Consider the following 115,343-nt stretch of genomic DNA (forward strand, 5'->3'; position numbering starts at 1 on the left):
GATCAGCCCTACCGGTGACGGTTGGGACGGAACCTACAACGGCAGCCCGATGCCAACGAGCGATTACTGGTTCGTGGTGGAGTACGGCGAGCCGAACACAGGCGAGAGAAAAGAGTTCAAAGCCCATTTTACCCTGAAAAGGTAATAAAGCTTAAGATTCATATAAAATAGATAAGCCAAGGAAGACCTTGGCTTATCTATTTTGATTCATTATATATTCTATAAATTAAATGCTAGAGATAGAGTGACGTTTGAGTTTGTAGTATCAACGTTAGCTGTATCAGTTAAACCGATAGAGTACAGTGGATTATTGGTTTTTCTATTAGCTTGATCAAAGGTTAAGTCTAATCTAGTCATACCAAAATCATATCCTAAACCTAATGAATAACCGGTTAAGTCGCCATAAAAAGAATCATCTTGATATGGACTTTCTTCAAAACGATAACCTGCTCTAAAACTCATTTTTTTGTACTTATATTCCCCTCCAAGTCTGTAGGTATTTGCTATTTTAAAAATATTCTCAATTGTTTCATTTTGTAATGCAAAAAAAGTATCGGTTGTAGGTCTGAATTCTGTGTTTCTGTAATTTCTTCTTGAATAATCAAAACTCAGTAGGCCTTTATCTTTAAAGACATAAGCTAAACTTCCAGTTATTTTACCAGGAGATTGAAGTTTGTATTCAGGAAAGATATTGATTACATTAGGGTTTACGATAGCATTAAAGCTTCCATCAATATCATTGACTGTTGTTGTAAGGCTTTGTGTGGTTTCTTCATTAATTCTATACCATATTGGTGAATTATATGTAAAACCTGCTCTTAACTCATTTGTAAGTTTATAAATAGCACCTATTTGAAATGAAAAACCATTTCCGGTAGTGAATAATGAATTTTCAAAATTAACATTAGAAACAAGTGAGCCTGAATTAGAGTTTCTTTCTTGTAAATATGTGTATTTTTCAAAATTTATAAAATGGGCATTTAAATTTAATCCTAGATATAGTTTGTCTTCATATTGAGTAGCAGCATTAAAACTTATTTTACCATTATAACCATTGGCTATATAGTCATATTTTTGATTAAAAGTTCCCTGAGCGATATTTGAAACATAGTTAGTGTTATCATCACTGTTATTGACAGGTTCTAAAATAAAAGACTCGTAGCCTAAAAAAGCTTGCTGATTAGCATATCCATATATGGAACCAATTTCTCCATAAGCTTGTGAAATTGTTTCATTATCGAAACGAGAAATTTCGTCTAGCCTAAGACCTTGGGAATATGCCAAAAAATAACTGTCTATTGAATTTGTATTTTGTCCATTGGCATACCATTGATCCTCATGGTTAGCTGTTTTGTCATATGCTAAACTCAACACAAATTTTTTCCAAGAGGAATTTTCATCAGTATTCACAAAAACGAAAACACCACCAGCTTGATGCATGTCTATTTTTGATTCTGTAGAACTCGTATTTCCGTTGAAATAAGATACATCATTACTAATTCCTAAAGTTGAAAGTGAAAATGAAGCGTGGCTTCTATTGAAAATTGCTGATCCTGCTGGATTTAATCCAACAGCCGACATGTCTCCGCCAAGCGCACCAAATGCACCGCTTAAGGCTCTAAAGCGAGCAGATCCTTGTATGTTATCTTGTGAATATTTTAGTGCATCTGAAATGTCTTGAGCGATCACATTAGACATAGAGAATACACTTAACATAAGTACTGTTAACTTTTTCATGTTGTTTTTTATGAATTGAAAATTACTATCTGCGTCTGCTAGAGCCACTTCTGCCTGATGATCGGGAAGTTCCAGAAGATCTTCTTGTGCTACCTGAACTTCTTACTGAAGATGAACTACGGCTTCTAGGAGTTGACATGTTTGTTCTTGACCTTGTTGAATTGGTTCTTGGTCTAATAGAACTATTGCTTCTCGTAGTTGTACCTCTTCTGACATTCGTTCTTGGTCTCATATTGGTTCTGGTCCTAACAGAAGAACTGTTATATCTCGTACGATTTGTTCCTCTTCTTATGGATGAATTACTCCTTCTAACATTTGTATTACTTCGTAGTGTCGTGTTTCTTCTTGCTAGTGAGTTTCTTCCACTATATACTGATGCTGAACCTCTTCTTCCAGTATTGTATGCTAAACTTCTGTTATTATAGTAATATCCATAATAACCTGGAGGACACCAACCACCATAATTCCATCCATAGCTCCAGCCATAATTCCATCCCCAAGTATTCCATCCCCAGGTATTCCATCCCCAACCTAGGCCAACATTCCATCCCCAAGGTCTATACCAACCCCAGGTGTTCCAGCCCCAGGCACCATTCCACACCCATGGATCATAATAACCCCAACCATAATCTATATAATTAATAGTTATGTTTTCATTTGCTGCACCCCAACCAGCATAACCTGATTGTCGATCTTGACCTTCATAGTCTTCACTATAATCACCTTCATATGAATCAATATCTGTAAAAATTACATCATCTTCAGTTGGGAGCTCACTATATAGATTGGCCTTTTCGTTAAAATAATGCTTGTAGTAACTATTGGAATTACTTGTGTTCGGTTCAACTTCAGTCGCAGACGATGCATCTTCATATACAACAACTTCGTCATCATAAATACCATCTGAACTGTACCCAACATATTGGTATGATCCACATGAGGTCAATATGAAGCCGAAACTTATTGCTACAAAAAGCGAAAGTTTATTTTTCATGTAGTTGTTAATTTGCATATCTCTATTATTTTATTGTTGAACATAACAAAAATAGTTAGTTTTGCAGAACTATTTTTTTATTTAACATAATCACAATATTTGTGCCAAAACCTCAATAATGAGTAAAAATCTTACAAGTAGATCAGAAGATTATTCTAAATGGTATAACGAATTGGTTGTTAAGGCTGATTTAGCGGAGAATTCTGCTGTTCGTGGTTGTATGGTTATTAAACCTTATGGATTCGCCATTTGGGAAAAAATGCAAGCTGAGTTAGACAGAATGTTCAAGGAAACAGGTCACCAGAATGCTTATTTTCCACTTTTTGTACCTAAAAGTCTCTTTGAAGCTGAAGAGAAAAATGCTGAAGGTTTTGCTAAAGAGTGTGCCGTCGTAACACACTATAGATTACAAAATGATCCTGATGCTGAGGGTAAACTTAGAGTAGATCCTGAGGCGAAGCTTGAAGAGGAGTTAGTTGTTAGGCCAACAAGTGAAGCGATTATTTGGAATACATACAAAGGTTGGATTCAGAGTTACAGAGATTTACCTATTTTAATTAATCAATGGGCTAATGTGGTACGTTGGGAGATGAGAACACGTTTGTTTTTGAGAACTGCTGAATTTTTATGGCAAGAAGGACATACGGCTCATGCAACTGAACAAGAAGCAATGAATGAAGCCAAACTAATGAATGATATTTATGCTGAGTTTGCTGAAAATTTTATGGCCATTCCGGTCATTAAAGGTTTAAAAACTGAAAGTGAACGATTTGCTGGTGCTGTAGAAACATTTTGTATTGAAGCTTTAATGCAAGATGGAAAAGCACTGCAAGCGGGTACGTCTCATTTTTTAGGCCAAAACTTTGCAAAAGCTTTTGACGTAAAGTTTACAAATAATGAAGGACATTTAGATTATGTATGGGCAACTTCATGGGGCGTTTCAACACGTTTGATGGGTGCTTTGATAATGACGCATAGTGATGATAAAGGCTTGGTTTTGCCACCTAATTTGGCTCCTTGGCAAGTTGTGATAGTGCCTATTTATAAGAACGATGAACAATTGGAGACTATAACAACCAATGCTCAAAATATCATTAATAGCTTAAAAGAAAAAGGTATTTCCTGTAAGTTTGATGGTAGAACAACGCATCGACCAGGTGCAAAATTTGCACAACATGAATTACAAGGTGTGCCACTTCGAATAGCCATTGGACCAAAAGACTTGGAAAATGGTACTGTAGAACTTGCTAGAAGAGACACACTATCAAAAGAAGTAGTCAAAGCAGATGATTTAGTTGACATTGTTGAAGGTCTATTGAAAACCATTCAAAAAGAGTTATTCGCAAAAGCATTAAATTTTAGAGATTCTCATATTACTGAAGTTGATGATTTCGAAACTTTTAAAAAGGTATTAAAAACCAAAACTGGATTTATTTCAGCACATTGGGACGGTACCGCAGAAACGGAGCAAAAAATAAAAGAATTAACTAAAGCAACCATTAGGTGTATTCCTTCGAATGGAAAAGAAGAAGAAGGGAAATGTGTCTTAACAGGAAAACCATCAACTAGACGAGTCCTTTTTGCAAAGGCCTACTAATTTTTTTCAAAAAAAAATGGTTAAGTATTGCAACATTTAAAAATAGTTGTATTTTTGCATCCGCAATGAAGAATTGCAAGTTCGTTCTGAAAGGTAACTCAAGTTATTTTTCATTTTGTTGAACAAAACATAATGGCCCGTTCGTCTATCGGCTAGGACGCCAGGTTTTCATCCTGGTAAGAGGGGTTCGATTCCCCTACGGGCTACAATTTTTAATAAAAGAATATAATGGCAAATCACAAATCTGCTTTAAAAAGAATTAGAAGTAACGAAAAAAAGCGTTTAACTAACAGATATCAACACAAGACTACTCGTGGAGCTATCAAAAAGTTGCGTGAAATGGATAAGGCTAAAGATGCTGAGGCATTTTTACCGTCTGTTATTTCTATGATCGATAAATTAGCGAAGAAGAACGTTATTCACAATAACAAAGCAGCTAATTTGAAGTCTCAATTGACTAAGCATGTTGCAACATTGAAGTAAGACATTGCCACTAGATATAAAGAATAACCTCTCAAATTGAGAGGTTTTTTTATGCTCAAAATTTAGTAACTACTAAATTGAATCACATAAAAAAGCCTTGACGATATTATTTGTCAAGGCTTTTTATTTTGAATTTCCTTTAGGGAACTCTATCCATTCATTGAGATTAAAAACTCTTCATTATTTCTTGTTTGCTTGAAACGATCGTTAATGAATTCCATGGCCTCTACCGGATTCATATCTGCTAAATATTTACGCATTACCCACATTCTTTGGATGGTGTTGTCTTCTAATAAAAGATCATCACGACGCGTACTTGATGAAGTCAAATCGATGGCAGGGAAAATTCTTCTGTTAGAAATCTTACGATCTAACTGAAGTTCCATATTACCAGTTCCCTTGAATTCTTCAAAAATCACTTCATCCATTTTCGAACCTGTTTCCGTTAAGGCCGTAGCAATAATGGTTAAAGATCCACCATTTTCAATGTTTCTTGCAGCTCCAAAGAAACGTTTTGGTTTGTGAAGTGCATTGGCATCAACACCACCACTTAAGATTTTTCCAGAGGCAGGTTGAACCGTATTGTAAGCTCGAGCCAAACGGGTAATAGAGTCTAATAAAATAACTACATCATGCCCACATTCAACCAAACGCTTTGCTTTTTCCAATACGATATCGGCAACTTTTACATGCTCATGAGCTTCTTTGTCAAATGTAGAAGCTATTACTTCACCTTGAACATTACGCTGCATATCTGTAACCTCTTCAGGACGCTCATCGATAAGTAAAATCATTTGATACACTTCAGGATGATTCGCAGCAATTGCATTAGCAACATCTTTCAGTAGCATCGTTTTACCCGTTTTAGGTTGTGATACTATCATACCACGTTGACCTTTTCCAATAGGAGAAAACAAATCCATGATTCGTGTTGATATGGTGCTTTGTTTTTCTGCTATATTGAATTTTTCCTGTGGGAACAAAGGTGTTAAGTGTTCAAAAGAGACTCGATCTCTTACAACTTCTGGTTTTTGACCGTTGATTTTAGTTACCTTTATTAAAGGGAAATATTTTTCACCTTCTTTAGGCGGACGTACATGTCCTAAAACCGTATCTCCTTTTTTCAACCCAAATAATCTAATTTGTGATTGCGATACATAAATATCATCTGGTGAAGATAAATAATTGTAATCTGAAGATCTTAAAAAACCATAACCATCTTGCATGATGTCTAAAACACCTTCACTTTGAATGATGGCATCGAATTCAAAGTCAGGCTCTCTATAACGGTTTCTGTTATCCTTATTGCCATTTTTAGAGTTGTCTTTTGAACGCTGCTGATTGCTGTTCTTTTGTTTATTTTCAGTATTCTTCTGACTTTTATTTTGATTATTGTCATTAGAATTATTGGAACGTGTATCGTTCTTATGGTTGTTGTTCCTTTTTGGGTTGTTCTCCCTTTTGTCTTTATTAGATGAGTCATTTTGATTATTGTTAGACTCATTCTTTTGCTGGGAGTTGCTATCTTTCTGTTTGTTTTGGTTATTCGTTCTTTTTCTTCTTTCTTGATTTTGATTTTTAGACTCGTCTTTTGAGTTGTCTTTAACGTCTTTTTTTACCGCTTCAGGATTAGCAGCTTGAAAGTCTAGAATTTGATATACCAAATCTAATTTTTTTAAGCTTCGGTATTTTGGAACGTTTAAATTTTTAGCAATTTCCTGTAGCTCAGGAAGCTTTTTTGCCTTTAATTCGGAAATTTCGAACATGTATGTTTAATAATTAAGTTTTATAAACTGAATTTGATTTATTCCTAACTTTTCTAAAAATGTGCTTAGTGGGAAAAACTTGAAAAAAATCTTGAAGATTAACAATCTGTAACTGTGAGGGTAACAAATTGTATATGCAATAATACGATTTTATTTATAATTTTTAAAAAGAAACTATTAATTTTGTCCGCGATAAAAGAAAAATGATACAACGCATTCAAACATTATACTTATTAATAGCAATAATCAGTTCTGCTGGATTGATTTTTGTTTTTCATCTTTGGACTAATACGGCTGAACAACCTGTCTTTGCAAAAGATGACTATTTATATCTAGGTTTGTTTTTGGGCTCTGCCTTAATATCGTTAATTTCGATTTTTAGTTATAAAAATAGGAAGACACAATTCATGTTGGGTCGTCTTAACATCATATTAAACTTTATTTTACTAGGATTATTTGTAGTTCAATCGCTAAATTTATCTGGAGAAGCTGATGTTTCTGAGAAAGGTATTGGGATTCTTCTGCCTATTTTATCTATCGTGTTTTTGGTTCTAGCCAATAAGGCCATAAAAAAGGATGAAGATCTCGTAAAATCTGTCGATCGACTGAGGTAAACCTATTATCTTAATTATTTTAGTGCGTAAAAACCCAAGGTGAAAGCCTTGGGTTTTTTTATCGATTTTGGAACTCAATCACTTCAAGGTTGTCAATGACATCTCCATCAATAGTGAATCGAAGCATGGTTCGTATCTTATGAAAGCCATGTTTCCCAACGGCTCCAGGATTCATATGGATCAATCCGTAACGTTTGTCTGGCATTACTTTTAAAATATGCGAATGTCCAGAGATAAATATTTTAGGTGGATGTGTCTTAATTAGATCTCGAGTTCGGTAATTGTATTTTGGAGGATAACCACCAATATGAGTCATATAAACTTCAACTTCTTCACATTTGAACCTAAGATTTTCTTCAAATTCGTTGCGAATTTCTGCATTATCGATATTTCCATAAACCGCTTTCAGCGGTTTGATGTTTTGAATTGCATCGGTTACTTTTAAATCACCTATATCGCCTGCATGCCATACTTCATCAGCTTGTTTTACATATTTAAGGATGTCTTGGTCCATATAACTATGTGTGTCAGAAAGGAGAAGTATTTTGGTCATTGGCTCTGTCGTCTAACCCTTGATGTTTTTATTATGTTAATCACAGTTCGAATTTTACGAAACTAATTATCTTTGCTTATTACAAAAATACAGGATTACTTGAGATATTTTATTGAATTATCATATAATGGAAAAGCTTATCATGGTTGGCAAAGGCAACCCAATGCTATTTCTGTTCAAGAAGTCATTGAAGACGCGTTGTCTAAACTCTTAGGGACTGATATTTCAATTGTTGGAGCTGGAAGAACGGATGCTGGTGTACATGCGTCCCAAATGTTTGCGCATTTTGATTGTTCCAAACGTATCGAAGATGATCTGGTTTTTAAAATGAACTCTTTTTTGCCGAAGGATATAGCTATTCACGATATAATTGAAGTGCAGGAAGAAGCCCATGCACGTTTTGATGCGCTAAGTCGGGCTTATGAGTATAAAATTGTCAAAAACAAAGCTGTTTTCGATTTTGATTATACGTATTTTTTAGGGTACGATTTGGATGTTGAAATCATGAATGAAGCTTGTAAGATTCTATTCGAGTATAATGATTTTCAATGCTTTTCAAAAGTCAATACAGATGTAAAAACGTATCATTGTACTATCATGGCAGCTCAATGGGTTATGCAAAAAGACCAGCTTGTGTTTACGATAAAAGCAGATCGCTTTTTAAGAAATATGGTACGTGCCATTGTTGGCACTATGATAAATATTGGTCAAGGTAAAATTACTTTAGATGATTTACACAATATCATTAAATCTAAAGACAGATCTGAAGCAGGATATTCAGTTCCTGCACATGGCTTATATTTGAAAGAAATTGTCTATCCAGAAACGATTTCAATTTAAAGAGAAACTATGACAAATACCAAGAAAAAAGTTTTTGATGTGTCGCTGTTTAAGCGCTTGTTGCAGTACATAAAACCGTATCGTTTGGTGTTTGTGGTGTCTTTGGTATGTGTTATTGGTTTGGCTTTATTTGGTGCATTAAGACCTTATGTGCTTCAAGAGGCTATCGATAAACACGTGAGCGTTAAAGACTATAGTGGATTTTTGATTTATATCGTTGCCATGATTGTACTACTTATTTTGGAAGTGGTAAGTCAGCTATTATTTATTTATTATGCTAGTTGGTTAGGGCAATCGGTTGTTAAGGATATACGTGTGAAACTCTATGAACATGTATTAGGGTTTCGAATGAAATACTATGACAACTCCTCAGTTGGTGTCTTGATTACCCGAACGGTTACCGATATGGAGCGTATTGCTGATATATTCGGACAAGGACTCTTTATGATTTTCAGTGATGTCTTGAAAATGCTGGTCGTTGCTGGATTTATGGTGCTTATCAATTGGAAACTGAGTTTGATTGCTTTTGTAACCATGCCGATCATATTATATGCTACCAATATATTTCAAAAGTATATGAAACGTGCTTTTGAAGAAGTGCGAACCGAAGTATCCAATTTGAATTCCTTTGTTCAGGAACGTGTCACTGGAATGAAAATATTGCAGTTATTCACTCGAGAAGACACCGAATATAAAAAGTTCAAGGAAATTAATGAGCGTCACAAAAAAGGCTGGTTAAAAACTGTTTGGTACAATTCCATTTTCTTTCCAATTGCTGATTTCTTGTCGTCGGTTACTTTAGGAACGATTATATGGCTTGGTGGATTTATGGTTGTCATTCAAGGTACTGCTACTGAAGGAAACCTGTTTGCATTTATTATGTATGTGCCAATGCTTTTCAGACCACTCAACCAAATAGCCAATAAGTTTAATACGCTTCAAATGGGAATGGTTGCAGCAGATCGTGTGTTTAAGGTTTTGGATACAACATCTCAAATTGATGATAATGGAACTGTAGTAGCTTCTGAGTTTAAAGGTGATATCAGTTTTAAGGATGTGCATTTTTCTTATGTGCAGGATGAAGAGGTGTTAAAAGGTGTTTCCTTGGAAGTTAAAGCAGGAGAAACCATCGCCATTGTAGGAGCTACTGGAGCTGGTAAGTCAACCATGATTAATTTATTGAATCGCTTCTATGATATTCAAAAAGGGTCTATTTGCATTGATGGCCTTGACATTAAGAACATGACCTTAAAATCACTCCGTTCACAAATCGCTATTGTCTTGCAAGATGTGTTTTTGTTTGCCGATACCATTTTAAATAATATCACATTAAAAAATCCAGATATCACTGAAGAACAGGTTCAAAAAGCGGCAAAGGAAATCGGGATTCATGATTTTATTATGAGTTTACCAAATGGCTATCATTACAACGTAAAAGAACGTGGCGTTATGTTATCCTCTGGGCAACGACAATTAATTTCTTTTTTGAGGGCTTATGTCGCAAATCCAAGTGTTTTGGTTTTGGATGAAGCTACATCTTCAGTCGATTCCCATTCAGAGCAATTGATACAAGATGCTACTGATAAAATCACTAATGGAAGAACCTCCATTGTAATTGCCCATCGTTTGGCAACGGTTCAGAAAGCTGACCAGATTATTGTTATGGACGATGGTTTAATTGTAGAGAAAGGTACACACGAAGAACTTCTTAAGCGTCAGGATGGTTATTACAGAAACCTCTATGAGGTTCAGTTTTTGAAAGCTGAAGTGGCTTAACTTATTTTTTCGGACGCATACTTTGAAAAAACTCAATAATAGACTCTTTGCCTTCAAATAGATAGATAACTAAAAGAACACAGGCTACAACTATTATATAAACGATCATATAAACAAAAAACGAAATCAGCATTTTGGCAATTATTTGAATCGTACTGATTTTATAGAGTTTTTTGAAACAATATGATATATATATAATTTGCAAGGGTAAATTAGCATAGGCTATCAATCCTATATCGCTTCCAAAAGAAAGACCAATAAAATTTAAGACGGCACCTACTAATGATAGAAATGCCATCATATATGCAAAAGCCACGATATGCTCAACATAGTTGTAAGTCTTATTATCAAAAAAGACTGTTCTTGAGATGATGGCGTAAACAGGCACCAACAATAACATGGTTACTGAAGAGTAATCTTGAACTATATTAAAAATGGTGTTAAGTGTTGATTCGTTGCCTCCAAAGGACAATGAAGATAAATTGATCTGATCTGGAAAAAATTTTCGTAAAATAACCCATTCCAATCCAACTAAGGTTAAAGTTAATCCGAAGAAACTAATCGGATTGACATAACGTTTTCTAACACCAGAAATGTAGCCGCCAATAACAACCTCAGGTTTTTTTACGAGATCTATTAGGGTTCGTAAAAGTTTGTTGTCATAATTAAAAAAGGTCTCGCTAATGTGTTCAAAAAGATTGCGGAAGGTCAATCGGTTTCTAATGACCTTTCCACCACAGGAATTACAGAAATCACTTTCAGGAGTAAGCTCGGTATGACAGTTTTTACATTGCATTAAACCGTATTGACAAATTGTTCCTTATTTAATAATACATAGACAAAACCGATAAGTGCGGCAAGAATCATAACAATAAATATGACTACAGCATACATAACGCAAAATACTAAAAAATGTATGACGGTTTCCCAAAACGAGGTTTTGAAAACAGATTTAAGCACATAAAATAAGTATCCAAAAGTAAGGATTGAAATGGCTGTTGAAATCAATAAATAATCAAATCCGAAGCATAAAAACAGAATACTCGATATGGCTGTAATAATAATTATTTGCGCTGAGTAATAGAGGTTTAAAACTAAATGTTCGGTAAAATTCAAACGACGTATTCCAAGAATGAAATACGTAATCCAAGTTCCTAAAGTAGTTAAAGGAACCGTTAGAGTGTAAACTAAACTTTGGTAGTTGTTAAATTCCTTAAAATCAAAATCTCCAAAAGGATTGTTCTTCTGGTTTGGGTTTTTTTCAATATCCTTAAGGAAGTCATAGTCAATCTCAAAAGCTTCTTCAAAAAACGTATTCATTAAAAAAACCTGAATTCCCACAAGAGTCAATGCAATTGCAAAATATTGAATGACATTAATATATTTTTTTCTTGTACCATCAATAAAACTGTTGATAACATGTCCTGGATTGGTAAAGAGATGAGTAAAGGTTTTGAGAAATTTATTATCAATATTTAAAAACTGCTGTGTGACATCTGCAGAGATGTTTTTTAAAGTCAACCGTTTCCTTACAATTTTTGCACCACATATTGGGCAATAATTAATGAGTTTACTTAAAGCTGTATCACAGTTTTTACAATTCATGTTTACACCAAATCTTTCTTGATTAACTGAATTAAATCTTCGGCAGTTTCAAACATCACAAACTCGCCATTTTTTAAATAAGACACTTGCCCTGTTTCCTCGCTAACCACAAGAGCCAAAGCATCGGTTTTTTCAGTGATGCCAACAGCTGCTCGATGTCTTAGGCCAAAACGACTGGGAATACTCTTTTCATTATTCACGGGTAAAATGACACGTGTTGCCTTAACAATATTATTTTCTATAATTATAGCGCCATCGTGAAGTGGACTGTTCTTAAAAAAAATACTCTCAATAATTGGCTGTGTTACATTGATATTCATTTCGTCACCTGTATTGACCAAAAAATCAAGATTGTTGTTACGCTCTAAAACAATCAACGCACCTGTTCGAGTACTTCCCATTTTATAGCAAGCAGAGACAATGGCATCGATATTAGTTTCTGTTTCGATTTCGCTCCTTAAGAATTTCATCTTACTGAAAATCTTACCCTTGCCACTTAAGTTTGTCGAGCCGACCATCAAAAGGAATTTTCGTATTTCAGGTTGAAATACCACAATAAGGGCAATAATTCCAACTTTCATAAACCCATCAAAGATGTTGTGTAACATCTGCATATCCAGAAGGTCGGTAACTTTCCAAACCAAATACACAATGATGATTCCTATGAAAATTTTAATGGCAACCGTTCCCTTGACGAGTTTATAGATGTAATAGAGAAGAATGGCGACAAGAAAGACGTCGATAAAGTCTATAATGCTAAAATCCCAAAATTCGAATTTATCCAAGGCGACCGTGTTTCTGTAAATGTAACAAAATATGATTAATAAATAAATTCGTTGTTGTCAATTGTGATCCCTTCTGATTTTAACTTTATAACAACCGATTTAATAGTGATATAATCTTGAAATGAGATTTTTTTATGAAAACCTAAGGTGATTTTATAGGTCTTCATTTCGATGCTGTTTAAAGTTGAAGACAGATCATCGATCCCAATCTTTTGAAATAGTAAATCTGTGTTAGATAAAATGGTTTCCTGGTCGTCAGGTTGTTTGTTGTTTAATGGTTGTTTAGGATTTATTATATCTAAGTCTATAGAATCCTTTGATTTAACATCGATAAAAACAGCAGAGTTAAAGTCTCCTTCAAATCTTGACTTTTTGATCCATGGACGTTGAATCGTTTCCTCAATATAAAAAACATCTGTAAATTCAATAAACCCTAAATTTTGAATGCTTGTATCATTACAAGTGAAATAGTTTTTGGCATTTTCATTCTTGTGCATTTCGGCATTGCGCTTTTTGTCTTGCAGAAATTTAATCTTCGGAATGGCTTGCTCCAATGTTAATCGCTTATCGACATTGACCAACCAGTTTGTGGTGCTAATGAGGTTTTTTCTGTTGAGTTTTATACTGTCTGGCTGTGTTTCATCATAAAACAAATAAGCAGGAGAGACGTCAATTACTTTAGTGATTTTTGCATTTTGTATTTCTGGGAGTAACACTACTTTGTCCTTTCCGCAGGAAACTAAGAGCAGTATTAATAGAATAATAGGTATTTGTTTCATTGCTGTAGTTGTTGGGTAAGTTTGATACATTCCATGGCTTCCTTAACGTCATGAACCCTTAAGATGGAAGCTCCTTTTTGTAAGGCAATGGTATTTAAAACCGTTGTGCCATTCAGAGCTTCTTTAGAAGACGTTTCCAAGGGTTTGTATATCATGGATTTTCTTGAGACACCTACCAAAAAAGGAAGTTCAGTCATTTTGAAAAGCTCTAGCTTATTGAGCAATTCATAGTTTTGTTCAACAGTTTTTGCAAATCCGAAACCAGGATCGAGAATAAGGTCTACGATACCTAACTCCCTTGCTTTTGAAATACGCTCGGAGAAGTAATGCAGGATATCTTTTAGCAAGTCCTTATAAGTAGTCATCTTTTGCATGGTTTGAGGAGACCCTTTCATGTGCATCATAATGTAAGGAACGTGAAGATCGGCTACTGTAGGAAGCATCTCTTTATCGAGATGTCCAGCAGAAATATCATTAATTAAAGCAGCTCCAGCATCCACACAAGCGCTGGCTATTTTACTTCTGAAAGTGTCAATTGAGAGCAGCACTTCAGGAAATGTTTTTGTGATTAGTTTCACGACAGGAATGATTCGCTGCAATTCTTCTTCTTCACTTACATGCTCTGCATTTGGCCTGGAGCTGTAGGCGCCAACATCAATAAAGGTGGCACCTTCTTCAAGCATTTTATCCACTTGCCGCATAATGGAAGAAGAATTCCTAAAGCGTCCACCATCGTAAAATGAATCAGGAGTCACGTTTAGAATTCCCATTACTTTCGGAACGCTTAAATCAATAAGTTGCCCTTTGCAATTAATGGTTTTGGTCAAAACTATATAGTCGGTTTAAAGTTTTTAAATCTGATTAATTTATGCGAAATTTACGGAAAATAAAATGTTTTAAATGCAGGATACTTCAAAACAGTATGATGAGGTCATAGCACAGTGCAGAACACTATTCATTAATAAAATGAAAGATTACGGAAGTGCTTGGCGAATCCTAAGATTACCATCTTTAACCGATCAGATTTTTATCAAAGCTCAACGAATTAGAGGCCTTCAACAAAATTCCCAACAAAAAGTAGATGAAGGTCAAGAAAGTGAATTTATCGGAATTATAAATTATTGCACTATGGCTTTAGTGCAATTGGAAAAGGGCGTCGTTGAACAGCCAGACTTGTCACTTGAGGAAGCTATCTCACTTTATGATGATAAAATTGGATTGACCAAACAACTGATGATGGATAAAAACCATGATTACGGAGAAGCATGGCGTGACATGCGTGTGAGCAGTTTAACCGATTTGATTTTACAAAAGCTATTGCGAGTGAAACAAATTGAGGATAATGCAGGAAAAACCTTGGTGAGTGAGGGCATTGATGCCAATTACCAAGATATGATCAATTATGCGGTCTTTGCAATGATTCATTTATCTGAATCTGAAGAAAACAACTAATATTAAAGACTTTATGAAAATACTTGTAACGATATGCAGGCTTCTAGTTGGAGCACTATTTATTTTTTCGGGACTGATTAAACTCAATGATCCTTTAGGGTTTTCCTATAAGCTTCAAGAGTATTTTAGTTATGATGTGCTCGATATTCCATCATTGATGCCTTATGCTTTGGGAATCTCTGTATTTGTTGTCGTTTTTGAAGTTATTCTTGGTGTTTTCTTACTCATAGGTTACAAGCCTAAATTTACGGTTTGGAGTTTATTGGGAATGATTGTCTTTTTTACTTTTCTTACTTTCTATGCGGCCTATTTTGATAAGGTCAAGGATTGTGGTTGCTTTGGAGATTTCTTGAAGTTAACACCATGGCAGTCCTTTGGTAAGGATGTTATTTTATTGGTTTTGATTTTGGTGTTGTTCTTCGGAAAGCGTCATATCAAACCTGTTGCTGGAAAGTTTGGTTTAACCTTGGCAGCCTTATTGAGTTTTATCGCATGTTTGTGGTTTGGTTATCATGTTTTGATGCATTTGCCAACGTTCGATTTCAGAGCTTACAAGATTGGAGATAATATTCAGGAGAATATGGAATTGCCTGCTGATGCCAAAGATGCTATTATCGACTATAAATGGAAATACACTTTGAATGGTGAGGAAAAAACATTGACCGATCGTGGTCGAGGTCCACAAGAATACGATAAGATTATCGGTGTTGAAACCGAAGTGGTTCAAGAAGGAGATGTGCCTAAAATTCAAGATTTCACTATTGAATCTGAAACAGAAGATTTAACCGAGCACTTCTTAAATATGGATAAACTGGTTATGGTCGTTTCCTATAATTTAGACAAAGCTGAAACCGATGGCATGGCAAAGCTTAAAACAATGGCAGAACAAGCTAAAAAGTCTGGTTATACAGTTATGGGATTGACGGCTTCGGGAGAAGATAAAAAACAGGAAGTAAAATCTACTTATGGTTTGGATTTCGATTTTTATCTATGTGATGAAAAAGTTTTGAAGACTATAGTTCGTGCCAATCCTGGTGTTGTGGTTCTTGAAAAAGGAACAGTGCTCCAAAAAGTGCATTGGAATGACATTGACGAACTTGAATTTTAATCTGTAAAACGTGTTGTCTGTTACAATATATTCTCAATAAAGCCTTTTATGCCTGCCTTACTTTGTTTGGTGTGGTAACTGTGATTTTCTTTTTATTCAATGTATTGCCAGGAGATCCAGCTCAAATGATGTTGGGCCAAAATGAAGATAGTGCGCAAATTGCTGCAGTAAAAGCCAAATACGGATTTGACAAACCTATTTTAACTCAGTATTTATACTATCTCAATGATTTGTCTCCACTGTCGTTTCACTCTCATAAGTCTGAAGATTATACATTTTTAAGCAAAGGAAAGTATACCCATAAAAAGCTGTTCGCTATTTCAAATACTACTATGGTAATCAAATTACCTTATTTGCGTGAATCCTTTACGAAACAAGGCAAAAAAGTGTCTCAAGTTATTGGTGAAACCTTGCCAAATACTGCCATTCTAGCTATTTCGGCTATTACGATTGCTATTATCATAGGAATTGCTTTGGGAATTGTTTCAGCCTTGTATAAAGACCGTTGGCTAGATAAAACTATTCAAGTGTTGAGTACACTTGGTATGAGTGTGCCTTCTTTTTTTAGTGCGATTTTATTTGCTTGGATTTTTGGTTACATATTGCACAAATACACCAATTTAGAAATGACAGGAAGTTTGTATGAATTGGACGATTTTGGAGAGCGTATGCAAATTCAATGGAAAAATTTAATCTTGCCAGCTATTGTTTTAGGCATTCGACCTTTGGCTGTAGTCATACAATTGATGCGAAACTCCTTGCTGGAAGTGTTCAATCAAGATTATATTCGCACAGCTCGCGCTAAAGGGCTGACCGAGTTTCAAATCATTAGACGACACGCCGTAAAAAATGCCTTGAATCCAGTGGTTACTGCAATTTCAGGATGGTTCGCTTCCATGTTGGCTGGTGCTGTTTTTGTAGAGTATATTTTTGGATGGAACGGATTGGGAAAAGAAATTGTAAATGCATTGAATACATTAGACTTGCCAGTGATCATGGGTTCTGTTTTGGTGATAGCACTTTTATTTATTATAATCAATATCTTTGTAGATGTGATTTACGGTTGGCTGGACCCCAAAGTCAAATTAGAATAAATCATGAGAAAGATAATCGTCTTAAGTTTTTGTTGCATTCTTGCATTGGCATGTAAAAAAACGGTTCAAACACAATTTTCTGAAGCTGTTTTAAATGAAAAATTTATAGATTTAAAGGGTCAAGAGGTTCCATTTAAGAAAATTCTTTCTCAATATCATGGTAAACAAATTGTTATTGATGTTTGGGCTAGTTGGTGTAAGGATTGCATCGTTGGATTTCCCGAATTGAAATCGCTTCAAAACGAAAGGCCTGAGGCAGTGTATCTATTTCTTTCAGCTGATAGAAACACAAGTTCATGGCAACGAGCTATCAAAAAATATCAGTTACAAGGAACGCATTATTTTTTACCTGAAGGTACTAAAGGCAAATTAGGTAACTTTGTAGATATTGATTGGATTCCTCGATATATGATTGTAGATTCAGAAGGTCGTATAGAACTTTTCGAAGCCATAGAAGCGGATGACCCAAGACTAAAAGAAATATTAAAAAATTAACGTTTAACTAATGCTACCTGCAGAAGCAGGATAACTCATGAGAAAACAAATTGTAGCAGGAAACTGGAAAATGAACAACGGTTTGATTCAAACAAAATCCCTAATTGTGGAACTAAAACAACAAACCAAAACATCAAATGCAGAAGTAATGATTGCGCCAACATTCACCAATCTTTGGCATGCCTTTGAAGCCACACGTCAAGACGATATTGAAGTGATTGCACAGAATATGCATTTTGCAGAGAATGGTGCTTATACTGGTGAAATAAGTGCAGGTATGCTCAAAAGTTTAGGAATCCAAACGGTAATACTTGGTCATAGTGAACGTCGTGCTTACTATAACGAAACCGATGAAGCTTTAGCAAAAAAAGTTTCAACTGCATTGGAGAATGAGATGCGCGTTATTTTTTGTTTTGGAGAAGAATTGTCAGATCGTAAAGCTGGAAAGCAAGAAGATGTTGTTAAATCGCAATTGGTTAATGCGCTTTGTCATTTAAAGGCTCAGGATTTCAAACATATTGTTTTGGCCTATGAACCAGTTTGGGCCATTGGAACTGGAGAAACTGCAACTCCAGATCAAGCTCAGGAAATGCACGCCTTTATTCGAAACTTGTTCAGAGATCGTTATAATGATGAGGTCGCAGAAAACTTATCCATCCTTTATGGTGGTAGTGTCAAACCTAGTAACGCCAAGGAAATTTTTTCAAAACCAGATGTCGATGGTGGATTGATAGGTGGAGCATCACTTAAAGCCGAAGATTTTTACGCCATAGTGAACGCATTTTAGTTAAAAATCAAATAGTTAAACTCTAAGGGTATTCCCTGAATTTTGAGATTCAGAGAATACCCTTAATTTATTTTGAATAGTTCGTAATACCTTGCTCATAGTTAAACCTTAAACTTTTTTATGATGAGAACAGGTATATTTTATAAAGGGCTTTTTTTAGTGCTCTGCCTTAGTTTGTTTAGTTTCGACTGCAGTAATGATGATGGTCCAGATAGAATAGAAGGTGATGAGGATGCACCAATTATATCAGTGGTTAATCCAGATGAAGGTGATGTATTTTATACTGATGGTGGTGTTGAGACTCCAGATTATATAATTATTGAGGCCAATGCAAGCGACACCTCAACCATTACCATTGGTTCTGCTACAGTGTATAATAGTACCAATGACATTGTCTATTATTATGACGAAACGTCCCAAACACAAAACAACACCTCTATAACTACCATATATACGTCTTTTAGAACATTACATCCGGGAAATTACGTTGTCGTTATCGAGTTTATAGATGCCAATGGAAATAGCTCAAGTGTCATCCGTAACGTAACTTGCTTGTTTTCCGAAGGTGAGGGTACTGATTGATAATTGGAAATAAATGCGTTGTTATGAAAGTAAGACTTTCCATATTGATTTGTATGTTTTTTTGTTGCGTTAATCATAGTATTGCTCAGGTAGGAATAAATACCACGAACCCAAAGGCACAATTGGAAATTCAATCTTCAAATGTGGCTACACCGTCAAATACTGATGGAATTTTAATCCCAAAAATCGATGAATACCCAGTGACCAATCCAACAGCACAACAAGATGGAATGCTTGTTTATGTTACCGGAAATGGAAGTGTGTTCAAAGGATTTTATTATTGGGATAACACAACAACATCTTGGATTTCACTTTCAGGAGCGAGCATTGAAAAAATTAATGACTTATTAGATGGGAAATCGGATAATGATGGATCTGATAACGGCTCTTCAATTTTTTTAGGGATAAACGCAGGTGCTAATGATGATGAATCCAACAACCATAATGTTGGTATTGGTCCTAATGCCTTAAGACAAAATAGTACTGGAAGTAACAACACCGCCATTGGAAATGAAGCCATGATTTTTAATAGTACTGGATTTCAAAATACAGCATTAGGTCAAAAAGCGATGAATTTTAATACGTCTGGCATCAATAATACTGCCATTGGGCATAAAGCCCTAAGAGATAACACAACTGGCACCAATAATACTGTCATCGGTGTTAGTGCAGGAGAAAATTTAATTGGAAGTAGCAATGTTATATTGGGTTACTATGCTGGTTATAATTCTGCGGGAGATAATCACGTGTTTTTAGGACGTTTCGCAGGCTATAATGAAACCAATAGTAATAGACTGTATATTGAAAACTCCTCAAGTGTAACTCCATTGATTTATGGTGAGTTTGATAATGATTTTTTAAGAATCAATGGCGACTTTGAAATTGAAAAATCTACAAATGCCAGCGCAACTGTTGTCACCCCTTTTGGGTATCAATCGTCTCTAAAATTATTTGAACGAGGAACAGGAGGTGATTATGGTTTTGAGTTTCAGTATGATGGTTCTCCAGACAAATTGTATTTATGGTCTAGAACCTTTGCTGGAAATGAAGGTATTCGAATGACTTGGCTAAAAGATGGTAAGGTTGGATTAAATGATACCTCTCCAGATGCGCGATTAGATATTGAAGTTACTGATAGAAATGCACCTCTCAATACTGATGGCTTATTAGTGCCCAGAATCAATAACTTTCCGTCAACAAATCCTGGAATTTTACAAGATGGAATGCTTGTTTATTTAACCTCAGATGATTCGTTTTATTTTTGGGATCATGGCAATACAAATTGGCAAAAATTAAGTCAAGTCGAACGTATTGATGATTTGGTAGATGGTAGATCAGATACTAATGGGTCATCTGTTTTTTTAGGTGTGGGAGCAGGAATAAACGACAATGGTACAGATAATAGAAATGTCGCTATTGGATATCAATCCATGACAGATAATATCACTGGAATAGATAATACTGCTTTGGGTTACCAAAGTTTGACAAATAATATTTCTGGTGATAATAATTCGGCTATTGGCTACCATACGCTTTATTCGAATTCAACAGGTCGCGTAAACGTTGCCCATGGAAGCTATGCCTTATATGATAATACTAACGGGAATTATAATGTTGCTATGGGCTCGAGTGCATTGGAGAATAATACGTCTGGAGACTATAATACGGCCATTGGTGCCTCAGCTTCACTGTCTGTTACAGTGTTTGACAATACAACAGCTCTGGGCTATCAGGCCTCACCAAATTCGCCGAATCAAGTACGTTTAGGCAATTCAAGTGTTGCTGTAATTGGAGGCTATGCGAATTGGTCAAACTTTTCAGATCGACGCCTGAAAACCAATATAAAGGAAAATGTGGTTGGATTGGACTTTATAAAAAGATTACGTCCTGTAAGTTACCACTACGATATGGATGCCATAGCACGTTTTGAAAACATTCCAGATAGCTTACGCCTCAAAGATGCTGAACGCCTAAAAGCTGCAGAAGTTCAAACGGGTTTTATTGCTCAAGAAGTTGAATCTGCCGCAAATGCTGTCGGATTTGATTTTCATGGTGTGATTATTCCTTATGATGAAAATGGTACCTATGCGTTGCGTTATGCAGAATTTGTTGTGCCATTGGTTAAAGCAATTCAAGAGCAACAAGACCTTATTGAAGCTCAACAAGAAGAACTTACTACTTTAAGAAGAGAAATTGAAGGCATCAAAGCATTGTTGAAGAAAGAATAAGATTATTAACTTAGCAACAAAGACACTATTTTGAAATATTCAGTAATCGTTTTCCTGTTCGTAACACTTGGTTTATTTCCCCAAAATAATAAAATGCTTGATAGCTTGTACCACGTTGTCAAGACCTCAAAAAATGATACAGTGGTTGCAGATACACATTATGAGCTGGCTTGGTTTTTAAAGTTAAAAGACCTTCCAGTTGCCAAAGCGCATATGGATTCTGCAATGGTAGTATATCAAAAGTTAAAATTGCCAAGAAAATTAGCTTTGGGTAATTTTCAATATTCAGTCTTGCATCGTGTAGGTGGAGATTATGATGAAGCCATCAAAAGTCTTACAAAGTATCAAGACTATGTTGAAAACGTAAAGGATACGGCAAACTGGATTTATGCTTTTTATGAAAAGGGAGTAATATATTCTCAAAAAGGAGATTTGCAAAAGAGTTTAGAACAGTTTTACAAAGCAAACGAATTATCTGAAGCTACTGGTAACACTGGAATGGCCAATACTTCATTGAATAGCATTGGTTTGGTTTACAATGATTTGGGAAAATACAATGAGGCCATTGAAGCTTTTAACAAAGCATTGATTGGCTATAAGGAACTTGATATAAATACAGAACACTTAGGAGATGTTTATAACGGTTTGGCATCAGCATTCAAAAATCAAAAGCAATACGACAAAGCCATTGAAAATTTTGACAAGGCGATAACGGTGTATGAGTTGAACGCTAGTGAGTTCGGTATTGCTATTGCTAACTTTAATAAGGCACTGATTTTTAATAATCAAAAGCGATTTAAAGAGGCACTTCCTTTGCTGTCACTTGCTTATGAAAAACAAAAAAGTAATGGTTTTAATACCGAATTGTTAATGACCATTTCCAATTTGGCAGAAGCCCATTTTGAATTGGGGAATTACAATAAAAGTGAAGCCTTCCTGAATGAAGGACTAGACCTCGAAAGTGAAAGTAAAATAGCGACCAAAGATTTATATTTTGAATTATATCGTATAAATGACAAAAAAAACAACTTTCAGAAGGCACTTAAGTATCATGAATTGTATGTGGTCTATAAGGATAGTATTTATAGTGAAGACAACATTAAATCCATTAACTTACTTCAGAAGCAATTTGAAACCGAAAGAAAAGACAAGGAAATTGCTGAACAACAACTAGTGCTTAAAGAGCAGGAAACCGAAATACAGCAAAAGAAAAACCAACAAAATTTTATGCTTGGAGCTATAGCTTTTTTGATTATAGTATCATTGTTGATTGTATTAATATACCGACAGAAACAAAAACGGAAAAACCAAGAATTACTAGCCTTAAAACAAGATTATCAAATCAAATCACTAGAGTTATTAATTGAAGGCGAAGAAAAAGAGCGATTTCGAATCGCAAAAGAGTTGCATGACGGCGTTAATGGAGATTTGTCAGCCATTAAGCACAAGCTGTCGACACTTTTGGAAATGAACAACAAAGTTATCAAGGAAGCCATTACCATGATTGACTCCTCTTGTCAGCAAGTACGTGCCATATCCCATAACTTGGTGCCTCCTTCACTCGAAAAATTTACACTTGTAGAAGCTACTGAAAACTATTGCACCAATTTAAACGCGATGCATGACGAAGATATTTCTTTTCAATTTGTTGGCGATACCATATCGATTCCCAAAAAAGCCCAAATCAATAGTTTTAGAATCATTCAGGAATTGGTGACCAATGCAATTAAACATGCCAAGGCGAAAACCATAAATGTACAAATAAGTTCTAGGGAAAATCATATGCAAATCACCGTTGAAGACGATGGCAAGGGTTTCAACAAAGACACTATTGAATCGGAAGGTATCGGTTTACAAACTATTGATTCGCGCATTTCATATTTAAATGCTACCTTGGATTTTGTTTCTAATACAAAAGGGACCTCATATATTATTGAGTTTGATTTAAATAATTTGAATGAAGACTAGAATTGCCATAACCGATGATCATAAAATGGTCTTGAAGGGAATTGAAAGTATGCTGGAAAGTGCTTCTGACCTAGAAGTCATTCAAACTTTTGAAAATGCACAACACACTTTAGACGGATTAAAAAAGCAATTACCTGATGTGCTGTTGTTAGATATCAATTTGCCAGACATCAGTGGTATTGATTTGAGTAAACACATTCTTAAACTCTATCCAAATCTAAAAATAATCGCACTTACTAATTTTGAAGATATTTCATTTGTAAAGCAAATGCTAAAAAATGGCGTTCAGGGTTACCTGCTCAAGAATACTGATAAACAGGAATTAGTGGAAGCTATTTCAACAGTCTTATCGGGTAATCTTTACGTTCAAAAAAGTGTAAATGATAGACTTCTCAATCAGTTTTCATCGAAACCAATTTCAAATGGTTTACATATAAAACTTACCAGAAGAGAACAGGAAGTTTTAATGGCGATTTCAGAGGAATTGACCACACAGGAAATTTCGGAAAAACTCTTTATTAGTCCGAAAACCGTCGAAACTCATCGTATGAATATCATGAGTAAGTTGGGTGCGAAAAATAGTGTTGGAATTATCAAGAATGCTATCGAAAAAGGACTGCTTTAAATTTTTGTCACGTATCTTTGCAGTAGGTTTTCAGATATGTCAAATACAGTATATTTAGGTTATTATTTCAAAGTGCAACCCTTACAACCTGCAGTAGAGATTTTGATTGCAGAATTGGGTTTTGCAGGATTCGAAAGTTTTGTTGAAACCGAAGATGGCGTTACAGCCTACATTCAGAGAGACGAATGGCATCCGCATATTTTGGAGGATATCCAGATATTGAATTCAGACGAATTTGAAATATCACATACTTCCGAAGAGATCGAACAAACCAATTGGAATGCTGAATGGGAAAAGAACTTCAATCCTATTATCGTAGACGACACCTGTTCGGTGAGAGCGCCATTTCACGAGAAACCCAATACGGTTTATGATATTGTTATTGAACCCAAAATGAGTTTTGGGACAGGGCATCATGAAACGACGCATATGATGATTCAATACATTCTCAAAAATGATTTTGAGAACAAATCGGTTTTGGATATGGGTTGCGGAACAGGCGTTTTGGCGATACTTGCTGAAATGAAAGGTGCACAACCAATAGATGCGGTAGATTATGACAATTGGTGTTACATCAACAGTTTAGAAAATGTGGAGCGTAATAATTGTAATCATATTACGGTAATTGAAGGTGATGCTGAGGTCTTACCAGGACGATCGTATGATATTATTATTGCCAATATCAATAGAAATATCCTTTTGAATGATCTTAAAACTTATGTGAGTACGTTAAACGCTAACGGATTGTTATTCTTAAGCGGATTTTACAAAGACGATATTTCTATTCTAGTTGACGAATGCAACAAATACGGCTTATCTCACGTTGACACTTTAGAAAGAAACGATTGGGTAGCTTTAAAATTTGAAAAATAATGGCTACATTAGATATGTTTTTCAAACCAACCTCATTTAAGTCAAATGCTATGAAACCTATAATGAGTCAAAAAGAAAAAGTCCAGGAAGATTTTAGTGTCGACACACTAGAAAAACCGCTTAATGAAATTGTTTTGTATAATGATGACGTCAATACTTTTGATCATGTCATCAACACCTTGATGTATGCCTGTGATCATTCGCCAGAACAAGCCGAGCAATGTTCAATTATAGTGCACTATAAAGGGAAATGTACTGTTAAAACAGGCGATTACGAAGACCTTGAGCCACGATGTACAATCTTGCTTGATGCAGGACTAAGTGCTGAAATTGTTTAGCTATTCAGACGGCCAACGGCACAACTCACAAATGATTTTGCTTTTTTAGAGACAGAATTAGATTCGTCTTCCGCTGGATAGCCAAGTTTTGAAAGTGTCTTCTTTACCAAAGAAATATCTTTGACTTCTGAGTATTTGAAATTAACTTCATTAGTTTCATTATTGACGATAATGTCTTCAATACCCTTAAGTTCTCCAAGTTTTGTTGTGATGGTATGAGCACAACCACCACATTTTAAATTTTGAATTTTTATTGTGTGTTCCATGAGTTATAGAGTTGACGGACAAACATAATCTGTAATAGGTAAGTCGGTTTGTTTAATCGCACCAAAACCACCAGCAATATCCACAAGATTGTGATAACCTCTAGCTTTTAAGATGGAAGCAGCAATGACACTTCTGTAACCACCAGCACAATGCACATAATAGGTTTTATCTTTTGAAAGTTGATCCATTTGAGAATTGATAAAGTCTAAAGCAAAATGCTTGGCACCTTCTAAATGTGTGCTTTTGTATTCGCCATCCTTTCTCACATCCAAAACGGTTTCAACGGCATTGTTTTTGACTCGCTCAGCAAACGTTTGGGCTGGAATAGATTCTACAGAGTCAACCTCTCTACCTGAAGCTTTCCATGCCGCAATGCCACCTTTAAGGTATCCCAGTGTGTTATCGTAACCTACACGAGATAATCGTGTAACGGCTTCTTCGCTTTTACCTTCGGGAACGACCAATAAAATAGGTTGTTTGATATCTGTAATCAAGGCTCCAACCCAAGGTGCAAACTGTCCGTTTAATCCAATAAAAATAGAATTTGGAATATGTGCTTTTACAAATTCACTTTGCGGTCGAACATCTAAAACCAAAGCACTTTCATGATTGGCCATAGCTTCAAAATCGTCTGGATCAAGAGGAACATCACCAGTTTTTAATACCGAATCAAAATCTTCATAACCCATTTTGTTCATCATGGCATTTTTAGCAAAATATTGTGGAGGAGGAGGTATGCCTTCCAAAACCTCTTTCACAAATTCTGCTTTGGTCATATCTTCTCGAAGTGCATAATTGGTTTTTTTCTGGTCACCAATGGTGCCAACAGTTTCCTTGCTTAGGTTTTTTCCGCAGGCAGAACCAGCACCATGCGCAGGATAAACGATAACGTCATCAGCTAAGGTCATGATTTTATGGCGTAAGGAATCGTAAAGCATTTCAGCCAAATCCTCTTTCGTTAAATCTGATTTAATCGCTAAATCAGGTCTTCCAACATCCCCTAAAAATAACGTGTCACCAGAGAAAATCGCATGATTCTTTCCGTTTTTATCAATCAGTAAATAGGTTGTGGATTCCAAGGTGTGACCAGGTGTGTGAAGCACTTTCAAGGTGATGTCTCCAATTTTAAACTCTTCATTGTCTTTTGCTGAATAGATATCGTAAGCCGTTTCAGCACCAGGACCATATACGATTGTAGCTCCTGTTTTCTTTGCCAAATCGACATGTCCAGAGACAAAATCGGCATGGAAATGCGTTTCAAAAATATATTTTATAGAAGCTTTGTTGGCTTTTGCCTTATCGATATAAGCTTGTGTTTCACGTAAAGGGTCAATAATGGCAGCTTCGCCATTAGATTCAATGTAATAAGCACCTTGCGCAAGGCATCCTGTATATATTTGTTCAATTATCATAACGTATTAATTTGTTCTAAAGATAAGGACTAATCGTTAAATTTTAATGGTTTTAGTGTGGAAGTTTGTCTTTTAGAATTCCATAAAGATAAGTTCCTAAAGTAGCTGCAGCAATGACTATAAGCATTGAAAAAACACCTGTTCCAACAAGAATATACATTGGTCCAGGACAAGCACCTGCTAAAGCCCAACCGAGTCCGAATAAGGTTCCGCCAATGATGTATCTGTATAGTCCTCTGTCTTTTTTGGGAACATTAATTATTTTTCCTTCAATATTTTTTATCTGCATTGTTTTTGCCAACTGCAATAACATAATACCAGTAAGAATAGCTGTCCCAATGATGCCATACATATGAAAGGATTCGAACTTGAACATTTCATAAATACGATACCAGGACACGGCTTCAGACTTCACCAGAACAATTCCGAATACAATGCCAACACCTAAAAATTTCAAAAACTTCATACTATCCAAAGATTAAAGGAAACAAAAGATGAATCATAATAAGTCCACCAATAAAAAACCCGACTACAGCAACCAATGATGGTCGTTGTAAACTACTCAAACCTGTAATGGCATGACCAGACGTGCAGCCTCCAGCATAACGCGTTCCGAAACCAACTAAAAGTCCGCCAATGATCAAAATTGAAAGCCCTTTCAAGCTCAGTACTTGATCCCAACTGTAAAGTTCACGAGGTAAAAGTGATTTTCCTGCATTTTCAAATCCAAGTTGAGATAAATCCTCTACAGTTTTGGGATTTAAGTCGATACTGGTTGGAACCGACAAAAAGTATTGAGCGATAAAACCTCCAATGACAGCTCCCAAAACAACGGTTAGATTCCATTTTTGATCTTTCCAATCAAAGTTGAAAAACGGAACAGATTTACCTGCACCACCAATAGCGCAAAAGGTTCTGAGGTTTGAAGACATCCCAAATGTTTTTCCAAAGTAAATGAGGATAAACATGATGATGGCTATTAATGGACCAGTAACATACCAAGGCCAAGGTTGTAAAATAACATCCATAAATTTATTTTTTGCAAATATATAGAGGCTTTGGGATATGTATGTGAATATTATTATAAATCATTGATTGGTATCAGTCTGATCTTAAAATTTTGAAGTAAATTGTTTGGAAAGTTTTCAATAAAAGCTCTATATTTGCACCCACAAAATCGGCCTCGTGGCGCAACTGAATAGCGCATCTGATTACGGCTCAGAAGGTTACAGGTTTGAATCCTGTCGAGGTCACAAATAAAATCCTAATACGTTAGTTAAATTTCGAATTAGGATTTTTTGCATTTTACATTCTCTTGCACTTGTTTCTTTTTTTGTTGTTCAGCATTTTTCTGTTGAAAGTGCGATTAAGAACATAGGCAATATGTTCAACTTTATAGTTAATACATAAATGCAATTAATCTAAAGCACGTTTGGTTATATAGGCTCTCCAACCTATAATTGCCAATTGAATTTTATTTGCCTTAGCTAAGTCTAATTGGCGCTTGGTGTAACTTGGGAGCACGGCTTTGTTTATTTTAGCAATGATCTTAAATAGTTTAGCTTTCATATAGAACTAATTCCAACTAAAATTAAAGCTTTTAAAATAGGATGCCAAATATGTGGTCTTGAAGAAGAAATGTAAAACACATTCTAGACTGTGTTTTTCATTGTTTTTTGATTGATTTGTTTTTTGATTGATGATGTGTTGTTGGTTCGTTAAAATGAGAACACAATATCAATGATTAGTTTAGCGAGAGTCATCATAATTTCTTGGTTTTATAAGGTTAATTATTCGGTTATTTTTTCAATTGAGTTTTCAATATATAACGAGCCTAATCATCCTGCCAAGGATTTTGATTGAAATCTATGAAATTGAATATGGTTTTATAATTAAAAAAATGAAAATTATTATAATATTTATGTGACTTTCTATAATAAAATTAATAAATGTAATACAAAATAGCTTTAATTGTATTATTTTGTAATAAATAAAGGGGCTTTTTGAGTCGCTTTTTTTTATCGTAGAGCGATTTCATCATCAGAAAGCATTTTTTTGGGTTTTCGTCTTTTTTAATGTTGTTGTTTTCTGTTCCCGATCTAAATAAGCGAAGTCGTTTTTTGACCTTTATGTTAAAGTTGATAATTTAATAATCTCAAAATCTATTTTTACTTAAATAGATGAGTACATTTGCGTTAAAATACTTGAAATGAAGTCTGTAATACTTTTTGTTTTATTATGTCTTTTGACACTATCTAGTTCAGCTCAGGTTGTCATTAACGAATTAGATTGTGACACGCCTGGCATAGACAACATGGAATTTGTAGAACTCTTATCTGAAACTCCAAATTTTTCACTAAACGGTTATGTGTTGGTTTTTTTTAATGGCTCAGATTCTGGAATGAATTCTAGTTATTTCACTGTGGATTTGGATGGCTATACAACCGATGTTAACGGATTGTTGGTTATAGGAAGTAATAATGTGTCTCCTGTACCTCAATTATTGATTTCAGAAAATGTCATACAGAATGGTGCTGATGCTGTGGCTATTTATCAAGCTAATGATTTTGATTTTCCTGAAGGAACGGTTGCCACTATAAATAATCTGGTCGATGTCTTAATTTATGATACAGCAGATAGTGACGATTTAGATATGATCGATATTTTTAATGACGATCCGAGATTTGTTGATATTGAGCAAATCAATGAAGGCTCTAGCAATAATACCAATTCCATTCAGCGTTTTGAAGATATGGATGGCAATGTGTCGTACGTATCAACCACACCAACACCAAGACAGCTCAATGATGGAAGTGGTGTTGTTTTTAATGGAATTGAAATAACCATAGGCCAATTACAATATGATGAAGGAGCTACTTTTGATATAAGCTTCACTTCGGAAACTCCTGTTTCTTCAGACTTGAACTTCAATATACTTTTGAATAATCAAGGTTTTGATGCTTCTGATTTCTCTGGAAATACATCCATAACAATTCCTAATGGGCAAAGCACAGCTATGACCACCATAACACTTGTTGATGATGCCAATGATGAAGGAGATGAGGTGGCTAGAGTGCGTTTTGAAGATTTGCCAGTGCCTTATGTGCAACTCAATGATAATATTGAAGTTCGCATCGTAGATAATGATTTTACGGTGGCTAATTTCGGAACACCTTTAAATCCTACTTTCGGTAATGTAACCAGTACACAGCCTTCTGGTTATTACGATAGTCTTGATGGTCTAGCCGATGCACAATTGCGTCAAGCATTGCAGGATATTATTGCGGAAGAAGGTGTCGTGCGAGCACAAACCTATACAGATGTGATCGATATTTTAAAAGAAGCCGATCAAAATCCTGAAAACAGCAATCAGGTTTGGTTGGTTTATACCGAACAAGGTCGTCCTAAATTAGATTTTCAAACAGGATCTAATAATAATGGTAAATGGAACAGGGAACATACATTTCCGCGTTCGAGAGGTGGTTTTTTTGATATTGAGGAAGATGACATTCCCGATGGTATGGATATTTTTTGGAATACCACAGCCGATTCACTCCGACATGAGAATTCTGATGCTCACGCCTTGAGAGCGGTTGATGGACCTGAAAATAGTTCAAGAGGTAATCAGCATTATGGACAATATACGGGTCCTGTTACAACGCAAGGAAGTTTTTATGGTGATGTGGCTAGAAGTGTCTTGTATATGGAAATACGATATAATGGTTTGCAAGTGGTGAATGGGTTTCCTGAGGGAACAACTGGAGAATTAGGTGATTTGGCAACTTTGCTGGATTGGCATCGAAACGATCCACCAGACGACTTTGAAATGAACCGCAATAATGTGGTTTACACATGGCAATTCAATAGGAATCCGTTTATAGACCAACCAGATTTGGTTGAGTATATTTGGGGAGATCAAGTAGGGCAAACGTGGATGCAACCTTTAAGTGTTGCTGAATTCAATGTTAACGCATTTAAAATATATCCTAATCCAACAACCAATCGTTTATATTTTAGTGGTATGGATGGCCTTTCTAAGGTTGAGGTGCTTTCTATAGAAGGTAGAATTGTTAAATCCTTTGATGTTCAGAATCGATCCCATTTAGATCTCGCAATACCTCAAGGTTTGTATGTTTTGAAGTTCTCAAATAACTCGCAACAGATTTTTAAAAAAGTATTAGTCAATTAACAAAAAAGCCCAAAATTAATTTTGGGCTTTTTTGTTTGTTAGTTTCCAATGGCTTGTATGTAGAGTTTGTCATCATTAGATTTGCCCATAACAATATCTGGGATGGCATCGTTTTTTTCTTTCCAGCTTGCGCTTGATTTTCTACCCTTGTTATCGTCTAAGGAAATTTTAATATTTGTAATCTCTCCGTCTTTATTACGTCTTACTTTAGAGAATTTCGCATCAATACCATGGCTTTTTAGGTTTTTCTTTTGTTCTTCCAAAAAGGCATCCGAAGATTGTTTTGTAATGACAAATTCAATGCTTTTAATGTTTTTATCATCATCTATAAAATAGACAGATGAGACTGCAGTGTCAATTTTCCAAGGACCATCTTCTTCAGTTTCAAAAACAACCGCATCGCCATTTAGCATCGTCTTACCTTTTTTAGTCGTGATTTTAATAACACCATCCTTAGCTTTCTTTCCGTAGACTTTAACAGCGTCTTTATCTTTAATGACTTCAACCTCGTGAATAATATTCGGACTTACATCTTTTAAACTCTTTTTTTCAATCACTTTTCCATCGACAATGATTAATGGGTCATTATCACTTTCAACATTTACACGGGTTTTGGTCTCAACATGCACATCGTTACTATCATCAGTGTTGAAAAAGAAACTATTGCCTCCTTTTTTATGCATAATGATGACACCATTTTTTCCGTCGCTGCCATATTTTTTGATAGCATTTTCACCTTTTAGAACAAATACAGATTGAATGTCTTGGGAATCTACGTCCTCAAATTTTGCTTTTGAAACGGTTTTACCATTGATAATGAACAATGGTTCGTCTGATGCTTCAATAACAATTTCTTGTTCATCATTACTTTTCCAACTGAAATTATTGCCTGTTACAATTTCTACTTCTTCATTATTTGAATTGTTATCATCTTCCTCTTCAATCACGATGACTTTTCCTGTAGCCGAAGATTGACTTTTGGTTTTGCCATCGCTACTCTTAAATGTAAAAGTTGATGCTTTTTGGTCGATCACACCAATGCTAAAGTTGTTGTCGCTGCTTTCAAAACGGAACGCCTTGATGCCATTTTCATCTTTAACATTGTAATTGGCAGCATTATCTTCACTTTTGAATTCTACATCAATGGAAGTGATGTCACCTTGATCATTTCGTTTGAGATTATCATACGTAAAAGTAATGCCATTGCTTTCAAGGTCTTTCTTAATGGTCTCCAAATCCTTGTCGGTAGTAGATTTGGTAATAATGATTTCTATGCGCTCTCCTTTGAGGTCATTGCCTTGAACCAAAGCTTCGTTTGAAGGAACTTTAACATATATGTCCTCTGTATTGAAACTCATGATAAAAACAGCCAATAATGGCAATACAATTAAAAGCTTCAGTTGATTAAGCTGATTTGATTTTGATTTGTGTAACATAACGATTCGTTTTTTGATTAATGATGTGTAAAAATGATTTGCAAACGCCAGATTATGATTTTGAATACTCGTCTTTAGTAATACGGTTTGATAACTGCGTTCACATGATGAAACGTACTGCGCTTTTCGATCAGCAATGAATTCAAGATTTTGCTGTAATGCTTTTTTGTAAAGCCATATAAACGGATTAAACCATAAAACAACACAAGCTAAATGAGCTAGAATACTGTCTAAAGTATGCCAATGTTTCACATGGGCTTTCTCGTGATTGATCACATGTTGTAATTCTGAAGTGTTGAATTGTTGTGGATTGTACACTATGGCATTAAAGAACGAGAAAGGAGCAATAGGTTCTTTACTTTCAATAAACTTAATGGGTTTTTTTACTACAATTTCTCCTTTTTTAAGGATGTGTCTTAACGATAAAAGTTGAATGACTAGTCTTGTCATGAAAAATGAAAATCCAGCGATGTAAATCCAAAATAGCAATTGCTGTATATCTAATGTTTCATTCTGAATAGGAGTTACAACTGTATTACTTCCATAAGAGCTGTAAGTTGTGTATTCGATAGGAGTGTATTCTATATAGTTTGGAATGACAATCCATGAAATACATGAAGCAGCTATCAACCCGAAAAGTAAAAACCATCGGTTAGATTCAAAGAAGGTGTCGCGTTGCAAAAACAGTTTGTAACTTAAATAGAAGATAAAAATGATGGCTGATGGTTTTAAAAGGTACTCCATGATTACTTTCGTTTTTCAATTAAGGCAATGATGTCTTTGAGTTCTTCAACACTAATTTTTTCCTCCTTGGCAAAAAAAGAAACCACATTCTTGTAAGAATTATTGAAATAGTTTTCAATGGCAGTATTCATAAACCGTTTTTTATAGGCCTCTTTGCTAACAATTGGATAGTATTGGTGCGTTTTTCCGTAGGCATTATAGCTTACGTAACCTTTATCCTCTAAATTCCTTATAATGGTCGATAAGGTATTGTAGTGAGGCTTGTCTTCTTTTATTTCTGCTAACACATCCTTTACGAACGCCTTTTCAAGTCGCCATAAAATATGCATGATTTCTTCTTCTTTATTGGTGAGTTTTTGCACGGTTTAAGTAGTTTCTATTACAATTCAAACATATAACTATTTTTATAGTTATACAACTATTTATTTAGTTATTTAACTAAAATTTAAGTTTTAGAGCCTTTGTTTATAAAAGAGAAGATGTTGTGCTATCTTCGCAAAAAAATAACTTATGAGTCTAGTTTGGATCATTTTGGGATTGCTACTGCTGGTTGTAGGAGGTGAGTTTTTGGTGCGTTCCTCAGTTGCTTTGTCCTTTAAATTGAACATTTCAAAAATGGTCATTGGGATGACTGTGGTAAGTTTTGCTACTTCGGCTCCTGAACTTTTAGTGAGTTTGAATGCGGCATTAACGGGTTCACCTGCCATAGCTATCAATAACGTTATTGGTTCAAATATTGCCAACATTGGTTTGGTTTTGGGTATTACAGCTTTGGTAAGTACAATTGGAGTTGATAAAAGTTTTTTTAAGCTGAACTGGCCTGTAATGATATTTTTTTCTGTACTGCTTTATATCTTCTTGAGAAATGACAGTCAGTTGACATCTATTGAGGGTAGTGTTTTATTTGGTTTGCTTATCGTGTTTTTGTTTGTGCTTATAAGAGCTGCAAAAAAGGAAGATGTCATTGAGGAAGTGGATGAAAGTTTGTCTGTAGTGTCTAATTTTAAGATCATACTGTGGCTTTTAATAGGTGCTTTGGCTTTGTATTTTGGATCTGAGTGGTTGGTTGATGGTGCTAAGGATTTGGCAAAGGCTCTAGGTGTGAGTGATGCTGTTATAGCCGCAACCGTTATAGCTATAGGAACCAGTGTGCCAGAATTGGCAGCTTCAGTTATTGCAGCGGTAAAAAAGGAAAAGGCCTTGTCGCTTGGAAACCTTATTGGTTCCAATATTTTCAATATTGGTTCTGTGTTAGGGTTAACGTCTATTATCAAAACTATAGAGGTGACTGAAGCCACCATATTAAATAAAGATATTTATTGGATGCTGGCCTTTGCCACGGTATTATTGCCTTTGGTATTCCTTCCAAGGCGTATGGACATTTCTAAATATAAAGGATTGTTGCTTGTGGCAGCTTACGCAGTTTTTGTTTTCTTGGCTTTTAGCGCATAAAAAAAACGCCTTTTATAATTAAAAAGACGTTTTTTTGAACAAAACAATATATAATATGCTTTAAGAAACGTTTGCAGATTTTACAGTCTTAACGATTCGGCCAGCTACTTTATAAGGGTCGGCATTAGAAGCTGGTCTTCGATCTTCCAACCATCCTTTCCATCCTTTTTCAACAGTGATAATTGGAATTCTAATAGAGGCACCTCTATCAGAAATACCATAACTAAATTCATTGATGGATTGTGTTTCGTGTTCTCCAGTCAATCGCTGATCGTTAAACTCTCCATAAACATCAATATGTTCTTTAACCACAGGTCTGAAGGCTTCACATATCTTTTCATATACTTCCTGACTGCCACAGGTTCTTAATGTCGTATTAGAGAAATTGGCATGCATTCCTGAACCGTTCCAATCCATTTCCTTTCCTAGAGGTTTTGGATGGTATTCAATATAATAACCATATTTTTCAGTCAAACGATCTAGTAAATAACGCGCTACCCAAATTTCATCTCCAGCTTTTTTTGCGCCTTTGGCAAATAATTGAAATTCCCATTGTCCGGAAGCAACCTCTTGGTTGATCCCTTCAAAATTCAATCCAGCCGCAATACACAAATCAGCATGCTCTTCAACTAAATCCCTTCCATGGGTATTTCTTCCACCAACAGAGCAGTAATATAATCCTTGAGGAGCAGGATAACCACCAACAGGAAAACCTAACGGAAGTTGGGTTTTCTTGTCCATAATAAAGTATTCTTGCTCAAACCCAAACCAGAAATCGTTGTCCTCATCTTCAATAGTTGCTCTACCATTAGATTCGTGAGGTGTACCGTCAGCGTTTAAAACTTCGGTCATAACCAAGTATCCATTTTCTCTTGCAGGATCAGGATAGATAGCTACGGGTTTTAACAAGCAGTCTGAAGAACCGCCTTCGGCTTGTCGGGTTGAACTTCCATCAAAAGACCAAATTGGACAGTCTTCTAACTTTCCACTAAAATCATCTTCGATTTTAGTTTTACTTCTCATGTTTTGAGTCGGTTTATAGCCATCTAACCAAATGTACTCAAGTTTTGATTTGCTCATGCTGTAAAATGTTTGTTTAAAATGAAAGTGCAAATATTGATTTTTTTTCAATTACATCAAAAAAACGAGGGTTAAATTCAAAAAAATCTTTTCAACAATTGTTAATACCCTAAAAAATGAAGGGTATATTAATCTAAAAGTGTCAAATTTTGTATTTTTGCCCTAAAATTTTATACATATGTCAACATTGAGATTTCACGCATTAAAAGAAACTTTTAATCATAAACCGGTTGTTATCGATACCAATAAAAGGCGATCAGAGCTATTTGCTACAAATGTTTTCAATGAGGAAACAATGCGCCAATACCTAACAAAAGAAGCTTTTGAAAGTGTCATGGATGCTATAAAAAATGGGTCTAAAATTGATCGATCTGTAGCAGACCATGTTTCTACAGGGATGAAAGAATGGGCCATTTCAAAAGGTGCTACACATTATACGCATTGGTTTCAACCTTTAACTGGTGCAACTGCTGAAAAACACGATGCTTTCTTTGAGCCTGTCAACGGAGGAAGAGCCATCGAGAAATTTGGAGGTGGACAATTGGTTCAGCAAGAACCTGATGCGTCTAGTTTTCCAAGTGGAGGTATCCGAAATACTTTTGAAGCTAGAGGCTATACGGCTTGGGATCCAACATCTCCAGCGTTCGTTTTTGGTACAACACTTTGCATACCAACAGTTTTTGTATCCTACACTGGAGAGGCTTTAGATTATAAAACTCCTTTACTGAGAGCACTTCAAGCAGTTGATAATGCTGCTGTGGCAGTATGCAAATATTTCGATAAAAATGTTAAGAAAGTCAATGCATCTCTAGGTTGGGAACAAGAATATTTTTTGATTGATAGCGGACTGGCTATGTCAAGACCAGATATTACTTTGACAGGAAGAACGCTCCTAGGACATTCACCTGCAAAAGGACAGCAACTTGATGACCATTATTTCGGAACGATTCCTAATAGAGCTATGTCTTACATGCGTGATTTGGAAAATGAATGCATGCTACTGGGTATTCCTGTTAAAACTCGACATAATGAGGTAGCTCCAAACCAATTTGAGTTGGCGCCTATTTACGATGAAGCCAATTTAGCCGTTGATCACAATTCATTGTTAATGGATGTAATGGATAAGGTTGCAGAGCGTCACAATTTCAAAGTGCTGTTTCATGAGAAACCATTTGCAGGCGTCAATGGTTCAGGAAAGCATAATAATTGGAGCTTGGGTACAGATACAGGAGTTAACTTGTTAGGTCCAGGTAAAACACCTATGAGTAATCTACAATTCTTAACGTTCTTTATCAATACCATTAAAGCGGTGTATGATAATGAGGAATTGCTGAGAGCTGCCATTGCCTCGGCAAGTAACGATCATCGTCTTGGTGCCAATGAAGCACCTCCTGCTATTATTTCTGTATTTATAGGTGAACAATTGACCCAGACATTGAATGAGTTGGAAAATGTGACAGATGGAAAATTGTCACCAAAGGAAATGACCGATCTTAAATTGAATGTGGTTGGTAAAATTCCGGATGTGTTATTGGATAATACAGACAGAAACCGAACTTCTCCATTCGCATTTACAGGAAATAAGTTTGAATTTAGAGCTGTAGGTTCAAAGGCCAATTGTGCAAATCCAATGACTGTTTTGAATACTATTGTTGCCAATCAGCTAATGGAATTTAAGTCTGAGGTAGATACACTTATCAAGAAAAAGGACATGAAAAAGGACGATGCTATTTTCAATGTCTTGCGTGAGTATATAAAGAAATCGAAAGCTATTCTGTTTGAAGGTAATGGTTACAGTGAGGCATGGGAAAAAGAAGCTAAGAAGCGTGGATTGAGCAACAATAAAACCACACCTGAGGCTTTGAAAGCTAAAGTGTCTAAAAAGTCGATTGAACTTTTTGAGCGAATGGGTGTGATGAATAAGATAGAATCTGAATCGCGTTATGAGATTGAAATGGAAGAATATACCATGCGCATTCAAATTGAAAGTCGCGTTTTAGGAGATATTGCTAGAAACCATGTGGTTCCAACGGCTGTTCGTTATCAAAATATTCTTATAGAGAATGTCAAAGGCCTTAAGGAAATTTATGGTGCGTCATTTACAAAATTAGCAGATGAACAATTAAATCTCATAGAGCAAATCTCTACGCATATTGTTGAAATCAATTCCAAAGTGACCAAAATGATTGATGAACGTAAAAAAGGAAATTCTATTGAGGACTTGGAGAAAAAAGCCAAAGCCTATTGCAACAAAGTGAAACCACTCTTCGAAGATATTCGTTACCACTGTGATAAATTAGAGTTATTGGTTGATGACGAACTTTGGCCATTAACCAAATATCGAGAATTGCTTTTTACAAAGTAAAAACCTTATTGTAAATAGCTTTTTTGAGCTAAAATTTGAGCCTGTATAATTGTGTTAATCATAGTTTTACAGGCTTTTTTGTAAGCCATTATGTTAAAAAATGTACGTATTCTTACGTACTTTGTAAGAAAAAAGTGGTATTTCAACGCCTAATTTTTACAACTAATCGAAAAAGGTGTTAATGCTTGATAGGCAGTAGCAATTATTATTAAGTTTGTGGTGCTATTAATCAATTTTTGTAAAAATGAAGAAGTTACTACTTAGTGTAGCCGCTCTAATGTTTGCTACATTGCTGTTTTCTCAAGATGACACTACAGATGTCAATGAGACAGTTACTCAAGACAATGTCGCTAAGACAGAGTTGAGTCTTCAAACAGAATCGTAAACTTTATTGTAGTTACAAAAGATAGTTGTTGAAATCATTACTCAGCAACTGAAGAGACAAACGGAATACTTAGTTTTTCGTTTGTCTTTTTTTTTAAACTATAGGTGAATTTAAAGATAAATGAACCTATTGGGATTAATTTTTTATATTGCCAGTCTATGATTGCCTCAAATTGTGGATTTTAAAATACTTGTGTTATTGATGTTTATGTATAATTAATACTGAAATTGATGATAGCACAATCTTTCTACACAAAGGCCATCTTGAGTTTTTGTATCAGTCTTTTGTCGTTAGTGGTTTTTTCACAAGATAAAGATGAAGATTCAAAGCAAGTTGAAGAAAAAAAGACATTCAAAACAGAATTCTATAATCTTAGAGGAGCCAATGCTTTTGATGTGGCTCTTGGTACTTCAGTTATCAATGGAGATTTTGTTGATCCTATGTTTGAAATTTATAGCCATGTTGGTTATAAACGTCATTTGACACCTCATCTGGCTGTTGATCTTGGATATCATAAATTCAATTTGGCTTACATCGATACTTTTAATGAAGGCTTTATGTCTTTTGATTTAAACCTAGAACTTACTATACTGCCACATTCAAATTTTTCACCTTTTATTTTTGGAGGCACTGGACTGAATGCCGCGAACCATTTTACGTCAACTGCAAATAAGTTCCAAGGTGGTGGCGGATTGGAATATATCGTTAGTGAAGGTATTGGTGTCAAATTATATACCGATTACAATTATGTTTTAAGTGATGGACTTGATGGTTTGGAAGCAGGTGAGTCTGATGATACTTATTTCAGAATTGCTTTAGGTCTCAATTTTTATTTTGGTGGCACGCAACAGAAAGCAAAGAAAATGAAAGGTCAGTCTACTGTAATAGACTCCAATCTTTTAAATGAGGAATATTACATCAAAAAATAGATAACAATCCTTACTTTTGTGATCATAATTCCAAATTATGAGCAAAGATATTAGCAAACGTTATGAGCAACGCGGTGTTTCGGCATCAAAAGAAGACGTTCATAATGCCATAAAAAACATCGATAAAGGATTGTTTCCAAAAGCCTTTTGCAAAATAGTTCCCGATTACCTTACCAACGATGACGATTACTGTTTGGTAATGCATGCTGATGGTGCTGGAACAAAATCTTCCTTGGCTTATATGTATTGGAAAGAAACAGGAGATCTATCTGTTTGGAAAGGAATTGCTCAAGATGCTTTGATTATGAATGTTGATGACTTGCTATGTGTAGGCGCTACTGATAACATCATGTTATCTTCAACCATTGGAAGAAATAAAAGCTGTATTCCAGGTGAAGTCATTTCAGCTATAATAAATGGAACAGAAGAACTCATTAAAGAACTGAAGTCTTTTGGAGTGACCATACATTCTACGGGTGGCGAAACTGCAGATGTTGGCGATTTGGTAAGAACAATAATTGTTGATTCTACGGTTACGGCTCGAATGAAACGTGACGATGTAATTGATAATGCCAATATTCAGCCAGGTGATGTGATTGTTGGATTGGAGAGTTTTGGCCAAGCAACTTATGAAACGGAGTATAATGGTGGCATGGGAAGTAACGGATTGACTTCTGCTAGACATGATGTTTTCGATAAATACTTAGCTGAAAAATATCCTGAAAGTTTTGATCCTTCGGTGCCTAAAGATTTAGTGTATTCTGGAAACATCAAACTTACCGATACGGTAAAGGATAGTCCTATAGACGCCGGGAAATTGGTCTTATCGCCAACACGAACTTATGCGCCAATCATCAAAGCCATTTTATCTAAATATACAAGTGATGCTATTCATGGTATGGTACACTGTTCAGGTGGTGCACAAACAAAAATCCTTCATTTTGTAGATTGTTTACATATTGTAAAAGACAATATGTTTCCTGTGCCTCCTTTATTTCAATTAATTCAAGAACAATCTAAAACAGATTGGAAAGAAATGTATCAAGTCTTCAATTGTGGGCATCGAATGGAGTTATATGTAAACGTCTCTATTGCAGACGATATCATTGCAATCTCGAAGTCGTTCAATGTGAATGCCCAAGTTATTGGTCGTGTAGAGGCTTCCGAAGAAAAAAAGCTTACAATTAAAAGTGCTTTTGGAACGTTTATGTACTAATAAACCATAACCACTAACTATTTACTGACTTTTTATAATGAAAAGATTCCTACTAATTTTCCTTGTAATCCCATGCCAAATGGTGTTTGCTAGTACAGATTCAACAGCAACTGAAACCAAACCTCTTAAATGGAAGCTTCTCAATAAAGCAGGATTGGATTTAAGTGAAGTAACCTTCGTGAATTGGAGTGCAGGAGGTAGTAATTCTATCTCTGCCTTAACGAATGTGTTATCAACTTTAAAATATAGAAAGGACCATTTAAAATGGACTAGCTCTGCACGTTTGAGATATGGCATTAATAAACAAGAAAGTCAAAGGTTAAGAAAAACAGAAGATGAATTCGAACTGTCTTCAAGTTTGGGCTACCGAAAGGATACCATAACAAATTGGTACTATTCCTCAAGGTTTAATTTTAGAACGCAGTTGACCAATGGCTATAATTATCCAGATCGAGACAATGAGATTTCAAGGCTTATGGCTCCAGGATATATGTTTATTGGTGGTGGTGTTGAGTATGGAAAAAACCTCGAGCAATTGACGTTTTATTTTTCTCCTATAACTTTCAAGGCCACCTTTGTACTAGATCAAACCTTGGCAGATTCTGGAGCGTTTGGTGTTAATCCGGCGACCTATGATGAGGAAGGAAATGTAATCGAGGAAGGGGAAAACATGAGAACTGAAATGGGTGTTCTGTTAACCAATTATTACGAAACTAAAGTCTACGACAATATTTTCTTGAAGCATAATTTGAGTGTCTATTCAGATTATATCAATGATTTTGGAAATCTTGATATCGATTGGGAAGTCGTGTTCGATTTCAAGGTCAATGATTTTGTAAGAGCTTCCTTGGGATCACATATCAAGTATGACAACGACATTAAAACCTTTGAAGAAGTAGAAGGTGAAGAAGAGCCTATAGAGCGTGGTGCCAGAATTCAATGGAAACAACTCTTGGGAGTTGGTGTTGCTTTCGATTTTTGAAAGGTTATATAAATCCCTTTATGAGCAATAGAAAACTTGCAGTTATGAAGCTGTCAAATAAAAAGATGACACTGAAAAACGTAAAGTTAGACACACCACTAATGCGATAAAATCGTAGACGTTGTCGCATTTTTCGATCACTCAGAATAAACCAAAGTACAAACACCAAAAAGAGTTTGGTGCTCAAAGCCAAGATCAATTCTGGGTTGATGACTGTAATTCCCAAAGTGACCAAAAACGACCATAAAGCCATTGATTTGTAGTAGTTTAGTATAGAGGTGAATCGCTTTCGCATATGTCTTATAACGCTAAAACAAAAAAAAATATTTTTCAATGTTGATAACATTTTATCTGCGGTGTAAAATCCATAAAATATTGTACTTTTGAGGCAGAATTTTAAGAGATAGATGTTAGAGAAATTAGAGATTATTAAACAGCGTTTCGATGAGGTCAATGACTTGATCATACAACCAGATATTATTGCTGACCAGAAACGTTATATTCAATTAAATAAAGAATACAAAGACTTAAGGGTTCTAATGGATAAGCGTGATGCTTATGTTGAATTGACCGATAACCTTAAGGAAGCTGAGGAAATTATTGCCGATGGAAGCGATCCGGAAATGGTCGAAATGGCAAAATTACAATACGATGAAGCTAAAGAAGCCCTTCCTGCTTTAGAGGAAGAAATCCGATTCTTGTTGATACCAAAAGATCCTGAAGATGCTAAAAACGTGGTTGTTGAGGTGAGAGCTGGAACTGGTGGTGACGAAGCGAGCATCTTTGCTGGTGATCTATATAGAATGTATACCAAGTATTGCGAAAGCAAGGGTTGGACGGTTAGTGTGGTCGATTTAAATGAAGGGACTGCTGGTGGTTTCAAGGAAATCATTTTTGAAGTCAGTGGTGAGGATGTCTATGGAACAATGAAATTTGAAGCTGGAGTACATCGTGTACAACGTGTACCTCAAACTGAAACCCAAGGACGTGTGCATACGAGTGCAGCGACCGTCGTAGTTTTACCTGAAGCTGAAGAGTTTGATTACGAACTTGATATGTCTGAAGTAAGAATTGAGCGTACCACATCTACTGGACCAGGAGGTCAATCGGTAAACACAACCTATTCAGCAATCAAATTACACCACGAACCTACTGGAATGATTGTGAGCTGTCAAGATCAGAAGTCCTCTCACAAAAACTTGGAAAAGGCACTTAAAGTATTACGTTCCCGATTGTATGAAGAGGAATTGCGTAAACGTCAGGAAGCTGATTCAGAAAAGCGTAAAAGCATGGTAAGCTCTGGTGATAGAAGTGCTAAGATTAGAACTTATAATTATCCGCAAGGTCGTGTGACCGATCATAGAATTGGTTTGACCTTATACGACTTGCAGAATATTATTAATGGCGATATCCAAAAAATAATAGACGAATTACAACTTGCTGAGAATACTGAAAAGTTAAAAGCAAGCGACGAACATATTTAAACACAAGCCTCTTTTTGAGGCTTTTTTTATAACATGACTACAGATCAACTTATAGCACAAATCCATAAAAAACAATCCTTTCTGTGCATCGGATTGGATGTCGATTTAAATAAGATTCCGCAACATTTATTGGAGGATGAAGATCCTATTTTTGCTTTTAATAAAGCCATTATAGATGCTACGCATCACCTATGTGTAGCCTACAAACCAAATATAGCATTTTATGAAGCTTACGGATTGAAAGGGTGGAAGGCTCTTGAAAAAACCATCATGTATCTCAATGTAAAGCATCCAGAAATCTTTACCATTGCAGATGCTAAGCGTGGCGATATTGGTAACACAAGTCGTATGTATGCCAAGGCATTTTTCGAGGATTTAGCTTTTGATTCCATTACTGTGGCACCTTACATGGGAAAGGATTCCGTCGAGCCTTTTTTGGAATTTAAGGATAAACACACAATCCTTTTGGCACTGACTTCCAATCAAGGGGCTTTTGACTTCCAAACCAAGACTTTGGAAAATCAAGAACTCTATAAACAAGTACTTCATACGTCTAAATCATGGAACAATGCCCATAACCTGATGTATGTGGTTGGCGCTACAAAAGCTGAATATTTGTCCGATATCAGAACGATCATTCCTGAATCCTTTTTATTAGTTCCTGGTGTTGGTGCGCAAGGCGGAAGTTTGAAAGAGGTTTGCAAATACGGAATGACGAAAGATGTTGGTCTTCTAATCAATTCTTCAAGAGGAATTATTTACGCTTCCAATGGAAAGGACTTCGCTCAAGCTGCTGCCAAAAAGGCTGAAGCGATGCAAAAGGAAATGGCTTTGGAACTTCAGAAGATATCTTAATCTGTTTAAGGTCTATTCCAACACTTCGCCTTAAATTTGCAACTTCAAACGCAATTTTACAAATCAAAGCACAGAGTCATGCATAAGATAGATTTCGACTTGATTGAAATGACCATGGATGTCATGAAATACACGATTGATCGTATTTCCCACACCAAACAAAAAGTAGGAAAGCCACTAAAAGCTGAAGTCTTAAAGGGTTTGGTAGGCGACACCGTTACTGAAGATGGTATTGGTGGTGAAAAAGCATTCCAATTGTGGCGTGAGCATTTAGCGAAAGCCAATGTGCCAGTTGACCATCCTCGTAACTTAGCTTTTGTGCCTGCTGCTCCAACACGTGCTGCAGTTATGTTCGATTTGGTAACTTCTGTATCAAGTATCCATGGCGCGTATTGGATGGAAGGTGCTGGTGGGATATTCTGTGAGAATGAAGCCATGGCGTGGATTGTCTCTTTGACGGGATTACCTGAAGGTGCTTTTGGTGTCTTTACCAGTGGTGGAACGGCAGCGAATTTATCAGCTATCGTTACCGCAAGGGAACACTGGCGAGAAGATGATACTTATAAGCGCGAAAAGGGATTGATTATCACCTCAATGGGAGCACATTCCTCAATAAAAGCGATGGCGAAAGTGGCTGATGTGGACATTCTTTTGGTAGATTCTGAAGAGCGACTGACAGGTGAAAATCTTCGTGAAACGATTGATAATTTGACTTTTCATCAGCGTAAGCGATTGTTTGCGATCGTAGCGACAGGTGGAACGACTAACGCTGGAATCATAGATGATTTGGCTGGTATTGCTGAAGTTTGTGATCAAGAACGTATTTGGTTTCACGTGGATGCTGCTTATGGCGGTGGTGCGCTTGTAGCTGATTCGGTACGTCATTTGTTTGATGGTATCGAACGTGCCGATAGTATAACCATCGATCCGCATAAATGGATGTTTTCGCCATACGATTGTGGCGCTGTGATATACAGGCGACCAGAATTTGCAAAAAAAGCGCATTCGCAGGAAGGATCGTATCTAGATATTTTTAAGGACGAAGGTGCTCATGGTTTCAATCCAACCGATTACCAAATTCAATTGACGCGTCGTGTAAGGGGATTGCCTTTGTGGTTCTCTTTAGCAACTCATGGTACCAATCGATACAAGGAAGCAGTCGAGCGTGGCATCGAATTGGCTCAAATTGCAGGAAAGTTGATTGAAGAAAATCCCAATGTTGAATTGGTTCGTGAACCGAGTTTGTCCTGTGTGCTTTTCCGAAGAAAAGGATGGCAACCTGAAGACTATACCAATTGGACGTACGATAATCACGAGAAAGGTTTTGCTTTGGTGACTCCAACCAAATGGAAGAATGGCGATACTTATGAGACGGTCTCTAGATTTTGCTTTATCAATCCTGATACAACTGAACAAGATATCCAACAGATTCTAGATACAATGTCGTAGTATTTTCGGTTGACAACCTGTGAAAAAATTACATTTTTATTCGTTGCTAAAAAATGCCAAATGATTACTTTTGTGCATGCAACATGACAAGGTATTAATTTTAGATTTTGGATCCCAATACACGCAGCTTATTGCAAGACGTGTAAGAGAATTGAACATCTACTGCGAGATCCATCCATTCAACAAAATTCCAACCAATTCCGACAGCTTTAAGGCAGTTATCTTATCTGGGAGTCCGATTTCAGTAAGAGGTAAGGATGTGCTTCATCCTGATTTGTCTAATATTCGAGGAAAAAAACCACTTTTAGCGGTTTGCTATGGCGCGCAATATTTGGCGCATTTTTCAGGTGGTGAGGTAGCCGAATCAAGTACACGCGAATATGGTCGTGCCAACTTAGGTTTCATAAAATCCAATGAAGATTTCTTTGAGAATATCCATGAAGGAAGCCAAGTGTGGATGAGCCATAGCGATACCATCAAAAAATTACCAAAAGGAGGAGTATTACTAGCCAGTACTGAAGATGTCGAAAATGCAGCCTTTAAGATTGAAGGCGAAAACACCTATGCCATCCAGTTCCATCCTGAAGTGTATCACTCAACTGATGGACATCAATTGTTGCATAATTTCTTAATTAAAATTGCTCAAGTCAACCAAGACTGGACACCGCAATCCTTTGTTGAGGAAACGGTTGAAGAATTAAAGTCAACACTTGGAAACGATAAAGTCGTTTTAGGTTTATCTGGCGGAGTAGATTCTTCAGTAGCTGCAATGTTGTTACATAAAGCCATTGGGAAAAACCTCTACTGCATCTTTGTGAATAATGGTTTACTTCGCAAAAATGAATTCGAGGATGTCTTACACCAATATGAAGGTATGGGATTGAACGTGAAAGGTGTTGATGCTTCGGCACGCTTTTTGGATGCTTTAGAAGGTAAAAGCGATCCTGAGGAAAAACGAAAAACCATAGGTCGCGTGTTCATTGAGGTTTTTGATGATGAAGCTCATCGCATTCAAGATGTAAAATGGTTGGCCCAAGGTACCATCTATCCAGATGTGATTGAAAGCGTTTCGGCTACTGGTGGTCCAAGTGCAACCATAAAAAGCCATCATAATGTTGGTGGTCTACCAGACTTCATGAAGTTGAAGGTGGTTGAACCTTTAAAATCCTTATTTAAGGATGAGGTACGACGTGTTGGTGCATCGATGAATATGGACGCATTGCTTTTAGGCCGTCATCCATTTCCGGGTCCTGGTTTGGCCATTCGTATTTTGGGTGACATTACTAGAGAGAAAGTTCGTATCTTACAAGAAGTTGACGCGGTTTTTATCAATAACTTGAGATCGTGGAATTTGTACGACAAAGTTTGGCAGGCTGGAGCTATGTTGCTACCGGTTAATAGTGTTGGTGTGATGGGAGACGAGCGTACTTATGAAAAATGTGTGGCACTTCGCGCTGTGGAAAGTACCGATGGAATGACTGCAGATTGGGTGAATTTGCCGTATGAATTTTTACAAAAAACCTCAAATGAAATAATAAATAAGGTAAAAGGCGTTAATAGAGTAGTGTACGACATTAGCTCTAAGCCACCTGCAACGATTGAATGGGAATAAGGTTGTGACAAAATCACAAGTCTTGTTTCTAACTTTATGAAGTCGTTCCTTTTAGGAATAATTTCGGAAAGCTAAAAGCGGTGTAACCATCATAAGTGCTTTAATTGAGGAAGCTCTTGTAACATATTTTTAAATGAAAAAACTCTTAATCATCATCTTTGTCCTGTGTTGCCATATGTCTGTTTTGGCACAAGATTACAAAACCCATAAGGTTCAAGAAGGCGAAACTATAGAACAAATAGCCAAAACATATTTGGTCACACCCTTTGATATTTTCGCTTTGAATCCTGATGCAAAAGAAGGCTTGAAGCCTAATATGGTTTTGATCATACCTACATCAGGTGTTAAAAACGAACCTATCCAAGAAGAAACAAGAGAGCTCATTGGCTACAAAACACATAAGGTAAAGCGAAAGGAAACCTTATTCAGTATTTCCCAAAAGTATAACATCAAGGTTGAGGATATTAAGAAACACAATACTCAACTCTACTCTGAAAACCTTAGAAAAGGTGATAAGATCAAAATTCCACGCTTTAAGACCATTGTGAATAAAGTCTCCTTAAACAATACCATCAAAAAGTATAAGGTACAACCTAAAGAAGGGAAGTGGCGCGTGGCTTATAAATTCGGAATTACCGTTCCTGAATTGGAAGCCTTGAATCCAAATATGAACGAGGTATTGCAACCAGGTGATGAGCTTAACGTGCCTAACATTAGCAATAATGAGGAGAAAACCGTTGAAGAGAATTTCAATTATTACACGGTTTTAAAGAGCGAAGGTTATATGGCCCTAAACCGAAAATTAGGTGTGACGCAAGAAGAGTTGGAAGCTTTGAATCCAGAACTTAAGAATGGCGGACTCAAACTTGGGATGGTTTTAAAAGTACCAGCGGATGTGAAAACTACGAATATTGTCAAGGATCTTGCCAACACAAACTTAAGTTCTAACATTAAGAATCTTAGCACCAAACGCATCGCCTTGATGATGCCTTACAGTTTGAATAAAATAGATGTTGATTCAATTGAGGAATCCAAAAAAATGATTCGTAAAAATGCCTTGTTGTCTGTATCTTTAGACTTTCACGCTGGTGTGTTAATGGCGTTGGATTCTGCTAAAAAATTAGGGATTTCTACACATTTAAAAGTGTTTGATACTCGAAACCATGCTGCTCAAATATCAACGATATTAAATGATAACGACTTTTCAGACTATAATGCTGTTATTGGTCCGTTAATGCCAGATCATTTTGATCGAGTGGCTTCGGCTTTAAAATCAGATCGCGTACCAGTCGTGTCACCTTTGACGATGCCTAAGAATCTATATGAGAATGTGTTTCAAACCATTCCTGCAAATGAACTGTTGGAAACAGCCATGATCAATTATGTTAAAGCCGATTCCTTGCCAAAACATGTTATTATCATTTCAGATTCTAAGCACAAAGCAATAAGCGATAAACTGAAAGGTGAATTTCCTTCAGCAAAACAAATATTTTCAAGGAAAAACAAGAAAGGTCAGGAGGCATATTTTATCTATCAAGCTGATTTGGAAAATATTTTTAAACCTGGAAAGAACATCGTGTTCCTAGAAACCGATAATGAAGGCTTTGCTTCCAATGTGATTAGTTTGGTCAATGGAATGAACATTCTCGACACAGAGATTACCTTGATGACAACCGACAAAAATAATGCCTTTGAAGGTAAGGAGATTTCAAACTATCACTTGTCTAATCTGAAATTCCACTATCCTTCCGTCAATAAAACCATTGCTGTAGAATCGCGTAACAGTTTTGTCAAGCAATACATGAATACCTATGGTGTGAGTCCGAATAAATATGCGGTTCGTGGTTTCGATTTGACCTTGGATTTGCTTTTGCGTTTGGCTTCAGAAGATGATTTGTACAAGGCATCTGCGAGTACGGTCGAAACCGAATATGTGGAAAACAAATTCCGTTATTCAAAGAAGTTGTTTGGAGGTTATTACAATGAAGCGGTCTACATTGTAAAATACGACGATTTAACCATAGTAGAAGCCAAGCTATGACCTCGAAAGTTGTTTATTTAGGACATTTGCGTTGCGAAAGCACGCATCTGAAATCAGGAAATTCCTATGTTACCGATGCCCCAACAGACAATAATGGCAAAGGTGAAGCGTTCTCTCCTACAGATACTGTAGCTACAGGATTGGCAAATTGTATGATGACGGTTATGGGCATTAAAGCTCGTGATATGGAGGTCGACATGACTGGAACCACAGCGCATGTCACCAAAACTATGGCAAGCAATCCACGTCGGATTTCAAAAATTGAAGTGGTATTGGATTTCCCATTTGAAGCCGACGATAAAACCCGAAAGATTTTAGAGCATACAGCCAAAACATGTCCTGTACATTACAGTTTGCATCCTGATATCGAAAGAGATATCACGTTTAACTGGAAATAATGATGTTACGTTTTATTTTAGTTTTAGGATTGTTATGCTTTACCAATCCAAATACCGATGAGGTGATGTCTTGGAAGGGCTCTCACAAGCTCACTTGGGCTGATTTTCAAGGAAAAGCGCCACAGTCTACAGATGCTGCAGCCTTAACGGCTTCAGGGATTACATTTTCTTATTCCTTACGAACCACTAACGGAAAAATCACTAGCGTGACACCAAAGGTGGAAGCCCATTTTTATCCGAAACAGTCTTGGGTTGTTAAAGATAAAGCAAGCCCTTATATTTTAGCGCATGAACAATTACATTTTGACATCACAGAGCTCCATGTACGAAAGTTACGCTATCGTATTGATCAGTTACGCATCACACCAAATGTCAAACGTGATTTAGACCAATTACATCAAGGTGTAAAACGTGAAATGTCAGACATGCAAAATGCCTATGACAGCCAAAGTAAAAACTCCATAAACAAAGAAGAACAAGCCAAATGGAATAGCTATGTAGCCGAACAACTTAAAAAGTATGAAGCCTTTAAATCCAAATGATTGTCATTCCGAGCAATGCGGAGGAATCTGTTTAGTTTGAAAGTTTAAAGTCTAAAGTCTCACATCTCACATCTCAAGTCTAAAAATCCATGCAACCAAATCATCAATTCCTCATCAAACTTGCCCACACCAAAATGCCTTTTGGCAAATACGAAGGCCGTTATTTAATTGACCTTCCAGAATACTATATCGTTTGGTATCACAACAAAGGCTTTCCGAAAGGACAACTCGGACAAATGCTTGAGCAGGTCTATGAATTAAAGATCAACGGACTCGAATATTTGGTACGTGATATTAAGGAGCGGTTTCCGAAGTAAGTATCAAAATCTATTTATTAATTCAACTGTCATCCTGGACTTGATTCAGGATCTCATAACACAATTTCGGCTTTAGTAACAATTCTAAAAAGCCTTTTTTGGTAAGAATAATCAAATTGCAACTCGAACTAATACGCAGAACGACTTTTCAAAGTATTACCAGTAAAATACTGCATCCCAGCCTTAATCAACAAAAAAGGAAGAATAATCAATACAGAACCCCATAAATTGGTGGGAGTGAATGTATCAGGAAAGTTGCGCACCACAAAAAACATCAAGACAACACCTAGTATGATCGAAACATGAAGTACAAGCATATTGGGCGTAAAATTGCCAAAGCTTACGCGCAAAGGTTGTTGGGTGCTATGCAAGACGATTCGCTCAAAAACTATAAACAGTAAGTTGATATTAAAGAACCAGTTTTGAAAGAATAAAATCTTCATATTGGTCATGAGCAGGACCTCGTTGTTCCAATTGGCCATAAAGGCAAAAAACACCACTAGAAATATAAAATATACTCCCATTTGTATAAAAGAACCCAATATAGGTGTGGTTCGACCAGCTAGCACAGCGTTGTTGTTCCGTTTAAAGCAAATACGATCGACAACAATCCGAATCAGCTCATTCCACCAAAAAAAGTAAAGGATATAAAACACCGTGGTTTGTCCGCTCCAAATAGATAGGGCTGTTAGTAGGATAAACACCAAAAAATCCCATTGGGAATAATAGTGTAGTGGTTTATCGACTAGAGCCGTTAGTTTGTTCATGGTGTTTGTTTTTTTGAGGACTTATAAAATCGTCTGTATTAGAATTAGTTGTAGCCACTTTTTAGTTGGCATAATCTACCATCAATGTACCCGCTTTAAATTCACCATAAGTCTTAACATTCGTCTTTTTATCCAATTTAACGCCTAGACCAGTAAGGTAACCATTATGGGCAAAAGCACCTTTATAAACAAACGCCTCTGTAAAAAATTGACCTGTATAATTTATTTTACCGCTATCGTCCCAATCGCCCATATAACTTTTTCCGCTAGTCCACATATAACTACCTGCTTTGTAGGGCTGACCGTTTTTAAAAAATCCCTCGTAAACATCACCTTGATTGTAGGTAATAGATCCGTAACCATCGGTACAATTGCCTAAGCAATTGCCGTTGGTTTTTTTGTTTAGGTAGTCAGTCAGTAAATTGGTTGTTAACTGGCTATCAGTATAGATGCCCGCTTCAACGGTTGAACCGTTTTTTACAAAATACCCATAGCCATGTTGTTTTGTGTCTTTCCAGTGGCCATAATAGTATAAGTTGTTTTGTTTCCAATGGTAAATACCATAGCCATCGCGTTTGCCTTCATGGAAATTGCCACTAAAAGTGTCGCCATTAGCGTAAGTATATTGTGCGTAACCGTTAAGCTTTCCGTTCTTAAAAAAGCCTTCTAATTGAGTACCGCTTTCAAACGTATAGGTTCCGTAACCATCTGTACAATTTCCTGAGGTACAAGAAGAATCGGCGACGTCATTCTTTTTTGGAGTAGTGCTGTTGTTACTTTCAACCCTATCAACAGCGGGATTAAACAACCGTCCTTTATGGAACTGTTCTGGATTTGCAGCACTAAAGTTGCTTAAAACATAGGTTGGTGTATTGTTTAGGGCAAGTACAAAATCCTTTGTGCCAGATAAATATCCAGAAACCGAAAAGCCTTCAATTAGGTTGCCTTTGTCAAAAAGGGTGACATTCAATTTATCACGATTGGGAACATACCAAATGTCATTGCCTTCAGAAGTCATTGAAACCACTGGGTATGCTGTCGTTACAACATTAGCAGATTGTGTGACATTTTCTGAAAAATAGGTTTCTTGTTCATTGCTGATTAAAATATGGTTGTAAAATTTTTGATACTTCAAATCGTACGGGATCTCATAATGAATATAGTTCAACCCTTCCTTGATGAGCAGAGCATTTTTGTCGCCTTTCAAGAGTAGGATGTCTTTAGCTTTTATCAAGGGCTTAAAAGGAATGGGTGAATTTGAACCAATGCTGAAATCATAGGCATAGGGTGCAATGTAATAGGTTGAAGAAATCGGATCGTAAAAAATATAGTCGTTCCCAAATTTGTTGTAAAGTGAAGACCTCACTTTCTTGTCATTGATATACAGGTGAGGCGTAGCAATACCGCCTTTTAAGTTGAGGTTGTCTGTAGTCTTGATTACGGTTCCGTTTTTCACGATATCATTATGTTCAGAATGGTAAATCATCTCGCGATTAAAAGGCGTACCTATGATTCTATCCTCAGAATCCCTAAGTGTTCTTTCGGTCCAATTGCCTTTGAGGTCATATAAGTACTTAAACAATTGTGGCTCTTCTGTTTTAGAGGTTCTTCTTTCAATGAGTAAGCCTTTCTTATAATGACTTTCGCTTCGTAAGGTCTCCAATCCTGACTTTAAACTGGTAACGGTAACAACAATGGTAATGTCGTCTTGTTGTTGATAACTATGGGTTTCAATTTTATTATGAAAAATACCTTTGATGATTCGGTTCTGTGCATCGTATTCATAAATGTTACCACTTTCGTTTACGAGATTGCCAGAAGCATCATAGCTGTAGGTGGTCGTGCTGCCATATTTGTCGGTATAGGAAATAACCCGATTGAGATGGTCTTTGGTCACTCGTTCCTTAGGGTAAAAGCTCAACCAATTCCCTTCTTTGTCGTAAAAACTATAATTCGCTTGAAACACATCGCCTTTCAAATTGGTTAGGCTTAAGTTACTGCCATTGGGCAAGGGATTTATAGGCGCTTTGTTCCAGTCAATATTTTGACCAAGGATACTTGTGGAGCATAAAAGTAAAAGTAAGTGGAGGAGAATTGGGCGGCGTGCAATCATAATGAGGTATTGAATTTAAAATGAGAACTCAAAAATCAATAAAAACCACTAAGAAAGCCATACGACGTATGACGTATTTTTATGAGGCAACCGACTTTACATTATGGACATGATGTAGCAAAACACCCTTAACCATTTTGTAATACTAACTTTAAGTTTAGAAGTGTCTATTAGACTAATTTAGCAAACAAAAAACCATGGCGCAGATCAAGAAATACAAAAAGGAAATCCAGTTTTTTATTCAAATTTTAGTGTTAGCAGTGGTGTCGCTGCTTGTGGCGGCGATGCTTTGATAATTATTCTACTTAATACTTTTAGTATTAAATAGTATTAGTCAGTAAATTTTTCTGTTTCTCTTTTTAATTCAAATTCTGCTATTTCTTTATCCAAATCAGTCAAAATATTTGGTTCTTCAATAGAGTTGCCAGATTCTACTTCTTTTTGAACAACTTCTTTTATCTTTTTTGATGTTCCTTTTAGATTTAAAGAAGTACTGTTTAAATCTTTATAAATAATACTTATTAAGACATATTTACAAATAGTTTTTAAAATGCCATATTCTTCGATGTCTTCAGTAAGAGTAGTAACAGAATGATTCACGTAAACGTTATTAGCTTCCGACAAAAAAGTATTAATTGTATTTTCTACCGTTTTGGAAACGGTAAACTTACCATCATCACTAACTTTAATCTTAAATATTTTATGTTTAGTTGTTGACATATTTTTCGATTTTTAAAAAGTTAGTTTTTATTCTATCGCATAGTTTAAAGGCATTTGATAAACTTGAAATTTGTTCTTTTTCTGGCATTTCGTCAACTATGTCTAGTAAATGTCTAATTACGTCTTGTTTAGTAATACTCGAATTACTGTTCTCAGGTAAAAATGTTTTATAATGAGTAGATAAAGTATTAATTATTGGTGTTTCTATTTCTTTTGTCAATTTAAAATCAATAAACTCTTTTTCAAAAACTTCCAATGTTTTAAGGGAATTACAATAATTGTTATAAGCTTGGACATACAAGTCTTGTGGAAACAAATCTTCAAATGTTCTAGTTTTTCGGTCGCTAAAAACAACATTTATTTCTACTTCTTCCCAGTTGTTTTCCTTGATGTTGTTTTTGTAGGCTTTTACTTTTTTTACATCATCAGCTTCTGAATCACTATCAAGTATTGCTATTCCTGAAAGCTTTAAGTTGTTTTTACCTAAATAATTAATAGCTTGCGGAATATTGTTAACACCGTCTGCATTGTAAATATTCATCCACTCTAAATCTCTATATTTTTCAAATTGAAATAAGCGATGAAAAGCAAGCTTTTCAGTGTTGCCCTCAACAACTAAGTTAATATCCCCGATTAGAAAGCTGTCATTAAGCATAATACCTAGTTCTCTTCTTAAAACTTGATACTTATTTAGGAAAGGCTTTTTATTAATCTTAGTACCGTCTTTAGCTGTTTTATTTACAAAAATCAATGAATCTACACAGTTTCTAACGGCTAAAAAAGGGTTGTGGGTTGTATATAAGATTTGAGAGTTTTCAGAAATTTCATCAAATGATTTTAGCAAGTCCTTAGCTCCTTTTGGGTGTAAGCTATGTCCAGGTTCATCAAGTAAAATAATATTGTTTTTGCTTCCGCTAATTTTTTTTGTGTACAATTTATTTACTAAAAATGAAAAATAGTATTGGAATCCTGGACTACGTTCATTTATCGAAAAACTCTTGTTGGAATTATCTCTGATTATTAGATTAAGTTTATTTCCTAAGGCTGGAACTATTTTGATATTTATGCTTTGGTCTTGTTTATAGTGTTTTTTAAAAATTTGATTTAACTTAATTTCAATATCTGATAAATAGGTTGTAACAAAGTTGATGTCTTGATTATTCAAGTCATTGAAATCATTACAACCTCCAATTACAAGTAGTTTCCTGAAAGTTTCAAACTTTTTGTCCGAACCCAATAATTCTTCAATAGTTGATGGCTCGATTAATAAATCTTCGTTTTCAAAATACTCAATATCTGGATAGATATCTTTGAAGAATGAATCTAAAAACTTTGACAATTCACTGATATTATCGGTTAATTTCAATCCGAATTTACCAGATTCTAATATACTAACCGATATATTGGAAACACCATTTCCCCATCTCTTCAACTGCAATAGACATTTTTCTGATTGTTTATTTAAGGAAGATAAACCCTCTTTAGATATGTATTCACTAATTAACTTGTAAAGTTTTGAATAAACACTTTTACTTAACTTAAATGTTCCAATTATAACAGGAAGTCCATTTGGATATCTTTCAGAACTTTTATTTAGTAATGAAGTTTCGAACTCTGTTTCTAAGATATTTAAGTAACTAATAGCTGAGATAATACTTGATTTTCCACTTTCATTCTTCCCTACAAAACATAGTTGATTAGATTGTATTTCTAATTTTTCATATGAAATCGATTTGAAATCATAAATTTCTACTGACTTTAATTTCATTGTTTAGGGTAAAAAGTTAAACGAATTATTACCATAACGTTTTGTAAATAATTATTTGCTGGATTTCCAGAAACCACCTTTATATCTTCGCTATCAATTTTTGCTATTTGTAATTTATTTTCGGCTATAAATGCGTCTCTTTTCTTTTTTGCATCTTCTACTGCGTTATTGAGTTCATTAAATCGAACACTTGAACTTGTAAAATATTCAGTTTTTTTCATTTTAATTTGAGTAGTTTTTTATGGAAGCCAACTAGTGATATAACATCTTTTTAAAATTAAAATCAATAGTTATGCAAGTCATGCAATTACGCCAATTTATCACAAAAAGTCAATACGTAGTCCTACGTATTTGCTCAAATATAGAGCAGTCTTAAGATATGTGTTAACGGTTTCCCGTAAAATGAAGTGTATTTCTAAGAGGATGCTTCAGGTCTCCTTCGGGTTTGATTCGGGTTTGTTCGGGTACGCCTTTAGGTCTCCTTCAGGTTTACTTCAGGTTTCCTCCAGGTTTACTTCAGGTTTAGCCAGGTGCTTTTATAAAGTTATAAACCACAGCACTAAATGCTATTTTTAAGGTCTAAACCCATTGCCAATAAAAAATTGGTCTTATCGCCTCAAATAATTTACTAAAGCCATTTTTTATTGTAAATTTGCCTGCGTTAACAACGCAACATGGCAACGACTAAATACATTTTTGTAACTGGAGGCGTAAGCTCCTCACTTGGGAAAGGCATTATTGCCGCTTCTTTGGCAAAACTGCTCCAAGCGCAAGGTTACAGAACCACCATTCAAAAACTCGATCCTTACATTAACGTCGATCCTGGAACCCTCAACCCTTACGAGCATGGCGAATGCTACGTCACAGACGATGGCGCAGAAACCGATCTCGACCTTGGGCATTATGAGCGTTTCCTTAACGTCCCGACAAGTCAGTCAAACAACGTCACCACAGGTCGCATTTACCAAAGTGTGATCGATAAGGAACGTCGTGGCGAATTCTTGGGCAAAACGGTTCAAGTGATTCCACACATTACAGACGAGATCAAAGATCGTGTTCAAATGTTGGGACAAACAGGCGATTACGATATCGTGATTACCGAAATTGGTGGAACCGTTGGTGATATTGAGTCCTTGCCGTATGTGGAAGCGGTTCGTCAGCTCAAATGGGATTTGGGTGAGCACAATGCTATTGTGGTACACTTAACCTTAGTGCCGTATTTGTCAGCTGCTGGTGAATTGAAAACCAAACCGACACAACACAGTGTCAAAACCTTGATGGAAAGTGGTGTCATGGCAGACATTTTGGTCTGTCGTACCGAACACGAATTACCAGAGGAATTACGTACTAAATTGGCAAAGTTCTGTAACGTGCGTCCAGAAGCAGTGATTCAATCCATTGATGCCTCAACCATTTATGATGTTCCGAATTTGATGTTGGACGAAGGTTTGGATAAAGTCGTGCTTCAAAAATTAGCCTTGAAAGGGTCTGAGCCGAACTTAACCCAATGGAACCAGTTCTTGAAACGCCATAAAAACCCGACAGGTCATGTCACCATCGGATTGATTGGAAAATATGTGGAGCTTCAGGATTCGTACAAATCCATTTTGGAGGCCTTTATTCATGCTGGTGCTGAAAATGAAGTGAAAGTAGATGTAGAAGCCATCCATTCAGAATATTTAACTGAAGAAAACGCTGCAGATAAGCTGAAACATTTACATGGTGTGTTGGTGGCTCCTGGTTTTGGCGAACGTGGTATTGAAGGGAAGATTGAAGCGGTTCGCTTTGTGCGCGAGAACAACATTCCGTTTTTAGGAATTTGTTTGGGTATGCAAATGGCAGTAATTGAATACTCTAGAAATGTCCTCGGATTAAAAGCCGCCAATTCTACAGAAATGGATGAAAACACCAAACATCCTGTCATCGACTTGATGGAATCACAAAAAACCATAACCGACAAAGGTGGTACGATGCGATTAGGTGCTTGGGATTGTGATATTCTCGATAACAGTATTGCCAAAACGGTCTATGGCACGAATGCCATTAAAGAGCGTCACAGACATCGTTATGAATTTAACAATACCTACAAGCAACAAATTGAAGAGGCTGGCATGAAAGCTACTGGATTAAATCCTGAAACAGGATTGGTTGAGATCGTTGAGATTCCTAGCCATAATTGGTTTGTTGGCGTGCAGTATCATCCAGAATACAAGAGTACAGTAGCGAATCCACACCCATTGTTTGTCGCTTTTGTAAAGGCAGCCCTAAACTATAAAACAGATAAGAATAGTGTCAGTATGGCACAAAATTAATATTGGACGGCTTTTTGTTAAGTAGAAAGCTGTCATCATAAGGTTAACCTCCTTTTTGGTTTCCTCCTTAAAAAGGAGGAAGGCTAAGTGCTCTAAAGTTTAAGTAGAGTAATTTGAAAGTCCTCACTTTGTAAGGAGAGATGTCCGCAGAATGGAGTGGTTACGAAAGGTTGATATAGATGATGTAAAAATAGCATCATTGAAATGTAGAATAAAACTGTCCTCTCCTTTGTAAGGAGAGGTGTCCGAAGGACGGAGTGGTTGAAAATCAACCTCAGAAAACGGAGAGGTTGAATTAAAAAAAACGAATTGTTTTGAACAACGAATTACACAATAGGAAATACCTCAAGGAATTCCGAAAGACGTTGCGAAACAATCCAACCAAGGCCGAAAGTAAATTATGGCAGGCCTTGCGGAAACGACAATTAGAAGGAAGAAAGTTTAGGCGTCAACACAGTATAGTCAACTATATTGTGGATTTCTATTGTCCGGAGGAAAAATTAGTCATTGAAGTTGATGGTTCGGTTCACCACAACACAATAAATAGTGATTACGATCACAAACGAACCGAAGATTTAAATGCTTTTGGATTGCAGGTCATTCGATTTACAAATGATGAGGTGTTTGAAAGTTTAGATCACATATTGGAACGTATAAAACAAAATTTTAAGAGGAAATAACCTCTGGGTCTTCGACAACACATCGAAGCAATAATTGAACACATGGAAGAAAAAAAATTAGATTTAAACTCCATCATCGGTTTCGTGCTCATCTTCGGAATCTTGTTATTCATGATGTGGAAAAATCAGCCAACACCAGAAGAACTGGCTGAACAGGAAAAAGCAAAACAAGAACAGGTTGAAGCTGAGAAAAAAGCGGCTGAAACTCAAGCTGAAACCAAAGTCACTACAGCAGAAGATTATTCCAATGCAACTATTGGTGATTCCTTGCAATTCGAGAGTTTAAAAAACAAGTTGGGTGCTTTTGCCTATTCGGCAACCTTGCCATCAGCAACCGATAATGAAACATCAGTAGAGACAGATGTATTGTCTTTAAAATTTAGTAATAAAGGTGGTTTCCTTTCTGAAGTGAAACTGAACAAGTTTGTCGATTACGATTCTGTGCCGATTTATTTGATTCAGGATGGTAATCAAGACTTCAATATTGAGTTTCCAACGGCAGACAATCGTATTCTAAATACCAAGGACTTATATTTTCAGCCATCCGTAACTAAAAATGGTAATAATACCGTCGTGTCCATGAAACTGAAAGTTTCAGAGCGTCAGTTTTTGGAATACCGTTACGAAATGAAACCTGATGATTATATGGTGGACTTTTCCATTGTGTCTTCTGGTTTGAGTGGAGTAGTGAACAGTTCTAATCAAATTGATTTAGATTGGGCATTGAAGACTTATCGCCATGATCAAAGTATTACTTATGAGAATCGTTACACACGATTGACCTACATGCATGACGGTGAAAAAATAAGCAAGCTGGCGCAAGCTGGAGATGATGAGGAAATCATAGAAGAGGCCAGATGGTTGTCGTATAGACAGCACTTCTTCAGTTCGATTTTGGTGGCCAAGCAACCATTTAAAAGTGCAACAATTACGTCTACCGATTTGGTGAAGGATGAGGAAATCGATACAGTTTTCACGAAGCGTTTTACATCCAAATTACCTTTGAGTTTTGTAAATGGTGAAGCCAATAATGCCTTTCAGTTTTACTTCGGACCAACCGATAGTAAAATCCTTAAGACATATGACTATGATCTAGATGAAAGTATTCCATTTGGTTGGGGTATTTTCGGATGGATCAACAAGGCTTTGTTCATTCCGCTCTTCGGATTCTTGAGTTCGTTCCTACCTTACGGAATCGCGATTATTGTCATGACGATTTTAATCAAATTGATGATGTCCTTTGTGCAGTACAAGCAGTTCTTGTCACAAGCTAAGATGCGTGTCTTGAAACCAGAATTGGATGCCATTAGAGAAAAGTATAAGGACAATAAATTGAAAGCACAACAGGAAACGATGGCACTTCAAAATAAAGCAGGTGCAAGTCCGTTGGCAGGTTGTTTGCCAGGTTTGATTCAGTTACCTGTGTTTTATGCCTTGTTCATGTTCTTCCCAACAGCTTTCGATTTAAGACAGAAGAGTTTCTTGTGGGCAGATGATTTATCGTCCTATGACGTCATTGCTGAATTACCATTCAATATCCCATTTTATGGCGATCATGTGAGTTTATTCCCGATTTTGGCAGCGATTGCTATCTTCTTCTATATGAAGATGACTACAGGTCAGCAAGTGGCAGCCCAACCAACTCAGGAGGGCATGCCAGACATGCAGAAGATGATGAAGTATATGATTTATTTCTCACCATTGTTAATGTTAGTATTCTTTAATCAGTACGCTTCAGGATTGAGTTTGTATTATTTCATTTCGAACCTGATTAGTATTGGGATTATGATTGTCATCAAGAATTATATTTTGGATGAGGATAAAATCCATGCACAGATTCAGGAGAACAAAAAGAAGCCAAAGAAACAAAACAAGTTTCAAAAGAAAATGGCTGAAATGATGGAGCAGGCTGAACAACAACGTCAAGCTCAAAACAGAAAGAAGTAATTTTCTAAACTACATAAAAGAGAAAGCCTTTAGTCATCACTAGAGGCTTTTCTATTAAAAAAAGAGCCTCTAGACAATTCTAGAAGCTCTTCAATCATCCAATATTCAACAATTGAATGGGCTATTAATCAATTTGCCGATTACGGATTTGGGAGAATTACTGTGTCAATGGCATGCACCACACCATTTACTGCTTGAATATCGACAAGCGACCCAATAATTCCAATATCTCTTCCATTATTATCGGTTAATGTTAGTGTATTGACATCTAACGTTAAATTACCACCAAGCGTTGGTACAGTTCCACTCATTAAATCCATAGAACGTACATTGCTGTTCACAACATGCATTAGTAACACAGCATCCACTGTAGCAGGATCTAAATCGCCCAAAGCAGTATTTCCAGAAGGATCTAATTCTAATAATAGGTCAGTAAATGCATCATTGGTAGGAGCAAACACAGTGTAAGGTCCTGCTGAAACATCAGAAACAGTTCCAATCCATGGTACTGTTGGAGAACCAGTGTCGGCTAATTGTAAAGCTGCTACCAAATTACTAAGGGCATCATTTGAAGTTGCAAAAGTTGCAATTGTTGGTAAATCAATAACTTGGTTTACTATGTGAATGACACCATTGGTTGCTACTACATCAGCTACCGTTACCATCGATGATCCGTTTAGCATAACTCCGTTAGTAGTGTTAACATACAAACTTAGGTTATCGCCATCTGCATTTTCAGCGGCAGTATTTTGATATCCAGAACTCAATCCAGTTGAAATAGCTGTTGTTCCAACTATTACATGATTTGACAATACATTGGCGATATCATTTCCATTAGGATTAGTAAAAGCACTGAAAGCATCATTGTTAGGAGCAAAAACAGTAAAGTCACCATCCATAGATAGAAGATCAGTAAATGTAGTATTGTTTCCAGCAGTTAAGGCTCCAACCAAGCTTGATAAATCTGGATTGGCAGTAGCATGCGTTACTATATTTGGTAAGCCAATTACAGCGTCAACGATGTGAATGGTTCCATTTGAAGCATCAATGTCTGCGCCTCCCATCGTTACAGATGAAACATTGTTAAAGGTAACACCATTAGATGTATTAAAATATAAGCTCAGTTTTTCTCCTCCTGCGCCATCAGCATTTGTTTTAGCATAGCCATCACCAGCAGCAATCAATTGAGAAGAAGTAATGTCTTCAGAAATTACATGGTTCAAAAGAATTTGTGCCAAAACATCAGTTGGAACGGCATCTAAACTTGCAAAACCATTCTGAGCCAAAAATGTATCAAAGGCATCGTTTGTTGGTGCTAAAACGGTGTAAGGTCCATTACCACTTAATAAAACATCTAAATTACCATCAGCAGCTTGAAGGGCAAGGACTAGATTTGATAAATTAGGAGAGGCACTTGCGAGCTCAACAATATTGAAAGGTTGCTGTACAACCACTCTGTCATCATCAGAACTACAGGCCTGAAACATGATTGTAAGTAGGAGAAGGGGAATAATTCTGAAAGATTTTAAAATAATTTTCATTTTTTTGAGTTTTTTTGTTGTTAACTTAATTGTATAACGAATAATAATCTGTTTAACAAAATTACAAAATGATTAAACAAAATAGTTTCAAAGCGCTTTTTTTTATGTTTATTTTAACAATGAACATGTCTGTTATTTGTGCTCAAGATGCTGTAAATCAGTTTGATGACAATGGTAAAAGACATGGGGTTTGGAGAAAGTACTTTCATGAAACCGATCAGTTGCGCTACGAAGGACAGTTTGAGCATGGAAAGGAAGTAGGGACTTTCAAGTTTTATACTTTAAATAATGATAAGAGTGTTTTAAGCGCAGTAAAGGTTTTCAACCCTAACGATGAAAGAGCTACAGTAACATTTTACTCCTCTAAGGGAAAGGTCATTAGTGAAGGGACTTTGAATGGGAAGCTTTATGTCGGAAAATGGATTTTTTATCATAAAACTTCCCAGGCTGTTTTAACCTCCGAATTTTATAATGAAAAAGGAGAGCTTGAAGGAGAGCGTAAAGTGTTTTACGAAAATGGTCAGGTTGCAGAAGTGTCCCATTATTCAAATGGAAAGTTGGAAGGCTCTTCTAAATGGTATTCTGAAAACGGAACTTTACTTAAGGATTTTCTATATGATAATGACGAATTGCATGGTCTGGCAAAATACTATGATGCAGATGGTGTTCTTCTGGCAGAAGGTATTTATCAACGTGGAAGAAAACACCGTATTTGGAACTATTACGAAGATGGAAAACTAAAGGAAACAAAAGATCACACCAGACGCAGTAAAAATCCAAAGAAACAATAGTCTAAACTTATTGAACCTATAAGTATAACTAATAGCAACGGTGTTTACGTTGCTATTTTTATTTCTTAATTTTGCATATTCAAAACAAAGGAATCAAAGCTATTAGATGAAAAGAGTAATTGTTGGTCTTTCAGGAGGTGTTGACTCAAGCGTTGCCGCTTACTTATTGAAGGAGCAAGGCTATGAGGTGATTGGGCTGTTCATGAAGAATTGGCATGATGATTCTGTGACCATTTCTGATGAATGTCCATGGCTGGAAGATAGTAATGATGCTATGTTGGTAGCAAATAAGCTGGGAATTCCATTTCAAACAGTAGACCTGAGTGAGCAATACAAAGCACGTATTGTTGATTATATGTTTGATGAATATCAAAAGGGAAGAACGCCAAATCCAGATGTCTTGTGCAATAGGGAAATCAAATTTGATGTCTTTATGAAAATCGCCATGGATTTGGGTGCCGATTATGTTGCAACTGGTCATTATTGCAGAAAAGATATTATTGAAAAAGACGGTAAAAAAATTCATCGTCTTTTAGCAGGAGTCGATGGCAATAAAGATCAATCCTATTTTTTATGCCAACTATCGCAAGAGCAATTATCAAGGGCTTTATTTCCTATAGGAGAATTGACCAAGCCTGAAGTAAGAGAACTTGCTACCGAATTGGACTTAGTTACTGCCGATAAAAAAGATTCCCAAGGCTTGTGTTTTATTGGAAAAGTGAGATTGCCCGAGTTTCTTCAACAAAAATTAAAACCAAAGGAAGGTGTCATTGTTGAAATTCCAGAGAACCATACCATATATAAAGAGCAACAACCACAGTTTGATTCTAAGTCTGAAGAACTTGCTTATTGGTCTAAAAAAAGAATCTATTCTGTAACTGACGGAAAAACCGTTGGACAACATCAAGGTGCCCATTATTTCACTAAAGGACAGCGTAAAGGGTTGGCTGTTGGAGGTACCAAAGAGCCATTGTTTGTTATTGAAACGGATGTTGAAGATAATGTCATTTATACAGGTCAGGGTAAAAATCATCCTGGATTGCTCAAACATGTGCTTTTTGTAAATGATGATGAATTGCATTGGGTTCGAGAAGATTTGAAGTTGGAAGCAGATGAGACTATGGAAGTCAAGGCTAGAATACGTTACCGACAACCACTTCAGTTGGCTACATTACATAAAGTAGAAGGCGGACTCTACGTTGAGTTTGAAAAACCACAATCTGCTATAACAGAAGGTCAATTTGTTGCTTGGTATTTAGAAGACGAATTAGTTGGTTCGGGAGTTATTTCTTAAATTGCAATAAAACAGACCCAATTAATTGCAATATGAAGAAATTATTACTGCTAGTGGTAGTGCTTATTCAGTATGCATCATTCTCACAAGAACATGCTTGGGTATATCTTACCGATAAAGAAAATGTAGCAAATGCTGTAGCCAATCCCTTGACCATTTTAACTCAAGAAGCGATAGATAGAAAAGCGGCTCACAATATTCCTATTGATGAAAGGGATGTGCCTGTTAATGAAAACTACATTTCACAGTTAAAATTGCAAACAGGAATTTCTGTCATGGCAAAATCCAAATGGTTTAATGCAGTTTATGTCATTGGAGATCAAACAAATATTGAAAATCTAATAAACTTGGATTTCGTTAATTTTATAGATTTTGCTGATAAGAGTCTTAATCAAGAATCCCGAGCGGTCGAATTAACCAATAAGTTTATGGTCGAGGAAGCCTTAGTAGATTTTAACTATGGTGATTCACAAAATCAAGTTGAAATGATTGGTGTCAATGAATTGCATTTTCAAGATTTTACTGGAGAAGGCATTACCATTGCAGTTTTAGATTCAGGTTTTCTTAATGTCGACACGATGCAAGGCTTACAACGTTTAAGAGATAATGGTGATTTGTTAGGAGGTTATGATTTTGTAAGTCGGACTGATGATGTGTTTGCATTTACAGGTAATGAGCATGGATCTAGGGTTTTAAGTACGATGGCAGGATTTGTTCAGGATCAATTCGTTGGAACAGCTCCTGATGCGTCCTATTACTTGTTTAGAACAGAAGATGTTTCTTCTGAAATGCCAGTTGAAGAGGCGTATTGGGTTGAAGCTGCCGAACGTGCAGACAGTTTAGGAGTCCATATCATTAATTCCTCATTAGGATATCGAGTTTTTGATAATCCCAACTATGATTACATACCAGAAGATATGGATGGAAATACAGCATTTATATCCAAAGGTGCCAACATTGCTAACGAAAAAGGCATATTGGTTGTCAATTCTGCTGGAAATTCTGGAGCGACTACATGGCAAAGTGTTGGAGCGCCTGCTGATGCTGCAGGAGTGTTCAGCATTGGAGCTGTTGATGGCGATGGAAATTACGCTGCATTCAGTTCTCAAGGATCAGCTGTGCAACCCACTCAAAAACCTGATGTTGTGGCTCAAGGTCAAGCAGCTTCAGTAATTAATTCCAGTGATTCAATTATAAGTAACAACGGAACATCATTTAGTTCACCAATAATAGCAGGAGCGATTGCCTCCTTATGGCAAGCATTACCCAATGCTTCTCATGAGGAAATCAAACAATTTGTTCGAATGTCAGCCTCGCAATTCAATACGCCTGATTTCTTTTTAGGATATGGAATTCCGAATTTACAACTGGCATTGGATATCGGACTTTCAGTTCCTGAAGAAACATTCGTGCAATTTAAAGTGTTTCCAAATCCAGTTTCAACAATTTTACATATTCAAATTCCGCAAAGCACTGAACCAACTCACTTGAAGGTTTATAATGTCCTGGGAAAAGTTGTATTGGAAAAAGCGATCCATCAATCTGAAACCCAATTGGACATGTCTTCTATGGCTTCAGGAATTTATATCATGTCTTTTGAGGCTACAGATGCCTCAAAGCAATTCAAACTTATTAAATCATAAATGGCAAATAGAATAACAGAGCTTTTCAATATCCAATATCCTATTGTTCAAGCTGGTATGATTTGGAACAGTGGATGGAAATTGGCTTCAGCAGCAAGTAATGCTGGAGCTTTAGGATTATTAGGTGCTGGCTCAATGTATCCTGATGTGCTTAGGGAACACATTCAAAAATGCAAAAAAGCCACTAACAAACCTTTCGGTGTCAATGTGCCAATGCTATATCCAAATATTGAAGAGATTATGGATATTATTGTTGAAGAAGGCGTTGAGATAGTTTTTACCTCTGCTGGAAATCCTAAAACTTGGACCTCTTGGCTTAAAGAACGAGGAGTTAAAGTTGTTCATGTGGTGAGTAGTGTCAAATTCGCCTTAAAGGCGCAAGAGGCTGGAGTAGATGCTATTGTAGCTGAAGGATTTGAAGCTGGTGGACATAATGGACGAGAGGAAACAACGACTTTGACTTTGATTCCAATGGTGAAAGAACAACTCAGAGTACCTTTGATTGCTGCTGGAGGAATAGCGACAGGAGAAGCTATGTTGGCCGTAATGATTTTAGGTGCAGATGCCGTTCAGGTTGGTAGTCGTTTTGTGGCCAGTGAAGAAGCCTCCTCACATCAAGCCTTTAAAAAAGTTGTTGTTGATGCCAATGAAGGAGACACGCATTTAACACTAAAGGAATTGGCGCCTGTACGACTTATCAAGAATAAGTTTTATAATGAGTTGCAGGAACTTTATAAAAAGTGTGCTTCGGTTGAAGAACTAAAAGCCCATTTGGGGAGGGCTAGAGCTAAACGTGGCATGTTTGAGGGTGACTTGGAGGATGGTGAATTGGAAATCGGTCAAATTTCAGGATTGATTCACGATATCAAACCAGCAGCCCAAATTGTTGAGGATATGGTATTAGAATTTCAGCAAGCTCAAAAGAAAGCCAGTCGACCCTTCTATTGAACAACACTTTATATGTATTTCTTAGCTATTAATTACGATATAACAAATGAACTCCAAGATCCATGTACTGATACCTGATGGTGATAGCACATGGGCTTTGTCTGTGCTGTCTTGTTTGTCATATAATCCAGATTACAAGTTTTTTGTGTTGTCTAATACCAAACGGACTGCAACAAAGTATTCAAGATATACAGCGTACTATAAATACTATAAACGGACTTCAGATCAAGACTGGCTTGAAATACTTAATAAAGAAATTGAAGCCAATGATATTTCAGTAATAGTTCCAATTGCTGAAATTGAAATGCAGTTTTTCATTACTTATCAAAATCTATTGAATGAAAGTGCAAAACTGATTTTTCTTCCAAATATGGAAGCATTTCAAACAGCTATCCATAAAAACAAACTGAGCTACTTTATAAAGGAACACCAATTACCACATCCTAAATTTGTAGATTTCAATTCTGTTGAAGCCTTCAAGAAATCATCTTTTAGTTTAAGTTTTCCTGTGTTGATGAAACCATTGCACGATAAAGGAGGTGATGGCATTTTACGTTTTGATTCTCTTAATTCATTAAATACCTATTTAGATAAGATTGCTGATTCTGAGCATGTATTTATTCAAGAATATATTGAAGGTTACGACATTGATTGTAGTGTTATTTGCTTAAAAGGAGAGGTTCTGGCTTATACCATTCAAAAAGGAAATTTATTGGGTCATAGTCCGTTTGCACCTCAATTAGGATTTAATTTCACCAATAATGATAAAGTAATCAGACTAGTTCGAGAACTCATGCAGAAGCTAGATTGGTCTGGTGTAGCGCATATCGATTTGCGTTATGACAAAAAGGAAGAAGATTATAAGGTCATTGAAATCAATGCTAGATTTTGGGGAAGTGTTGACGGATCGAGGGTTGCAGGAATAAATTTTCCTGAGTTAGCCATTAAATTAGCAATGCAAGGAAGCATTGAGAAAACGTCTTTCAGAACAATTCACTATATGCGTTTAAAAGGCGTTTTAAAATCAATAAAGCGGAAACCTTCATTTATTTTTAAGCGAAAATATCTACTAAATAACACTGAAACCAAATCTTTTTTAAGAGATCCATTGCCTACTGTATGTCGGTTTTTTGAGTGGTTTTCGCGTTTATTTCAATTGGTTTTTATGGTTGGTCTGGTTTAAAATGTGTTTTATAAAGTCGGCTAGAACCATTTCCGAAGCTATTAAAAAGTGTTTTCAGTTCTTCAATATTGAGTTTTTTGTCAGGTGACTGTTTTTCGGTGATGCGTTTGCTAGTAAAGTAAAGTGTATTGGTTTTTAAATTGACAAACGGACAGTAATCCATTTTATCAGAATTCACAGCATTTCCCATATTCTTTGATTCAGTCCATGAACCATCTTCCTCTTTGTAACTAATATAAAGGTCTCCACTTCCAAAGCCATCAGGTCTATTGTAACAGGTATAAATTAAAAAGCTCTCGTCAGGCGATACGTAGGCATTGAATTCATAACCTTCTGAATTGATCTTACCTCCTAGAGATCTTGGTGTGGTATAAGTTCCATTTTTAAACTCACTTACATAAATATCATCTCGCTGTTTAAAGGCTTTGTCGTCAAGCGTGAAATAAAGGTTTTTGGAAGCTGTAATAACTGGATAAAACTCGTCCATTTCGGTATTTATTGGTGCACCAATATTTTGTGGTTCAGACCATTTGCCTTCAATGGAGTTTCGAGAAACATACCAAATGTCAAAATCCTTTGTTTCTGTTGATCCACTATCTAAAGGCCTATTGGATACAAAATATAATGTGAGTGCATCTTCAGATAAAAACGGTTCAATATCAAAAAACTGTCCAGAAAACGAAAGTACTTCAGGATTTTCCCAACCAGTAGAGGTTTTTCTAGCAGTAACCAAGGCGGAAATCTCTCCCATGGTACTTTGGACTGAAAAAAAGACTTCATTTTCACTTGAGTTGATTGCGATATCTCTCACATTAGGAAATTGTTTCAGAATAGGATCAAGAAATGGTTCAACTGTTTTAGGATTGGTTTGCGAAAAGGATAAGGAGCAACACAGAAAAAAAAGATTGATGAATTTCATAGTATAGGATTTTCAATCAATTTACAAAACCATCGGATTGACGTTTTAAAAGTTTTGTTAAATATGAATTCCTATAAACAACAAAAAGAGGATGAACTCCTCTTTTTGTCTGAAACGTTTTTTAACAACAAAATTTTTAAATCCCTCTAAAATAATAGCTAAAAAAGTTTCTACCCCAAATACCTAACCTACTAAATAAGGTATTTATGAAGTAAATGTAATGTATTCTTAACTTTTGTGTAAATAAATAGAAATCAAGTTATTAACAATTTAAGTTCAAAATGTTGATGATTTTTTGGATTTAAGAATACTAAAATATCAAAAGGCTTTTTCATAACATAATACTTTTCAAAAACTTACCTTTGGCACCTGAAAGATAATGATGGTCTTATCAAATTATACAAAAGAGTTTAAATTAAATTGGCAATTAGCTGCACCTGTGATGTTGGGTATGTTGGGACACACTTTCGTGCAATTTATTGACAATATCATGGTAGGGCAGTTAGGAACGGCTGAATTAGCCGCAGTATCTCTTGGCAATAGCTTCATGTTTATTGCCATGTCTATCGGAATTGGTTTTTCAACAGCTATCACACCTTTAATTGCTGAAGCCGATGCCGCTAAAAATTTTAAGATAGGTAAATCTTCTTTTAAGCACGGCTTGTTTCTTTGTTCAGTATTGGGTGTGCTTTTGTTTTTGTCGGTATTTTTTGCACGTCCGTTGTTATACCTGATGAAACAACCTGTTGAAGTCGTTGAGTTGTCACTTCCTTATTTGAAATTGGTAGCATTTTCGTTGATTCCATTAATTATTTTTCAGGCATTTAAACAATTTAGTGACGGATTGGCAATGACCAAGTATCCTATGTATGCTACCATCATTGCAAATATTGTTAATGTCTTTCTGAACTATATCCTCATTTTTGGAAAATTTGGTTGCCCTGAATTAGGAATCGTTGGTGCAGCTTACGGTACCTTAGTAGCTCGTGTTATCATGGTGATTCATTTATGGTGGCTTTTATCAAAGAAAGAGAAATCTAAAGCCTACGTCACCAACATTAAGTTGTTTGTACTTGATAAAGTGACTTTGAGGAAAGTTATTGGTTTAGGGTATCCAAGTGCGATGCAAATGTTTTTTGAAGTTGCCATTTTTACTGCTGCGATTTGGTTGAGTGGTTTACTAGGAAAAAATCCACAGGCAGCAAATCAAATTGCTTTGAATTTATCATCTATGACCTTTATGGTTGCCATAGGTTTGAGCGTTACCTCAATGATACGAGTAGGAAACCAAAAAGGTTTGCAGCAATATTTTGAGTTGCGAAGAATTGCGTTTTCCATTTTCTTATTGGCTGCTATTTTTGCAACAGTTTTTGGGTTACTTTTTTTTGTATTTAAAGATGAATTACCAAAACTCTATGTTGATTTTAACGATGCTCAAAATTTCAACGATAATTTAGAAGTGGTAAGCATTGCCTCTAAATTGATGCTGGCAGCTGCTATTTTTCAAATAAGCGATAGTATTCAAGTGGTGGTATTGGGAGCCTTGAGAGGTTTGCAAGATGTAAAGATCCCAACCTTGATAACGTTCGTATCTTATTGGATTATTGGTTTTCCAATAAGTTATTTTTTGGGAAAAGAAGAGGTGTATGCTAGCTTTGGAATTTGGCTCGGTTTATTGGCTGGATTGTCATCTGCAGCAATTTTGTTGACGATAAGATTCAATTTTCTTACGAAAAGATTAATTTTGAATACAACTAAGAACTCATAAATTAAGTAATATGGAACTTCCTAAATTCATTCTAGGTGATAATACAGATTACCCTAATGCCATATTTGTTGTTCATACAGAATTTCCTAGATTTATAATCAACCTCGAAGATGATGAGGTAGAATGGTTTGAGGAATTTGATGAGCACGACCAACGCGAAATTGAAAAAGAAGCTGAAAATTTGATTCAAGCTGCTACAGATTTTTATGATAGGGAAGTTAAAAGATACGAAGATTGATGTTAGACCAATTAGTTAATTTAGATACTGATTTATTTGTTTACTTAAATGGCTTAGGTACTGAATCTTGGGACGGCTTTTGGATGTTCTATACCACAAAATATTATTGGGCACCACTTTACGCAGTCTTATTATTCTTATTGTACAAACAGCTCGGCACGAAACTATTTTTATACACTCTTTTGGTTATTGTTGCCATGATAACTTTTACAGATCAGATTACAAACGTTTTCAAAAATGTTCTGGTCATGCGGATGAGACCTTGTTATAATCCCGAAATTGAAGATGTCGTGCGATTGGTTAAAAGATCTTGCGGTGGAAGAAATGGTTATTTTTCAGGCCATGCGTCAAACTCAATGGCAGTTGCTTTTTTTACCGGATTGATTCTTAAATCCAGATACAGATTTTTAATTTACCTACTTGTCATTTGGGCTATTGGTATGGGTTATAGTCGAATATATATAGGTGTACACTATCCTTTGGATGTCATTAGCGGCATGCTATTTGGGGCGCTTTGCGGATTTTTATTTTATAAAATTGTCATGTACCTAAAATCTAGATTAGAAAAATCGTAATCTAAACTTGCTTTTTGTGAATGGTGTAATTAATATACTTTTTTTTCATCCACAAATAAGCAAAGCAATCCAATAGAGGGCCAAACAATCGATTGGTCATTCCAAATTTTGAGCGACCAGCTTGTCTAGAAAAGTGTTGTACAGGAATCTGTTTTACGTTTCCATTTTGAAGTAATACCATTGCAGGTAAAAATCGATGAAGTCCTCTAAACATAGGAATGCGTTTGGCGTAATCAGTCTTTATTATTTTTAGCGGACAACCTGTGTCATCCATTTGGTCATGGGTAAAGCGCCTTCTGATGAAATTTGCAATTTTAGAGGATACTTTTTTTAAATAGCTATCATTTCGATTCACACGCACACCAGTCACCAAATCGTAATCTCCTATATACTCAAAAAGCAAATCAAAATCTTTTGGAGAGGTTTGTAGGTCAGCATCAATGTATCCTAAATATTCAGTGTCACAATAGTCAAAACCAGCTTTTAATGCGCTGCTTAGACCTTTGTTTTCTGAAAATGCAAGAAATCCGAAATCTGAATACTTGTTGCAGATAGCTTCAATTTTTTCAAGACTATTATCAGTAGAGCCATCATCTACAAATAAAACTTTGGATGTTATTTGCGATGATGCTTTGAATTCCAACAATTCACTTTCCAAGCGCTTTAAATTGTCTTCTTCGTTATAAACAGGAATGATAATGGTAAGCACGTAATTCATGAAACATGACTTGTTTTGTCTGAGCCTTAAAGTTGAAGTAGGTATTCAGCGGCAACAAAAGGAGTCGTTTTTCCTTCATCGATCAACTGAAGTTGTTTTTGAAGCTCCTCTTTTATTTCTGGCTGATTGAAAAAATCGGACTTTAAGCGTTCTTCAATTGTTTGTAACAACCAAAACTTACTTTGCTCTTTTCGGTTTTTCTCAAAATAACCATTGGCTTTCGTATGTTTGATATACGTGCTTATAAGTTCCCAGATATCTGAAATGCCTTCTTGTTTTAAGGCACTACAAAGACTTACTTTTGGTTGCCATTCTGAGGCTTTTTGAGGATACAGATGCAAGGCTCTGTTAAATTCTACTTTAGCTAGTTTTGCAGCTTTTAGGTTTTCTCCATCAGCTTTATTAATAGCAATGGCATCAGCCATTTCAATGATACCGCGTTTAATACCTTGAAGTTCGTCACCAGCGCCAGCCAATTTCAAAAGTAAAAAGAAATCAACCATGCTGTGAACAGCAGTTTCACTTTGACCAACACCTACGGTTTCAATAATAATGGTATCAAAGCCAGCTGCTTCACATAAAATAATGGTTTCTCTCGTTTTTCTTGCCACGCCACCTAAAGAGGTTCCTGAAGGCGAAGGTCTGATAAAAGCCTTCTCGTTTTTCACCAAATCTTCCATTCGTGTCTTGTCTCCCAAAATACTGCCTTTACTCAAACTACTACTTGGGTCAACAGCGAGCACAGCCACTTTTTTGCCAACAGATGTTAAGTGCATTCCAAAAGCTTCAATAAAGGTGCTTTTTCCAACACCTGGAACACCTGTAATACCAATTCGAACCGATTTGTTGGCTTGTTTCAAGCAACCTTGAATAATGGTATTGGCTTGTTGCAAATGTTTGACATTAGAACTTTCCACCAAAGTAATGGCACGACTTAAAGCTGTAATGTTGCCTTCTAAGATTTGCGAAATAAGAGCATCGGTAGTTGGCTTGAGTTTTCTTTTTTTCTTGATATTGCTAATAGAATTTACATTGGTGATTTCAGATTCTGAAACACCATCCGTATTGCGCAATGCAGAAGATTTTGAGTGTTCGGTCAAATGCCTTTATTCCTTTTGGTCCTTTATTACAGTTAAAGGTACGGCAATTTTTGTTTTGTCCCAAGCTAAAGTAAGTTTGAGATCATCGGTTGAATTATCAAAGGCTATGGTAAACTGTTCGACTACTTTATTTAAGGTTTCCACTGGAACATCAATTTCCAATAAGTCATAATTTGGATCCCATAAGGGTTGCATTTGCTCATCAACACCCCAAGCATATTGTTTGGTATTTAGCATCACTTTCCAAACACTGTCGTTCGGAACGGTCCAAAGGGAATATTTTCCAGCAGGCACATAAATGCCATCAACCATCAAATCTTTGTTGGATTCAAAAGTAGTAGCTTCATTAGCTCCAGTTCTCCAAACCTTTCCATGAGGAACCAAACCGCCAAAAATTTCACGACCTTTTTTGTATGGTCGGTTGTAAAATACTTCGAGCTCTAAATCGTTTAGTTTGAATTCTACAGTGTCTTTCGGACTCAAACGATTTTCAAATATATTCTCAACAAAATAGGAGTAAAGGAAAAGTCCGATAGCAACTATAGACAAAAATATGAGTAGGCGTTTTAAAAACGTGTTCATGTAAATTTCAACAATTTAAAAATGCGACATAAATATACTAGTAAATCAGTGACTTCCCAATGAAACTTAACGTACTTTTAGGATATCTATTATATTTTTTTAAAAATTTTGATAGATTTTGCAACACTCACTTTTTTGTATCGTCTTTTAAGTGAACTCAACCAAACCAAAACCCTTTAGATGTCAGAATCTAATATTATTGAAAAGTGTAGGCAAAACAATCGTGTCGCTCAGATGCATTTGTACAAGCAGTATTGCGATGGAATGTTCATTGTGGCTATGCGCTTCATGAAAGATGCTATGGAAGCAGAAGACATGGTCCAGGAAGCTTTCATCAAAGCCTTTTCAAAATTAGATCAATTTAAAGCTGAAGTGACCTTTGGTGCTTGGTTGAAACGTATCGTGATTCATAAATGTATCGATACCTTAAAATCCAAAAAACAGCGTTTGCTGGAATTGGAAGAGGTGCACCTAAAGGTTGTCGATACGAATTTTGAAAACGAATGGTTAGTTGAAGATACAATTACTGCAGAGGAAGTGAAGGATGCGATTCATAAGTTGCCAGACAAATACCGTTATGTTTTAATGCTGTATTTGATGGAAGGTTATGATCATCAAGAGATTTCGGATATCCTAAATATTTCCGAAGTAGCATCAAGAACGCAACTCTCAAGAGGAAAATCAAGATTAAGAGAATTATTAACACCTATTAAAAATGGCACAAGATCTTAGAGATTTATTACGCAATGAGCAAAACGATTCGCACAAAAAAATGAATGATGGGCATGAGTCACGATTTCTTAAGAAATTGGATGACGCCTTGCCTGAAGAATCATCAATCAAAAAACGCTACAGTGTTTTACAATTAGCGGCAAGTATCATTGTGCTTTTAGGATTGGCTTATGGTGCTTATATGTTTTTTCAACCAGAAGAAAACATTGGAAATAAGGTGGTCAATAATAATCCTGATAGCATTCAAGAGGATCAATTGAAATCTTTAGGCGACATTTCTCCAGATTTGAAAAAGGTTGAAGATTACTATTTGGCAAACATCAACCTAGAACTGTCAAAAATCAAGCAAACCAAGGAAAACAAAGAGTTATTTGATGGTTATGTCTTGCGATTGGCAGAATTGAATCAGGAATATAAGCGCCTAACAGTCGAGCTCACTGAAAATGGACCAAATGAGTTAACCGTAAGTGCCTTGATTGACAACCTGAAACTTCGCTTGAATTTATTGTATCGCTTAAAAGAACAGTTAAATGATTTAAATGCCTCTGAAGACTCTAAAAAAATCAGTTGATCAAGAGGTACTATTTAATAACCAAAACAAGATGAAAACAAAAAATATTGCATTTTTATTACTGTTGTTCAGTTTCGCTTTAAGTGTTACAGCACAACAAAAATTGACTAAAATGTCAAAACAGATCAATGTTTCTAAAGATGTGGAAATTGATTTGAATACCAGCTATGTTGAAATTGAAATTGATACATGGAACAAAAACATCTTAGAAATTGAAGCCTATATCGAAGATGAAAAAATGTCTAAGGAAGAACTTCAACAAGCCTTAAAACAATGGAATCTTAAGGTTGAAGGATCAGGTGATTATGTCAAGATCAGTTCTGAAGGCGCTTTTCCAAACTGGAATAGTTCAGCACCTGTTAGGTTTGATCTTGAAGACCTTAATATAAACATTGCTTTGGCTGAGATGCCAGAACTTCCTGAACTTCCAGAGATGCCAGAACTTCCTGAACTTCCAGAGCTACCTGAAATGGAGCGTTTCGAAATGAAGGCGTTTCCAGAACTGCCTGAAATTCCTAAACTTCCAAAAGGGATCAAAAATGTTAGTTTCGATACAGAGGCTTATGAAAAAGAAGGTGACGCTTATCTTGATCGATGGAGCAAGGAATTTGATGAAAAATACCAAGACGAGATGAAAGCTTGGGGTAAAGAAATGGCAAAAGTTGATTTTTCCAAATACGAAAAGGAAATGGAAAAATGGGGCGAGCGTTTTGGTGAAGAATACGGTAAGAAAATGGAAGCTTGGGGAAGAGAATTTGAGCTTCGCTTTGATGATAAATGGGCTGAAAAGATGGAAGCTTGGGGAGAAAAGTATGGCAAGGAAATGGAGCAACGTGCACGTGTTCAAGAACAGCGCATAGCTGAGCGTCAAGACCAAATAGCAAAGCGTCAAGCTGAAATTGGAAAACGTGTTGAAGAACGAAACAAAGAACGAGAAGAGCGTCTGGCGCAAATGGAACTGCGTTTGGCTGATCGCCAAAAAGCAAGAGAAGAACGACAGGCAGAATTGGCTAAGCGCTTAAAATTGATTGGTGGCGATAAAGTCAAGAAAACCATAAAAATTAAAATGCCTAAAAAGGCGAAGTTGAATATGAATGTCAGACATGGCGAATTAAAGCTTGGTTCTGTAATTCATAATCTAAAGGCAGATATTTCACATGCCGTATTGGTGGCTAATCACATTGATGGAAAGGAAACTTCCATCAATGTGGCTTACTCGCCTGTGGATATTGTTACATGGAGTTTGGGTCAGTTGAACTTAAAATATGTTGAAGAAGCACAGATTCAAAATATTGGTCGATTGGTATTGAACAGTAATTCCTCTGATATCATTTTAGCAAATATTATGGATAATGCCATTATTGATGGTAGTTTTGGCGAATTGGCTATAGCCAATATAGCCGATTCCTTTAGCAACTTGAATATTATTTTGGAGAATAGCGATGCACTTATTTCCCTACCAAAATCGGATTACAGTGTATTTTTTAAAGGCAATCGCTCCAAGCTCAACAACAAAATGACCTCTCAGAAAACCATTGAAAACAATGCCTCTGGAAATAGTTCAGGAAAATCTATTGTAGTTAATGCCAAGTATAGCGACGTGGTACTTCGTTAAGTCAATATGCTCAAAAAAAGCCCTTGTTATAAATAGAATCCTACATTGATACGCTTCACTTTCCACATCTTTTGATGTACTTTTGGCAAAACGATGTTTATGCCTTTAGATCATTTTCAGCAGCTTTTACATTCTTTAGGTCAAGAATCACTTCACGTATTAAGTGATACATTTTCCAAATCGGATTATGTGCCCTTAGACCTTTCCAAAGATAATCCAGACTTACAGAAAATCGATGTATCTTCTTCAGAGGCATTAGGTCAATACATCGATGCTCATATCGAAAAACATCATGGCAAAATAGCTTATGGAGGCTATTTGGAAACACGCCATATTTACCGACGTAGTACCCATTTCAATAATTTCAAACCAGTTGACGAACGCAATATCCATCTGGGATTGGATTTATGGATTGCTGCGGAAACCCCAATTTTCACCCCTTTGGATGCTGAAGTACATAGCTTTAAGAACAATACGCTTTTTGGTGATTACGGACCAACCATCATTTTAAAACACCAAGTTGAAGGTACAGTGTTTTTTACCTTGTATGGCCATTTGAGCTTAGAATCCTTAACAGATTTAACTGTTGGACAACTCTTCAAGCAAGGTGACCAAATTGCTGCTTTAGGAGCTGCCTCTGTCAATGGTGATTACCCACCACATTTACATTTTCAGATCATAAAAGATATTCAGGAGTATGTTGGTGATTATCCTGGTGTTTGCTCACAAAAGGATTTGGCGTTTTATAAAGCAAATTGTCCAGATCCAAATTTAATGTTACAATTATATTAATTCGTTAATTGTTTTCGAGCCATTGATTTTCCAATTAAGAACCCGATAATGGCGAATGCAGCGTCAGCAATGGTAAACCATAATTCCTTTGGTAGCATGATGATGTTGAATGCCGTTGCCGCAAGCATCAGTCCACCAACAATATAAGCTGGAACCATACTGGTTTTGGAAATCAATCCAGCAATCCACATGCCAACAATAATGCCTAAAAAGTGCGCCAATACGACAAATATTTTGGCTCCGACCGGAATCTTATCCATGTTGTTTTTGATCCATTCCATATCCATCGGATTGGAGCCTTCAGGAAGTGGAAATAAAGTTTGACCAAGAAGAGATTCAAAAATATAAACGGTTATTGAAGCCACAATAAAACCGACAATAGTTGCGAGGACATTTCTCATGATGACAATAGATTAGTTAGTGATATCAAGATACTAAAAAAAACCTGATAGATATCTATCAGGTTTTAATCAAATGTAATTTTAAAAAATTGACTTGATGAGATTCTGAATCAAGTTCAGAATGACAAAAATGATTTACTCCTCCACTAAAACCCATTCGCCTTTGGCAATCAAAGGCTCAGCTTGTTTGTATTTTACCGTTTTGTTTTCGCCACTCATAACGTGTTTGATTGTGACACGATCATTACGACCAATTTTTGGTTTATCGCGAACAATGGTCTCAACCACTTGAGGTTGACGCTGGGTATTTCCAGCAGCTCTACTTTGGGCTGCACGCTCATCCATATTTGGGATTTCGTCTTTTTGGGTCTGTAGCTTTTCTTGTTTTCTAGCTTTGGCTTCCTGGATGGTGTTTTGGGTTTCCGTAGGCAATTCACCTTTAAAGAGGAATGAAATCACATCTTTATTCACTTGGTCAATCATTTCCTTGAACAACTCAAACGCTTCAAATTTATAGATCAATAAAGGATCTTTCTGTTCGTGAACCGCTAACTGAACCGATTGTTTCAACTCATCCATTTTACGTAAATGTGTTTTCCAAGCATCATCAACAATAGCCAATGTGATGTTCTTTTCAAAATCATTGATCAGTTGTTTCCCTTTGGTTTCGTAAGACTTTTCCAAATCAGTAATCACCTGTAATGTTTTGACACCATCGGTAAAAGGCACAACAATACGTTTGAATTTATCACGTTGATTTTCATATACATTTTCAATCACTGGATACGCCAAATCAGCATTGCGTTGCATTTTCTCTCTGTAATGTTCAAAGGCAGCTTTATAGATTTTTCCAGCAATGTCCTGAACCGAACCTTTATCGAATTCTGCTTCAGAAATAGGAGAGCTCATTGAGAAATAACGAATTAACTCAAATTCAAAGTTCTTAAAATCGTTGGCAGCTTTATTGGTTTCCGTGATCCCTTCAGAAGTATCGTAAATCATATTGGCTAAATCCACACGAAGACGCTCACCTTCCAAAGCATGGCGACGACGCTTGTAAACCACTTCACGTTGCGCGTTCATGACATCATCATATTCCAATAAACGTTTACGAACACCAAATTGATTTTCCTCAACCTTTTTCTGGGCACGCTCAATAGATTTTGAAATCATGGAATGCTGAATTACTTCGCCTTCCTGTAATCCCATTTTGTCCATCAGTTTCGCAATACGCTCACTTCCGAAGAGACGCATTAAGTTATCTTCCAGCGACACATAAAACTGTGAACTACCTGGATCTCCTTGACGACCAGCACGACCACGTAACTGACGGTCAACGCGACGTGAATCATGACGCTCAGTACCAATAATCGCTAAACCTCCAGCTTCTTTAACTTCATCTATTAATTTAATGTCAGTACCACGACCAGCCATGTTGGTAGCAATCGTAACTTGTCCTGGCTGACCAGCTTCGGCAACGATATCAGCTTCTTTTTTATGAAGTTTTGCATTCAATACATTATGAGGAACTTTGCGAATACTCAACATTTTTCCAAGTAACTCAGAAATCTCTACATTGGTTGTACCAATCAATACTGGACGACCAGCTTTTGATAAATTGGTCACTTCATCAATAACGGCATTGTATTTTTCACGCTTGGTTTTATACACCAAATCTTCTCGATCATCACGAGCAATGGGTCTGTTGGTTGGAATTTCAACCACATCCAATTTATAGATTTCCCAGAATTCACCAGCTTCAGTAACAGCAGTACCAGTCATACCAGATAACTTTCTGTACATTCTGAAATAGTTCTGAAGTGTAATTGTGGCAAAGGTTTGTGTGGCATCTTCAATCTTCACATTTTCCTTAGCTTCAATCGCTTGGTGTAATCCGTCGCTATAACGACGACCATCCATGATACGACCAGTTTGCTCATCGACAATCATAACTTTATTGTCCATGACAACGTATTGGATATCCTTTTCAAACAAGGCGTAAGCTTTCAGTAACTGATTTAATGTATGGATACGCTCTGATTTAACACCAAAGTCTCTAAACAATTCTTCTTTTTCAGCAGCTTCCTCTTCTTTAGATAAACCTTTAGATTCAATTTTTGCGATTTCCAAACCGATTTCTGGCATCACGAAAAACTCAGGATTATCTTTTCCAGAAAGATGGTCAACACCTTTATCGGTAAGCTCTACTTGATTGTTTTTTTCCTCGATAACATAATAGAGTTCAGCATCAACCTTAGGCATTTCCCTGTTGTTATCTTGCATGTAGAAGTTTTCGGTCTTCTGAAGTAATTGCTTAACACCTTCTTCACTTAAGAATTTGATCAAGGCTTTATTTTTTGGCATACCTCGATACACACGTAACAGTTGGAAGCCACCTTCTTTGGTGTCACCTTCAGCAATTAATTTCTTGGCCTCAGCCAAAACACCAGTTAAATATTTTCGTTGCACACCAACAATATCTTCAACCTTAGGTTTTAACTCGGTAAATTCATGGCGATCACCTTGTGGAATTGGGCCAGAAATGATCAATGGTGTACGCGCATCATCAATCAATACCGAATCGACCTCATCGACAATGGCATAATGATGTGGACGCTGAACCAAATCGTTAGGCGAATGCGCCATATTATCCCTTAGATAATCAAAACCAAACTCGTTGTTGGTTCCGTAGGTGATATCTGCTTTATAAGCTTTGCGTCTTGCATCAGAATTAGGTTGATGTTTATCAATACAATCCACACTCATTCCATGGAACTCAAAGATAGGAGCCATCCACGCGCTATCACGTTTGGCAAGGTAATCGTTGACCGTTACTAAATGTACTCCTTTTTCAGCAAGCGCATTTAAATATACAGGAAGTGTAGCCACTAAGGTTTTACCTTCACCTGTTTGCATTTCGGCAATTTTTCCTTGGTGTAGCGCAGCACCACCAATCAGCTGTACATCGTAATGAACCATGTCCCAAGTAATTGGTTTTCCTGCAGCATCCCATGAGTTGGACCAAATAGCTTGATCACCTTCTAAAGTAACATAATCTTTCTCGCCAGAAACCAAACGATCAAACTCATTGGCTTGAACTGGGATTTCTGTATTGTTTACAAAACGTTTTGCAGTTTCCTTAACGACTGCAAAAGCTTCAGCCATAATATCATTTAAGACCACTTCGGTAGCTTCGTAAATCTCATCTCCAATCTTGTCGATTTCAACATAGATGTCTTCACGCTCATCAATGTCTTCAGTAGCTTCTGCATCTTTTAAAAGTTGGTCAATTTTATCTTGAAGGGGTTTACGGGCTTCAGCAATTTTTGCTTTGAATTGAACGGTCTTGTTTCGTAATTCGTCATGTGACAGTTGCTCAAGTTCGCTCTCAAATGCTTTAACTTTATCAATGATAGGGCTTAGTGCCTTTACATCCTGTTTGGCTTTATCGCCAACAAATACTTTTAATACTGAATTTAAAAAACTCATGTGTGTCTATTTATTTTAATAAAATCATCAATATTTTTAGTGTCATCATTCTGAACTCGGTTCAGAATCTCATCATTTGTCCAAACTTTTTTTTGAGACACTGAAACAAGTTCAGTGTGATGCTACATTATTATTTTTGATAATTTCTATCTTCAAAAGATTTGAACTTCAAAGATATGGTTTGTCTTAGTTATACTGAAAAAACCAGGCACAAAAAAAGCCTCAAATCGAGACTTTTTAACGTTTATTTATATTTAAGTAAATACTCTTAATATTCATCTTCGTTCCAAAGATAATCTTCGTCAGTTGGATAATCTGACCAGATTTCTTCAATGGAGTCGTAAGAGTCGCCTTCGTCTTCTATCGCTTGTAGATTTTCAACAACTTCCAATGGAGCTCCTGTTCTAATAGCGTAGTCAATCAATTCGTCTTTAGTGGCTGGCCAAGGTGCATCACTTAAGTAGGATGCTAATTCTAATGTCCAATACATTCTTATGCGTTTTTAATTTTTTGCAAAAATAAAATTATACTTCAAAAAGGCAAGAAAAAACTGAATTAATTAATTAATAATTTTAAAGAACGTTTATTTTTAATCAAAAGCTTTGAGAAAATCACGATTCTTTCTCTGGAATCCACTTGACCTCTTCAGCTTGCAAGTCATAGGTCAACTTTCGTGCCAATACAAAGAGGTAGTCAGAAAGTCGGTTGAGGTATTTTAAAGTTTCCTCTTGGAAGGGTTCCAAATCATAAAGCGCAGTTGCCAAACGCTCGGCTCTACGGCAAACACAGCGAGCTATGTGACAGAATGACACCGTTTGATGTCCGCCAGGCAGTACAAAGTGTGTCATTTGAGGTAAATCTTTATCCATGGTGTCCATTTCATGTTCGAGTAGAGCAATGTCATCCTCTGAGATTTTTGGAATGTTTAAACGTTGCTTGCCGCTTTTCAAGATGGCTTTTTCAGGATCGGTTGCTAAAATAGCTCCAATGGTGAACAATTTGTTTTGAATGGTAATCAATACTTGTTTATAATGATTGTCAATATCTTGATCTCTTAAAAGTCCGATATAAGAATTAAGTTCATCAACGGTTCCGTAACTATCAATTCTTATATGGTGTTTTGGAACACGAGTGCCTCCAAAAAGTGCGGTGGTTCCTTTGTCTCCTGTTTTTGTGTAAATTTTCATGGTAAGAAATTAACCTATAGCTTCTTATGCGAAGATATGCATTTTTGAACGATTAGAATTAAAGTTGTTAAGGTGGAAATACGTTGACTTACCTTTTGAAACGACGCTTATGAAACATAGAATCTTTGTTGCGACGTTCTCGCAAACGCTCATTATTTTTGAACACGACTTTCATGAAAATAAAGATGCCCACTAATATGAGTATTGTCAAAAGCATTATTATGAATTTCTTGTGTCACTTTCAATGATGCCATCACGTAAGCGAATAACTCGTTTGGCATGAGCGGCAATATCTTCTTCATGGGTTACCATGATAACGGTATTGCCAGCTTGATGGATTTCATCAAATAAATTCATGATTTCGTAACCGGTTTTAGAATCTAGGTTACCTGTAGGTTCATCAGCTAATATAATAGACGGTTTATTAACCAAAGCTCTTCCAACAGCAACCCTTTGTCGTTGTCCACCAGAAAGTTGGTTAGGCTTGTGGTCCATTCTATCGGCTAGACCGACATCTGTTAAAACTTCTTCAGCACGTTTTTTACGTTCACTTTTGGAAGCGCCAGCATATACCATAGGTAAAGCAACATTATCTAATGCGGTAGTTCTTGGTAATAAGTTGAAAGTTTGAAAAACAAATCCGATTTCGGTATTTCGAATATCAGCCAATTCGTCATCGCTCATTTGGCTCACGTCCTTTCCATTAAGAATATAGCTTCCAGCTGTTGGCGTGTCCAAACAACCGAGAATATTCATTAAAGTTGATTTTCCAGAACCTGAAGGTCCCATAATAGCTACATAATCACCTTTTTCAATATCAAGATCAATACCTTTAAGTACGTGAACAGTTTCTTGACCAAGTTGGAAATCACGAATGATGTCCCTAATTTTTATGACATTACCCATTATGGTGTTGCTTTAAATTTAGTGTCTGCAAGATACAGATTTCAGAAGATATGACGTAATATTAAAAGGCTTGTTACAATCTGATTGTAAAATTTTCCTTTGCTTGTTCTTTTCTGAAAAAGACAAAGCCCCAAAAAAAAGTATCGATGGTTACAGTAACCTTTGGATGCTTTTTGATAACCTCCCAAGCCTCTAGCATACCTTTCGACCAATGAATGTCATCAAAAATAAAGACAGAGTCGTTATGAGCTTTTTTAATTAAAAAATCAAAATAGTCTAAAGTAGCTTCTTTGGTATGGTTGGCATCAACAAAAACCAAGTCATAAGCATGAGGCTTGAGCTTAGGGATGATTTCTGAAATATGTCCAGTTTTTATAACCACATTTTCAATATTGGCATTTAACAACTGATGTTTGGTAAAATTTGAAAGGTTAGAACAGCCTTCTATGGAAATTATAGAATTGTCAGTATTCCCTAAAGCCATAGCATGTGTTGCTATACCCAGTGAAGTGCCTAATTCTAAACTCTGTTGAGGCTCGAAATATTTTACAATCCTAAATAATAGCTTTGCTCTTTTTAAAGTGGTTCCAGAGGTTTTTGCGAGAGCACTGATAGACCTCAAATTGGTCTTAAAAACTCGTGAGCCTGAACCGTAATCGGTAATCTCTATTTTCGAATTACTTTTAAGTAACGAACTTCTATAAGATGCTAATTTGTTGTAGACTTTATAGTGGGTTTTATCATAAAAACACTTGGTGACCAAATCAAATACAAAAGGGGAGTGCACACCGTGTTGATTGGTTGATTGGAACAAAAACTTTATGAACTCTATAATTTGAAACATCAATATTTATAGGTCTAATTTCTCTGACAGCTCAAACCAACGCAATTCCTTAGCTTCAATTTCTTCAATAATATCTTGAAGTTCTAGTGAAAGGGCATTGATGTCTTCTGTAGAAAGCGAGGTGTCATTAAATTTGGCTTCAAGGGCTTTTTTATCGAGTTCTAATGACCGAATCTTGCTTTCAAGGTTTTTGTATTCTTTCTGTTCGTTATAGCTCAATTTTTGGGCTTTGTTTTCCTTGGCCTTTTCATCACTGTTTGAATCTGTGGTTTTCGAAGCTGAACTCTCATTAGGTTGTTGGTTTTCGTAGTCTCTATAATCGGAATAATTTCCTGGGAAATCCTGAACTTGACCTTCACCTTGAAATACGAACAGGTGATCCACAATTTTATCCATAAAATAGCGATCATGCGATACGACCAAGAGGCAACCTGGGAAATCCAATAAAAACTCCTCTAGAACATTAAGGGTCACAATATCCAGATCGTTTGTTGGCTCATCGAGAATCAAAAAGTTCGGATTTTGTATCAAAACAGTACAGAGATACAATCGCTTTCGTTCACCACCACTAAGCTTTTCCACAAAATCATGTTGCTTCTTTCCGTCAAACAAAAAGCGTTCTAACAATTGTTTTGCACTAATTTGTCTGCCTTTTGCTAATGGTATGTATTCGCCAAATTCTTTAATGACATCGATGACTTTTTGCTCTGGCTTGATTTTCATGCCGCTTTGGGTGTAGTAACCAAATTTAACGGTTTCACCAACCACGATTTTACCTTTGTCAGGAGTAACGGATTTGGTAATTAAATTTAGAAATGTTGATTTTCCTGTTCCATTTTTACCGATAATTCCAACACGTTCACCACGTTTGAATACATAGTCAAATCCATCTAAAACAGTTTTGTCGTCAAAAGTTTTGGATACATTATGAAGTTCGACAATTTTGCTGCCAAGACGTTCCATGTTAATTTCCAATTGAATTGTATGGTCTTTTCGACGTTGATGTGCACGCTTCTTTATGTCTGAGAAATCATCGATTCGCGATTTTGATTTAGTGGTTCTTGCCTTGGGTTGGCGTCGCATCCATTCCAATTCCTTTTTGTAAAGTTGCTTGGCTTTACCAGTTTCAACCTGTTCTTGCTGGATGCGCGCTTCCTTTTGTTCGAGATAGTAAGAGTAATTACCTTTATAGGTGAATAATTGGCCGTGGTCTAATTCAATTATTTCATTGCAAACACGTTCTAAAAAATAACGGTCGTGTGTGACCATAAAAATTGTGAGCTGAGATTTTGAAAAATAGTATTCAAGCCATTCAATCATCTCTAGATCGAGGTGGTTGGTTGGCTCATCTAAAATTAAAACATCAGGATTGCTTATAAGGGCTTGCGCCAAGGCTAAACGTTTTTTTTGTCCGCCAGACAGTGTGCTTATTTTTTGATTGAGGTTTTCAAGTTTTAACTGTGATAAAATCTGTTTGAATTGAAGCTCAAACTCCCAGGCATTGTTGATCTCCATCTGCTCAAAGGCTTTTTGGTAGGCTTCTGTGTCTTCCGGATGTTGTAGAGCACGTTCGTAATTTTCAATAATCTTCAATTGTGGCGCTTCTGTGTTGAAAATGGTATCGTTTATAGTGATGCTTCCTTCAAATTTAGGTGATTGTGGTAAAAATGAAAGTCGTAGATTATTTCGCGTCACTACTTGTCCAGAATCAGGAACGTCTTCACCTGATAAAATATTTAGAATTGAGGTTTTACCACTTCCGTTTTTAGCAACAAATGCGATTTTATCATCTTTGTGAATGCTAAACGAAAGATTGGAAAAGAGCTCCAATTCTCCATAGGATTTTGATATGTTTTCTACAGTTATGAGATTCAAAACAATTTTTTTACAAAGAAAGCGATATTACTCAAAAAAACAGTGAATAGTTTTGTTATTAATGGTGATAGGTTATATTTGTGACGTAACATGCAACGGTTTAATGAATAGACTATTTTTGATTTTTGGATTGTTACTTTGTGTTCTGTCTACATCATGTATTCCTCACAAAGATATTGTTTATCTTCAAGAAAAAGAGACGCCTTCTGACTCTACTCAAATTATGGTTGAGCAAAAAAAACCATATAGGGTTCAAATCAATGATATATTAAATATTAGGGTTAAAGCATTAGACCAAGAAACGGTTACAATATTAAATCCTATTGGTGAAGATAACCTTAATGCAAACAGTGCTGAACGTGCTTATTTTGACGGGTTTACAGTTGATATGCATGGTAATATCAGGATGCCAACTCTTGGTAAGATAAATGTATTGGGTTATACTTGTGAAGAAATTGAAAAGAAAATAGAGGCACAGCTTCTCGAAGAACAGTTTAAGGAGACAGCAAATATTTTTGTGACGGTTAAACTGGCAGGTCTTAGATTTACAGTAAATGGTGAGATTCAAAACCCTGGAACGATAACTTTATTCCAAGATCGGGTCAATATTTTTGAAGCCATTGCCAATGCAGGAGAAATACCAGTAACTGGTGATAGAAAAAACATACAGATTATAAGGCAGTATCCACAAGGGCAAAAAATACATTCATTAGACTTGACTGATGTTGATGTGATGAATTCACCTTACTATTACATTCAGCCTAATGATATCATTTATGTTAAGCCTCTTAAACAAAAAACTTGGGGAACAGGTACAACTGGTAGGGAAACTTTGGTAACGGTATTTTCAATCGTTTCATTTTTAACCACAACAGTATTGCTGATAGAACGATCTCGAAACTAACATGTCAAATCAAGAATATTTAGATACTGAAGATACTGGACGTGTAACCTTTGACTTTAGAGGTTACCTTTTTAAGGTTTTGAACCTTTGGAAGTTTGTTTTGGTCTGCATTGGGTGTGCTATGCTGATAGCTTACTTCATTAATGTTAGAAAACAGAATGTTTACAAATTAGATTCACTAATATCTATTGAAAATGATCAAAACCCATTCTTTACATCAAACACAAGTATATCCTTTAATTGGGGAGGTGTCTCTGGAAAAGTAAGTAAGATTATTACAGCTATAAAAACTAGAAGTCATAACGAAAAAGTAGTTGATTCGTTACAGTTTTATATGCAATATCTAAAGGAAGGAAAATACAGAAAAGAAGACGTCTACAAAAATGCTCCTTTTGAGTTTTTGCTTGATTTAGATGAGAAACAAGTCTTAGGGTATCCTGTTGGTATAAGGTTTATCAATAATGATGAATTTGAAGTATTTACCGAGTTTGAAAATACTTCTGCTCCAGTTCAAAAATACAGTGACAAATCAAACTCCAGGATTAATGTACCTCAAGGTGTTTTTACAAAACGATTTAGAACCAACGAAGAGGTTAATTTGCCATTTCTTAATGGGCGATTGGTTGTTAAGCCATCTGCTCAAATCAAGCCAGGATCAGAATTTTTTATAAAGTTTTTGAATTTTGACGGTGTTGTTAATAGCTATAAAACCAAAATTTCTATTGCACCATACTCGCAACAGGCTTCTTCAGTTTTAAGGTTACAACTTTCTGGTCACAATAAAGCTAAGATTGTAGATTATCTTAACGCCACTTCTGCTATCTTGAGTAAAACGGAGCTAGAGCGTAAAAACCTCTATGCTACAAACACAATAAAATTTATTGATAGTAGTTTGGCTGCTGTAAATCAAAATTTGAGTGATGTTACAGACGAAATGAATAATTTCAGAAAGCAAAACAAGGTGTTTAATGTTACTGAGGAAATCAATGAAATTTCAAGTCAGTTAAGAGCTTATGACCTAAAAAAGGAAGAGGAAGAACTAAAGCTTAATTATCTAAGAAGTCTAGAAGATTATTTAAATACAAAGTCAGATTATACCCAGATTGCAGCACCTACTTCAGTAGGTATTGAAGAAGGGAATATTCTAGGAAGCGTTTCCAGAATTATTACGTTAGCTGCCGAGCGACAAAGCTTAGAGTATACCACAAAAGAAACCTCAGATGTCTTTAAGGAGCTTGATAGACGAATTGATGCCGAAAAGAATGTCCTTTTAGAAACTATTGATGCCACAAAAAAAACCATAGGTATTCAATTATCTGCCATCAATAGAAGTATCGCAAACCTCGAAGCAGAGTTGAGTGAATTACCCGAAGACCAACAGCAGTTTTTAAAGATTCAAAGGAAGCTTGATATCAGTCAAGAAGCATACGATGTCTACACAGCAAAACGTAGTGAAGCTGCTATTGTAAAAGCAGCCAATATATCAGATATCACGATTATTGATGAAGCCAAGGATATTGGAGGAGGATTGATAGGTCCTAACAAGTCTTTGAACTACATGATGGCTTTAATGATGGGCTTTTTTGTCCCTATGTTTCTAATTTTTGTCATATTTCTTTTAGACAACACCATTCATGGCTCTGATGAGGTAGAACAATTGTCTAATATTCCTATTTTAGGATTGATTGGTAAGTACAATTACAAAAATAACCTGGTTGTTTTCGAGAAACCAAAATCTGCAGTTTCAGAATCTTTTAGGGCTATTAGATCGAGTTTGCAGTTCATTTACAAGAAACTCGGACCAGGAGAAAAAGGACGAACTCTGATGATTACTTCGTCTGTTAGTGGTGAAGGTAAAACATTCTGCTCTATAAATATTGCAACTGTTTACGCGCTTTCTGGTAAAAAGACCATCTTATTAGGATTGGATTTACGTAAGCCGAAAATTTTTGGCGATTTTAACATCGATAATGATTTAGGAGTGGTTAATTACCTTATAGGTGAGAACACTTTCGATGAAGTTAAGTACAGATCGCATATTGAAAATTTAGATGTCGTTCCTTCTGGACCAATTCCACCTAACCCTTCTGAATTATTGATGTCTGATAGACTCAGGGATTTAATTGTTGATTTAAGGAAAGAATATGATATGATTGTTTTGGATACACCTCCATTAGGATTGGTAACTGATGCACTTGAATTAACACAATATGCCGATGCCACTATATTCATGATTCGTTTAGATTATACTAAAAAGGGGATGCTTTCCTTGATTAATGCCAAATATAGAACAGGAGAGGTAAGAAACATCAGTTTTGTTCTTAACTTCTACAAGCATAAAACGAATCATAATTATGGCTATGGATATGGTTACGGTTATGGCTACGGCTACGGTTATGGTGTTTACGGAAATGCCTATCACGAAGGTGGTAAAAACACACTTTGGAAACGCGCTAAAAACCTATTAAGACGTCTTTAACCGTGATTACAAAGACGCAACTTAGAGTAAAGCGACTTTTTGATATAGTGTTGTCCCTTATGTTGCTTCCTTTTTTAATAGTTCCAATGATTCTTTTTATTGTGATTGCTACATTTGATATTGGAAAATCCGGATTGTTTTTTCAAAAGCGAATAGGACAGCATGGTAAGCCATTTAACATCTTTAAAATCAGAACACTCAAGCCTGAAAAACACATCCTTGGTAAATTAGATCTTAGTGCCACTTCATTTGGAAAGTTTTTGAGGCGATACAAGCTAGATGAGCTTCCTCAGCTATTCAATGTAATCTTTGGTCACATGAGTTTTGTTGGTCCAAGACCTGATATTCCAGGGTTTGCTGATGAACTTAAAGGAGAGGATCGAATCATCCTATTGGTTAAACCTGGAGTCACTGGACCAGCAACATTGAAATATAAAGACGAAGAGAAAATTTTAGCGGAGCAAGTTGACCCTGAAAAATACAATAGAACGATAATTTGGCCAGATAAGGTCAAAATCAATAAAAAATATATCCAAAATTATAGTTTTTACTTAGATTTGAACTTTATTTTAAAATCGATACTCAATTGAACATGAATACATCACATAAAATAGCAGTTTTAGGTCTTGGATACGTAGGCTTACCGTTGGCAGTTGAGTTTGCCAAAAAGTATTTCGTTGTCGGATTTGATATCAACGAAAAACGTATAAAGGAATTAAAAAGCGGTGTTGATCATACCTTGGAAGTTGAAAATGAAAACCTACAATCTGTATTGACCACCAATGTTAATGATGATAAAGGGCTATTTATTTCCAGTGATCTTAATGATATTAAAAATTGCAATATTTATATCATTACTGTTCCAACTCCAACAGACGAGTTAAAAAGACCGGTTTTTACACCATTGATTAAGGCTAGTGAAAGTGTTGCCAAAGTATTGAAAAAGGATGATATCGTGATTTATGAATCTACTGTATATCCTGGAGTAACTGAGGATATTTGTGTGCCGATTCTAGAAAAGGATTCAGGATTGCAATTTAACAAGGACTTTTTTGCAGGTTATTCTCCAGAGCGAATCAACCCAGGCGATAAAAAACATACAGTTACAAAAATTTTAAAGGTAACTTCTGGTTCAACTCCAGAAATTGCCAAAGTTGTTGATGACTTATACAAAAGTGTCATTACAGCAGGAACCCATTGCGCACCTTCAATTAAGGTAGCTGAAGCAGCAAAAGTGATAGAAAATTCTCAAAGGGATATCAATATTGCTTTTGTGAATGAGTTGTCAAAAATATTTCGTCTTTTAGATATCGATACTAAAGCGGTTCTTGAAGCTGCAGGAACCAAATGGAACTTCATAAAGTTTAGTCCAGGATTGGTTGGTGGTCACTGTATAGGTGTTGATCCATACTACTTGGCACAAAAAGCCATTGAGTCTGGCTATAATCCAGAAATCATTCTCGCAGGTCGAAAAATGAATGACAGTATGGGAGCTTATGTAGCGCAAGAAACGGTAAAAATGATGATTCAGAAAGGTGCTACCATTAAAGGTTCTAATGTGCTGGTATTGGGTATCACTTTTAAGGAAAACTGTCCAGATATTAGAAATTCAAGAGTTATTGACATCATTAGGGAGTTTGAGACTTTTAGCATCAATGTAGACGTTTATGATCCTTGGGCTTCAAAAGAGGAAGTTCAACATGAATATGGATTTGAACTGCTAGATGACCATTCACAGTTGCGTTCTGATTACAATGCGATAATTGTCGCTGTGTCCCATAATGAATTTTTAGAGTTGGATATTAATGCATTAAAATCTGAAATAGGAGTGGTTTTTGATGTTAAATCATTGTTTCCTAAAGAATCAGTTGACGCAAGACTATAACTATGTACGATCATAAATACCATACAGAAGATTTAAGTGTTTTTTCTTTCTTGGTTACTGGAGGAGGAGGTTTTATAGGTTCCAATATTGTAGAATATCTTTTAAAATACGGAGCTAAGAAAGTTCGTGTTCTTGATAATTTTTCGAATGGATATCGTGAAAACCTAACTGAATTTCAAGATAATCCAGCTTTTGAACTTATTGAAGGTGATATTAGGGATTTGCAAACATGTATTGATGCTATGGAAGGCATCGATTACGTGACACACCAAGCCGCTTTAGGTTCTGTGCCACGTTCCATCAATGATCCTGCAACTACCAATGCTGTTAATATTACTGGATTTTTGAATATGATGATCGCCCTAAAAGATTCGAAAACGGTCAAGCGCATGCTTTATGCTGCTTCCAGTTCAACTTATGGAGATAGTAAGTCGCTTCCGAAGGTAGAAGACCATATAGGAAAACCTTTGTCACCTTATGCTGTTACTAAATATGTCAATGAGCTTTATGCTGATGTTTTTGGTAAGACTTATAATACAGATACTGTAGGTTTACGTTATTTTAATGTATTCGGACCAAAACAGAGTCCGAATGGAGCCTATGCAGCAGTTATTCCATTGTTTATGCAAGCGCTTAAAGACAATGCCTCTCCTAAAATTAATGGTGATGGTGAACAAACCCGTGATTTTACTTTTGTAGATAACGCAGTTCAAGCCAATATCAGAGGGTTTTTTGCTTCTGAAAAAGCTAAAAATGAAGTCTTTAATGTTGCTTGTGGTGAACGTATCAGTATTAATTATCTTTGGGATTCGTTAAAAGTCTCTGCCAATTCTAACGTTGAGCCTATTTATGGTCCACCACGTCAAGGTGATGTGAGAGATTCTTTAGCGGCTATTGATAAGGCTAATACATTAATGGATTACAAGCCAATGTACACAGTTAAGGAAGGTCTGAAAATTACTTGGGATTATTTTCAAAAGCTTTAGTATTGAATACTGTAGACGATAAATGGTTATATACAATTTCTTCCAAAAAGAAGTTAATAGATTTTAATCTAAAGGAAATTTGGAGGTATAGGGATCTATTGATCTTGTTTGTGAAACGAGATGTGGTTACACTATACAAACAGACCATTTTGGGACCTTTATGGTATCTGATTCAACCATTATTTACGGCTTTGGTTTTTACCATTATCTTTAACAAGGTTGCTAATATCCAAACAGAGGGAATTCCGCCATTTTTATTCAATTTAGCAGGTGTATCGATATGGAATTACTTTAACTCCTGCTTGACTGCTACAAGTGATACTTTTAAAACCAATGCGGCAATTTTTGGAAAGGTCTACTTCCCAAGGATTATTGTTCCTTTATCAATTATTATATCTAACCTGGTTAAGTTCGGTATCCAGATATTGATATTTATTGCTTTTTACCTTTATTACCTATATGAAGGTGCTAATATTCAGATCGATGGTTCAGTTGTTTTGTTTCCAGTTTTGGTTATCTTAATGGGATGTCTCGGATTAGGACTTGGAATGATCATATCTTCATTGGTTACCAAATACCGCGATTTGAAATTCCTCGTTACTTTCGGTGTACAACTGCTGATGTATGTCTCTGCAGTAATGTACCCATTATCTTTAGTGAATGAAAAGTTGCCAAAATATGCTTGGTTGGTTGAATACAACCCATTAGCTTATATTATTGAGACTGCAAGAATTATGTTATTGGGTGAAGGGTCTGTAACGACTTTTGGTATCGTTTACACCATCGTATTCGTTTTATTTACTTTATTTTTGGGAATCATCATTTTTAATAGAACTGAAAAGTCTTTCATAGATACCGTCTAATTATGTCTAACACCATTCTGAAAGTTTCAAATATCAGTAAGCAATACAGATTAGGTCTTGTTGGTACTGGTACTTTGAGCCATGATTTAAATCGTTGGTGGTATGCCATTAGAGGTAAGGACGATCCTTTTTTAAAGGTAGGAGGCGTCAATGATAGAAGTCAATCTGCTAAAGGTGATTATGTTTGGGCTCTTAAGGACATCAATTTTGAAGTTGAAAAAGGTGAGGTTTTAGGTATCATCGGAAAAAATGGAGCAGGTAAATCCACTTTATTAAAATTACTCTCACGAGTTACCAGTCCTTCCACTGGAGAAATAAAAACCAAAGGAAAAATAGCCAGTCTTTTAGAAGTTGGTACTGGATTTCACCCTGAATTGACAGGTCTTGAAAACATTTATCTCAATGGTGCTATTTTAGGAATGACCAAATCTGAGATCAAGAGCAAGGAACAAGATATTATTGAGTTTTCTGGTTGTAAAATGTATATCGATACACCTGTAAAACGATATTCTTCTGGAATGCGTGTACGATTGGCATTTGCTGTAGCAGCATTTTTAGAGCCTGATATTTTGGTGATTGATGAGGTTTTGGCTGTTGGTGACGCTGAATTTCAGAAAAAAGCGATTGGCAAAATGCAGGATATTAGCAAAGGTGGTGGACGAACAGTACTGTTTGTAAGCCATAACATGGTCGCTGTACAAAACCTGTGTTCACGATGTATTGTTTTGGAAAATGGTAGAATCGTTAAGAACTGTGGAACGCAAGAAGCCATAAGCGCTTATTTGAGTATTGGAGCCATAACGTCTGATTTTTCTAGAACTGATGATATAGCCGATAAGAATGTCTATATCGATGATGTGAGTTTGATAAAAGATGGCGTAAAATCGCATAATGTCATTAAATCTGGTGATCATTTCGATCTTTTGGTCCAAATCAAATCGAAAATGGCATTGCAAAAAATCAGTGTTGAAGTAGGTATTGATGGTGCTAACGGAGAGCGTTTGGTTTATTTGAGCAATCAGCTGGTCGAGAGTGAAATCAATCTTACGGAAGGCAATAACAAAGTTTCTGTGAAGATTCCTGACTTTCCATTTTTACCTGGCGATTATTCCGTGACAATCAACCTCAAGGAAAACAATGGTGCGAAACTGGATATCATTAAAAATGAATTCCGTTTTAGGGTAGAAGGAGGCGATTTTTATAAAACAGGAAAATTGAACACCAACTCACGTGGTAAATATTTAGTAGCTCATGAAATTTTCAAACTTCAATAAAACACTCATCTTCATTATTGGATCTGGACGTTCAGGAACGCATCTTTTAGGGCGTACGTTTGAAAATAGTAGTGAAATAGATGCTTTTATTGAAGATGAACGGTTTTTTAAACCAATAACTAATCTTGCGGTTGGAATCAATAAGAACCAAGACGACTTTAAGTCCATTCTGAAAGCCTACAAAAAAGCTTTTAAAAGAAGCAAAAAGGATTATATACTTGAAAAAACGCATCCCAATATCTGGTTTGTAGAAGAGATCTTAGAAGCGTTTCCCAACGCAAAGTTTGTTGGAATAAAAAGGAATGTTTTTTCGACGGTTTCTAGTATGCTCAACCACAATGGCGTGTTAAGTTGGTACGAAAAATTACCTCTTGATGAACCTAATCGATTTTTAGGTATTACCGAATCAAATAAGTCTGATTTTGTCAATCTTCCTATGGAAAGCAAATGCGCTATAAGATGTTTGGCACATTACAACAGGCTCAATGAATTGCAACAAAAGTTTCCTGATAATGTGCTTGTTGTAGACTATGAAGAATTTTATGATGCCTATGACCAATTGATGGAAAAACTTCAGTCATTTCTTAATTTAGACTTCAAGCTAAATTCGGAACCTTTAAATCCGTCTGGAAAAGACAAATGGAAACGTTACTTGACCGATATTCAAATTAAACATATTGAGCAAATAATAGAGGAATCCCATGTTTAAACTCCATGTGTATTGGCATAGTATGAATAGGAATGATGGTAAAGAAAACTATGGCGATGCCCTTGCTCCTTATATTTGCTCAAAACTTTCTGGTAAAGTGGTTACAAGGGTAAATTTCATTAAAAGTAAAAAGTATAAATACCTCTTCAAGCATTATTTTACAATTGGAAGTATCATCAAAAGAGTCACAGAAAAGTCTATTGTTTGGGGAAGCGGTATCATTAAAGTTGATGAACAAGTCGCTAATGCTAAGTTTTTAGCAGTACGCGGACCAAGAACTCGAAAACGACTTCTAGAATTAGGTTATGATGTTCCTGAAAATTATGGAGATCCAGCATTGTTATTGCCTCAGTTTATAGCAAATGATGTTGAAAAAAAGTATAAGCTAGGAATCATTCCTCATTTTGTCGATCATGAGAAGATTTCTGAAATTTTTAAAAACCATAATGATATTGCAATCATCAACTTAATTACAAACGATGTAGTTGAAACCACACATAAAATTCTTCAGTGTGAATCTATAATATCTTCTTCATTACATGGTGTAATCGTTTCACATACTTATAGCATTCCTGCATTATGGCTTAAGTTCTCAAACAGTTTATCAGGTGATAATGTCAAGTTTTACGATTATTTTGAATCGGTTGGTATTGATTACAACAAAGAATTTGTTTTTGATAAGGATTTGATTTCTGAAAAGGCTTTGTTGGATTTGCTACAAAAACATACTGACCTATCGCTACCAGATAAAGATGTCATCGCTTTTAGAAGGGAGCAACTGTTGTCGACATGTCCATTTTATAAAAAGAATGGGTACATTTGACTTATGGTTTCAATCATTATTCCTTATTATAACCGTCCAAAAAAACTGCAACGCGCAATAGACTCGGTATTTGAGCAAACCTTTACAGATTATGAGATTATTGTTGTTGATGACTGTTCAGAGATACCTCCTAAAACCATAACAGATAATCGAATTGCCTATTTGAAAAATGATGAAAATAAAGGGCCAGGCTTTTCAAGAAACTATGGCATGTCTGTAGCAAAAGGCGACTACATTGTTTTTTTGGATACGGACGATTATTGGCATAAAGATTTTTTAAAGCAGGTCATTGCTGCTTTGAAAAATAACCAAGAGGCTATCATGGCTTATGCAAATGGTTATTATGTAAATGAAAGTGGTACTGCGGTTGAGGAAATGCGGTTGAATGCTCAAAAACTCAACACCATTTTACCTAATATTTTTATTGATGGAAGACCTTGGGGAACAGCGGCTTGTGTTTGGGACAGACATCGAATCAAGGACGTGAAATGGGTAGATACCAGATGTTGGGAGGATTATGTGTTCGATACAAGTTGTGCGGTTATTTGTAATACTGTTGAATTTGTAGATGAAGCTCTGGTTTACTACGATATGTCCAATGATGAGTTCAAACTGTCGGCACAAAAAGATTTTGAAAGCATTGAAAAGAATAGAAACATTTCTTTGTTGCATATCTCTAGATTGGTTGCAAACAGTCCTTTTACTAAAGACCAAAGTTTAAAACAACGCCTGATTCATTATGCGTATTCCAACGCGATAGCTTTGTTGAAACTAGGTGTTAAAAAGAAAAAATATTTTAAAAATCTTAAGGCTGTCATAAAGTCCTTGGGAGGAAAATCTAATAGAATGAACATTACTTTTCTATTGAATGTAGAAACGAAAATAAGTTTAAAACTGTTGCGTCGTCTTCGTCAACTAAATTTACAAAACTAGATTTTATGTGTGGATTTTTAGGAGAGTTTAGTAACGAAGAAGAAGCATTGACACCAAGGGATCGGTTTTCTCAAATCCTTGAATTGTCGAAGCATAGAGGACCAGATGCTACAGGTATTGAACGTGGCCCTAATTTTCAGTTGGGTTTCAATCGCTTATCTATACTCGACCTAAGTCCAAATGGAAACCAACCAAAGAAGAGCCCTTCCGGACGTTATTCAGTTGTGTTCAATGGAGAGATTTATAATTTCAAGGAACTTGCTGAAACACATCAACTAAACACGTTAAAATCTACTTCAGATACAGAAGTCCTCGTTCATTTATTGGATAAGTTAGGTGTAAATTCTGCTTTGAAAGCTTTAAATGGTATGTTTGCTATAGCAGTAGTCGATTCAAAGACCGATACGTTTATTATCACGCGCGATTTTTCAGGCATAAAGCCCTTATTTTATGGAATTTCTGAAAAAGGTATTGCGGTTGCATCCCAATTTGATCAGATATTCAAACATCCATGGTTTATAAATAACCTTGAGCTTAGGCCTGAGATTGTCAAAGAGTATTTTGGCTTTGGATACATGCAAGCTCCAAACACCATTTACAAGTCTATTTTTCAAGTCAATCCAGGAGAATGTCTTGTTTTTAAAGGTAATAAGAAAGTTAGTAAAGAAATTATTTGCACCTTTCAGCCTAAGTTAAAAGCATCATATAGCGAAACCCGAGAAACCACCGAAACTTATAATAAGAAGCTTGACACTATTGTAAAACGACAGCTCATTAGTGATGTGCCCATAGCAACGTTTTTGAGTGGAGGAATTGATAGTCCTTTAATTACGGCTCATGCCAAGCATAACAAAAACGACATTGAAGCGATTACCTTGGAAGTTGATGATGCTACACTGAATGAAAGTGACATTGCCAAAGCCTATGCAGATGAAATGTCGGTTACCCAAGATATTTTTAAGGTGAAACCGACTGAAATCTTAAATACCATTGATGACTATTTTGACAAATGTGCTGAACCTTTTGGTGATTATTCCTCATTGCCAACTTATTTACTGACCAAACACGCTTCCGAACGTTTTAAGGTAATGCTCTCTGGAGATGGTGGAGACGAACTCTTTTATGGATATCCTAGATTTAGACAATTTGCAGAACACTATCACTTGTTCAAGCTGCCTTTATGGCTACGGAAACCTGTAGTTAGAGTATTGAATAAACTAAAGCTGAGCAAAAGTTCAGCACCTTTTTATTACCAAACATTTGGAGAATGGCAGCTAGCGAAACATTTACACATCTTTAAGGATCAGTTAGACGAGATATGCCCAAACACTCTATTTTCTAAAGAACTTCTTGAGCTTTATAATTTGAATGATACTAATTCAAAAAAAGAATTACTACAAAAATTAAGGCATAATGAGTTTTATGGGCACATGCAACGCGTACTTACCAAAGTTGATCGCGCTAGTATGGCAAACAGCTTAGAAGTAAGGGTTCCATTTTTAGATAAAGAAAGCGTTGCATTTTCTTGGGAGCTTGATTCCGATTTGCCGAAACATAAAATACTTAAGAAAGTCCTCAAGGAATGTTTGGAAGCATTTGTTCCTAAGGAATTGATAAATGCCCAAAAAATGGGTTTTTCTGTACCTATTGATGATTGGTTGAAGAATGAACTTCGTGAAGATGTTCATAAACATATTTTTGAAACGCCTTTTTATGGAGCCGACGTTTTGAATGTACATCAAATAAGGAAGTTTGTGAAGGCTTATTACGATGACGGATTTTTCTCGTCTTGGGGCGTTTGGCATATTTACGCTTGGCAAAAATGGGCAACGAAACACTTAGAAAGTATCTCATGATGAAAAAACAATCTTTGGCAATAGTTATCTCATTGGCTAAAAGTCATGTTCATTATTGCAAGGCTTTAATTGCGAGCATTGAGCATTATGGTATCAAAAACCCTGTGATTATATTTAAAGATGGTGATTTTAACTTAGACTCTATTTCCCAAAGAAAAAATGTAACGGTTCTTTCAACCGAAGAATTGAATGCTTGTCATGATTTTAATCTTAGAGGACTTTTAAACAAAATCAATATTTGTTTTTTGCCAGAAATGGGTTTCGATTATGACTATTATCTTCACATGGATGCCGATTCCATTATCACAAGTCAAAGTTTTAAATCTGTTATTGAAAGTTCAAAAAGCGACTTTTCAATTTTACAAGGTAAACAAGTTGATTATCTAAATAGTGATATTGCTAAAGTGTTTGATAATTTTGCATTTGTGCCTTCAACGTTTGAAAATACAAGTTTTGATCTCAAGAATATGTGGTATTTCTCTTCAGGTCATTTCATTGTAAATAAAACATTGATCAATCCTCTAAAGTCCTATTTGAAAGTCTACAGAAACGAGCTCAATACAGGATTTTCAAAAGACACAAGATTCAAGTTTGGCGATCAAGGATTCTTTAACTTTGTTGTGAATGTTTTAAGTTACGAAGGAACCATTGATGTAAGTCTTATAAATGATGGGATTTATGGAAAGGAAAAGGCCGTTAATCATAATGAATTAACTCTTGATAATGTCGTTAAGAAACGCGATACAGGTGTTGATTTTATCCATTATACAGGTCCGAGCAGAAAAGCTAATTTGAAATCGCATAATTTTGGTGATATATTACACTTTTTCAATAAGTCATTTTATACAAATAATTTTAGCTTTTATTTACATGACAGGATTAGAATCTGTAATTATTATTTGAAATGGTATGAAAAGCGCCTCAAAAACAAGTTTAAAACATTAACGAAGTAACCTTGCTAAAGTAAGTTGTAAATAGGAAATACGGATAATGAAAAAAGTAATTTTACATGTTGGACCTGCAAAATGTGGATCCTCTACCATACAACATTTTTTTTCCAGTCATAAAAGACCTTGTAAAGAAAAGATAAGGTTTGTTATGTTTAAAAAAAGAGATATCGATGCTCTGAATTTGAGTAGTGTTTTGAATGAGGCGGTTGAGGAATTGGAAAAGTCTTTGAAAAAGTACGCTAAAGGCTACGATGTCTTGATTTTGAGTCATGAGTATTTTTTTCAGTGTCCGATGGCAATCGCCAACTTAAGCCGCATTTGTTCGAAATTATTTCAGCAAACCATGGTCATTGGCTATTCAAGAAAACAATCGGGATTTTTAGAATCTTCGTATTCGCAATGGTTTTTTAGATCGAAACAATATATCAATGATGCTAAAGCAACGTTAGAAAAAAACAGTTTTGATCCTGTGGTTTTTGATGGATTGGAGCGTTATCTCATTGCCGCAATTCACGATGATTTCAATATTGTAAAATCACTCTTCAAGTTTGAAGTTTTCAATTGGTTTAAAAGCTATCAGCATGTCAAGGAATTAACATCTGATGCAAATGTTGAAATTAAGTGCGGAACTTTGCCAACCCAAAACAGTACCTTGAATTTAATTGAGGATTTTTGTTTGAAAGCTGGAGTAACTATCAAAGATAATCACCTTGATAAAACAGCTTTGAGACTCAATACGAAATTTAATCCTCACTTAGTCGAAGCCATAAGCATAGCTGTTGACAATGAATTGGAGACTATTGGAATGCATGATGAGAATGATGTTTTGGTTGAGTTATCAGAAATTATGAAAGCATTTGAATGGGATCAAAAGAATGCATTTTTGAATCATTTAAAAAATTATATCGATAGTTTGTACCAAGAGGCTAATTCGAACCTTTGTGAAATGTTCGGTTTGGATGCTTCATATTTCAAAACCAAAGAAAGTTTTTCAAAACAGGAGATGATGAGTCTTATAAAAAAAGAAGAAGCGCTTAGGAAATCAGATATTGCATCGTTGGTAGAATCTAAAGGAAAACTCGCCGCAATTATGGCGAAAACAGCTCTGCGAACCTTAAAAAATAAAAACTAGGTTGAAGTATTTTCTCTTTTGCACCTTTCTTTTATCAAATTATATTCTAATTTTACTTGAATGTCTGTCAAAAACATATTAAAGCAAATATATAACAAGGTCAATCGCCTGTTTCTATCCAGTTTTGATAAGCAACTTCTCAAGCTTAAATCACAAAAGGAAGGTCAAATTGATGTAAAGGGTTTTCCATTTTATGTACACCATGGAAGAGCCTTTTACGATACTTACAATGAGATTTTTATCGACAAGATTTACGATTTCAAAACCGATAGCCAAGAACCAATAATAATAGATTGTGGTGCAAACATGGGTTTGAGTTTAGTGTACTTCAAATCAATCTATCCGAAGGCAAAAATCCTAGCATTTGAACCAGATGAATCGGTGTTGCCATTTTTAGAGAAGAATATAAAATCGCAGCAGCTTTCTGGTGTTGTTCTTTACAAGAATGCCGTTTGGAAATCTGATGAAGAACTCACTTTCTATACCGATAGTGGTATGGGTGGACGCGTAGGTGTTTCTTACGATAATCAAGAACCTGTAAAAATCAAGGCATTGCGATTACGCACATTTCTCGAACAACCTGTTGATATGTTAAAGATTGATATTGAAGGTGCTGAATATGTGGTTTTAAACGATTGTAAAGATGTCTTAGGAAATGTAAAAAACCTATTTGTTGAATACCATAGCGAGATCGGTGATGAGCAGCATTTAGATGATATCCTACAAATTTTAAAGCAAAACGGCTTCAGATATCATTTAAAGGAATCGTTTTCACGAAAAAAGCCATTCATATCACGTCATATATTATGTGAAAGATTTGACATGGCTATAAATATTTTTGCTTACAGAGAATGACATGGAATCAACACCTTTAGTTTCAGTTTGCATCCCAACGTATAATGGTGCTAAATTTATTGAAGCAGCTTTAGATTCCGTTTTAGAGCAAACCTATTCTAATATTGAAATTATAGTTTCTGATGATACCTCTAACGATCAAACGCTTGAGCTGATTAAGAGCTATATTCCTAAAACTAAGTTTCCGATAACTATACACTCAAATGATACTAGAGGGATTGGTTATAATTGGAATAATTGTATGAAATATGCCAATGGTGATTTCATCAAATTTTTGTTTCAAGATGATATCATGATGCCAGATTGTGTTGCCGAAATGGTAAAAGGGTTCCATTTAGTGCCTCAAGCTGGACTGGTAGCTTGTAAGCGCTCATTTATTGTTGATGAAAATGTCAACTCGAAATCTGTTGACGATTGGTTGGAAGTTTATGGCGATTTGCAACAGCATTTGAACTTAGATTATAACCCAGTGGCAGTTATTACTAAATCAATATTTAAATCCGATAAATTTTACAGTGCTCCAGTAAATTTTGTGGGAGAGCCAACCGCTGTGATGTTTAAACGCGATTTGATTAAAACCTTGGGATGGTTCAGAAACGATTTGAATCAGTTTTTGGATTTTGAATATTGGTTCCGAATCTTAAAAGAAATGCCAATAGTCATCATCGACAAAAAACTTATCGAGTTTAGAATCCATCAAAACCAAGCGACACAACAAAACAAAGGGAAAATGGCTAATGACGTGGCTGTGTTCAAGCGTATTCTTTATAAAGACTATTTCTGGTTGTTGAGTAGATACCGAAAAAAGCAGCTCTTTTTGGAGTTCAATCCAATTGGAGTTTTTCTGAGTAAAGTTTTCGGATATAAATGAATTTATAGTAGATTGCTGAAAATTTAAACCTAAGCCCATTAGACTTTGTTTGAGATCTTAAAAAAAATCCTGAATAAGCTACCGTATGTTAGAACACTTCACAAAAATCTAGCAACGTACAAAAAGGATATGCATTTTCCGCCTGGTCATTTTTATTCTCCTATTGTCTCAAGGGAAGAGATCAAAAAGAAAGAACATATCATTTGGAATACAGCGTTTCCTGAAACTATAGAAGGGATAGATCTTCAAGTAGACAATCAAAAAGCACTGTTAGAGAAATTAAAGGCTTATTACGATGAGATTCCATTTCCAGAATCTGAAAAAAAAGGGACGCGTTATTATTTTAAGAATAAGTTTTATTCTTATACCGATGGAATCACATTGTATTCCATGCTAAGACACTTTAAGCCAAAAAAGGTAGTCGAAATTGGCTCCGGATTTTCTTCAGCTATGATGCTGGATGTGAATGAATTATTTTTGGATAATCAAACCGCTTTAACCTTTATTGAGCCTTATCCGACCAGGTTAAATTCCTTAATTACGGAATCTGATAAGCAGCAAACAGAAATTATCGAAGCCTTTGTTCAGAATGTAGACATGAAAGTGTTTAAATCTCTAAGTAGTGGTGATATTCTGTTTATCGATAGTTCGCATATTGTTAAAACAGGAAGTGATTTGAATCATATCCTCTTTCATATTTTACCACAACTGAATTCGGGTGTGTTGATACATTTCCATGATGTGTTTTACCCTTTCGAGTATCCAAAACGATGGGTTCTTGGAGGTTTCAATTGGAATGAGGATTATTTCTTGAGAGCTTTTTTAATGTACAACACCGATTTTGAGGTTGTTCTATTTACAGATTACTTGCATAAATGTCACAGTTCAGTTTTTGAATGCATGCCAATGACCTATAAAAACACTGGAGGGAATTTCTGGATTCGAAAGAAATAACAGCATTGAATATGGCAAAACCACTTGTATCGATCATATTGCCAAATTATAATCATGCGCCTTATTTGGAGGAACGTTTGGATAGTATCATCAACCAAACCTATTCAAATTTTGAGCTCATTATTCTCGATGATAACTCTTCTGACGAGAGTTTAGAGATTTTAAAAAGGTTCGAGAATCATGACAAAGTAAGTCATTTCATCATCAATGCCGTAAATTCTGGTTCACCGTTCAAACAGTGGCAAAAAGGACTAAATCTCGTTAAAGGTGATTATGTTTGGATAGCAGAAAGTGACGATAAAGTCGATTATAACTTTTTGGAAAGTCAAATAGACACGTTGCTTTCCAATGACTGTGATATTGTTGTCGCTGAAACCTTAAAGTTCAATAATGACAAAGGCGTTTACGGAGAAGTGAACCATCCTATTTTTAATCGACATCTTAAGCAAGAACTCATTCTAGATGATGTCCTTTATTGTCCGATTTTAAATGTCAATGCTTCTGTCTTTAAAGCCAATTTGATATCTAAGGCAAAAACATTTGCAACGTATAATATCATAGGTGATCGAGTGTTTTACCATGAAGCTTTTTTCGGAAAGATGATTGTTCAAAACATGGATACCAAAGCTTTTTTTAGAAAATCAGAGGATAGTGTTTCTGCTCTAGACCATAGGAGCTTGTCATATTACAAGAATTACTTTTACGAACACATACGATTTCTAAACAACATAAACGAAACCACTCCTGTTACTTCTGAACTTCACAACCAGTACGTAAAAAAGTTTTTTAATCGTGTTAGATATCGTTTGTCTAGAAGTGAAAAGCTTAACTTTACCTTTTTGAAGATGTATCTAAAATTTCGACAAAATTTAAAGGGTTCTTAATGAGAGTAGGATTGGTCATAACGGTAAAGAATGAAGAGCGTCTGCTAAGACAAAATTTGTTGTACCATTTGGGTATTGGTATCGAAAAGATCTTTGTGTACTTTGATGGTTCAACCGATAAGAGTCGTCAATCTGTTGAAGATCTCGACAATGTGATGTGTTCTAACTCGGTGCCCAAAGAGAAATTTGAAGATTTAGAGTATTTAGATGAACTAACATCAAATTATAATACCATCCATACCGCAAGACAATGCCTTAACACTTACGATGCTCAAATAAAATGTCGTGACCTAGGAATCGATTGGCTTGTATCATTGGATGCAGACGAACTATTTGTTACCGGAATCGACACACCTCCTAGCCTAGCGGATTTTTTTGAACCTCATAAAGCAGTAGATGTGGTTCAGTTACAAACCTTAGAAGTTTTGGGTAGGCAAATGGCTTATGATAAAGTAATGTTAGAAGCTACAGAGTTCAAGTTTAAAAGGAATTTTAAGAACCACTTTAACCGTATTTATTTTTCCTATTTAAATCCATATACAAAGAAATTCATCAAACATTCCCATTGGTTAGGTCATAATATGGGAAAGCTGGCCATTCGTGTCGATTCTGAAACCATTCCTAAAAATGTACACCGTTATAAAACCATTGATGGCTCTGAATTGAAAAGTGTCAAGGATGGGTTTTTATTGCATTATCACTTATATGATTTTGACGATTTTATAAAGAAATATAAAAATTTCAAACACCATCCCAATACATTCCTTAGTGGAAATTCCATAGGAACATTGAAAACCTTATGGAGAGATATGGTCAATGATGACCAATTCGATCAGGAGTATTTAAAAACTTATTTTAAAACCTACATCTTAATTGATAAGAAAAAGTACAAGCGATTGCATCATTTGAGATATGTGCCATTTTTAAAACGAACTGAACAAGCCGTAGTTCAAATAAACCATCCAAAAGAAGTCCTTGAAAGCTTCAAGGAAAACTTATAGACATGTCCGAAATCAAAACAACCATAATTCCTGAAAAACAAACCTTTGCGACTATTAAAGGTGCATCGAAAGCCATAGATTATGAAGCGATATGTGCTTTTGTTGCTACTGGGTTTTTCTTGGATAATGATACTTATTGGACACATAAGAAAGTCCTTCGACCAGGAACAATAAATCAATTGGATGATGAAGGAAACCTAATTTCATCTTCAAAATATTTTGAATGGTATCACAATCCAAATAAGAACTTAACTTTTGACGACTCTGTGGAGGCGTTTGGCGACTTGTTTGAACGAATCATTGCTGAGCAAGTTGATGATAAAAAGGTGATTTTACCTTTGTCTGGCGGACTTGACAGTAGAACACAAGCTGTCGCACTTAGTGCGTTAGGAAAAAAAGTTTCGGCCTATAGTTATGCTTTCAAAGGTGGTTACCCTGAACACAAAATAGGACGTAAAATTGCGAAACAATGCCATTTTGAATTTCAGGAGTTTCTTATCCAGCCAGAATATTTATGGGATGATATTGAGCAACTAGCCAAAATTAATGAGTGCTATTCTGAATTCACGCATCCAAGACAAATGGCAGTCATCAACCAATTTGAGCAAATGGGAGCGATTTTTAGTCTCGGACATTGGGGCGATGTGCTTTTTGATGATATGGGAGTTCCTGATAATCTAGACTTTGAATCACAAATTGAAGTGCTCAAGAAAAAAATCATTAAGCCTTCAGGATTATTACTAGCAAAGAAGCTATGGAAGCATTTTCAATGTGATGGAAATTTTGAAGATTATTTACATGAACGCTTCAGTGATTTACATAAAAAAATTGACATTCAAAATAGTGCCAATGCGAGAATAAGGGCATTCAAAAGTGAATATTGGGCGCCGAGATGGACAAGTATCAATTTGAGTATTTTCAGTGAAGTAAGACCAATTACAGTGCCCTATTATCACAACGATATGTGCGAGTTTATATGCGAAATTCCAGAACAATTTCTTGCCAATAGAGCCATTCAAATTGAATACATCAAACGAAAGAACCCTAAGTTGGCACACATCGTTTGGCACCAACAAAAACCTTTCAATCTCCACAATTACCAATATAATAAGTCGCCATATAATTTGCCTTACAGAGTGCTTTCCAAACTTAGCAGGATAGGCAAAGAGTTAATGGATAAACCTTTGATACAACGCAATTGGGAAATGCATTTTTTAGGAGAATCCAATCAAGAGCGTTTAAAGCATTATTTATTTCAAAGTGATTTTATTCCGAAGGATTTAGCCCTTAATGTCCTTGATGAATTCAATACTAAGGACCAGGTCTTTCATGCGCATGCTTTAAGTACGTTATTGACCTTAAGTTTATGGGATAAATTATACAACGATTAGTATCTTTATCACCGAGTTGTAAATGTGATTTATTGAATGCCAACCAAGAAAATTAAAATATTATATACCATCCCAAATTTTGATACTGCAGGTAGTGGAAAAGTGGTTTACGACTTGGTCAATGGTCTCGATAAAACCAAGTTTGATATTGAAATAGCATGCACTCATGATAGAGGCGATTTTTTTAAAACGGTTGAAAAATTAGGATGTCCCATCCATATTTTTGACACTAAAACGGTATATCGACCTTATTATTCCTTATGGTCTAGATTGAAGCCTATTTCAAGATTCTATAAAAAGAATGGCTATCATATTATTCATTCTTGGCAGTGGAGTAATGACTGGACGGAAGCACTTGCTGCGAGATTGGTTGGTAAAAAATGGATTTACACCAAAAAAGCCATGGGCTTCAATAAGCATTGGAAAATAAAAAGTGTTTTGGCCAATTTTATTATTACCATTAATGATGAAATGAAGGCTTATTTTCCGAGGAAAAAATCCCAAAAACTTATTCCTTTAGGAATCGATACGGCTTATTACAATCCGGAATTATTTGAAAAGCAATCCAACGATTTTTTTGACATCATAACGGTTGCCAATCTCGTTCCTGTTAAAGGGATTGAGGTTTTGATTAAGGCCGTTCACCATTTAAATGACCAACGAATCCGCCTTAGTATTCTTGGTGATCATGCCAATGCCTATGGAACTAAAATGCAAGAACTTTGTGAAAGTTTAAACATGTCTGGTCAAGTTAGGTTTTTAGGAAAACAGATGGATGTGAGACCTTATGTGGCAAAATCTAATTTGTATGTAATTCCTACTTTGGATGAAGGACGAAAAGAAGGAATGCCAATGGCGTTGGTTGAAGCGATGAGTATGGGAATTCCAATTCTGGGTTCAGAGGTTACAGGTATTAAATTTGTGCTTAAAGACTTTAAGGAATTATTGTTTCGAGCTGGAGATTATAAGTCGCTTGCAGATAAAATCACAAGCATACAAAAAATGACTGCAGTTGAACGCCAAGTATTAGGTGCTAACTTGAGATCCTATTGTATTGATAATTTCGGTATGGAAAAGTTCATAAGCGCACATGAAGCATTGTATTTTAATCTTGTTGGCAGTAATTAATGGCAAACTTTAATAAACATATTGTCATTGTTGGAACTGCTAGAAGCGGTACAAGTTGGTTAAGTGAAACCATCGCAAGGCAACATAGGTATCGAATGCTTTTTGAACCAGAACATGAAACACGAACAAAGCGTGGCTATTTGATTTGTGATCAATGGATTGAAACAAGATCTGAAGCAGAAGAAGCTTATCGGTATTTACGTCAGGTGTTTCAAAACCGAGTCGATTGCGATTGGATAGCACAAAATAGCAATCGGAAATACAAAAGGCATCTGTTGCCATTCATACCTAAAATGTTTGTCATCAAGTTCGTAAGGGCGAATTTAAGTGCACAATTCATCAATGAGACATTTCATATTCCAGTTGTTCATATCATAAGAAACCCTTACGATGTGATCAGGTCACAACAACAAGTCAGTTTTCCTTGGCTTTTTGATCTCTCCATTTTTTCAAAACAAGACAAATTGGTCGACAAGATTATGGAAACCTTTAACTATGATATTAGACGTTATTCAAACCTAAACCCTATTGAACAGCTGACTTTAAGATGGTGTATTGAAAATGTACTTCCTTTGGAAGTCCTTGGAGGTTACACAAGGCAGTCCAAAATCATAAAATATGAAGACCTTTCAAGAGACTTGAATGTCTTTCTTGAATTATGTCATCAATTTTCATTGGAGCCCATATCAAATGTGAAGGAATTCTACAGAACGCCTTCAAGTAAAACACATCCTGACAGTCAGATCATCACCCAAAAAAATAAGGCCAAGAATACATTTTCAGTTTCAGAAAGAAAAGCCATTAATAATTTATTGGATATCTTTGAAACGGAATTATATCCAAGGGAATAATAGACACCATAGCAATCAATGAAATTATACTATCCCAAGTCTTTACTTTTTCAAAATTCAAAAAGTAGATCTGCTTTATTTCCTTTATTGAAAGTATTTCTGAAATCGGATGGATTTGTTCCAGATCCTGCTTCCACAACGTTTAATATACCAGATCAAGAGATGCAATTGGTAGATCAGATTGAAGATGCTGATATTTTGATATTACCAATGTCTTGGGACTATTATGTTAATGAAGGAAAGGTTAATGTAGCTCAAGAGTTTATTTTGAATATGGCAGAAACCCATAAACCGGTTGTCATTTTTATGTCTGGCGATTTTGGAGTTAAAATGAAAGATTTCAAAAACGTTACTGTGTTTCGATATAGTGGGTATCAAAACAAATTACCGAAATCGCATGTAGGTTTGCCTGCTTTTATAAGAGATCCTTTGGAGCGTTATTACAATTCAGAAACGGTGATGCTTAAAGACTATGATGCAATGCCAACCGTTGGTTTTTGCGGACAAGCATCTGATTCGTTTTCAAATAGATTAAAAGAATCGGCTAAAGTCATGGTTCGAAATATGCGTTATTATTTAAGGCTTTCGACTTTAAGTCCGCAAACAATCGAATCTACATCCTATAACCGTTACAAACTGATAAAACTAGTTCAGAAGTCGAGAAAACTAAAATCAAATTTTCTTATCAGAAGTCAATATGGCGCAGGAATAAAACATGGAAGAGGAGCCACTAAGGTTGCCGAGGAGTATTTTGAAAACACCAATACTTCAGATTATATTCTGTGTTATAGAGGCGCTGGTAATTTTTCAGTAAGGTTTTATGAAACTTTGGCTATGGGAAGAATTCCAGTGTATATCAATACCGATGGGTTTTTACCCTTGGCGAATCAAGTAGATTGGAACAATCATGTGGTATGGATCGAACGTTCAGAAATAAAATCCTTGACATCAAAAATTTCAGATTTCCATAACGCTCTTGGGAAAGATGGTTTTTTAGAGATTCAAAAGAGAAATCGCGACCTTTGGAAGAATGAACTCAATTTATGGAGCTTCTTTTACAAGGCTTTTCAAAACATTCAAAAATAATTTTATATTGTTTTTTGATTATCTTAATATTGACCAATCATTAACAGCAATCCTAGACCTTAATCAATAAAATGGGCCATCGCTTAAAAGTAGCCATATTTTCTGGAGTTATTCCTTCTTCAACTTTTATTGAAAGACTCATCAATGGATTGGCTTTAAGTGATGACATCGAAGTGCAAATGTTTGGAATGCTTCAATCCAAAACCCAATATGGCAAGCAAATTAAAGTTTTTGGTTATCGAAACAACAAATGGAGTAAGCTGATCCTTCTTCTTAAGTATACTGTGTTACTGACGCTTTTTAAAAGAAAAGCTAAAAACAAATTAGACCAGTTACTCAAGTCGGAAAACCGTTTAACTCTACTAAACAGACTGAAATTTTATCCTGTGCTTTGGCATCAACCACATATTTTCCATTTGCAGTGGGCTAAAGGTTTGAAAGATTGGATTTGGGTTAGAGATTTTGATATGAAATTAGTATTGAGCTTAAGAGGTACTCAAATAAACCAATCGCCTGTGGCAGATAAGGAATTGGCAAACGATTATAAATCGCTCTTTCCTCATGTTGATGCATTTCATTCCGTTTCTAAAGATATTGCTGAACAAGCGCAAAAGTATGCGGCTAAAAAAGAAAACATAAAGGTTATTTATAGTGGTATCGAACCTATGACATTGCAAAAAAGTCAAAAAAAGGAATCTAATGTTCTTAAAATTATTTCAGTTGGAAGACCACATTGGGTTAAAGGCTATACCTATGCCTTAGATGCTTGTAAACTATTAAAGGATAAAAGCTTCAATTTTGAATATACAATCATTGGTGCCTCAAAGAATATTGAATTGGCATATCAAATACAAGATTTAGGTTTGCAGGATTGCGTAAAGTTATTTGATACAATGCCATTCGAAAAAGTACAGCAAGCTATTTGCAATTCTGATTTGTTCCTTTTGCCAAGTTTGAATGAAGGATTGGCTAATGTAGTATTGGAATCAATGATGCATAAAACCCTTGTACTCACAACAGATTGTGGAGGGATGTCAGAAGTTGTTTCAGAAAGCATCAACGGATTTATAGTGCCTATACGTGATTCTAAAGCGATGTCTGAAAAAATATTGGAAATCAGTATACTTTCGGAAGCTGAGCGAAAAAAATTAACAGAAAATGCCTTTACAACTGTAAGAGAGCAGCATAACACGAAGCAAATGATTAACGGAATGCTTCAACTATATAAAGAGTTACATGATGCCAAATAGTAAGACTACATCTCAAACCATTGGTATCGTTTTATCAACAGTACCAAGATACTCTGAGACTTTTTTTAGGAATAAAATCAAAGGTCTTCAAGAAAATGGTTTTGATGTGGTGTTGTTTGTGGATTATGTTGAGGAAGGTGATTTGGATTTTCCTTGTACTGTGATCGCTTCGGCTAATTATAACTCCAGTCGATTGAAATCACTTTCAAACATTACTAAGGCTTTATTTAAAAGTATTTTTAGCCATCCAAAAACAAGTATTCGCTTTCTACGTCTCGAAAGAAAAGACGGTCTGTCACTAAAGAATAGTTTGCGTAATACGATTGTCAACGAATTTTTATTGCGAAAAAAAATAGATTGGTTGCATTTTGGATTTGGAATGCTGTCAAGCAATCGGGAAAATATTGCTCAAGCCATTGCTGCTCAAATGGCGGTGAGTTTTAGAGGTTTCGATTTGTATCTTTCACCACTGAAACACAAAGGTTGTTACCAACGTTTGTTTTTGAAAGAAGTAAAGTATCACGTGCTTTCTCATGAGATGAAAACTGATTTGAAAGCCCAAGGAATTCAGTCTGAAAATATTATTGTGATTCCACCAGCGATAAATGTTGACTTTTTTCAATCTGACGGGAATGTAAAAAAAGAAGCATCCATACAATTGGTCACTGTTGCAAGGCTACACTGGAAAAAAGGTTTGGAGTATACGCTTGAAGCCATTCGCTTACTGAAAGATAGTAATATCGATTTTCATTATACAATTATTGGTGAAGGATCAGAATATGAAAGGTTACAGTTTGCTACGCATCAATTGAATGTTCAAGATCATGTTACTTTTACTGGAAAATTACCTCAAACGGAAGTTAAGAAGTATCTAGAGTCATCACATATATATTTACAATATAGTATTCAAGAGGGATTTTGTAATTCGGTTTTAGAAGCACAAGCCATGGGACTCTTGTGTATTGTGTCTAATGCGGAAGGTTTGAGCGAGAATGTTCTCGATCAAAAAACAGGATGGGTCGTTCCTAAGAGACAACCTGAACTATTAGCACAAAAAGTACAAGAGGTCATTCGTTTAAATCCTCAGGAAAAACGAGCTATTAAAGAGGTTGCAATAAAGCGGGTTCGAGAGGAATTTAACTTAGAACAACAGAATGAAGCATTTTTTAAGTTCTACAATCGCTAAAATTTCTTCAGCTTTTTAGGGAAACTCTAAGGTTTTTTGTCGCATTATATCTAATATTGTAATCTTTAGGAGCTATAAATCACTATGACAACATACGAATTCTTTAGATGGGTTACTTTTCCAATCATGCCCACACATTTAGTTACTGTAAGAAACGATATAAAACGTCTTTTAAAATTAAGCAGTAAAAAACCTTCTGTATTAGATGTTGGTGGAAGAAAATCTCCATATACGATCCATCTTCCAATGGATGTGACCTTATTAGATGTTCCTCAAGAATCAGGTACTCGAGAAACACTTAATTTAGGCTTTACAGAAGATATACTAAGTACCATCCAAAAAAAGCGAAGCAATATTAAGAATTTGGTCATTCAAGATATGACGAAATCCAATTTACCAGATGAATCTTATGATGCGGTTGTCTGTATTGAAGTCATTGAACATGTTGAAGAAGATGATGTATTTGTAAAAAACATTTCTAAAGTCATCAATACAAATGGTTGGGCTTATTTTACAACACCTAACGGTGACTATATCAAAAATGAAGGTCCGAATAAAAATCCTGATCATGTAAGGCATTATACGAGAGCAGATTTAAAAGCGCTTTTGGAAAAATATTTTACGAATGTCGATGTGCATTATGCGGTTAAAACAGGAAAATATCGTGTACAAGGATTGAAAAGCTTTAGTGTTAGTAGGCCATGGAGTACATTAAAATCCATCGTGTCAAATATCATCAACCGTTTTCAGTCCAAAGGTGTTGAAGATACGGCCAAGGAAACAGCACATCTCATTGCCATAGCATATAAATGATAAGCGTTTGTACTAGAAGATAAAATTGAAAACAGGAGCGTAATCTATGCCATTCGAATTCTTAAAATATCTTCAACCAACTCATTACTTTCGGTTATTCACTAAATCGAACAAATCGGTGTTTCCAGTGGTTAATGATTTACCTGAAGTTATACATGTAGAATTGGAAGCAGATAAACACTATCAGTCTTCTCAAGCTAAGGATTATGATTTGTCATGGCAAGCCATTCAAAAAGGATATATTGGTGAAGCGAATCTTTATACAGATTTTGCTAAGCTTCCAGTAATTGATAATTATCGTTTTATTCGAAAAAACTTTCATGGCGCTTGGGTATTTTATGTGCTTGTTTTACGTTTATTCTCTTTCAAAAATCCATTCGTTGAGTTCTCAAGTTGGTATAAAACCAAATCTGTGAAGAGGTTAAACATTGAGCCTATTCAATCGTATGATGCAGACTTTGCTAATTACAGGTCAGAACTCTTAGAAAGAAATCCTATTGTTAGTGTTATTATACCAACCTTGAACAGATATGAATACCTCAAAGATATTCTGAAAGATTTGGAATTGCAGGATTTTAAGAATTTTGAAGTGATTGTAGTAGATCAATCAGATGCATTCGATAGGTCATTCTATAATGATTATGATTTGGATATTCAATTGATTCATCAAAAGGAAAAAGCGCTGTGGTTAGCTAGAAATACAGCTATTCAAAAGGCTAGAGGCGAGTTTATTGCTTTGTCTGAAGATGATGTTCGCATTCAATCAGATTGGATAACTACACACTTAAAGTGTCTTGACTTTTTTAACGCTGAGGTGTCTGCTGGTGTTTTTTATCCGGAAAATAAAGGGATTCCTAAAGATCGCTCGTTTTTTGCGGTTGCTTCTCAGTTTGCAACAGGAAATGCAATGCTATACAAAAGCGTATTTGAACAAGTCGGATTATTCGATAGACAATTTGAAAAACAACGGATGGGAGATGGTGAATTCGGGATGCGACTGTATTTAGCAGATATCAAAAGTATTTCAAACCCAAAAGCATCCTGTGTCGATGTGAAAGCAGGAGTTGGCGGATTGAGAGAAATGGGAAGTTGGGATGCCTTTAGACCGTCAAACTTTTTTGCACCAAGACCCATACCAAGTGTTTTGTATTTTTTCAGACGTTATTTTGGGAAGACGCCTTCACGATTGGCATTATTGCGAATGGTACCATTATCCATCTTTCCGTATCAGTTTAAAAAAAATAAACCCTTATTGCTAATAGGTGTTTTAATATCCATATTGTTGTTACCTATTGTTTGTTACCAGGTATCTAAATCTTGGTACTTAGCAACTAAAAAAATCAATGAAGGTCCGATAATTCCAAAATTGTAGTGAATAACGAAAGTCGAAATATTCTTATTGTAACGTCTGAGTTTCCTCCTCAGCCAGGTGGTATTGGTAACCATGCTTACAATTTGGCAGTTTCACTTTCAAAGGAAGGTTTTAACGTTTCTGTGATTGCCGATCAAAGATCTGACGATGGAATAGAAGAGAAACAATTTGATACGGAACTGCCTTTTCAGGTCACTAGAATTAAAAAGCGCAATGTTCGACTCATTATGTACGTCAAGCGTATTTTGAAAACCAAAGCACAACTTAAAAGGGCTTCACATGTAATTGCTACTGGTAAATTTTCATTGTGGAATGTAGCTTTTTTGAGTTGGTTTAAAAGTATCAATACGCTTGCTGTCATTCACGGCACGGAAGTGAATTTCAAATCATTTTTCCTTCGGAAATCTATAAATCTGTCTTTAAAAAGATTTGATACCATAGTAGCAGTTTCGAATTACACCAAAAGTCTGGTTTCCGATTTAAACAAAGAAGTTCATGTTATTCCTAATGGCATCAATAATGAAAATTGGCAAAAACCTCAAGATACTTTAACAAAATTAATAGGTAGTCCATCATTAACTACAGTAGGAAGGGTAAGTCCGCGAAAAGGACAATTAAATGTGATCAAGTTGTTACCAGAATTGATAAAAACCT

General features: G+C 35.8%; 109 protein-coding genes and 2 tRNA genes (1 of these 111 running past the window's edge). 76 read left to right on the top strand and 35 right to left on the bottom strand.

Annotated features, from left to right (window positions below):
• A partial coding sequence (locus tag AB9K26_RS05520; protein ID WP_369971537.1) for a T9SS type B sorting domain-containing protein occupies positions 1-145 on the top strand: 145 nt, incomplete at its 5' end.
• Between the two features lie 74 nt (positions 146-219).
• Here AB9K26_RS05520 and AB9K26_RS05525 read toward each other — a convergent pair.
• The gene (locus AB9K26_RS05525) at positions 220-1,737 is read right to left on the bottom strand and encodes an OmpP1/FadL family transporter (RefSeq protein ID WP_369971545.1); all 1,518 of its coding nucleotides are present in this window, start codon (positions 1,735-1,737) and stop codon (positions 220-222) included.
• Positions 1,738-1,762: 25 nt separating this feature from the next.
• Entirely contained in the window at positions 1,763-2,731 is a 969-nt protein-coding gene (locus AB9K26_RS05530; protein WP_369971546.1) for a hypothetical protein, read from the bottom strand.
• Between the two features lie 118 nt (positions 2,732-2,849).
• Here AB9K26_RS05530 and proS point away from each other — a divergent pair, with 118 nt between their 5' ends.
• The 3 genes from proS to rpsT all read left to right on the top strand — a co-directional run bounded on the left by proS (position 2,850) and on the right by rpsT (position 4,811).
• Positions 2,850-4,328 carry a proline--tRNA ligase gene (gene proS / locus AB9K26_RS05535; protein ID WP_369971547.1) on the top strand — a complete coding sequence of 493 codons (1,479 nt, stop codon included), beginning with the start codon at positions 2,850-2,852 and terminating at the stop codon, positions 4,326-4,328.
• A gap of 134 nt (positions 4,329-4,462) precedes the next feature.
• Positions 4,463-4,534 (top strand) — tRNA-Glu (locus AB9K26_RS05540).
• 22 nt (positions 4,535-4,556) lie between these two features.
• Positions 4,557-4,811 carry a 30S ribosomal protein S20 gene (rpsT, locus tag AB9K26_RS05545; RefSeq protein WP_369971548.1) on the top strand — a complete coding sequence of 85 codons (255 nt, stop codon included), beginning with the start codon at positions 4,557-4,559 and terminating at the stop codon, positions 4,809-4,811.
• A gap of 149 nt (positions 4,812-4,960) precedes the next feature.
• Here rpsT and rho read toward each other — a convergent pair whose 3' ends face one another.
• Positions 4,961-6,577: a transcription termination factor Rho gene (gene rho, locus AB9K26_RS05550; protein ID WP_369971549.1), complete on the bottom strand. Its 1,617-nt coding sequence runs from the start codon at positions 6,575-6,577 to the stop codon at positions 4,961-4,963.
• Between the two features lie 203 nt (positions 6,578-6,780).
• Here rho and AB9K26_RS05555 point away from each other — a divergent pair, with 203 nt between their 5' ends.
• Complete coding sequence (locus AB9K26_RS05555) at positions 6,781-7,191, top strand: DUF4293 domain-containing protein (RefSeq protein WP_369971550.1); 411 nt, start codon at positions 6,781-6,783, stop codon at positions 7,189-7,191.
• 58 nt (positions 7,192-7,249) lie between these two features.
• Here AB9K26_RS05555 and AB9K26_RS05560 read toward each other — a convergent pair whose 3' ends face one another.
• On the bottom strand, positions 7,250-7,744 hold the full coding sequence (locus tag AB9K26_RS05560; RefSeq protein ID WP_369971551.1) for a metallophosphoesterase: 495 nt from the start codon (positions 7,742-7,744) through the stop codon (positions 7,250-7,252).
• Positions 7,745-7,843: 99 nt separating this feature from the next.
• On the opposite strand from AB9K26_RS05560, the gene truA reads away from it, so the two are divergent.
• The gene (gene truA, locus AB9K26_RS05565; RefSeq protein WP_369971552.1) at positions 7,844-8,584 is read left to right on the top strand and encodes a tRNA pseudouridine(38-40) synthase TruA; all 741 of its coding nucleotides are present in this window, start codon (positions 7,844-7,846) and stop codon (positions 8,582-8,584) included.
• A 9-nt stretch (positions 8,585-8,593) separates the two neighbouring features.
• Entirely contained in the window at positions 8,594-10,360 is a 1,767-nt protein-coding gene (locus tag AB9K26_RS05570; RefSeq protein WP_369971553.1) for an ABC transporter ATP-binding protein, read from the top strand.
• Between the two features lies 1 nt (position 10,361).
• Here AB9K26_RS05570 and AB9K26_RS05575 read toward each other — a convergent pair whose 3' ends face one another.
• The 5 genes from AB9K26_RS05575 to folP are packed head-to-tail and all read right to left on the bottom strand — an operon-like array spanning position 10,362 to position 14,299.
• Positions 10,362-11,156: a DUF3667 domain-containing protein gene (locus AB9K26_RS05575; RefSeq protein WP_369971554.1), complete on the bottom strand. Its 795-nt coding sequence runs from the start codon at positions 11,154-11,156 to the stop codon at positions 10,362-10,364.
• On the bottom strand, positions 11,156-11,965 hold the full coding sequence (locus AB9K26_RS05580; RefSeq protein ID WP_369971555.1) for a DUF3667 domain-containing protein: 810 nt from the start codon (positions 11,963-11,965) through the stop codon (positions 11,156-11,158). Before AB9K26_RS05580 ends, AB9K26_RS05575 begins: the two co-directional genes overlap by 1 nt.
• Positions 11,966-11,967: 2 nt before the next feature.
• The gene (gene cdaA, locus AB9K26_RS05585; RefSeq protein ID WP_369971556.1) at positions 11,968-12,750 is read right to left on the bottom strand and encodes a diadenylate cyclase CdaA; all 783 of its coding nucleotides are present in this window, start codon (positions 12,748-12,750) and stop codon (positions 11,968-11,970) included.
• A gap of 35 nt (positions 12,751-12,785) precedes the next feature.
• Entirely contained in the window at positions 12,786-13,529 is a 744-nt protein-coding gene (locus AB9K26_RS05590) for a hypothetical protein (protein WP_369971557.1), read from the bottom strand.
• Complete coding sequence (gene folP / locus AB9K26_RS05595) at positions 13,526-14,299, bottom strand: dihydropteroate synthase (RefSeq protein ID WP_369971882.1); 774 nt, start codon at positions 14,297-14,299, stop codon at positions 13,526-13,528. Before folP ends, AB9K26_RS05590 begins: the two co-directional genes overlap by 4 nt.
• A gap of 130 nt (positions 14,300-14,429) precedes the next feature.
• Here folP and AB9K26_RS05600 point away from each other — a divergent pair, with 130 nt between their 5' ends.
• From AB9K26_RS05600 to AB9K26_RS05650, 11 genes are all read left to right on the top strand, one after another.
• Positions 14,430-14,981 (top strand): DUF1599 domain-containing protein, encoded by a 552-nt coding sequence (locus AB9K26_RS05600; RefSeq protein ID WP_369971558.1) that lies wholly within the window; start codon positions 14,430-14,432, stop codon positions 14,979-14,981.
• Between the two features lie 13 nt (positions 14,982-14,994).
• A complete protein-coding gene (locus AB9K26_RS05605) occupies positions 14,995-16,089 on the top strand; it encodes a BT_3928 family protein (RefSeq protein ID WP_369971559.1) in 1,095 nt (364 codons plus the stop codon).
• Between the two features lie 17 nt (positions 16,090-16,106).
• Positions 16,107-17,183, top strand: coding sequence for an ABC transporter permease (locus tag AB9K26_RS05610; RefSeq protein WP_369971883.1), 1,077 nt, complete (start codon positions 16,107-16,109; stop codon positions 17,181-17,183).
• A gap of 3 nt (positions 17,184-17,186) precedes the next feature.
• A complete protein-coding gene (locus AB9K26_RS05615) occupies positions 17,187-17,678 on the top strand; it encodes a TlpA family protein disulfide reductase (RefSeq protein ID WP_369971560.1) in 492 nt (163 codons plus the stop codon).
• Positions 17,679-17,715: 37 nt separating this feature from the next.
• Complete coding sequence (gene tpiA, locus AB9K26_RS05620; protein ID WP_369971561.1) at positions 17,716-18,465, top strand: triose-phosphate isomerase; 750 nt, start codon at positions 17,716-17,718, stop codon at positions 18,463-18,465.
• A gap of 123 nt (positions 18,466-18,588) precedes the next feature.
• On the top strand, positions 18,589-19,047 hold the full coding sequence (locus AB9K26_RS05625; protein WP_369971562.1) for a hypothetical protein: 459 nt from the start codon (positions 18,589-18,591) through the stop codon (positions 19,045-19,047).
• Positions 19,048-19,070: 23 nt separating this feature from the next.
• Positions 19,071-21,275: a tail fiber domain-containing protein gene (locus AB9K26_RS05630; protein WP_369971563.1), complete on the top strand. Its 2,205-nt coding sequence runs from the start codon at positions 19,071-19,073 to the stop codon at positions 21,273-21,275.
• A gap of 93 nt (positions 21,276-21,368) precedes the next feature.
• On the top strand, positions 21,369-23,243 hold the full coding sequence (locus AB9K26_RS05635) for a tetratricopeptide repeat protein (protein ID WP_369971564.1): 1,875 nt from the start codon (positions 21,369-21,371) through the stop codon (positions 23,241-23,243).
• A complete protein-coding gene (locus AB9K26_RS05640) occupies positions 23,233-23,868 on the top strand; it encodes a response regulator (RefSeq protein WP_369971565.1) in 636 nt (211 codons plus the stop codon). The genes AB9K26_RS05635 and AB9K26_RS05640 overlap by 11 nt, the downstream gene beginning before the upstream one ends.
• 36 nt (positions 23,869-23,904) lie before the next feature.
• Positions 23,905-24,741 carry a 50S ribosomal protein L11 methyltransferase gene (gene prmA, locus AB9K26_RS05645; protein WP_369971566.1) on the top strand — a complete coding sequence of 279 codons (837 nt, stop codon included), beginning with the start codon at positions 23,905-23,907 and terminating at the stop codon, positions 24,739-24,741.
• A 62-nt stretch (positions 24,742-24,803) separates the two neighbouring features.
• The gene (locus tag AB9K26_RS05650) at positions 24,804-25,079 is read left to right on the top strand and encodes an ATP-dependent Clp protease adaptor ClpS (RefSeq protein ID WP_369971884.1); all 276 of its coding nucleotides are present in this window, start codon (positions 24,804-24,806) and stop codon (positions 25,077-25,079) included.
• Here AB9K26_RS05650 and AB9K26_RS05655 read toward each other — a convergent pair.
• From AB9K26_RS05655 to AB9K26_RS05670, 4 genes are read right to left on the bottom strand one after another with little or no spacing between them, the layout of a single operon-like run.
• The gene (locus tag AB9K26_RS05655) at positions 25,076-25,345 is read right to left on the bottom strand and encodes a heavy-metal-associated domain-containing protein (protein ID WP_369971567.1); all 270 of its coding nucleotides are present in this window, start codon (positions 25,343-25,345) and stop codon (positions 25,076-25,078) included. The two genes, AB9K26_RS05650 and AB9K26_RS05655, sit on opposite strands and share 4 nt — an antisense overlap.
• Positions 25,346-25,348: 3 nt before the next feature.
• Positions 25,349-26,758, bottom strand: a complete 1,410-nt coding sequence (locus AB9K26_RS05660; RefSeq protein WP_369971568.1) for a rhodanese-like domain-containing protein — start codon at positions 26,756-26,758, stop codon at positions 25,349-25,351.
• A gap of 52 nt (positions 26,759-26,810) precedes the next feature.
• Positions 26,811-27,224 carry a DUF6691 family protein gene (locus AB9K26_RS05665; protein WP_369971569.1) on the bottom strand — a complete coding sequence of 138 codons (414 nt, stop codon included), beginning with the start codon at positions 27,222-27,224 and terminating at the stop codon, positions 26,811-26,813.
• 1 nt (position 27,225) lies between these two features.
• The gene (locus tag AB9K26_RS05670; RefSeq protein ID WP_369971570.1) at positions 27,226-27,786 is read right to left on the bottom strand and encodes a YeeE/YedE family protein; all 561 of its coding nucleotides are present in this window, start codon (positions 27,784-27,786) and stop codon (positions 27,226-27,228) included.
• 151 nt (positions 27,787-27,937) lie between these two features.
• On the opposite strand from AB9K26_RS05670, the gene AB9K26_RS05675 reads away from it, so the two are divergent.
• Positions 27,938-28,011, top strand: a tRNA-Arg gene (locus tag AB9K26_RS05675).
• Positions 28,012-28,174: 163 nt separating this feature from the next.
• Here AB9K26_RS05675 and AB9K26_RS05680 read toward each other — a convergent pair.
• Entirely contained in the window at positions 28,175-28,327 is a 153-nt protein-coding gene (locus AB9K26_RS05680; protein ID WP_369971571.1) for an SsrA-binding protein, read from the bottom strand.
• Between the two features lie 640 nt (positions 28,328-28,967).
• On the opposite strand from AB9K26_RS05680, the gene AB9K26_RS05685 reads away from it, so the two are divergent.
• The gene (locus AB9K26_RS05685; protein WP_369971572.1) at positions 28,968-30,947 is read left to right on the top strand and encodes an endonuclease; all 1,980 of its coding nucleotides are present in this window, start codon (positions 28,968-28,970) and stop codon (positions 30,945-30,947) included.
• A gap of 38 nt (positions 30,948-30,985) precedes the next feature.
• On the opposite strand, the gene AB9K26_RS05690 is transcribed toward AB9K26_RS05685, so the two are convergent.
• Both AB9K26_RS05690 and AB9K26_RS05695 read right to left on the bottom strand, forming a co-directional pair.
• Positions 30,986-33,127, bottom strand: coding sequence for a M56 family metallopeptidase (locus AB9K26_RS05690; RefSeq protein ID WP_369971573.1), 2,142 nt, complete (start codon positions 33,125-33,127; stop codon positions 30,986-30,988).
• 2 nt (positions 33,128-33,129) lie between these two features.
• Complete coding sequence (locus AB9K26_RS05695; protein ID WP_369971574.1) at positions 33,130-33,489, bottom strand: BlaI/MecI/CopY family transcriptional regulator; 360 nt, start codon at positions 33,487-33,489, stop codon at positions 33,130-33,132.
• 148 nt (positions 33,490-33,637) lie between these two features.
• Here AB9K26_RS05695 and AB9K26_RS05700 point away from each other — a divergent pair, with 148 nt between their 5' ends.
• Positions 33,638-34,579 carry a calcium/sodium antiporter gene (locus AB9K26_RS05700; RefSeq protein ID WP_369971575.1) on the top strand — a complete coding sequence of 314 codons (942 nt, stop codon included), beginning with the start codon at positions 33,638-33,640 and terminating at the stop codon, positions 34,577-34,579.
• Positions 34,580-34,639: 60 nt separating this feature from the next.
• Here AB9K26_RS05700 and AB9K26_RS05705 read toward each other — a convergent pair whose 3' ends face one another.
• The gene (locus tag AB9K26_RS05705; RefSeq protein ID WP_369971576.1) at positions 34,640-35,659 is read right to left on the bottom strand and encodes a glutamine synthetase beta-grasp domain-containing protein; all 1,020 of its coding nucleotides are present in this window, start codon (positions 35,657-35,659) and stop codon (positions 34,640-34,642) included.
• Between the two features lie 178 nt (positions 35,660-35,837).
• On the opposite strand from AB9K26_RS05705, the gene AB9K26_RS05710 reads away from it, so the two are divergent.
• The 5 genes from AB9K26_RS05710 (at position 35,838) to AB9K26_RS05730 (ending at position 41,536) form a co-directional block, all read left to right on the top strand.
• Positions 35,838-38,024, top strand: a complete 2,187-nt coding sequence (locus AB9K26_RS05710) for a glutamine synthetase III (RefSeq protein ID WP_369971577.1) — start codon at positions 35,838-35,840, stop codon at positions 38,022-38,024.
• 244 nt (positions 38,025-38,268) lie between these two features.
• Positions 38,269-38,409: a hypothetical protein gene (locus AB9K26_RS05715; protein ID WP_369971578.1), complete on the top strand. Its 141-nt coding sequence runs from the start codon at positions 38,269-38,271 to the stop codon at positions 38,407-38,409.
• A 230-nt stretch (positions 38,410-38,639) separates the two neighbouring features.
• Positions 38,640-39,338 carry a Curli production assembly/transport component CsgG gene (locus AB9K26_RS05720; RefSeq protein ID WP_369971579.1) on the top strand — a complete coding sequence of 233 codons (699 nt, stop codon included), beginning with the start codon at positions 38,640-38,642 and terminating at the stop codon, positions 39,336-39,338.
• 37 nt (positions 39,339-39,375) lie between these two features.
• Positions 39,376-40,554: an AIR synthase related protein gene (locus AB9K26_RS05725; RefSeq protein WP_369971580.1), complete on the top strand. Its 1,179-nt coding sequence runs from the start codon at positions 39,376-39,378 to the stop codon at positions 40,552-40,554.
• 37 nt (positions 40,555-40,591) lie between these two features.
• A complete protein-coding gene (locus AB9K26_RS05730; RefSeq protein WP_369971581.1) occupies positions 40,592-41,536 on the top strand; it encodes a DUF3078 domain-containing protein in 945 nt (314 codons plus the stop codon).
• Between the two features lie 4 nt (positions 41,537-41,540).
• Here the strand turns inward: AB9K26_RS05730 and AB9K26_RS05735 are convergent, their stop codons facing one another.
• Positions 41,541-41,831, bottom strand: a complete 291-nt coding sequence (locus AB9K26_RS05735; RefSeq protein ID WP_369971582.1) for a hypothetical protein — start codon at positions 41,829-41,831, stop codon at positions 41,541-41,543.
• 112 nt (positions 41,832-41,943) lie between these two features.
• Between AB9K26_RS05735 and prfA the strand changes: the two genes are divergently transcribed.
• The 8 genes from prfA to AB9K26_RS05775 all read left to right on the top strand — a co-directional run bounded on the left by prfA (position 41,944) and on the right by AB9K26_RS05775 (position 50,234).
• Positions 41,944-43,020, top strand: coding sequence for a peptide chain release factor 1 (gene prfA, locus AB9K26_RS05740; protein ID WP_369971583.1), 1,077 nt, complete (start codon positions 41,944-41,946; stop codon positions 43,018-43,020).
• Positions 43,021-43,053: 33 nt separating this feature from the next.
• Complete coding sequence (gene pyrF / locus AB9K26_RS05745) at positions 43,054-43,875, top strand: orotidine-5'-phosphate decarboxylase (protein ID WP_369971584.1); 822 nt, start codon at positions 43,054-43,056, stop codon at positions 43,873-43,875.
• 78 nt (positions 43,876-43,953) lie between these two features.
• Entirely contained in the window at positions 43,954-45,324 is a 1,371-nt protein-coding gene (locus AB9K26_RS05750; protein WP_369971585.1) for an aspartate aminotransferase family protein, read from the top strand.
• A 76-nt stretch (positions 45,325-45,400) separates the two neighbouring features.
• Positions 45,401-46,936: a glutamine-hydrolyzing GMP synthase gene (gene guaA / locus AB9K26_RS05755; RefSeq protein ID WP_369971586.1), complete on the top strand. Its 1,536-nt coding sequence runs from the start codon at positions 45,401-45,403 to the stop codon at positions 46,934-46,936.
• Between the two features lie 133 nt (positions 46,937-47,069).
• A complete protein-coding gene (locus tag AB9K26_RS05760) occupies positions 47,070-48,977 on the top strand; it encodes a LysM peptidoglycan-binding domain-containing protein (protein ID WP_369971587.1) in 1,908 nt (635 codons plus the stop codon).
• Positions 48,974-49,375, top strand: coding sequence for an OsmC family protein (locus tag AB9K26_RS05765; protein WP_369971588.1), 402 nt, complete (start codon positions 48,974-48,976; stop codon positions 49,373-49,375). Before AB9K26_RS05760 ends, AB9K26_RS05765 begins: the two co-directional genes overlap by 4 nt.
• Positions 49,375-49,917: a DUF922 domain-containing protein gene (locus tag AB9K26_RS05770; RefSeq protein WP_369971589.1), complete on the top strand. Its 543-nt coding sequence runs from the start codon at positions 49,375-49,377 to the stop codon at positions 49,915-49,917. The genes AB9K26_RS05765 and AB9K26_RS05770 overlap by 1 nt, the downstream gene beginning before the upstream one ends.
• 89 nt (positions 49,918-50,006) lie before the next feature.
• Positions 50,007-50,234, top strand: a complete 228-nt coding sequence (locus AB9K26_RS05775; protein ID WP_369971590.1) for a DUF3820 family protein — start codon at positions 50,007-50,009, stop codon at positions 50,232-50,234.
• A gap of 128 nt (positions 50,235-50,362) precedes the next feature.
• Here the strand turns inward: AB9K26_RS05775 and AB9K26_RS05780 are convergent, their stop codons facing one another.
• The 5 genes from AB9K26_RS05780 to AB9K26_RS05800 all read right to left on the bottom strand — a co-directional run bounded on the left by AB9K26_RS05780 (position 50,363) and on the right by AB9K26_RS05800 (position 55,823).
• The gene (locus AB9K26_RS05780) at positions 50,363-51,001 is read right to left on the bottom strand and encodes a hypothetical protein (RefSeq protein WP_369971591.1); all 639 of its coding nucleotides are present in this window, start codon (positions 50,999-51,001) and stop codon (positions 50,363-50,365) included.
• Positions 51,002-51,062: 61 nt separating this feature from the next.
• On the bottom strand, positions 51,063-53,114 hold the full coding sequence (locus AB9K26_RS05785) for a hypothetical protein (RefSeq protein ID WP_369971592.1): 2,052 nt from the start codon (positions 53,112-53,114) through the stop codon (positions 51,063-51,065).
• Between the two features lie 330 nt (positions 53,115-53,444).
• Entirely contained in the window at positions 53,445-53,834 is a 390-nt protein-coding gene (locus AB9K26_RS05790; RefSeq protein WP_369971593.1) for a hypothetical protein, read from the bottom strand.
• Positions 53,821-55,602 (bottom strand): ATP-dependent endonuclease, encoded by a 1,782-nt coding sequence (locus tag AB9K26_RS05795; protein WP_369971594.1) that lies wholly within the window; start codon positions 55,600-55,602, stop codon positions 53,821-53,823. The genes AB9K26_RS05790 and AB9K26_RS05795 overlap by 14 nt, the downstream gene beginning before the upstream one ends.
• Positions 55,599-55,823: a hypothetical protein gene (locus AB9K26_RS05800; protein ID WP_369971595.1), complete on the bottom strand. Its 225-nt coding sequence runs from the start codon at positions 55,821-55,823 to the stop codon at positions 55,599-55,601. Before AB9K26_RS05800 ends, AB9K26_RS05795 begins: the two co-directional genes overlap by 4 nt.
• A 453-nt stretch (positions 55,824-56,276) precedes the next feature.
• Here AB9K26_RS05800 and AB9K26_RS05805 point away from each other — a divergent pair, with 453 nt between their 5' ends.
• The 3 genes from AB9K26_RS05805 to yidC all read left to right on the top strand — a co-directional run bounded on the left by AB9K26_RS05805 (position 56,277) and on the right by yidC (position 60,541).
• Positions 56,277-57,914 (top strand): CTP synthase, encoded by a 1,638-nt coding sequence (locus AB9K26_RS05805; protein ID WP_369971596.1) that lies wholly within the window; start codon positions 56,277-56,279, stop codon positions 57,912-57,914.
• 314 nt (positions 57,915-58,228) lie between these two features.
• Positions 58,229-58,594 carry an endonuclease domain-containing protein gene (locus tag AB9K26_RS05810; protein WP_369971597.1) on the top strand — a complete coding sequence of 122 codons (366 nt, stop codon included), beginning with the start codon at positions 58,229-58,231 and terminating at the stop codon, positions 58,592-58,594.
• Between the two features lie 42 nt (positions 58,595-58,636).
• Entirely contained in the window at positions 58,637-60,541 is a 1,905-nt protein-coding gene (gene yidC, locus AB9K26_RS05815) for a membrane protein insertase YidC (protein ID WP_369971598.1), read from the top strand.
• Positions 60,542-60,681: 140 nt separating this feature from the next.
• On the opposite strand, the gene AB9K26_RS05820 is transcribed toward yidC, so the two are convergent.
• A complete protein-coding gene (locus tag AB9K26_RS05820) occupies positions 60,682-62,082 on the bottom strand; it encodes a fasciclin domain-containing protein (protein WP_369971599.1) in 1,401 nt (466 codons plus the stop codon).
• Between the two features lie 125 nt (positions 62,083-62,207).
• Here AB9K26_RS05820 and AB9K26_RS05825 point away from each other — a divergent pair, with 125 nt between their 5' ends.
• The 5 genes from AB9K26_RS05825 (at position 62,208) to AB9K26_RS05845 (ending at position 67,941) form a co-directional block, all read left to right on the top strand.
• The gene (locus tag AB9K26_RS05825; RefSeq protein WP_369971600.1) at positions 62,208-62,873 is read left to right on the top strand and encodes a toxin-antitoxin system YwqK family antitoxin; all 666 of its coding nucleotides are present in this window, start codon (positions 62,208-62,210) and stop codon (positions 62,871-62,873) included.
• Positions 62,874-62,979: 106 nt separating this feature from the next.
• On the top strand, positions 62,980-64,167 hold the full coding sequence (gene mnmA / locus AB9K26_RS05830) for a tRNA 2-thiouridine(34) synthase MnmA (protein WP_369971601.1): 1,188 nt from the start codon (positions 62,980-62,982) through the stop codon (positions 64,165-64,167).
• Positions 64,168-64,199: 32 nt separating this feature from the next.
• Positions 64,200-65,810, top strand: a complete 1,611-nt coding sequence (locus AB9K26_RS05835; protein ID WP_369971602.1) for a S8 family serine peptidase — start codon at positions 64,200-64,202, stop codon at positions 65,808-65,810.
• Positions 65,811-66,758 (top strand): NAD(P)H-dependent flavin oxidoreductase, encoded by a 948-nt coding sequence (locus AB9K26_RS05840; protein ID WP_369971603.1) that lies wholly within the window; start codon positions 65,811-65,813, stop codon positions 66,756-66,758.
• Between the two features lie 46 nt (positions 66,759-66,804).
• Positions 66,805-67,941 (top strand): ATP-grasp domain-containing protein, encoded by a 1,137-nt coding sequence (locus AB9K26_RS05845; protein ID WP_369971604.1) that lies wholly within the window; start codon positions 66,805-66,807, stop codon positions 67,939-67,941.
• On the opposite strand, the gene AB9K26_RS05850 is transcribed toward AB9K26_RS05845, so the two are convergent.
• Positions 67,922-68,860: a hypothetical protein gene (locus tag AB9K26_RS05850; protein ID WP_369971605.1), complete on the bottom strand. Its 939-nt coding sequence runs from the start codon at positions 68,858-68,860 to the stop codon at positions 67,922-67,924. The two genes, AB9K26_RS05845 and AB9K26_RS05850, sit on opposite strands and share 20 nt — an antisense overlap.
• A 382-nt stretch (positions 68,861-69,242) precedes the next feature.
• On the opposite strand from AB9K26_RS05850, the gene AB9K26_RS05855 reads away from it, so the two are divergent.
• Genes AB9K26_RS05855 through AB9K26_RS05865 form a run of 3 tightly spaced genes read left to right on the top strand, consistent with a single transcriptional unit; the run spans position 69,243 to position 71,441 of the window.
• Positions 69,243-70,628 carry an MATE family efflux transporter gene (locus tag AB9K26_RS05855; RefSeq protein ID WP_369971885.1) on the top strand — a complete coding sequence of 462 codons (1,386 nt, stop codon included), beginning with the start codon at positions 69,243-69,245 and terminating at the stop codon, positions 70,626-70,628.
• 10 nt (positions 70,629-70,638) lie between these two features.
• Positions 70,639-70,866: a hypothetical protein gene (locus AB9K26_RS05860; RefSeq protein WP_369971606.1), complete on the top strand. Its 228-nt coding sequence runs from the start codon at positions 70,639-70,641 to the stop codon at positions 70,864-70,866.
• Positions 70,866-71,441, top strand: a complete 576-nt coding sequence (locus AB9K26_RS05865; RefSeq protein ID WP_369971607.1) for a phosphatase PAP2 family protein — start codon at positions 70,866-70,868, stop codon at positions 71,439-71,441. Before AB9K26_RS05860 ends, AB9K26_RS05865 begins: the two co-directional genes overlap by 1 nt.
• 1 nt (position 71,442) lies before the next feature.
• Here the strand turns inward: AB9K26_RS05865 and AB9K26_RS05870 are convergent, their stop codons facing one another.
• Genes AB9K26_RS05870 through AB9K26_RS05880 form a run of 3 tightly spaced genes read right to left on the bottom strand, consistent with a single transcriptional unit; the run spans position 71,443 to position 73,841 of the window.
• Complete coding sequence (locus AB9K26_RS05870; protein ID WP_369971608.1) at positions 71,443-72,159, bottom strand: glycosyltransferase family 2 protein; 717 nt, start codon at positions 72,157-72,159, stop codon at positions 71,443-71,445.
• 26 nt (positions 72,160-72,185) lie between these two features.
• Positions 72,186-73,259, bottom strand: coding sequence for a methylmalonyl Co-A mutase-associated GTPase MeaB (gene meaB, locus AB9K26_RS05875; protein WP_369971609.1), 1,074 nt, complete (start codon positions 73,257-73,259; stop codon positions 72,186-72,188).
• Between the two features lie 6 nt (positions 73,260-73,265).
• The gene (locus AB9K26_RS05880; RefSeq protein ID WP_369971610.1) at positions 73,266-73,841 is read right to left on the bottom strand and encodes a DUF2911 domain-containing protein; all 576 of its coding nucleotides are present in this window, start codon (positions 73,839-73,841) and stop codon (positions 73,266-73,268) included.
• Between the two features lie 180 nt (positions 73,842-74,021).
• Between AB9K26_RS05880 and AB9K26_RS05885 the strand changes: the two genes are divergently transcribed.
• The 4 genes from AB9K26_RS05885 to AB9K26_RS05900 all read left to right on the top strand — a co-directional run bounded on the left by AB9K26_RS05885 (position 74,022) and on the right by AB9K26_RS05900 (position 77,551).
• Entirely contained in the window at positions 74,022-74,573 is a 552-nt protein-coding gene (locus tag AB9K26_RS05885) for an RNA polymerase sigma factor (RefSeq protein ID WP_369971611.1), read from the top strand.
• Entirely contained in the window at positions 74,557-75,144 is a 588-nt protein-coding gene (locus AB9K26_RS05890; protein ID WP_369971612.1) for a hypothetical protein, read from the top strand. The genes AB9K26_RS05885 and AB9K26_RS05890 overlap by 17 nt, the downstream gene beginning before the upstream one ends.
• 31 nt (positions 75,145-75,175) lie before the next feature.
• The gene (locus tag AB9K26_RS05895; RefSeq protein WP_369971613.1) at positions 75,176-76,759 is read left to right on the top strand and encodes a hypothetical protein; all 1,584 of its coding nucleotides are present in this window, start codon (positions 75,176-75,178) and stop codon (positions 76,757-76,759) included.
• Positions 76,760-76,858: 99 nt separating this feature from the next.
• Complete coding sequence (locus tag AB9K26_RS05900) at positions 76,859-77,551, top strand: peptidoglycan DD-metalloendopeptidase family protein (RefSeq protein WP_369971614.1); 693 nt, start codon at positions 76,859-76,861, stop codon at positions 77,549-77,551.
• Here the strand turns inward: AB9K26_RS05900 and AB9K26_RS05905 are convergent.
• From AB9K26_RS05905 to abc-f, 7 genes are all read right to left on the bottom strand, one after another.
• Entirely contained in the window at positions 77,548-77,952 is a 405-nt protein-coding gene (locus AB9K26_RS05905) for a hypothetical protein (protein WP_369971615.1), read from the bottom strand. The two genes, AB9K26_RS05900 and AB9K26_RS05905, sit on opposite strands and share 4 nt — an antisense overlap.
• Positions 77,953-78,087: 135 nt before the next feature.
• Complete coding sequence (secA, locus tag AB9K26_RS05910) at positions 78,088-81,441, bottom strand: preprotein translocase subunit SecA (RefSeq protein WP_369971616.1); 3,354 nt, start codon at positions 81,439-81,441, stop codon at positions 78,088-78,090.
• A 268-nt stretch (positions 81,442-81,709) separates the two neighbouring features.
• A complete protein-coding gene (locus tag AB9K26_RS05915) occupies positions 81,710-81,931 on the bottom strand; it encodes a DUF2795 domain-containing protein (RefSeq protein ID WP_010177336.1) in 222 nt (73 codons plus the stop codon).
• Positions 81,932-82,052: 121 nt separating this feature from the next.
• Positions 82,053-82,628: a cob(I)yrinic acid a,c-diamide adenosyltransferase gene (locus tag AB9K26_RS05920; RefSeq protein ID WP_369971617.1), complete on the bottom strand. Its 576-nt coding sequence runs from the start codon at positions 82,626-82,628 to the stop codon at positions 82,053-82,055.
• A 219-nt stretch (positions 82,629-82,847) separates the two neighbouring features.
• Positions 82,848-83,534, bottom strand: a complete 687-nt coding sequence (locus AB9K26_RS05925; RefSeq protein ID WP_369971618.1) for an ABC transporter ATP-binding protein — start codon at positions 83,532-83,534, stop codon at positions 82,848-82,850.
• A 73-nt stretch (positions 83,535-83,607) separates the two neighbouring features.
• Positions 83,608-84,378 (bottom strand): O-methyltransferase, encoded by a 771-nt coding sequence (locus AB9K26_RS05930; protein ID WP_369971619.1) that lies wholly within the window; start codon positions 84,376-84,378, stop codon positions 83,608-83,610.
• Positions 84,379-84,384: 6 nt separating this feature from the next.
• Positions 84,385-86,253, bottom strand: coding sequence for a ribosomal protection-like ABC-F family protein (gene abc-f / locus AB9K26_RS05935; RefSeq protein WP_369971620.1), 1,869 nt, complete (start codon positions 86,251-86,253; stop codon positions 84,385-84,387).
• Positions 86,254-86,356: 103 nt separating this feature from the next.
• Here abc-f and AB9K26_RS05940 point away from each other — a divergent pair, with 103 nt between their 5' ends.
• From AB9K26_RS05940 to AB9K26_RS06070, 27 genes are all read left to right on the top strand, one after another.
• Positions 86,357-87,157, top strand: coding sequence for a polysaccharide biosynthesis/export family protein (locus tag AB9K26_RS05940; RefSeq protein WP_369971621.1), 801 nt, complete (start codon positions 86,357-86,359; stop codon positions 87,155-87,157).
• Between the two features lies 1 nt (position 87,158).
• Positions 87,159-89,636: a polysaccharide biosynthesis tyrosine autokinase gene (locus AB9K26_RS05945; protein ID WP_369971622.1), complete on the top strand. Its 2,478-nt coding sequence runs from the start codon at positions 87,159-87,161 to the stop codon at positions 89,634-89,636.
• A 2-nt stretch (positions 89,637-89,638) separates the two neighbouring features.
• Positions 89,639-90,226 carry a sugar transferase gene (locus tag AB9K26_RS05950; protein WP_369971623.1) on the top strand — a complete coding sequence of 196 codons (588 nt, stop codon included), beginning with the start codon at positions 89,639-89,641 and terminating at the stop codon, positions 90,224-90,226.
• A gap of 2 nt (positions 90,227-90,228) precedes the next feature.
• A complete protein-coding gene (locus AB9K26_RS05955) occupies positions 90,229-91,521 on the top strand; it encodes a nucleotide sugar dehydrogenase (protein ID WP_369971624.1) in 1,293 nt (430 codons plus the stop codon).
• Positions 91,522-91,523: 2 nt separating this feature from the next.
• The gene (locus AB9K26_RS05960; RefSeq protein WP_369971625.1) at positions 91,524-92,507 is read left to right on the top strand and encodes an SDR family oxidoreductase; all 984 of its coding nucleotides are present in this window, start codon (positions 91,524-91,526) and stop codon (positions 92,505-92,507) included.
• Entirely contained in the window at positions 92,483-93,370 is an 888-nt protein-coding gene (locus tag AB9K26_RS05965) for an ABC transporter permease (RefSeq protein ID WP_369971626.1), read from the top strand. The genes AB9K26_RS05960 and AB9K26_RS05965 overlap by 25 nt, the downstream gene beginning before the upstream one ends.
• A 2-nt stretch (positions 93,371-93,372) precedes the next feature.
• Entirely contained in the window at positions 93,373-94,644 is a 1,272-nt protein-coding gene (locus AB9K26_RS05970) for an ABC transporter ATP-binding protein (RefSeq protein WP_369971627.1), read from the top strand.
• Positions 94,622-95,353, top strand: a complete 732-nt coding sequence (locus AB9K26_RS05975; RefSeq protein WP_369971628.1) for a sulfotransferase — start codon at positions 94,622-94,624, stop codon at positions 95,351-95,353. Before AB9K26_RS05970 ends, AB9K26_RS05975 begins: the two co-directional genes overlap by 23 nt.
• The gene (locus AB9K26_RS05980; protein ID WP_369971629.1) at positions 95,346-96,176 is read left to right on the top strand and encodes a polysaccharide pyruvyl transferase family protein; all 831 of its coding nucleotides are present in this window, start codon (positions 95,346-95,348) and stop codon (positions 96,174-96,176) included. The genes AB9K26_RS05975 and AB9K26_RS05980 overlap by 8 nt, the downstream gene beginning before the upstream one ends.
• Positions 96,177-96,179: 3 nt before the next feature.
• Entirely contained in the window at positions 96,180-97,109 is a 930-nt protein-coding gene (locus AB9K26_RS05985; protein ID WP_369971630.1) for a glycosyltransferase family 2 protein, read from the top strand.
• A 5-nt stretch (positions 97,110-97,114) separates the two neighbouring features.
• The gene (gene asnB / locus AB9K26_RS05990; RefSeq protein ID WP_369971631.1) at positions 97,115-98,965 is read left to right on the top strand and encodes an asparagine synthase (glutamine-hydrolyzing); all 1,851 of its coding nucleotides are present in this window, start codon (positions 97,115-97,117) and stop codon (positions 98,963-98,965) included.
• A complete protein-coding gene (locus tag AB9K26_RS05995; protein WP_369971632.1) occupies positions 98,965-99,918 on the top strand; it encodes a hypothetical protein in 954 nt (317 codons plus the stop codon). The genes asnB and AB9K26_RS05995 overlap by 1 nt, the downstream gene beginning before the upstream one ends.
• Positions 99,919-100,063: 145 nt before the next feature.
• A complete protein-coding gene (locus AB9K26_RS06000; RefSeq protein WP_369971633.1) occupies positions 100,064-101,047 on the top strand; it encodes a hypothetical protein in 984 nt (327 codons plus the stop codon).
• 60 nt (positions 101,048-101,107) lie between these two features.
• Complete coding sequence (locus AB9K26_RS06005) at positions 101,108-101,902, top strand: FkbM family methyltransferase (RefSeq protein ID WP_369971634.1); 795 nt, start codon at positions 101,108-101,110, stop codon at positions 101,900-101,902.
• A 1-nt stretch (position 101,903) separates the two neighbouring features.
• Positions 101,904-102,773, top strand: a complete 870-nt coding sequence (locus AB9K26_RS06010; protein WP_369971635.1) for a glycosyltransferase — start codon at positions 101,904-101,906, stop codon at positions 102,771-102,773.
• A 45-nt stretch (positions 102,774-102,818) separates the two neighbouring features.
• Positions 102,819-103,727, top strand: coding sequence for a class I SAM-dependent methyltransferase (locus tag AB9K26_RS06015; protein WP_369971636.1), 909 nt, complete (start codon positions 102,819-102,821; stop codon positions 103,725-103,727).
• Positions 103,728-103,738: 11 nt separating this feature from the next.
• Entirely contained in the window at positions 103,739-104,611 is an 873-nt protein-coding gene (locus AB9K26_RS06020; protein WP_369971637.1) for a glycosyltransferase family 2 protein, read from the top strand.
• Positions 104,611-105,612, top strand: a complete 1,002-nt coding sequence (locus tag AB9K26_RS06025; RefSeq protein WP_369971638.1) for a glycosyltransferase family 2 protein — start codon at positions 104,611-104,613, stop codon at positions 105,610-105,612. The genes AB9K26_RS06020 and AB9K26_RS06025 overlap by 1 nt, the downstream gene beginning before the upstream one ends.
• A 2-nt stretch (positions 105,613-105,614) precedes the next feature.
• Positions 105,615-107,003, top strand: coding sequence for an asparagine synthase-related protein (locus AB9K26_RS06030; RefSeq protein WP_369971639.1), 1,389 nt, complete (start codon positions 105,615-105,617; stop codon positions 107,001-107,003).
• A 36-nt stretch (positions 107,004-107,039) separates the two neighbouring features.
• The gene (locus AB9K26_RS06035) at positions 107,040-108,131 is read left to right on the top strand and encodes a glycosyltransferase (RefSeq protein WP_369971640.1); all 1,092 of its coding nucleotides are present in this window, start codon (positions 107,040-107,042) and stop codon (positions 108,129-108,131) included.
• Positions 108,131-108,982 carry a sulfotransferase domain-containing protein gene (locus tag AB9K26_RS06040; protein WP_369971641.1) on the top strand — a complete coding sequence of 284 codons (852 nt, stop codon included), beginning with the start codon at positions 108,131-108,133 and terminating at the stop codon, positions 108,980-108,982. The genes AB9K26_RS06035 and AB9K26_RS06040 overlap by 1 nt, the downstream gene beginning before the upstream one ends.
• An 18-nt stretch (positions 108,983-109,000) precedes the next feature.
• A complete protein-coding gene (locus AB9K26_RS06045) occupies positions 109,001-110,068 on the top strand; it encodes a hypothetical protein (protein WP_369971642.1) in 1,068 nt (355 codons plus the stop codon).
• A gap of 71 nt (positions 110,069-110,139) precedes the next feature.
• The gene (locus tag AB9K26_RS06050) at positions 110,140-111,318 is read left to right on the top strand and encodes a glycosyltransferase family 4 protein (RefSeq protein ID WP_369971643.1); all 1,179 of its coding nucleotides are present in this window, start codon (positions 110,140-110,142) and stop codon (positions 111,316-111,318) included.
• Positions 111,305-112,504, top strand: coding sequence for a glycosyltransferase family 4 protein (locus AB9K26_RS06055; RefSeq protein WP_369971644.1), 1,200 nt, complete (start codon positions 111,305-111,307; stop codon positions 112,502-112,504). The genes AB9K26_RS06050 and AB9K26_RS06055 overlap by 14 nt, the downstream gene beginning before the upstream one ends.
• An 84-nt stretch (positions 112,505-112,588) precedes the next feature.
• Complete coding sequence (locus tag AB9K26_RS06060) at positions 112,589-113,317, top strand: class I SAM-dependent methyltransferase (protein WP_369971645.1); 729 nt, start codon at positions 112,589-112,591, stop codon at positions 113,315-113,317.
• A 46-nt stretch (positions 113,318-113,363) separates the two neighbouring features.
• Positions 113,364-114,689 (top strand): glycosyltransferase family 2 protein, encoded by a 1,326-nt coding sequence (locus AB9K26_RS06065; RefSeq protein ID WP_369971646.1) that lies wholly within the window; start codon positions 113,364-113,366, stop codon positions 114,687-114,689.
• On the top strand, positions 114,689-115,343 hold the 5' portion of the coding sequence (locus tag AB9K26_RS06070) for a glycosyltransferase family 4 protein (RefSeq protein WP_369971647.1). It continues 449 nt past the right edge of the window; only the first 655 of its 1,104 coding nucleotides appear in the window; its start codon is at positions 114,689-114,691; the stop codon falls past the right edge of the window. The genes AB9K26_RS06065 and AB9K26_RS06070 overlap by 1 nt, the downstream gene beginning before the upstream one ends.

The sequence above is a fragment of the Psychroserpens sp. XS_ASV72 genome, assembly GCF_041224425.1.
Taxonomy (GTDB): Bacteria; Bacteroidota; Bacteroidia; order Flavobacteriales; family Flavobacteriaceae; genus Psychroserpens.

Excerpts from the sequence above, each read along its gene's own strand:
- AB9K26_RS05525 (WP_369971545.1), bottom strand. The coding sequence starts at position 1,737 with ATGAAAAAGTTAACAGTACTTATGTTAAGTGTATTCTCTATGTCTAAT.
- AB9K26_RS05530 (WP_369971546.1), bottom strand. The coding sequence starts at position 2,731 with ATGAAAAATAAACTTTCGCTTTTTGTAGCAATAAGTTTCGGCTTCATA.
- proS (WP_369971547.1), top strand. The coding sequence starts at position 2,850 with ATGAGTAAAAATCTTACAAGTAGATCAGAAGATTATTCTAAATGGTAT.
- rpsT (WP_369971548.1), top strand. The coding sequence starts at position 4,557 with ATGGCAAATCACAAATCTGCTTTAAAAAGAATTAGAAGTAACGAAAAA.
- rho (WP_369971549.1), bottom strand. The coding sequence starts at position 6,577 with ATGTTCGAAATTTCCGAATTAAAGGCAAAAAAGCTTCCTGAGCTACAG.
- AB9K26_RS05555 (WP_369971550.1), top strand. The coding sequence starts at position 6,781 with ATGATACAACGCATTCAAACATTATACTTATTAATAGCAATAATCAGT.
- AB9K26_RS05560 (WP_369971551.1), bottom strand. The coding sequence starts at position 7,744 with ATGACCAAAATACTTCTCCTTTCTGACACACATAGTTATATGGACCAA.
- AB9K26_RS05570 (WP_369971553.1), top strand. The coding sequence starts at position 8,594 with ATGACAAATACCAAGAAAAAAGTTTTTGATGTGTCGCTGTTTAAGCGC.
- AB9K26_RS05575 (WP_369971554.1), bottom strand. The coding sequence starts at position 11,156 with ATGCAATGTAAAAACTGTCATACCGAGCTTACTCCTGAAAGTGATTTC.
- AB9K26_RS05580 (WP_369971555.1), bottom strand. The coding sequence starts at position 11,965 with ATGAATTGTAAAAACTGTGATACAGCTTTAAGTAAACTCATTAATTAT.
- AB9K26_RS05590 (WP_369971557.1), bottom strand. The coding sequence starts at position 13,529 with ATGAAACAAATACCTATTATTCTATTAATACTGCTCTTAGTTTCCTGC.
- folP (WP_369971882.1), bottom strand. The coding sequence starts at position 14,299 with ATGGGAATTCTAAACGTGACTCCTGATTCATTTTACGATGGTGGACGC.
- AB9K26_RS05600 (WP_369971558.1), top strand. The coding sequence starts at position 14,430 with ATGCAGGATACTTCAAAACAGTATGATGAGGTCATAGCACAGTGCAGA.
- AB9K26_RS05605 (WP_369971559.1), top strand. The coding sequence starts at position 14,995 with ATGAAAATACTTGTAACGATATGCAGGCTTCTAGTTGGAGCACTATTT.
- AB9K26_RS05615 (WP_369971560.1), top strand. The coding sequence starts at position 17,187 with ATGAGAAAGATAATCGTCTTAAGTTTTTGTTGCATTCTTGCATTGGCA.
- tpiA (WP_369971561.1), top strand. The coding sequence starts at position 17,716 with ATGAGAAAACAAATTGTAGCAGGAAACTGGAAAATGAACAACGGTTTG.
- AB9K26_RS05625 (WP_369971562.1), top strand. The coding sequence starts at position 18,589 with ATGAGAACAGGTATATTTTATAAAGGGCTTTTTTTAGTGCTCTGCCTT.
- AB9K26_RS05630 (WP_369971563.1), top strand. The coding sequence starts at position 19,071 with ATGAAAGTAAGACTTTCCATATTGATTTGTATGTTTTTTTGTTGCGTT.
- AB9K26_RS05635 (WP_369971564.1), top strand. The coding sequence starts at position 21,369 with ATGCTTGATAGCTTGTACCACGTTGTCAAGACCTCAAAAAATGATACA.
- AB9K26_RS05640 (WP_369971565.1), top strand. The coding sequence starts at position 23,233 with ATGAAGACTAGAATTGCCATAACCGATGATCATAAAATGGTCTTGAAG.
- prmA (WP_369971566.1), top strand. The coding sequence starts at position 23,905 with ATGTCAAATACAGTATATTTAGGTTATTATTTCAAAGTGCAACCCTTA.
- AB9K26_RS05650 (WP_369971884.1), top strand. The coding sequence starts at position 24,804 with ATGAGTCAAAAAGAAAAAGTCCAGGAAGATTTTAGTGTCGACACACTA.
- AB9K26_RS05655 (WP_369971567.1), bottom strand. The coding sequence starts at position 25,345 with ATGGAACACACAATAAAAATTCAAAATTTAAAATGTGGTGGTTGTGCT.
- AB9K26_RS05660 (WP_369971568.1), bottom strand. The coding sequence starts at position 26,758 with ATGATAATTGAACAAATATATACAGGATGCCTTGCGCAAGGTGCTTAT.
- AB9K26_RS05665 (WP_369971569.1), bottom strand. The coding sequence starts at position 27,224 with ATGAAGTTTTTGAAATTTTTAGGTGTTGGCATTGTATTCGGAATTGTT.
- AB9K26_RS05670 (WP_369971570.1), bottom strand. The coding sequence starts at position 27,786 with ATGGATGTTATTTTACAACCTTGGCCTTGGTATGTTACTGGTCCATTA.
- AB9K26_RS05680 (WP_369971571.1), bottom strand. The coding sequence starts at position 28,327 with ATGAAAGCTAAACTATTTAAGATCATTGCTAAAATAAACAAAGCCGTG.
- AB9K26_RS05685 (WP_369971572.1), top strand. The coding sequence starts at position 28,968 with ATGAAGTCTGTAATACTTTTTGTTTTATTATGTCTTTTGACACTATCT.
- AB9K26_RS05690 (WP_369971573.1), bottom strand. The coding sequence starts at position 33,127 with ATGGAGTACCTTTTAAAACCATCAGCCATCATTTTTATCTTCTATTTA.
- AB9K26_RS05700 (WP_369971575.1), top strand. The coding sequence starts at position 33,638 with ATGAGTCTAGTTTGGATCATTTTGGGATTGCTACTGCTGGTTGTAGGA.
- AB9K26_RS05705 (WP_369971576.1), bottom strand. The coding sequence starts at position 35,659 with ATGAGCAAATCAAAACTTGAGTACATTTGGTTAGATGGCTATAAACCG.
- AB9K26_RS05710 (WP_369971577.1), top strand. The coding sequence starts at position 35,838 with ATGTCAACATTGAGATTTCACGCATTAAAAGAAACTTTTAATCATAAA.
- AB9K26_RS05715 (WP_369971578.1), top strand. The coding sequence starts at position 38,269 with ATGAAGAAGTTACTACTTAGTGTAGCCGCTCTAATGTTTGCTACATTG.
- AB9K26_RS05720 (WP_369971579.1), top strand. The coding sequence starts at position 38,640 with ATGATAGCACAATCTTTCTACACAAAGGCCATCTTGAGTTTTTGTATC.
- AB9K26_RS05725 (WP_369971580.1), top strand. The coding sequence starts at position 39,376 with ATGAGCAAAGATATTAGCAAACGTTATGAGCAACGCGGTGTTTCGGCA.
- AB9K26_RS05730 (WP_369971581.1), top strand. The coding sequence starts at position 40,592 with ATGAAAAGATTCCTACTAATTTTCCTTGTAATCCCATGCCAAATGGTG.
- AB9K26_RS05735 (WP_369971582.1), bottom strand. The coding sequence starts at position 41,831 with ATGCGAAAGCGATTCACCTCTATACTAAACTACTACAAATCAATGGCT.
- prfA (WP_369971583.1), top strand. The coding sequence starts at position 41,944 with ATGTTAGAGAAATTAGAGATTATTAAACAGCGTTTCGATGAGGTCAAT.
- pyrF (WP_369971584.1), top strand. The coding sequence starts at position 43,054 with ATGACTACAGATCAACTTATAGCACAAATCCATAAAAAACAATCCTTT.
- AB9K26_RS05750 (WP_369971585.1), top strand. The coding sequence starts at position 43,954 with ATGCATAAGATAGATTTCGACTTGATTGAAATGACCATGGATGTCATG.
- guaA (WP_369971586.1), top strand. The coding sequence starts at position 45,401 with ATGCAACATGACAAGGTATTAATTTTAGATTTTGGATCCCAATACACG.
- AB9K26_RS05760 (WP_369971587.1), top strand. The coding sequence starts at position 47,070 with ATGAAAAAACTCTTAATCATCATCTTTGTCCTGTGTTGCCATATGTCT.
- AB9K26_RS05765 (WP_369971588.1), top strand. The coding sequence starts at position 48,974 with ATGACCTCGAAAGTTGTTTATTTAGGACATTTGCGTTGCGAAAGCACG.
- AB9K26_RS05770 (WP_369971589.1), top strand. The coding sequence starts at position 49,375 with ATGATGTTACGTTTTATTTTAGTTTTAGGATTGTTATGCTTTACCAAT.
- AB9K26_RS05775 (WP_369971590.1), top strand. The coding sequence starts at position 50,007 with ATGCAACCAAATCATCAATTCCTCATCAAACTTGCCCACACCAAAATG.
- AB9K26_RS05780 (WP_369971591.1), bottom strand. The coding sequence starts at position 51,001 with ATGAACAAACTAACGGCTCTAGTCGATAAACCACTACACTATTATTCC.
- AB9K26_RS05785 (WP_369971592.1), bottom strand. The coding sequence starts at position 53,114 with ATGATTGCACGCCGCCCAATTCTCCTCCACTTACTTTTACTTTTATGC.
- AB9K26_RS05790 (WP_369971593.1), bottom strand. The coding sequence starts at position 53,834 with ATGTCAACAACTAAACATAAAATATTTAAGATTAAAGTTAGTGATGAT.
- AB9K26_RS05795 (WP_369971594.1), bottom strand. The coding sequence starts at position 55,602 with ATGAAATTAAAGTCAGTAGAAATTTATGATTTCAAATCGATTTCATAT.
- AB9K26_RS05800 (WP_369971595.1), bottom strand. The coding sequence starts at position 55,823 with ATGAAAAAAACTGAATATTTTACAAGTTCAAGTGTTCGATTTAATGAA.
- AB9K26_RS05805 (WP_369971596.1), top strand. The coding sequence starts at position 56,277 with ATGGCAACGACTAAATACATTTTTGTAACTGGAGGCGTAAGCTCCTCA.
- yidC (WP_369971598.1), top strand. The coding sequence starts at position 58,637 with ATGGAAGAAAAAAAATTAGATTTAAACTCCATCATCGGTTTCGTGCTC.
- AB9K26_RS05820 (WP_369971599.1), bottom strand. The coding sequence starts at position 62,082 with ATGAAAATTATTTTAAAATCTTTCAGAATTATTCCCCTTCTCCTACTT.
- AB9K26_RS05825 (WP_369971600.1), top strand. The coding sequence starts at position 62,208 with ATGTCTGTTATTTGTGCTCAAGATGCTGTAAATCAGTTTGATGACAAT.
- mnmA (WP_369971601.1), top strand. The coding sequence starts at position 62,980 with ATGAAAAGAGTAATTGTTGGTCTTTCAGGAGGTGTTGACTCAAGCGTT.
- AB9K26_RS05835 (WP_369971602.1), top strand. The coding sequence starts at position 64,200 with ATGAAGAAATTATTACTGCTAGTGGTAGTGCTTATTCAGTATGCATCA.
- AB9K26_RS05840 (WP_369971603.1), top strand. The coding sequence starts at position 65,811 with ATGGCAAATAGAATAACAGAGCTTTTCAATATCCAATATCCTATTGTT.
- AB9K26_RS05845 (WP_369971604.1), top strand. The coding sequence starts at position 66,805 with ATGAACTCCAAGATCCATGTACTGATACCTGATGGTGATAGCACATGG.
- AB9K26_RS05850 (WP_369971605.1), bottom strand. The coding sequence starts at position 68,860 with ATGAAATTCATCAATCTTTTTTTTCTGTGTTGCTCCTTATCCTTTTCG.
- AB9K26_RS05855 (WP_369971885.1), top strand. The coding sequence starts at position 69,243 with ATGGTCTTATCAAATTATACAAAAGAGTTTAAATTAAATTGGCAATTA.
- AB9K26_RS05860 (WP_369971606.1), top strand. The coding sequence starts at position 70,639 with ATGGAACTTCCTAAATTCATTCTAGGTGATAATACAGATTACCCTAAT.
- AB9K26_RS05865 (WP_369971607.1), top strand. The coding sequence starts at position 70,866 with ATGTTAGACCAATTAGTTAATTTAGATACTGATTTATTTGTTTACTTA.
- AB9K26_RS05870 (WP_369971608.1), bottom strand. The coding sequence starts at position 72,159 with ATGAATTACGTGCTTACCATTATCATTCCTGTTTATAACGAAGAAGAC.
- AB9K26_RS05880 (WP_369971610.1), bottom strand. The coding sequence starts at position 73,841 with ATGAACACGTTTTTAAAACGCCTACTCATATTTTTGTCTATAGTTGCT.
- AB9K26_RS05885 (WP_369971611.1), top strand. The coding sequence starts at position 74,022 with ATGTCAGAATCTAATATTATTGAAAAGTGTAGGCAAAACAATCGTGTC.
- AB9K26_RS05890 (WP_369971612.1), top strand. The coding sequence starts at position 74,557 with ATGGCACAAGATCTTAGAGATTTATTACGCAATGAGCAAAACGATTCG.
- AB9K26_RS05895 (WP_369971613.1), top strand. The coding sequence starts at position 75,176 with ATGAAAACAAAAAATATTGCATTTTTATTACTGTTGTTCAGTTTCGCT.
- AB9K26_RS05900 (WP_369971614.1), top strand. The coding sequence starts at position 76,859 with ATGCCTTTAGATCATTTTCAGCAGCTTTTACATTCTTTAGGTCAAGAA.
- AB9K26_RS05905 (WP_369971615.1), bottom strand. The coding sequence starts at position 77,952 with ATGAGAAATGTCCTCGCAACTATTGTCGGTTTTATTGTGGCTTCAATA.
- secA (WP_369971616.1), bottom strand. The coding sequence starts at position 81,441 with ATGAGTTTTTTAAATTCAGTATTAAAAGTATTTGTTGGCGATAAAGCC.
- AB9K26_RS05915 (WP_010177336.1), bottom strand. The coding sequence starts at position 81,931 with ATGTATTGGACATTAGAATTAGCATCCTACTTAAGTGATGCACCTTGG.
- AB9K26_RS05920 (WP_369971617.1), bottom strand. The coding sequence starts at position 82,628 with ATGAAAATTTACACAAAAACAGGAGACAAAGGAACCACCGCACTTTTT.
- AB9K26_RS05925 (WP_369971618.1), bottom strand. The coding sequence starts at position 83,534 with ATGGGTAATGTCATAAAAATTAGGGACATCATTCGTGATTTCCAACTT.
- AB9K26_RS05930 (WP_369971619.1), bottom strand. The coding sequence starts at position 84,378 with ATGTTTCAAATTATAGAGTTCATAAAGTTTTTGTTCCAATCAACCAAT.
- AB9K26_RS05940 (WP_369971621.1), top strand. The coding sequence starts at position 86,357 with ATGAATAGACTATTTTTGATTTTTGGATTGTTACTTTGTGTTCTGTCT.
- AB9K26_RS05945 (WP_369971622.1), top strand. The coding sequence starts at position 87,159 with ATGTCAAATCAAGAATATTTAGATACTGAAGATACTGGACGTGTAACC.
- AB9K26_RS05955 (WP_369971624.1), top strand. The coding sequence starts at position 90,229 with ATGAATACATCACATAAAATAGCAGTTTTAGGTCTTGGATACGTAGGC.
- AB9K26_RS05960 (WP_369971625.1), top strand. The coding sequence starts at position 91,524 with ATGTACGATCATAAATACCATACAGAAGATTTAAGTGTTTTTTCTTTC.
- AB9K26_RS05970 (WP_369971627.1), top strand. The coding sequence starts at position 93,373 with ATGTCTAACACCATTCTGAAAGTTTCAAATATCAGTAAGCAATACAGA.
- AB9K26_RS05975 (WP_369971628.1), top strand. The coding sequence starts at position 94,622 with ATGAAATTTTCAAACTTCAATAAAACACTCATCTTCATTATTGGATCT.
- AB9K26_RS05980 (WP_369971629.1), top strand. The coding sequence starts at position 95,346 with ATGTTTAAACTCCATGTGTATTGGCATAGTATGAATAGGAATGATGGT.
- AB9K26_RS05985 (WP_369971630.1), top strand. The coding sequence starts at position 96,180 with ATGGTTTCAATCATTATTCCTTATTATAACCGTCCAAAAAAACTGCAA.
- asnB (WP_369971631.1), top strand. The coding sequence starts at position 97,115 with ATGTGTGGATTTTTAGGAGAGTTTAGTAACGAAGAAGAAGCATTGACA.
- AB9K26_RS05995 (WP_369971632.1), top strand. The coding sequence starts at position 98,965 with ATGAAAAAACAATCTTTGGCAATAGTTATCTCATTGGCTAAAAGTCAT.
- AB9K26_RS06000 (WP_369971633.1), top strand. The coding sequence starts at position 100,064 with ATGTTTAAAAAAAGAGATATCGATGCTCTGAATTTGAGTAGTGTTTTG.
- AB9K26_RS06005 (WP_369971634.1), top strand. The coding sequence starts at position 101,108 with ATGTCTGTCAAAAACATATTAAAGCAAATATATAACAAGGTCAATCGC.
- AB9K26_RS06010 (WP_369971635.1), top strand. The coding sequence starts at position 101,904 with ATGGAATCAACACCTTTAGTTTCAGTTTGCATCCCAACGTATAATGGT.
- AB9K26_RS06020 (WP_369971637.1), top strand. The coding sequence starts at position 103,739 with ATGGCAAAACCACTTGTATCGATCATATTGCCAAATTATAATCATGCG.
- AB9K26_RS06025 (WP_369971638.1), top strand. The coding sequence starts at position 104,611 with ATGAGAGTAGGATTGGTCATAACGGTAAAGAATGAAGAGCGTCTGCTA.
- AB9K26_RS06030 (WP_369971639.1), top strand. The coding sequence starts at position 105,615 with ATGTCCGAAATCAAAACAACCATAATTCCTGAAAAACAAACCTTTGCG.
- AB9K26_RS06035 (WP_369971640.1), top strand. The coding sequence starts at position 107,040 with ATGCCAACCAAGAAAATTAAAATATTATATACCATCCCAAATTTTGAT.
- AB9K26_RS06040 (WP_369971641.1), top strand. The coding sequence starts at position 108,131 with ATGGCAAACTTTAATAAACATATTGTCATTGTTGGAACTGCTAGAAGC.
- AB9K26_RS06045 (WP_369971642.1), top strand. The coding sequence starts at position 109,001 with ATGAAATTATACTATCCCAAGTCTTTACTTTTTCAAAATTCAAAAAGT.
- AB9K26_RS06050 (WP_369971643.1), top strand. The coding sequence starts at position 110,140 with ATGGGCCATCGCTTAAAAGTAGCCATATTTTCTGGAGTTATTCCTTCT.
- AB9K26_RS06055 (WP_369971644.1), top strand. The coding sequence starts at position 111,305 with ATGATGCCAAATAGTAAGACTACATCTCAAACCATTGGTATCGTTTTA.
- AB9K26_RS06060 (WP_369971645.1), top strand. The coding sequence starts at position 112,589 with ATGACAACATACGAATTCTTTAGATGGGTTACTTTTCCAATCATGCCC.
- AB9K26_RS06065 (WP_369971646.1), top strand. The coding sequence starts at position 113,364 with ATGCCATTCGAATTCTTAAAATATCTTCAACCAACTCATTACTTTCGG.